Origin of the sequence: Microbacterium sp. BG28 (assembly GCF_034044005.1) — a bacterium.
In the GTDB taxonomy this organism is placed as follows: domain Bacteria; phylum Actinomycetota; class Actinomycetes; order Actinomycetales; family Microbacteriaceae; genus Microbacterium.
This window is the reverse complement of record NZ_JAXCHA010000002.1, coordinates 170,308-281,649: the sequence shown is the minus strand read 5'-3', so window position 1 is coordinate 281,649 and position 111,342 is coordinate 170,308. Positions and strand designations below refer to the sequence as shown.

111 protein-coding genes, 1 tRNA gene, 1 pseudogene and 1 riboswitch (2 of these 114 cut by a window edge) are annotated in these 111,342 nt (G+C 70.1%); of the genes and pseudogenes, 48 read left to right on the top strand and 65 right to left on the bottom strand.

Features of this window, described 5'->3' with window-relative positions:
• Positions 1–812, bottom strand: the 5' portion of a protein-coding gene (locus SK224_RS06970) for a S1C family serine protease (RefSeq protein ID WP_320434024.1). It extends 688 nt beyond the left edge of the window; 812 of the gene's 1,500 nt are visible here — the first part of the coding sequence; its start codon is at positions 810–812; its stop codon lies off the left edge, out of view.
• Positions 813–910: 98 nt separating this feature from the next.
• Between SK224_RS06970 and SK224_RS06965 the strand changes: the two genes are divergently transcribed.
• Positions 911–2,110 carry an aminotransferase class I/II-fold pyridoxal phosphate-dependent enzyme gene (locus tag SK224_RS06965; RefSeq protein WP_320434023.1) on the top strand — a complete coding sequence of 400 codons (1,200 nt, stop codon included), beginning with the start codon at positions 911–913 and terminating at the stop codon, positions 2,108–2,110.
• 1 nt (position 2,111) lies between these two features.
• Here the strand turns inward: SK224_RS06965 and SK224_RS06960 are convergent, their stop codons facing one another.
• Positions 2,112–2,915, bottom strand: a complete 804-nt coding sequence (locus SK224_RS06960) for a carbon-nitrogen hydrolase family protein (RefSeq protein WP_320434022.1) — start codon at positions 2,913–2,915, stop codon at positions 2,112–2,114.
• A gap of 86 nt (positions 2,916–3,001) precedes the next feature.
• On the opposite strand from SK224_RS06960, the gene SK224_RS06955 reads away from it, so the two are divergent.
• Positions 3,002–3,075: transfer RNA gene (locus SK224_RS06955), tRNA-Met, on the top strand.
• A gap of 78 nt (positions 3,076–3,153) precedes the next feature.
• On the opposite strand, the gene SK224_RS06950 is transcribed toward SK224_RS06955, so the two are convergent.
• Positions 3,154–3,543, bottom strand: coding sequence for a MarR family winged helix-turn-helix transcriptional regulator (locus SK224_RS06950; RefSeq protein WP_320434021.1), 390 nt, complete (start codon positions 3,541–3,543; stop codon positions 3,154–3,156).
• A 169-nt stretch (positions 3,544–3,712) separates the two neighbouring features.
• On the opposite strand from SK224_RS06950, the gene idi reads away from it, so the two are divergent.
• Genes idi through SK224_RS06915 form a run of 7 tightly spaced genes read left to right on the top strand, consistent with a single transcriptional unit; the run spans position 3,713 to position 9,250 of the window.
• Positions 3,713–4,267: an isopentenyl-diphosphate Delta-isomerase gene (gene idi / locus SK224_RS06945; protein ID WP_320434729.1), complete on the top strand. Its 555-nt coding sequence runs from the start codon at positions 3,713–3,715 to the stop codon at positions 4,265–4,267.
• A complete protein-coding gene (locus tag SK224_RS06940; protein WP_320434020.1) occupies positions 4,264–5,322 on the top strand; it encodes a polyprenyl synthetase family protein in 1,059 nt (352 codons plus the stop codon). The genes idi and SK224_RS06940 overlap by 4 nt, the downstream gene beginning before the upstream one ends.
• The gene (locus tag SK224_RS06935) at positions 5,319–6,191 is read left to right on the top strand and encodes a phytoene/squalene synthase family protein (protein ID WP_320434019.1); all 873 of its coding nucleotides are present in this window, start codon (positions 5,319–5,321) and stop codon (positions 6,189–6,191) included. The genes SK224_RS06940 and SK224_RS06935 overlap by 4 nt, the downstream gene beginning before the upstream one ends.
• The gene (gene crtI, locus SK224_RS06930; RefSeq protein ID WP_320434018.1) at positions 6,188–7,741 is read left to right on the top strand and encodes a phytoene desaturase family protein; all 1,554 of its coding nucleotides are present in this window, start codon (positions 6,188–6,190) and stop codon (positions 7,739–7,741) included. Before SK224_RS06935 ends, crtI begins: the two co-directional genes overlap by 4 nt.
• Positions 7,741–8,067, top strand: a complete 327-nt coding sequence (locus SK224_RS06925) for a lycopene cyclase domain-containing protein (RefSeq protein WP_320434017.1) — start codon at positions 7,741–7,743, stop codon at positions 8,065–8,067. Before crtI ends, SK224_RS06925 begins: the two co-directional genes overlap by 1 nt.
• On the top strand, positions 8,064–8,369 hold the full coding sequence (locus SK224_RS06920; protein WP_320434016.1) for a lycopene cyclase domain-containing protein: 306 nt from the start codon (positions 8,064–8,066) through the stop codon (positions 8,367–8,369). The genes SK224_RS06925 and SK224_RS06920 overlap by 4 nt, the downstream gene beginning before the upstream one ends.
• Entirely contained in the window at positions 8,366–9,250 is an 885-nt protein-coding gene (locus tag SK224_RS06915; RefSeq protein ID WP_320434015.1) for a prenyltransferase, read from the top strand. Before SK224_RS06920 ends, SK224_RS06915 begins: the two co-directional genes overlap by 4 nt.
• Before the next feature lie 181 nt (positions 9,251–9,431).
• On the opposite strand, the gene SK224_RS06910 is transcribed toward SK224_RS06915, so the two are convergent.
• On the bottom strand, positions 9,432–12,332 hold the full coding sequence (locus SK224_RS06910) for a UPF0182 family protein (RefSeq protein WP_320434014.1): 2,901 nt from the start codon (positions 12,330–12,332) through the stop codon (positions 9,432–9,434).
• A gap of 63 nt (positions 12,333–12,395) precedes the next feature.
• Positions 12,396–13,517 carry a PDZ domain-containing protein gene (locus SK224_RS06905; protein WP_320434013.1) on the bottom strand — a complete coding sequence of 374 codons (1,122 nt, stop codon included), beginning with the start codon at positions 13,515–13,517 and terminating at the stop codon, positions 12,396–12,398.
• 123 nt (positions 13,518–13,640) lie between these two features.
• Here SK224_RS06905 and SK224_RS06900 point away from each other — a divergent pair, with 123 nt between their 5' ends.
• Positions 13,641–14,996, top strand: a complete 1,356-nt coding sequence (locus SK224_RS06900; RefSeq protein ID WP_320434012.1) for a zinc-dependent metalloprotease — start codon at positions 13,641–13,643, stop codon at positions 14,994–14,996.
• Positions 14,997–15,716: 720 nt separating this feature from the next.
• Here SK224_RS06900 and SK224_RS06895 read toward each other — a convergent pair.
• The gene (locus tag SK224_RS06895; protein ID WP_320434011.1) at positions 15,717–17,477 is read right to left on the bottom strand and encodes an ATP-dependent helicase; all 1,761 of its coding nucleotides are present in this window, start codon (positions 17,475–17,477) and stop codon (positions 15,717–15,719) included.
• Entirely contained in the window at positions 17,474–18,364 is an 891-nt protein-coding gene (gene nudC, locus SK224_RS06890) for an NAD(+) diphosphatase (protein ID WP_320434010.1), read from the bottom strand. The genes SK224_RS06895 and nudC overlap by 4 nt, the downstream gene beginning before the upstream one ends.
• Before the next feature lie 63 nt (positions 18,365–18,427).
• On the opposite strand from nudC, the gene SK224_RS06885 reads away from it, so the two are divergent.
• On the top strand, positions 18,428–19,684 hold the full coding sequence (locus tag SK224_RS06885) for a phosphotransferase (protein WP_320434009.1): 1,257 nt from the start codon (positions 18,428–18,430) through the stop codon (positions 19,682–19,684).
• Between the two features lie 18 nt (positions 19,685–19,702).
• On the opposite strand, the gene SK224_RS06880 is transcribed toward SK224_RS06885, so the two are convergent.
• Together SK224_RS06880 and SK224_RS06875 are read right to left on the bottom strand one after the other, a co-directional pair.
• Positions 19,703–22,969: an ATP-dependent DNA helicase gene (locus SK224_RS06880; protein WP_320434008.1), complete on the bottom strand. Its 3,267-nt coding sequence runs from the start codon at positions 22,967–22,969 to the stop codon at positions 19,703–19,705.
• A complete protein-coding gene (locus SK224_RS06875; RefSeq protein WP_320434007.1) occupies positions 22,966–26,097 on the bottom strand; it encodes an ATP-dependent DNA helicase in 3,132 nt (1,043 codons plus the stop codon). The genes SK224_RS06880 and SK224_RS06875 overlap by 4 nt, the downstream gene beginning before the upstream one ends.
• A gap of 149 nt (positions 26,098–26,246) precedes the next feature.
• Between SK224_RS06875 and SK224_RS06870 the strand changes: the two genes are divergently transcribed.
• Genes SK224_RS06870 through SK224_RS06860 form a run of 3 tightly spaced genes read left to right on the top strand, consistent with a single transcriptional unit; the run spans position 26,247 to position 27,210 of the window.
• Positions 26,247–26,471 carry a DUF3107 domain-containing protein gene (locus SK224_RS06870; protein ID WP_320434006.1) on the top strand — a complete coding sequence of 75 codons (225 nt, stop codon included), beginning with the start codon at positions 26,247–26,249 and terminating at the stop codon, positions 26,469–26,471.
• Between the two features lie 3 nt (positions 26,472–26,474).
• On the top strand, positions 26,475–26,765 hold the full coding sequence (locus tag SK224_RS06865) for a hypothetical protein (protein WP_320434005.1): 291 nt from the start codon (positions 26,475–26,477) through the stop codon (positions 26,763–26,765).
• A gap of 4 nt (positions 26,766–26,769) precedes the next feature.
• Positions 26,770–27,210 (top strand): Rid family hydrolase, encoded by a 441-nt coding sequence (locus tag SK224_RS06860; protein WP_413816764.1) that lies wholly within the window; start codon positions 26,770–26,772, stop codon positions 27,208–27,210.
• On the opposite strand, the gene SK224_RS06855 is transcribed toward SK224_RS06860, so the two are convergent.
• Complete coding sequence (locus SK224_RS06855) at positions 27,161–27,877, bottom strand: ferritin-like fold-containing protein (RefSeq protein ID WP_320434004.1); 717 nt, start codon at positions 27,875–27,877, stop codon at positions 27,161–27,163. The genes SK224_RS06860 and SK224_RS06855 overlap by 50 nt on opposite strands.
• A gap of 175 nt (positions 27,878–28,052) precedes the next feature.
• On the opposite strand from SK224_RS06855, the gene SK224_RS06850 reads away from it, so the two are divergent.
• Positions 28,053–29,501, top strand: a complete 1,449-nt coding sequence (locus SK224_RS06850; RefSeq protein ID WP_320434003.1) for a DEAD/DEAH box helicase — start codon at positions 28,053–28,055, stop codon at positions 29,499–29,501.
• A 24-nt stretch (positions 29,502–29,525) separates the two neighbouring features.
• On the opposite strand, the gene SK224_RS06845 is transcribed toward SK224_RS06850, so the two are convergent.
• Positions 29,526–30,395, bottom strand: coding sequence for a PHP domain-containing protein (locus tag SK224_RS06845; protein ID WP_320434002.1), 870 nt, complete (start codon positions 30,393–30,395; stop codon positions 29,526–29,528).
• 77 nt (positions 30,396–30,472) lie between these two features.
• On the opposite strand from SK224_RS06845, the gene SK224_RS06840 reads away from it, so the two are divergent.
• Positions 30,473–31,483 carry an endonuclease/exonuclease/phosphatase family protein gene (locus SK224_RS06840; RefSeq protein ID WP_320434001.1) on the top strand — a complete coding sequence of 337 codons (1,011 nt, stop codon included), beginning with the start codon at positions 30,473–30,475 and terminating at the stop codon, positions 31,481–31,483.
• Positions 31,484–31,516: 33 nt separating this feature from the next.
• Positions 31,517–32,926, top strand: a complete 1,410-nt coding sequence (locus SK224_RS06835) for an aminopeptidase P family protein (protein ID WP_320434000.1) — start codon at positions 31,517–31,519, stop codon at positions 32,924–32,926.
• 30 nt (positions 32,927–32,956) lie between these two features.
• Here SK224_RS06835 and SK224_RS06830 read toward each other — a convergent pair whose 3' ends face one another.
• Positions 32,957–33,583: a general stress protein gene (locus SK224_RS06830; RefSeq protein ID WP_320433999.1), complete on the bottom strand. Its 627-nt coding sequence runs from the start codon at positions 33,581–33,583 to the stop codon at positions 32,957–32,959.
• A gap of 70 nt (positions 33,584–33,653) precedes the next feature.
• Between SK224_RS06830 and SK224_RS06825 the strand changes: the two genes are divergently transcribed.
• The 3 genes from SK224_RS06825 to SK224_RS06815 are packed head-to-tail and all read left to right on the top strand — an operon-like array spanning position 33,654 to position 36,644.
• Positions 33,654–34,904, top strand: a complete 1,251-nt coding sequence (locus SK224_RS06825; RefSeq protein ID WP_137417397.1) for a magnesium transporter MgtE N-terminal domain-containing protein — start codon at positions 33,654–33,656, stop codon at positions 34,902–34,904.
• Positions 34,904–35,503 carry a DUF1003 domain-containing protein gene (locus SK224_RS06820; protein ID WP_320434728.1) on the top strand — a complete coding sequence of 200 codons (600 nt, stop codon included), beginning with the start codon at positions 34,904–34,906 and terminating at the stop codon, positions 35,501–35,503. Before SK224_RS06825 ends, SK224_RS06820 begins: the two co-directional genes overlap by 1 nt.
• Positions 35,493–36,644 (top strand): Mrp/NBP35 family ATP-binding protein, encoded by a 1,152-nt coding sequence (locus tag SK224_RS06815; RefSeq protein ID WP_320433998.1) that lies wholly within the window; start codon positions 35,493–35,495, stop codon positions 36,642–36,644. Before SK224_RS06820 ends, SK224_RS06815 begins: the two co-directional genes overlap by 11 nt.
• 12 nt (positions 36,645–36,656) lie before the next feature.
• Here SK224_RS06815 and SK224_RS06810 read toward each other — a convergent pair whose 3' ends face one another.
• Positions 36,657–37,037 carry a Sec-independent protein translocase TatB gene (locus SK224_RS06810; RefSeq protein WP_320433997.1) on the bottom strand — a complete coding sequence of 127 codons (381 nt, stop codon included), beginning with the start codon at positions 37,035–37,037 and terminating at the stop codon, positions 36,657–36,659.
• A gap of 71 nt (positions 37,038–37,108) precedes the next feature.
• Between SK224_RS06810 and SK224_RS06805 the strand changes: the two genes are divergently transcribed.
• Positions 37,109–37,747: an O-methyltransferase gene (locus tag SK224_RS06805; protein ID WP_320433996.1), complete on the top strand. Its 639-nt coding sequence runs from the start codon at positions 37,109–37,111 to the stop codon at positions 37,745–37,747.
• Positions 37,748–37,804: 57 nt separating this feature from the next.
• On the opposite strand, the gene SK224_RS06800 is transcribed toward SK224_RS06805, so the two are convergent.
• The 3 genes from SK224_RS06800 to dapE all read right to left on the bottom strand — a co-directional run bounded on the left by SK224_RS06800 (position 37,805) and on the right by dapE (position 40,307).
• Positions 37,805–37,975: a DUF3117 domain-containing protein gene (locus tag SK224_RS06800; RefSeq protein ID WP_137417400.1), complete on the bottom strand. Its 171-nt coding sequence runs from the start codon at positions 37,973–37,975 to the stop codon at positions 37,805–37,807.
• Between the two features lie 68 nt (positions 37,976–38,043).
• Complete coding sequence (locus SK224_RS06795; protein ID WP_320433995.1) at positions 38,044–39,249, bottom strand: hypothetical protein; 1,206 nt, start codon at positions 39,247–39,249, stop codon at positions 38,044–38,046.
• Positions 39,234–40,307: a succinyl-diaminopimelate desuccinylase gene (dapE, locus tag SK224_RS06790; protein ID WP_320433994.1), complete on the bottom strand. Its 1,074-nt coding sequence runs from the start codon at positions 40,305–40,307 to the stop codon at positions 39,234–39,236. The genes SK224_RS06795 and dapE overlap by 16 nt, the downstream gene beginning before the upstream one ends.
• A 43-nt stretch (positions 40,308–40,350) precedes the next feature.
• On the opposite strand from dapE, the gene dapD reads away from it, so the two are divergent.
• Both dapD and ppk2 read left to right on the top strand, forming a co-directional pair.
• Entirely contained in the window at positions 40,351–41,289 is a 939-nt protein-coding gene (gene dapD / locus SK224_RS06785) for a 2,3,4,5-tetrahydropyridine-2,6-dicarboxylate N-succinyltransferase (RefSeq protein ID WP_320433993.1), read from the top strand.
• Positions 41,286–42,086: a polyphosphate kinase 2 gene (gene ppk2, locus SK224_RS06780; RefSeq protein ID WP_320433992.1), complete on the top strand. Its 801-nt coding sequence runs from the start codon at positions 41,286–41,288 to the stop codon at positions 42,084–42,086. Before dapD ends, ppk2 begins: the two co-directional genes overlap by 4 nt.
• A gap of 5 nt (positions 42,087–42,091) precedes the next feature.
• Here ppk2 and ddaH read toward each other — a convergent pair whose 3' ends face one another.
• The 7 genes from ddaH to SK224_RS06745 form a co-directional block, all read right to left on the bottom strand.
• Complete coding sequence (gene ddaH / locus SK224_RS06775) at positions 42,092–42,853, bottom strand: dimethylargininase (RefSeq protein ID WP_320433991.1); 762 nt, start codon at positions 42,851–42,853, stop codon at positions 42,092–42,094.
• A 2-nt stretch (positions 42,854–42,855) separates the two neighbouring features.
• A complete protein-coding gene (locus SK224_RS06770) occupies positions 42,856–44,154 on the bottom strand; it encodes a citrate synthase (protein WP_234075109.1) in 1,299 nt (432 codons plus the stop codon).
• 168 nt (positions 44,155–44,322) lie between these two features.
• Positions 44,323–45,435, bottom strand: a complete 1,113-nt coding sequence (dapC, locus tag SK224_RS06765; protein ID WP_320433990.1) for a succinyldiaminopimelate transaminase — start codon at positions 45,433–45,435, stop codon at positions 44,323–44,325.
• Between the two features lie 8 nt (positions 45,436–45,443).
• Entirely contained in the window at positions 45,444–45,764 is a 321-nt protein-coding gene (gene fdxA / locus SK224_RS06760) for a ferredoxin (protein WP_137417408.1), read from the bottom strand.
• A 9-nt stretch (positions 45,765–45,773) separates the two neighbouring features.
• The gene (locus SK224_RS06755; protein WP_320433989.1) at positions 45,774–46,151 is read right to left on the bottom strand and encodes a DUF6113 family protein; all 378 of its coding nucleotides are present in this window, start codon (positions 46,149–46,151) and stop codon (positions 45,774–45,776) included.
• A 34-nt stretch (positions 46,152–46,185) separates the two neighbouring features.
• Positions 46,186–46,500, bottom strand: coding sequence for an AzlD domain-containing protein (locus SK224_RS06750; RefSeq protein ID WP_320433988.1), 315 nt, complete (start codon positions 46,498–46,500; stop codon positions 46,186–46,188).
• The gene (locus SK224_RS06745; RefSeq protein ID WP_320433987.1) at positions 46,497–47,195 is read right to left on the bottom strand and encodes an AzlC family ABC transporter permease; all 699 of its coding nucleotides are present in this window, start codon (positions 47,193–47,195) and stop codon (positions 46,497–46,499) included. The genes SK224_RS06750 and SK224_RS06745 overlap by 4 nt, the downstream gene beginning before the upstream one ends.
• A gap of 64 nt (positions 47,196–47,259) precedes the next feature.
• Between SK224_RS06745 and SK224_RS06740 the strand changes: the two genes are divergently transcribed.
• Entirely contained in the window at positions 47,260–47,808 is a 549-nt protein-coding gene (locus tag SK224_RS06740) for an XRE family transcriptional regulator (protein ID WP_320433986.1), read from the top strand.
• Positions 47,809–47,815: 7 nt separating this feature from the next.
• On the opposite strand, the gene typA is transcribed toward SK224_RS06740, so the two are convergent.
• The 7 genes from typA to SK224_RS06705 form a co-directional block, all read right to left on the bottom strand.
• Positions 47,816–49,729, bottom strand: a complete 1,914-nt coding sequence (typA, locus tag SK224_RS06735; RefSeq protein ID WP_243227493.1) for a translational GTPase TypA — start codon at positions 49,727–49,729, stop codon at positions 47,816–47,818.
• 76 nt (positions 49,730–49,805) lie between these two features.
• Positions 49,806–50,246, bottom strand: coding sequence for a PH domain-containing protein (locus SK224_RS06730; protein WP_320433985.1), 441 nt, complete (start codon positions 50,244–50,246; stop codon positions 49,806–49,808).
• 101 nt (positions 50,247–50,347) lie between these two features.
• Entirely contained in the window at positions 50,348–52,018 is a 1,671-nt protein-coding gene (locus SK224_RS06725) for an ABC transporter ATP-binding protein (RefSeq protein ID WP_320433984.1), read from the bottom strand.
• Positions 52,015–52,965, bottom strand: coding sequence for an ABC transporter permease (locus SK224_RS06720; protein WP_320433983.1), 951 nt, complete (start codon positions 52,963–52,965; stop codon positions 52,015–52,017). The genes SK224_RS06725 and SK224_RS06720 overlap by 4 nt, the downstream gene beginning before the upstream one ends.
• Positions 52,955–53,884, bottom strand: coding sequence for an ABC transporter permease (locus SK224_RS06715; protein WP_307324540.1), 930 nt, complete (start codon positions 53,882–53,884; stop codon positions 52,955–52,957). The genes SK224_RS06720 and SK224_RS06715 overlap by 11 nt, the downstream gene beginning before the upstream one ends.
• A gap of 171 nt (positions 53,885–54,055) precedes the next feature.
• Positions 54,056–55,678, bottom strand: coding sequence for an ABC transporter substrate-binding protein (locus tag SK224_RS06710; protein ID WP_320433982.1), 1,623 nt, complete (start codon positions 55,676–55,678; stop codon positions 54,056–54,058).
• A 195-nt stretch (positions 55,679–55,873) separates the two neighbouring features.
• Complete coding sequence (locus SK224_RS06705; RefSeq protein WP_320433981.1) at positions 55,874–57,619, bottom strand: ABC transporter substrate-binding protein; 1,746 nt, start codon at positions 57,617–57,619, stop codon at positions 55,874–55,876.
• Between the two features lie 131 nt (positions 57,620–57,750).
• Between SK224_RS06705 and SK224_RS06700 the strand changes: the two genes are divergently transcribed.
• Positions 57,751–58,581 (top strand): CPBP family intramembrane glutamic endopeptidase, encoded by an 831-nt coding sequence (locus SK224_RS06700; RefSeq protein ID WP_320433980.1) that lies wholly within the window; start codon positions 57,751–57,753, stop codon positions 58,579–58,581.
• 262 nt (positions 58,582–58,843) lie between these two features.
• A complete protein-coding gene (locus SK224_RS06695; protein WP_320433979.1) occupies positions 58,844–59,812 on the top strand; it encodes a hypothetical protein in 969 nt (322 codons plus the stop codon).
• Positions 59,813–59,959: 147 nt separating this feature from the next.
• Here the strand turns inward: SK224_RS06695 and gcvP are convergent, their stop codons facing one another.
• The 4 genes from gcvP to SK224_RS06675 form a co-directional block, all read right to left on the bottom strand.
• Entirely contained in the window at positions 59,960–62,773 is a 2,814-nt protein-coding gene (gene gcvP, locus SK224_RS06690; protein WP_413816784.1) for an aminomethyl-transferring glycine dehydrogenase, read from the bottom strand.
• A 53-nt stretch (positions 62,774–62,826) separates the two neighbouring features.
• Positions 62,827–63,207, bottom strand: a complete 381-nt coding sequence (gene gcvH / locus SK224_RS06685; protein ID WP_137417423.1) for a glycine cleavage system protein GcvH — start codon at positions 63,205–63,207, stop codon at positions 62,827–62,829.
• Positions 63,204–64,400: a glycine cleavage system aminomethyltransferase GcvT gene (locus SK224_RS06680; RefSeq protein WP_320433977.1), complete on the bottom strand. Its 1,197-nt coding sequence runs from the start codon at positions 64,398–64,400 to the stop codon at positions 63,204–63,206. The genes gcvH and SK224_RS06680 overlap by 4 nt, the downstream gene beginning before the upstream one ends.
• A 132-nt stretch (positions 64,401–64,532) precedes the next feature.
• A riboswitch (glycine riboswitch) is annotated at positions 64,533–64,627 on the bottom strand.
• Between the two features lie 55 nt (positions 64,628–64,682).
• The gene (locus tag SK224_RS06675) at positions 64,683–65,867 is read right to left on the bottom strand and encodes a MarP family serine protease (protein WP_320433976.1); all 1,185 of its coding nucleotides are present in this window, start codon (positions 65,865–65,867) and stop codon (positions 64,683–64,685) included.
• A gap of 110 nt (positions 65,868–65,977) precedes the next feature.
• On the opposite strand from SK224_RS06675, the gene SK224_RS06670 reads away from it, so the two are divergent.
• From SK224_RS06670 to SK224_RS06645, 6 genes are read left to right on the top strand one after another with little or no spacing between them, the layout of a single operon-like run.
• Complete coding sequence (locus tag SK224_RS06670; RefSeq protein ID WP_320433975.1) at positions 65,978–66,736, top strand: NUDIX hydrolase; 759 nt, start codon at positions 65,978–65,980, stop codon at positions 66,734–66,736.
• Positions 66,733–68,058 carry a quinolinate synthase NadA gene (nadA, locus tag SK224_RS06665; RefSeq protein ID WP_320433974.1) on the top strand — a complete coding sequence of 442 codons (1,326 nt, stop codon included), beginning with the start codon at positions 66,733–66,735 and terminating at the stop codon, positions 68,056–68,058. Before SK224_RS06670 ends, nadA begins: the two co-directional genes overlap by 4 nt.
• Complete coding sequence (gene nadB, locus SK224_RS06660; RefSeq protein WP_320433973.1) at positions 68,055–69,569, top strand: L-aspartate oxidase; 1,515 nt, start codon at positions 68,055–68,057, stop codon at positions 69,567–69,569. Before nadA ends, nadB begins: the two co-directional genes overlap by 4 nt.
• Complete coding sequence (gene nadC / locus SK224_RS06655) at positions 69,563–70,429, top strand: carboxylating nicotinate-nucleotide diphosphorylase (protein ID WP_320433972.1); 867 nt, start codon at positions 69,563–69,565, stop codon at positions 70,427–70,429. Before nadB ends, nadC begins: the two co-directional genes overlap by 7 nt.
• Positions 70,430–70,437: 8 nt before the next feature.
• Complete coding sequence (locus tag SK224_RS06650) at positions 70,438–71,574, top strand: cysteine desulfurase family protein (protein WP_320434727.1); 1,137 nt, start codon at positions 70,438–70,440, stop codon at positions 71,572–71,574.
• Entirely contained in the window at positions 71,571–72,536 is a 966-nt protein-coding gene (locus SK224_RS06645) for a glycosyltransferase family 2 protein (RefSeq protein WP_320433971.1), read from the top strand. Before SK224_RS06650 ends, SK224_RS06645 begins: the two co-directional genes overlap by 4 nt.
• A 7-nt stretch (positions 72,537–72,543) precedes the next feature.
• On the opposite strand, the gene SK224_RS06640 is transcribed toward SK224_RS06645, so the two are convergent.
• Positions 72,544–74,406 carry an ABC transporter ATP-binding protein gene (locus SK224_RS06640; RefSeq protein WP_320433970.1) on the bottom strand — a complete coding sequence of 621 codons (1,863 nt, stop codon included), beginning with the start codon at positions 74,404–74,406 and terminating at the stop codon, positions 72,544–72,546.
• A gap of 202 nt (positions 74,407–74,608) precedes the next feature.
• Between SK224_RS06640 and SK224_RS06635 the strand changes: the two genes are divergently transcribed.
• A complete protein-coding gene (locus SK224_RS06635; RefSeq protein WP_320433969.1) occupies positions 74,609–76,105 on the top strand; it encodes a DHA2 family efflux MFS transporter permease subunit in 1,497 nt (498 codons plus the stop codon).
• Between the two features lie 21 nt (positions 76,106–76,126).
• Here SK224_RS06635 and SK224_RS06630 read toward each other — a convergent pair whose 3' ends face one another.
• Together SK224_RS06630 and SK224_RS06625 are read right to left on the bottom strand one after the other, a co-directional pair.
• Positions 76,127–76,249: a hypothetical protein gene (locus tag SK224_RS06630; protein WP_320433968.1), complete on the bottom strand. Its 123-nt coding sequence runs from the start codon at positions 76,247–76,249 to the stop codon at positions 76,127–76,129.
• 207 nt (positions 76,250–76,456) lie between these two features.
• Entirely contained in the window at positions 76,457–76,618 is a 162-nt protein-coding gene (locus SK224_RS06625) for a hypothetical protein (protein ID WP_320433967.1), read from the bottom strand.
• Positions 76,619–76,661: 43 nt separating this feature from the next.
• Between SK224_RS06625 and SK224_RS06620 the strand changes: the two genes are divergently transcribed.
• Positions 76,662–77,195, top strand: coding sequence for a gluconokinase, GntK/IdnK-type (locus SK224_RS06620; RefSeq protein ID WP_320433966.1), 534 nt, complete (start codon positions 76,662–76,664; stop codon positions 77,193–77,195).
• Here the strand turns inward: SK224_RS06620 and SK224_RS06615 are convergent.
• The 4 genes from SK224_RS06615 to SK224_RS06600 form a co-directional block, all read right to left on the bottom strand.
• Positions 77,171–77,962 carry an SDR family oxidoreductase gene (locus tag SK224_RS06615; protein ID WP_320434726.1) on the bottom strand — a complete coding sequence of 264 codons (792 nt, stop codon included), beginning with the start codon at positions 77,960–77,962 and terminating at the stop codon, positions 77,171–77,173. The two genes, SK224_RS06620 and SK224_RS06615, sit on opposite strands and share 25 nt — an antisense overlap.
• Positions 77,963–78,081: 119 nt before the next feature.
• Positions 78,082–78,381, bottom strand: a complete 300-nt coding sequence (locus tag SK224_RS06610) for a DUF6510 family protein (protein ID WP_320433965.1) — start codon at positions 78,379–78,381, stop codon at positions 78,082–78,084.
• Entirely contained in the window at positions 78,381–79,103 is a 723-nt protein-coding gene (locus SK224_RS06605) for an FAD-binding oxidoreductase (protein WP_320433964.1), read from the bottom strand. The genes SK224_RS06610 and SK224_RS06605 overlap by 1 nt, the downstream gene beginning before the upstream one ends.
• Positions 79,100–79,693: a molybdopterin-dependent oxidoreductase gene (locus tag SK224_RS06600; protein ID WP_320433963.1), complete on the bottom strand. Its 594-nt coding sequence runs from the start codon at positions 79,691–79,693 to the stop codon at positions 79,100–79,102. The genes SK224_RS06605 and SK224_RS06600 overlap by 4 nt, the downstream gene beginning before the upstream one ends.
• Before the next feature lie 208 nt (positions 79,694–79,901).
• On the opposite strand from SK224_RS06600, the gene SK224_RS06595 reads away from it, so the two are divergent.
• Entirely contained in the window at positions 79,902–81,116 is a 1,215-nt protein-coding gene (locus SK224_RS06595; RefSeq protein ID WP_320433962.1) for an MFS transporter, read from the top strand.
• Positions 81,113–81,463 carry a UBP-type zinc finger domain-containing protein gene (locus SK224_RS06590; RefSeq protein WP_320433961.1) on the top strand — a complete coding sequence of 117 codons (351 nt, stop codon included), beginning with the start codon at positions 81,113–81,115 and terminating at the stop codon, positions 81,461–81,463. The genes SK224_RS06595 and SK224_RS06590 overlap by 4 nt, the downstream gene beginning before the upstream one ends.
• Before the next feature lie 30 nt (positions 81,464–81,493).
• Here the strand turns inward: SK224_RS06590 and SK224_RS06585 are convergent, their stop codons facing one another.
• The 3 genes from SK224_RS06585 to SK224_RS06575 form a co-directional block, all read right to left on the bottom strand.
• On the bottom strand, positions 81,494–82,210 hold the full coding sequence (locus SK224_RS06585) for an alpha/beta hydrolase (protein WP_320433960.1): 717 nt from the start codon (positions 82,208–82,210) through the stop codon (positions 81,494–81,496).
• 125 nt (positions 82,211–82,335) lie between these two features.
• Positions 82,336–83,496, bottom strand: coding sequence for a helix-turn-helix domain-containing protein (locus tag SK224_RS06580; protein WP_320433959.1), 1,161 nt, complete (start codon positions 83,494–83,496; stop codon positions 82,336–82,338).
• Positions 83,497–83,577: 81 nt separating this feature from the next.
• Positions 83,578–84,432, bottom strand: a complete 855-nt coding sequence (locus tag SK224_RS06575; RefSeq protein ID WP_320433958.1) for a helix-turn-helix transcriptional regulator — start codon at positions 84,430–84,432, stop codon at positions 83,578–83,580.
• Positions 84,433–84,622: 190 nt separating this feature from the next.
• Here SK224_RS06575 and SK224_RS06570 point away from each other — a divergent pair, with 190 nt between their 5' ends.
• Both SK224_RS06570 and SK224_RS06565 read left to right on the top strand, forming a co-directional pair.
• The gene (locus tag SK224_RS06570) at positions 84,623–85,672 is read left to right on the top strand and encodes a Dyp-type peroxidase (RefSeq protein ID WP_320433957.1); all 1,050 of its coding nucleotides are present in this window, start codon (positions 84,623–84,625) and stop codon (positions 85,670–85,672) included.
• Positions 85,673–85,689: 17 nt separating this feature from the next.
• Positions 85,690–86,490 carry a family 1 encapsulin nanocompartment shell protein gene (locus SK224_RS06565; RefSeq protein ID WP_320433956.1) on the top strand — a complete coding sequence of 267 codons (801 nt, stop codon included), beginning with the start codon at positions 85,690–85,692 and terminating at the stop codon, positions 86,488–86,490.
• Between the two features lie 5 nt (positions 86,491–86,495).
• Here SK224_RS06565 and SK224_RS06560 read toward each other — a convergent pair whose 3' ends face one another.
• The 3 genes from SK224_RS06560 to SK224_RS06550 are packed head-to-tail and all read right to left on the bottom strand — an operon-like array spanning position 86,496 to position 89,374.
• Positions 86,496–87,083 carry a TetR/AcrR family transcriptional regulator gene (locus SK224_RS06560; RefSeq protein ID WP_320433955.1) on the bottom strand — a complete coding sequence of 196 codons (588 nt, stop codon included), beginning with the start codon at positions 87,081–87,083 and terminating at the stop codon, positions 86,496–86,498.
• A gap of 36 nt (positions 87,084–87,119) precedes the next feature.
• Entirely contained in the window at positions 87,120–88,790 is a 1,671-nt protein-coding gene (locus SK224_RS06555) for an ABC1 kinase family protein (RefSeq protein ID WP_320433954.1), read from the bottom strand.
• 38 nt (positions 88,791–88,828) lie between these two features.
• Entirely contained in the window at positions 88,829–89,374 is a 546-nt protein-coding gene (locus SK224_RS06550) for a PadR family transcriptional regulator (protein WP_137417445.1), read from the bottom strand.
• Positions 89,375–89,510: 136 nt separating this feature from the next.
• Here SK224_RS06550 and SK224_RS06545 point away from each other — a divergent pair, with 136 nt between their 5' ends.
• Positions 89,511–90,152 (top strand): hypothetical protein, encoded by a 642-nt coding sequence (locus SK224_RS06545; protein ID WP_320433953.1) that lies wholly within the window; start codon positions 89,511–89,513, stop codon positions 90,150–90,152.
• Positions 90,153–90,171: 19 nt separating this feature from the next.
• Here the strand turns inward: SK224_RS06545 and SK224_RS06540 are convergent, their stop codons facing one another.
• The 3 genes from SK224_RS06540 to SK224_RS06530 form a co-directional block, all read right to left on the bottom strand.
• Positions 90,172–91,551: an HNH endonuclease signature motif containing protein gene (locus SK224_RS06540; protein ID WP_320433952.1), complete on the bottom strand. Its 1,380-nt coding sequence runs from the start codon at positions 91,549–91,551 to the stop codon at positions 90,172–90,174.
• A 39-nt stretch (positions 91,552–91,590) separates the two neighbouring features.
• Positions 91,591–91,830: a hypothetical protein gene (locus SK224_RS06535; protein WP_320433951.1), complete on the bottom strand. Its 240-nt coding sequence runs from the start codon at positions 91,828–91,830 to the stop codon at positions 91,591–91,593.
• 83 nt (positions 91,831–91,913) lie between these two features.
• Complete coding sequence (locus tag SK224_RS06530; RefSeq protein WP_320433950.1) at positions 91,914–92,318, bottom strand: VOC family protein; 405 nt, start codon at positions 92,316–92,318, stop codon at positions 91,914–91,916.
• Between SK224_RS06530 and SK224_RS06525 the strand changes: the two genes are divergently transcribed.
• Complete coding sequence (locus tag SK224_RS06525; RefSeq protein WP_320433949.1) at positions 92,319–92,741, top strand: LysR family transcriptional regulator; 423 nt, start codon at positions 92,319–92,321, stop codon at positions 92,739–92,741. It abuts the gene before it with no gap.
• 32 nt (positions 92,742–92,773) lie between these two features.
• Complete coding sequence (locus SK224_RS06520; RefSeq protein WP_320433948.1) at positions 92,774–93,322, top strand: dihydrofolate reductase family protein; 549 nt, start codon at positions 92,774–92,776, stop codon at positions 93,320–93,322.
• Here the strand turns inward: SK224_RS06520 and SK224_RS16785 are convergent.
• The 9 genes and pseudogenes from SK224_RS16785 to SK224_RS06480 all read right to left on the bottom strand — a co-directional run bounded on the left by SK224_RS16785 (position 93,309) and on the right by SK224_RS06480 (position 100,778).
• Complete coding sequence (locus tag SK224_RS16785; protein WP_413816783.1) at positions 93,309–93,998, bottom strand: ATP-binding cassette domain-containing protein; 690 nt, start codon at positions 93,996–93,998, stop codon at positions 93,309–93,311. The two genes, SK224_RS06520 and SK224_RS16785, sit on opposite strands and share 14 nt — an antisense overlap.
• Before the next feature lie 399 nt (positions 93,999–94,397).
• A pseudogene (locus SK224_RS16780) lies at positions 94,398–94,877 on the bottom strand (ATP-binding cassette domain-containing protein); the annotation flags it as partial.
• A 97-nt stretch (positions 94,878–94,974) separates the two neighbouring features.
• On the bottom strand, positions 94,975–95,823 hold the full coding sequence (locus SK224_RS06510) for a transposase (protein WP_320433946.1): 849 nt from the start codon (positions 95,821–95,823) through the stop codon (positions 94,975–94,977).
• 255 nt (positions 95,824–96,078) lie between these two features.
• The gene (locus SK224_RS06505; RefSeq protein ID WP_320433945.1) at positions 96,079–96,663 is read right to left on the bottom strand and encodes a TetR/AcrR family transcriptional regulator; all 585 of its coding nucleotides are present in this window, start codon (positions 96,661–96,663) and stop codon (positions 96,079–96,081) included.
• Positions 96,660–97,400, bottom strand: a complete 741-nt coding sequence (locus tag SK224_RS06500; RefSeq protein ID WP_320433944.1) for an SDR family oxidoreductase — start codon at positions 97,398–97,400, stop codon at positions 96,660–96,662. The genes SK224_RS06505 and SK224_RS06500 overlap by 4 nt, the downstream gene beginning before the upstream one ends.
• Positions 97,401–97,611: 211 nt before the next feature.
• Positions 97,612–98,277 (bottom strand): alpha/beta hydrolase, encoded by a 666-nt coding sequence (locus SK224_RS06495; RefSeq protein WP_320433943.1) that lies wholly within the window; start codon positions 98,275–98,277, stop codon positions 97,612–97,614.
• A gap of 111 nt (positions 98,278–98,388) precedes the next feature.
• Positions 98,389–98,850: an aromatic ring-opening dioxygenase LigA gene (locus SK224_RS06490; protein ID WP_320433942.1), complete on the bottom strand. Its 462-nt coding sequence runs from the start codon at positions 98,848–98,850 to the stop codon at positions 98,389–98,391.
• A gap of 103 nt (positions 98,851–98,953) precedes the next feature.
• Positions 98,954–100,030: a hypothetical protein gene (locus SK224_RS06485; RefSeq protein ID WP_320433941.1), complete on the bottom strand. Its 1,077-nt coding sequence runs from the start codon at positions 100,028–100,030 to the stop codon at positions 98,954–98,956.
• Between the two features lie 70 nt (positions 100,031–100,100).
• Positions 100,101–100,778 carry a helix-turn-helix domain-containing protein gene (locus SK224_RS06480; RefSeq protein WP_320433940.1) on the bottom strand — a complete coding sequence of 226 codons (678 nt, stop codon included), beginning with the start codon at positions 100,776–100,778 and terminating at the stop codon, positions 100,101–100,103.
• Between the two features lie 71 nt (positions 100,779–100,849).
• On the opposite strand from SK224_RS06480, the gene SK224_RS06475 reads away from it, so the two are divergent.
• Positions 100,850–102,259, top strand: a complete 1,410-nt coding sequence (locus SK224_RS06475) for an MFS transporter (protein WP_320433939.1) — start codon at positions 100,850–100,852, stop codon at positions 102,257–102,259.
• Positions 102,260–102,269: 10 nt separating this feature from the next.
• Here SK224_RS06475 and SK224_RS06470 read toward each other — a convergent pair whose 3' ends face one another.
• Genes SK224_RS06470 through SK224_RS06455 form a run of 4 tightly spaced genes read right to left on the bottom strand, consistent with a single transcriptional unit; the run spans position 102,270 to position 104,766 of the window.
• Positions 102,270–102,635 (bottom strand): cupin domain-containing protein, encoded by a 366-nt coding sequence (locus tag SK224_RS06470; RefSeq protein ID WP_320433938.1) that lies wholly within the window; start codon positions 102,633–102,635, stop codon positions 102,270–102,272.
• Positions 102,632–103,087, bottom strand: a complete 456-nt coding sequence (locus SK224_RS06465) for a GNAT family N-acetyltransferase (protein ID WP_320433937.1) — start codon at positions 103,085–103,087, stop codon at positions 102,632–102,634. The genes SK224_RS06470 and SK224_RS06465 overlap by 4 nt, the downstream gene beginning before the upstream one ends.
• A 3-nt stretch (positions 103,088–103,090) precedes the next feature.
• Positions 103,091–103,534 (bottom strand): DUF6389 family protein, encoded by a 444-nt coding sequence (locus tag SK224_RS06460; protein WP_320433936.1) that lies wholly within the window; start codon positions 103,532–103,534, stop codon positions 103,091–103,093.
• The gene (locus SK224_RS06455) at positions 103,531–104,766 is read right to left on the bottom strand and encodes an FAD-dependent oxidoreductase (protein ID WP_320433935.1); all 1,236 of its coding nucleotides are present in this window, start codon (positions 104,764–104,766) and stop codon (positions 103,531–103,533) included. The genes SK224_RS06460 and SK224_RS06455 overlap by 4 nt, the downstream gene beginning before the upstream one ends.
• Positions 104,767–104,832: 66 nt before the next feature.
• On the opposite strand from SK224_RS06455, the gene SK224_RS06450 reads away from it, so the two are divergent.
• Positions 104,833–105,327, top strand: a complete 495-nt coding sequence (locus SK224_RS06450) for a hypothetical protein (RefSeq protein WP_320433934.1) — start codon at positions 104,833–104,835, stop codon at positions 105,325–105,327.
• A 49-nt stretch (positions 105,328–105,376) separates the two neighbouring features.
• On the opposite strand, the gene SK224_RS06445 is transcribed toward SK224_RS06450, so the two are convergent.
• On the bottom strand, positions 105,377–105,793 hold the full coding sequence (locus SK224_RS06445) for a hypothetical protein (protein ID WP_320433933.1): 417 nt from the start codon (positions 105,791–105,793) through the stop codon (positions 105,377–105,379).
• 79 nt (positions 105,794–105,872) lie between these two features.
• Here SK224_RS06445 and SK224_RS06440 point away from each other — a divergent pair, with 79 nt between their 5' ends.
• Positions 105,873–106,433 carry a GrpB family protein gene (locus tag SK224_RS06440; protein ID WP_320433932.1) on the top strand — a complete coding sequence of 187 codons (561 nt, stop codon included), beginning with the start codon at positions 105,873–105,875 and terminating at the stop codon, positions 106,431–106,433.
• Positions 106,434–106,455: 22 nt separating this feature from the next.
• Here the strand turns inward: SK224_RS06440 and SK224_RS06435 are convergent, their stop codons facing one another.
• Positions 106,456–106,887, bottom strand: a complete 432-nt coding sequence (locus tag SK224_RS06435) for a hypothetical protein (RefSeq protein WP_320433931.1) — start codon at positions 106,885–106,887, stop codon at positions 106,456–106,458.
• Between the two features lie 148 nt (positions 106,888–107,035).
• On the opposite strand from SK224_RS06435, the gene SK224_RS06430 reads away from it, so the two are divergent.
• The 4 genes in view from SK224_RS06430 to SK224_RS06415 are tightly spaced (at most 47 nt apart) and all read left to right on the top strand, a layout consistent with a single transcriptional unit that may run on beyond the window.
• On the top strand, positions 107,036–107,677 hold the full coding sequence (locus SK224_RS06430; RefSeq protein ID WP_320433930.1) for a response regulator transcription factor: 642 nt from the start codon (positions 107,036–107,038) through the stop codon (positions 107,675–107,677).
• Between the two features lie 47 nt (positions 107,678–107,724).
• A complete protein-coding gene (locus SK224_RS06425) occupies positions 107,725–109,377 on the top strand; it encodes a hypothetical protein (protein WP_320433929.1) in 1,653 nt (550 codons plus the stop codon).
• Between the two features lie 42 nt (positions 109,378–109,419).
• Positions 109,420–110,103 (top strand): GAP family protein, encoded by a 684-nt coding sequence (locus tag SK224_RS06420; protein ID WP_320433928.1) that lies wholly within the window; start codon positions 109,420–109,422, stop codon positions 110,101–110,103.
• Between the two features lie 17 nt (positions 110,104–110,120).
• Positions 110,121–111,342: the 5' portion of a carboxylesterase/lipase family protein gene (locus tag SK224_RS06415; RefSeq protein ID WP_320433927.1), read on the top strand. The gene runs 350 nt beyond the window's last position; the window shows 1,222 of its 1,572 coding nt (coding positions 1–1,222); it begins with the start codon at positions 110,121–110,123; the stop codon falls past the right edge of the window.

The following is a 111,342-nucleotide window of genomic DNA, read 5'->3' as shown; positions in this document are numbered from 1 at the left end:
AGGCCCAGGGGGGCGCCGAGCGCGATCGCCTGGTCTCCGACGTTGAGCTTGCTCGAGTCGGCGAAGTCGATCGGAGTCAGTCCGGACGCGTCCGTCAGCTTGATGACGGCGAGGTCGTACGTCGGGTCGGTGCCGACGAGCGTGGCCTTGTAGACCTTGCCGTCGGAGGTCGTGACCGACAGCGTGGGGTCAGCGGTCGCACCGTCGAGCGTCACGACGTGCGTGTTGGTGAGCACGTACCCGTCCGCGGAGAGGACGACACCGCTGCCGGTGCCGCCGCCGTTGCTCGCGGTGGCCGAGATCGTGACGACGCTGGGCAGGACCTTGGCGGCCACGGCCGTGACGTTGTTGACCTTCTGGGTGTCGTTGACGGTCACGACGGTGGGGCTGCTGGCCGCCGTCGTCTGGGTCTGACCCCACATGCTGATGCCGGCGTAGGTTCCGCCGACCCCCGCGGCGCCGCCGACGAGGGCCGCGGCGACGAGCAGACCCACCGTGCGACCAGCGGCCGACTTCTTGCGCACCGGGGCGGACGGTGCCGGGCCGCCGAGCGGCAGCGTCGGCGCAGTCTGAGCGCCGGGGCCGAACGCCTGGCCCGTCGCGGCTGCGGGGCCGCCGTAGCCGGCGGGCGCCTTCGGGTACGAGGCGGGATAGGGCGGGCGCGGCGGCATCGCGGGCCCAACAGGGGCGGCCGCGGCCGGCGGGGTCGTCGGCACATCGGACGCGGGGGCCGGCTGCGGCGATGCGGCGGGCGCGACGGGTTCGGACACAGAGTCTTCGGATTCGGGGCGGGAGCCCTGGTTGTCACTCATGGTTGCTCCTTCTGACAGGCGATCTTCACTGTGACCGTCGTCTCTGTGGTTTTCCTATGCCAGCCGTGGGACAGCCCTATGGGACTAACGTGTGCTGAATGCGAAACCAGAACGCGCCCTGGCAACGGGTGGCCGCGGGCGCCGGACTCCTCGGCTCGGACGGCACCCCCGCCCCTACGATCTTCGCAGAGATGAGCGCGCTGGCGGCCGAGACTGGCGCCATCAACCTGGGCCAGGGCTTCCCCGACGAGGACGGCCCCGCCGAACTGCTCGACATCGCCCGCGAGGCGATCGCGACGGGCGTCAACCAGTACTCGCCCGGTCGCGGCACAGCGGATCTCCGCCGCGCGATCGCCGAACACCAGGCGCGGTTCTACGGGTTACGGGTCGACCCCGATCGCGAGGTGCTCGTCACCGCCGGGGCGACCGAAGCTCTCGCGGCTACCCTCCTCGCGCTCGTGGGACCCGGCGACGAGGTCGTCGTGTTCGAACCCCACTACGACGCGTACGCGGCGGATGTGGCGCTGACCGGCGCCACACTCGTGACCGTGCCTCTGCGCTGGCCCGACTTCCAGCCCGACCTCGACCGGCTCGTCGCCGCCGTCACGGACCGCACCCGCGTCATCCTGCTCAACGATCCGCACAATCCCACCGGCGTCGTGTTCGCCGACGATGTGCGCGCCGAGATCGTGCGGCTCGCGCATCGCCACGACGTGATCATCGTGACCGACGAGGTGTACGAGCACCTGGTCTTCGACGGCCGCCACCACGTACCGATCGCGACGCTGCCGGGCGCTGCCGAGCGCACGATCTCGATCTCGTCCGCGGGCAAGACGTTCTCGGTGACGGGCTGGAAGATCGGATGGGCGACGGGGCCCGCATCCCTCATCGACGCGGTACTCACGGTCAAACAGTTCCTCACCTACGTCAACGGCGCGCCGTTCCAGCCGGCCGTCGCCGCGGGACTGCGCATGGACGACGCCTTCTTCGCCGGCGTCGGCGCCGCGCTGCAGCGCAAGCGCGACACCCTGCGCGAGGGGCTCAGCGCGGCGGGCTTCGCGCCGTTCCGCGCCGGGGGTTCCTACTTCACGGTGGCGGATGCGGCACCGCTCGGCGTGAGCGACGCCCACGAGTTCTGCCGCCGACTCCCGCACGCGGCCGGGGTCGTCGCGATCCCGCTGACGGCGTTCGCCGCCAAGGAGCGGCGGCACGAGTACGCGAGCCTCGTCCGCTTCGCAGCCTGCAAGCGCCCGGAGGTCATCGCCGAGGCCATGCACCGGCTGACGGTGCTGGCCTGACTCAGCGAGGGACCACGCGGTAGCGCCGCAGCTGCAGCGCTGGATTGACGGTGCGGATGCGGGCCAGCTCGTCGAGGTCGATCGGTGCGACCGCCAGTCCGTCCCCTGCGGCGAGTCCGGCGAGCACGACGCCCTGCGGGTCGAGGATGACGGAGTGGCCGACGCCGACTGGCGCGGGGTGGTCTGCCGCCGCCACGAACGCTGTGCTCTCGATCGCCCGCGCCGCCAGCAGGGTCTGCCACTGCTGCTCCTTCAGCGGACCGCGCACCCACTCGGCCGGCACGAGGATGACGTGCGCGCCGGCATCGACGATGCGGCGCGCGGCCTCGGGGAAACGCAGGTCGTAGCAGGTCATGATGCCGAAGACGACGCCGTCGACGGTGAAGGTCTGCGGCTCGTCGACGTCTCCCGGCGCGACCCAATCCGACTCCTGCTGCCCGAAAGCGTCGTAGAGATGCTGCTTGCGGTAGCTCGCGACGACACCCGAGGCGTCGACCGCGACGACGGTGTTGTGCACACGGTCCGCATCCGCCGCCTCGACCAGACCGGCCACGAGGGTCAGGTCTTCCCGCTCGGCGATGTCGCGCAGGCCCCGGACGAACGGTCCGTCGATCCCGGGCTCCGCGTTCTGCCGCAGTGACGCGTCGAACGGGTCGACGAAGAAACTGCTGTATTCCGGAAGCACCAGCACGCGGGCGCCGCGAGAAGCGGCCTGCGCGGCGAAGAGACGGATCCGATCCAGGTTGGCGGAGCGGTCGGCGATCGGCGCGAATTGCGCGACGGCGAGGGAGAGAACGGCGGGCACTCCCCCATCCTCCCGGCCCGGAGGGACCTCGGCAACCGCCTCGATTCGCGCACTGCCCGAACGCGTGCTAGTGTTATCTCTTGTGCCGCGGGGTGGAGCAGTTCGGTAGCTCGCTGGGCTCATAACCCAGAGGTCGCAGGTTCAAATCCTGTCCCCGCAACAAAGAGAAGGCCCGGATCCTCCGATCCGGGCCTTCTGCCTTACCCAGAAAGCCCTGGTCGGGCAGGGTTTCGCCGCCTCAGTCGTCGGGGTCGATGCCGACCGACATCCGCTCGAGGAAGTCGGCGATCACAGCCAGCTCCGTCGGCGAGTAATCGAACGCGACATCGCGCATCGCGCCGATGCTGTCGCGGAAGTGATGCGTGAAGTCGGTGCGCGACTTGTCCGTCAACGAGATGAGCCTGGCACGACGATCGACCGGATGCGGCTTGCGCACGACATGGCCCGAATCGGCGAGGCGATCCACGAGCTTCGTCGTGGAAGCGGTGGAGATCCGCAGGTGACGGGCGATGTCGTGCGGACTGACGTCCTGCCCTCTCTGCTCGCGGATGATGAGCATGCGCAGGGCAGCAAGGTCGGTGGCGTTCATGTCCATGTCGCCCTTCATGCCGCTGTACATGCGGTCCATGGCGTCACTGAAGGCGCGCACGGCTGACAGGACACGCCATACTGCGCGATCCTTATCACGCGACTTATCGTCGGAGTCAGCGGGACTCGCCATGTGGACACCTCCTCAGGCCGTATGTATGCTCGATCGAACTCAGTTCGCTAGTAAAGCTAGCAAAATGGAAGGGCGCATGGACGGCATCGAACAGGTCATTCTTGTGGATGACGAGGGCAACCAGATCGGGACTGCGCCCAAGAGCAGTGTCCACGGTACAGACACCGCGCTGCATCTCGCCTTCTCCTGTCACGTTGTGGATGACGAAGGTCGCGTTCTCGTCACCCGCCGAGCTCTGCACAAGCGCACCTGGCCCGGAGTGTGGACCAACTCGTTCTGCGGACATCCTCGACCGGCTGAGCCCGTCCTGAACGCCGTGAAGCGCCACGCCGACTCCGAACTCGGGTTGCGCCTGACCGACATCGAACTGGCCCTCCCCCTCTTCCGGTACCGCGCCACCGACGCGAGCGGCATCGTGGAGAACGAGATCTGCCCGGTCTACATCGCACGCGCCGAGAACGTGCCGCAACCCAACCCTCTCGAGGTGCTCGAGACGCAATGGGTGCACCCGGCCGATCTCGTGACCGCACTGGATGCGGCGGAATGGGCTTTCAGCCCCTGGCTCGTGCTGCAGGCCCGTCAGCTCGATATGTTCGTCGCCCAGCGGCGGATTCGGGCGGAGGCCCGATGATCTCGTGGTTGAGCGCGGACAACCGCGCCGGGATCGATGCGGCGGTCGATGCGGCTCTCGCCCGCATCCGTCGCCGTGCGTCCGACGGCGCCGACGCCTACGCCGCGCTCACGGCCGCCGTGACGCGCGCAGCCACCGGCGGCAAGCGCTTCCGGCCGGCGAACGTTGTGGGCGCGTACCTCGCGTTCGACGGTGCAGACGAGGCGCTGCCGGCCGTCTACGAAGTCGCCGCGGCCTTCGAACTGCTGCACGCGGCCTTCGTCGTGCACGATGACGTGATCGACCACGACGTCCAGCGCCGCGGCGTCCTGAACATCTCCGGCGAGTTCCGCACCCGCGCCACCGCTGCCGGCGCGTCCGCCTCGGGCGCAGACGATCTCGGCGCCGCGGCGGCGATCCTCGGCGGCGACCTGCTGCTGTACGAAGCCACCCGCATCCTCGCGCTGATCGAGGTCCCCGCACCGACGCGGACGGCACTCGTGGAGCTCTTCGACGACGCCGTGTCGGTCTCCGCCGCCGGCGAGCTCGCCGACGTGGAGAACGCGCTCGGAATGCACGCGGCTGAGGCCGCCGCCGTTCTCACCACGGCACACGACAAGACCGCCGTCTACTCCTTCGATGCGCCGCTGCGTGCCGGTGCGCTGCTCGCCGGCGCGAGCGAACCCGAACTCGAGGCGCTGCGCCGCGCGGGCGGCGCGCTGGGACTCGCCTTCCAGCTCGTCGACGATCTGATCGGAGCCTTCGGCACCGCCGACCAGGCTGGTCGGGATGTGGGCAGCGACCTCCGTGAGGCCAAGCGCACCCCGCTCGTCGTCCTGGCGCAGCAGGGAGCGGGGCGCGACGCGGTCGCGGAGGCTCTCGCGGTCGCACACACGGGCCCCGTGGCCGTGCTCGCCGCACAGCGCGCGCTGGATGCGACCGGCGCCCGCGAGCGCCTCGCGGTCCTCATCGACGAGACGCTCCGCTCCGCCCGAACCGACGCCGCCACACTCTCACCGGCGGCCCACGGGCTCGTCGACGAGCTCGCGACCCGCATCGCGGAGAGGATGCCGTGAGCGCGCGCGACCAGCCGAGCGGACTCTCCCTCTACGACCGGACAGCTGTGGCCGCCGCCGCATCCGTCATCCGTGCGTACTCCACCTCGTTCGCCCTCGCGACCGGACTTCTCAGCCCGCGCACCCGCCCCCACATCCGCAACGTCTACGCGCTCGTCCGGGTCGCCGACGAGATCGTGGACGGGCCGGCCGGAGAAGCCGGTCTGGACCGCGATCGGCAGGAAGAGATCCTCGACGCGTTCGAGAGGGAGACCCGCGCGGCCGTCGAGCGGGGCTTCAGCGCGAACCTCATCGTGCACGCTTTCGCCCTGACCGCCCGGGAGTGCGGGATCGGCGAAGACCTGACGGCCCCGTTCTTCGCGTCGATGCGTACGGACCTCGGCGTGCGCGAGCACGACGACGTCTCGCACGACAGCTACGTCTACGGATCGGCGGAGGTCGTCGGACTGATGTGCCTCGCGGTCTTCGAGAACGCGGGGCGCCGTTCCCCCGCAGCTCCCCCGGCCGACCTCGTCTCCGGCGCGCGCGCTCTCGGGCGCGCCTTCCAGGACGTCAACTTCCTTCGCGACCTGGAGCACGACGCGGGCGCCCTCGGACGCGACTACCTCGCCGTCGACGGCGTCGAGCGCACGAGGGACGACGTGCTCGACCGGATCGACGCCGACCTCGCCACGGCAGCCGCCACCATCCCCCTCCTGCCGCCGGATTGCCGCAGGGCCGTCACCGCCGCCCACGACCTCTTCGCCGCACTCTCCGTGCGACTGCGCGGGGCGAGCGCCGAGGGCCGTGTCCGCGTGCCCACCTCGCAGAAAGCCGTTCTCGCCGCCCGCGCCTGGCTCGGCGCCGCACCCCTGAAGGAGCGCTCATGAGTCGTACCGTCGTCATCGGAGGCGGCATCGCAGGGCTCGCCACGGCCGCACTGCTCGCGACCGATGGGCATGACGTCACCCTGCTGGAGGGGCGCGACGAGGTGGGCGGCCGGGCGGGCTCCTGGGAGCGCGACGGCTTCCGTTTCGACACCGGCCCCAGCTGGTACCTGATGCCGGAAGTGTTCGACCACTTCTTCCGGCTGCTCGGCACGACGACCGCGGAGCAGCTCGATCTCGTCGATCTCGTCCCCGCCTACCGCGTCTACGCCGAGTCGCACCTGGACGAGGCGCCCGTCGACGTCGTGTCGGGTCGCGAGGAGGCGACCGCACTGTTCGAGTCGATCGAACCGGGGGCAGGTGCGCGCTTGGACGCCTATCTGGACTCGGCCGGCGAGGCGTACGACCTCGCTGTCGACCGCTTCCTCTACGACACGTACGAGTCGCTCCGGAACCTGACCGACCCGGCGATCCTGCGCCGACTGGGCCACCTGACGCGGCTGCTCACGCAACCGCTGCAGTCCAGGATCGACAAGCGCTTCACCGATACCCGGCTCCGCCAGATCCTCGGCTACGCCGGTGTCTTTCTCGGCGGCTCGCCCTATCAGCTGCCGAGCCTCTACCACCTCATGAGCCACCTGGATCTCGACGATCGCGTGCGCTACCCGCAGGGCGGCTTCACCGCGTTGATCGATGCCATCGCGCGCCTCGCCACGGAACGCGGTGTCGTGATCGAGACCGGCGCGAGCGTCGAGCGCATCCTCGTCGCCGACGGCGTCGCGCGCGGCGTCGTGACCGCCGACGGCCGCCGCTTCGACGCCGACGTCGTGGTCTCCAGCGCCGATCTGCACCACACCGAGACCCGCCTGGTCCCGGAGCGCTACCGCACCTACCCGGAGTCCTGGTGGCAGTCGAAGACGCCCAGCTACGGCGCCCTGCTCGTGCTGCTCGGCGTGAAGGGCGAGCTTCCCGAACTCACTCACCACACGCTTCTGTTCACCGAGGACTGGCGCACGAACTTCGCCGCCATCTTCGGCGACACGACCCGCATCCCGGATCCGGCTTCGCTGTACGTCTGCCGGCCCAGCGCGACCGACCCCTCCGTCGCACCGGAGGGCCACGAGAACCTCTTCGTCCTGGTGCCCATCCCGGCAGATCCGGGTCTCGGCCACGGCGGCGTCGACGGGGCCGGCGACGTCGTGATCGAGCGCGCAGCGGATGCGGCCATCGATCAGATCGCCGCCTGGTGCGGCGTGCCCGACCTGCGTGATCGGATCGTCGTGCGCCGCACGATCGCCCCCGGCGATTTCGAGACCGACCTGCACGCCTGGCGCGGCAATGCCCTCGGCCTCGCGCACCCGCTCACGCAGAGCGCGTTGTTCCGCCCCCGCAACGCCTCGGCCAAGGTGGACGGACTCTACTACGTCGGCGCCTCCGTGCTGCCGGGCATCGGGCTTCCGATGTGTCTGATCTCGGCCGAACTCGTGGTGAAGCGGATGCGCGGCGACCGCTCCGCGGGCCCGCTTCCCGAGCCGGTGCCCGAGGCGGTGTGATGCCGGGTCTCTACCTGCTGGCGCTGCTCATCAGCATCGCCGGGGTGGGCGCCCTCGACGCTCGGTTCCGGCTGGCACTGTGGGCGCGTCCGCGTCGCACCGTGGCGGCCGTGGCCATCGGCACGGCCTTCTTCCTCGTCTGGGACGCGGTCGGCATCGTGACCGGCGTCTTCGTCAAGGGCGGCAGCCCGCTTCTCGTCGGCATCGATCTCGCGCCGCACCTCCCGCTCGAGGAGCCGGTCTTCCTCGCGTTCCTGTGCTACCTCGCACTCGTCGTGCACGCCGCGTCTCTGCGTGTCACCGAGCGTCGGCAGGATGCGGCATGACCTACCCGCTGATCGTTCTGCCCTTCGTCGTCGTGACCGCCGTCGTGACAGCGGTCAGTGCCCGCCGGCCCGGCTTCGCCCGAAGGATGCGGGCCAGCGTCGTCGCCGGCGTCGTACTGTTCGCGTTGACCGCGGTCTTCGATAACGTGATGATCGGCCTCGATCTGTTCACCTACCCCGCGGAGCATCTCAGCGGCATCCGGATCGGACTCGCCCCGATCGAGGACTTCTCCTACCCGCTGTGCGCAGCGTTCGGCGTTCCCGCCGTGCTCTCGCTGCTCCCGACTCGGAAGACCGAATGACAGACCTCCGCTCCGCCGGCGTGCTTCGTACGCTGTTCGTCTCCTCGCGGCCCGTGAGCTGGATCAACACGGCGTTCCCCTTCGCCGCGGCCGTGGTGATGACCACGCGCACGGTGGATCTGACACTCATCGTCGGCACGCTGTTCTTCCTCGTCCCGTACAACCTCGCGATGTACGGCGTGAACGACGTCTTCGACTACGAGTCGGATCTGCGCAACCCGCGCAAGGGAGGTGCGCACGGCGCCGTTCTCGATCGCCGGATGCACCGGATCACGCTGTGGGCGGCAGGGCTGTCGTGCCTGCCGTTCGTCATCTACCTCGTCGCCGTCGGCTCCCCTGCGTCCTGGGTGGTGCTCGCGATCAGCCTCTTCTTCGTCGTGTTCTACTCGGCGCCGCCCCTGCGTCTCAAAGAGGTGCCTTTCGCCGACTCGATGACGAGCAGCATCCACTTCTTCTCGCCCGCGGTGTACGGGCTCGTCCTCGCGGGCGCGACCTTCACTCCGGGACTCATCGCCGTGCTCGTCGCCTTCGCACTGTGGGGTGTCGCCTCCCACGCGTTCGGTGCCGTGCAGGACGTCACCGCGGATCGCGAGGCCGGCATCTCTTCCATCGCGACCGTGCGCGGCGCACGATGGACCGTGTGGTTCGCACTCGGCTGCTACCTCGCGGCGGGCCTCGTGATGCTCGCGTCGGCGTGGCCCGGACCGCTCGGCGGCCTGCTGGTCATCCCCTACCTGCTCGCTCTCTGGCCCTACCGCTCGATCACCGACGAGACGTGCGAGCGCGCCACGGTCGGGTGGGGGCGGTTCCTGTGGCTCAATCAGCTGGGTGGATTCGGCACGACCCTGCTGCTGATCTGGTACGCCTTGCTCACCGCCTGACGCGCGCCCCGCATCCCCCTCAGGAGCCCACCCCTCCCCGCACCGCGAGACTGCATCTCGAGCACGAGATCACGGGAAAATACCGTGATCTCGTCGCGAAGATGCAGTCTCGCAATGCGGTGAAGATGAGCGCGCCGGCCCCGCGGAATGCGGGACCGGCGCGAGGTGGAGCGGATGCGGCTCAGCCGCCGAGCTGGATCAGCTTGTCGACCGCGGCGGTGAGCCGGCTGTCCGCCTCGCCGTACTTGGTCCAGTCGCCGGCCTTCAGCGCGGCATCGCGGTCGAGCAGCGCCTGTCGGGCATCCTGCAGGGCGGCCTGGTAGTCCGGGCTCCCGGTTCCGCCGCTTGAGGAGCCGTCACTGCCGCCGGTCTGCTCGGGCGAGGGCGTCGTCCCCGGGTCGGGTGCGACGTCCTGATCACCCGCGTTGGCACCGGAGTCGCCGCCGAACAGCGCGTTGAGCGCCTCGTCCAGGGTGTCCTCGAACGCGACCTCGGTACCGAAGGCGACGAGCACCTTCTGCAACTGCGGCAGCTGCGTACCGCTGGAGGCCTGCACGAACACCGGCTGCACGTACAGCAGTCCGCCGCCGACGGGCAGCGTCAGCAGGTTGCCGTTCTTGACGTTCGACTGACCCTGCTTCAGGATATTGATCTGCGCCGAGATCCCGGGATCCGAGTTGAAGGTGTTCTGCACCTGGCCGGGACCGGGGATGGTGGCTCCCGCCGTGATCTCCAGAAGCCTCAGCTTTCCGTAGTCGGGGCTCTTCACGCCCGCTTGGCTGCCCGCATCCGAGTCCACGGAGAGGTAGCCCATCAGGACGTTGCGCGACTCCGTGCCCGTCGACTGCGGGATGAAGCTCGTGAACATCGAGTAACTCGGCTCGTTCTGACCCGGCATCTTCATGCTCAGGTAGTACGGAGGCTGGTTGACGTCGGGGTTCTGCGGGTCGGCCGGCGTGGACCACGCGTTGTCGCGCTCGTAGAGCGACTGGGCCGTGTCGACGTGGTACTCGCCGAGCATGGCGCGCTGCACCTTGAACAGATCGGTCGGGTATCGCACGTGACTCATGAGGTCGGCCGACATGTCCGAGACCGGCTTGATCGTCGTCGGGAAGACGTTCTGCCACGCCTTCAGCAGCGGATCGGAGTCGTCCCACGCGTAGAGGGTGACCTTGCCGTCGTAGGCGTCGACGGTCGCCTTCACCGAGTTGCGGATGTAGTTGACGTTGTCGAGCGCGACGCGCGGAGTCGGGTTGTTCGCGTCCTCGATGGCCTGCGACATGCTCGTCGCCGTCGAATACGGGTACTGGTCGCTCGTCGTGTAGCCGTCGACGATCCACACCACGCGACCGTCCACGACGCTCGGGTACGGGTCGGAGTCGAGCGTCAGGTACGGCGCCGCCTTCTGCACGCGAACCGCGGGGTCGCGGTCGTAGAGGATCTGCGACTTGTCGTTGATCGAGTCGGAGAAGACGATCTGCTCCGACTGGAACTTCAGTGCGTAGATCAGGCGATTGAACATGTTGCCGATGGACGGCCCACCGTCGCCGTCGAAGGTCGTGCGGGTGTCGTTGCCGCCGTCGCTCGCCGACGGGTAGTCCAGTTCGATCGGCGTCGTGCCCTCGGGAGCGCCCACGATGGAGTACGCCGGGGAATTCTCGCCGAAGTAGATCCGCGGCTCGTACTTCTCGTCGGTCAAGAACCCGGATGCGGGGATACTGCCCTCGATGAAGACGGGGTCGCCGTCGGTCGTGCGCTCGTTGCCCTTGGCGACCACGAGACCGTAGCCGTGCGTGTAGACGAGGGTCGAGTTCTGCCAGGACGCCGCATCGCCGAGGCCCGCGGTGTTCACCTCGCGGACCGAGACCACGGTGTCCTGCGTCTGCCCGTCGATCTTGTACCGGTCCACATCCAGCGGGTCCTCGAAGCGGTAGTACGGACGGTACTGCTGCAGCTGGCGCACGGTCGGCTGGATGATCGCCGGGTCCATGATGCGGATGGACGCGGTCGTGTCGGCGTCCGAGCGCAACTGACCGGGCTCGGCGTCGGTCTTCGCGTCGTATGAGGTCGTGTCGAGACCCTCGATGTTGAACGCCGTCTTCGTGGCCTCGAGGTTCCGCTCGAAGTACGGCATCTCCAGCGTGCGCTGGTTGGGCCGCACCTGGACCGTGTTGAGGATCCACGGGTACGCCACCCCCACGACGAGCGAGGTGACCACCAGCAGGGCGGTCGCGATGAGCGGGTAGCGCCAGCGTCCGATGACGGCCGTGACGAAGAAGAGCACGGCGACGAAAGCGGCGACGATCGAGAGGATCGTGAGGCCGGGGATCGTCGCGTTGACCGTCGTGTAGCTCGCACCCGTGATCCGGTCGCCCGCCTGCGTCAACGTGCCGAAGCGGTCGAGGAACAGGCTCGCACCCTGCAGCAACAGGTACAGACCCGCGATGATCGCGAGCTGGATGCGTGCGGGCTTCGAGATGCGCAGCTCACGCTGGCCGATGCGCACCGAACCGTAGAGGTAGGACACGAGCGCGGTGACCAGCAGCGCCACCAGCACGACGGCGGAGGCGAAGCCGACGGCGCCCTGGTAGAACGGCAGCGCGAACAGGTAGAAGCCGGTGTCCAAGCCGAACTGCGGGTCGGCGGTGTCAGTGTGCACGCCTCCCAGCCACAGCGCCGCGGTCTCCCACTGCGCAGAGGTCGCGAAGCCTGCGAAGAAGCCGAAGAAGACCGGGATCCCCCACATGGCGAGCCGGCGCAGCGGCTCGACGACCTCCTGGTAGCGGTCGAGCTGGGAGCTCAGACGCACATAGACCGGGCGCAGCCGGTAGGCGAGCTGGATCGTGATCCAGATCGGGATAGCCATTCCGAGGAAGCCGACGACGAACATCGCGGCGCGCCAGAGCCACTGCGTGGTCAGAACCGTCGAGTAACCGAGCTGGTCGTACCAGAGCCAGTCGGCGTACAGGCTCGCGAAGAGGAAGAACGCCACCGCAAGCGCCGCGATGACGGCAAGCGAGATCGCGATCACCCGCCGCGATCTGTTGACAGGGACGGGCGTCGGCGCTGCGGTCGAAGTCACCCCTTCATCCTACGAGGGGCACACCCGGGCGGTCGCCGTGAGCACGCTATGCACGGCGATCGGTCAGCTGCAGGTGGGAAGCGCGTCCAGATCGGCGTCGGAGGAGATCGCGCCCAGCACGTCGACGGCGTCGTCGAGCGTCGACACCGAAAAGACGCGGAGACCGTCCGGAATGTGGCCGACGACCTCGTCGCAGTTGCTCTCGGGCGCGAGGAAGTACTGCGCGCCCGCGTCGTGCGCACCCCAGAGCTTCTGGCGGATACCGCCGATCGGTCCCACCTCGCCGTCCGCGCTGATGGTGCCGGTGCCTGCGACCTGCGCGCCTCCGTTGAGCTCCCCCGGGGTGAGCTGATCGATCATGCCGAGCGCGAACATCATGCCCGCCGACGGTCCGCCGACGTTGTTGAGCTGCACCTGGACGTCGAAGGGGAAGGTGTACGAGACGGTGAGGGTGATGCCGATCTGCCACACGCCCGCGGCGTCGCCCGCGCCCTCCTGCGGCGTGACCGTGACAGTCTCCTGAGCGCCGCCGCGGTCGACGAGGATCTGGATCGGGGCGCCGGCACCGTCGTTGATGATGCGGCGCAGACCGTCGGCGGTCGTGACGGCCGCACCGTTCGCCTGGAGGACGCGATCGCCCGCCTCGAGCTGACCGCTCGCGGGCGATCCGTCAGCGACGGCGGTGACCTGCAGCTGCGGGTTCACGTCGTAGCCGAGATGCGTGAGCGCGGCGGCGGTGGCATCCGCCTGCGAGTCCACCATCATCGCGGTGTTCTGCTCCGACCGCTGCTCGCTCGTCTGTCCGGTCGGGAAGATCTGCTCCATCGGGACGACGGCCTTGGTGGGGTCGAACCAGGCGACGGCCGCATCCAGCCAGGACAGCCGCTGCTCGGGAGAGCCGATGACCTGCACGGTCAGCAGGTCCAGCGATCCGTCCGTCGGGTAAGTCTCGGCCCCGTCGATGGCGATCAACGGCACGTCCTTGCCGTCGGCGTCGGTGACCTCGCCGAGCGTGTTGTAGACGGGCCCGGGGCGCTCGATCACGTACGGGCTCGGAAGGAACGACATCCCCAGCAGCGCCAGCAGGGCGACGATCAAGGCCCAGATACCGGCCACCACACCCCGCGCCATGCGTCGACGCGGCGGCTCGGGCGCGAGAGAGCCCGGGGTCTCGAACAATGTCACTGTGCCTCTTTCGTCGGCCGTTCGCGGCCGGCGTACGGCGAAGTCCTGCTCGCCCGGCTGTGCGATGTATCCCTGCGACTAGCGTAGAACGGGACGTTATCCCCCGGCTGAAAGGCGCCTGACGTGGCAGACGAGGACGACCGGAGCCCCGAAGACCAGTTCCAGGAGCTGCTGCGCCAGCTGTTCGGAGCCGACGGTCTCGACCCGGAGCAGCTGCGACAACTCCAGCAGATGGGCATCGACCCCGCGATGATGCAGCAGATGATGGGCCAGATGCAGCGGGCCTTCACGAGCTCGGACGGGTCGATCGCGTGGGACGCGGCTGAGCGCCAGGCTCTGCACATCGCGAACCAGAGCGACCTCGGCGTGGCCGCCGCATCCCGCAGCGACCTCGACCAGGCGTTCTCGCTCGCCACCCTGTGGCTGGGTGAGGCCACCACGATCTCGGAGCTCGCCGAGGCGCCGCGCGCGCTCACCCGTGGCGCCTGGGTGGAGGCGACGATGCCGGTCTGGCGCGAGCTCGCCGAGCCGGTCGCCACGAGCATCGCCGACGCCCTCACGGCGACGCTGGCCGAGCAGGCGCCCGAGGAGATGCAGGCCATGCTCCAGGGCGCAGGACGCATGATGCGCTCCATCGGCGGCTCGCTGTTCGCGACCCAACTCGGCCAGGTCGTCGGGAGACTGTCGATGGAGGTCGTCAGCGGCGGCGACGTGGGGCTTCCCGTCATGCCCGCCGGCGCCGCCGCGATCCTGCCGCAGAACTTCGCCGACTTCGGCCAGGGTCTGGAGATCCCCGAGGACCAGCTCGCACTGTACGTGGCGACGCGGGAGCTCGCCCACGCCCGCCTCTTCCGCCATGCCCGCTGGCTGCGCCTGGACGTCATCGCCCAGGTGACCGAGTTCGCCCGCGGCATCCATGTCGACACGAGCCGGCTCGAAGAGCTCGCGGAGCGGTTCGATCCCAGCCAGCCCGAGGAGCTGCGCCAGGCTCTTGAGAGCGGTGCGCTGCTTCCTGAGCGCACGGAGCAGCAGGATCTCGCCCTCACGCGCCTCGAGACCCTCCTCGCGCTCATCGAGGGCTGGGTCGACATCGTGACGGCCGACGCGACCCACCGGCTGCCCAGCGCCGACCGCATCGCGGAGGTCGTCCGACGCCGGCGCGCCGTCGGCGGCCCCGCCGAGAAGGCGCTGGGCTCGCTCGTCGGCCTCGAGCTGCGTCCGCGGCGGATGCGGGAAGCAGCGGCGATGTGGCGACAGGTCACCGACGCCGTCGGTGTCGCCGGTCGCGACGCCCTCTGGGATTACCCGGACCTGCTTCCGGGCGCGACCGACATCGACGATCCGACTGCGTTGATCGAGCGACTCTCCGCACGCGCGCGGGGCGAGGCTCCGGAGCGGGACGCGATGGACGAGGCTCTCGAGCAGCTGCTCGCCGAAGAGGAGGGCGATGAGGGGCCCGAGGGTCCCCGCCCCGTCTGATCTCTCCTCCCCAACCGACCCGCGCGCGGGTCCGGCGGTGTGGAGAACCGCGGCGTCGTCGCCTGCGGCAACAGAATCGGGGCATGCTCCGACTCGATCCCGCGTATCCGCCGGTATGGCGCGACGAGCGCACGCTGCAGTTCGGAGACGAGGCGCGCGCCGTGATCGCCGACGCGGAGCCGTGGCACGAATGGCTCGTGCATGCGCTTCGCACAGGTGTCAGCGCCAACGACGCGATGACCCTCGCCGCCTCGCTGGGCGCTGACCGAGCGGCCGTCGCAGAGATGCTGGAACAGCTCGCGCCCGTCCTGTGCTCTGACGCTCCCCGCACCCGGGTGGGCTTCGAAGTCTCGGATGCCATCGACGGCGCCGTCGCCGTCGCCGTGATCCGGCTGCTCGACACCTCGGTGGAGCTGGTGACCGATCCCGACGAGCGCTGCACGGTGATCATGATGGAGTCGTTCGTCGCCGACCCTGGGCGCTATCTCGGGCACCTGCGCGACGAGCGACCGCATCTGCCGATCACTCTCGCAGGCGACCAGGTGCACGTGGGGCCGCTGATCACCCCCGGTGACGGCCCCTGCCTCGCCTGTGATGCCGCGCACCGTCGTGACGAGGATGCGGCGTGGCCGGGCATCGCGGCGCAGCTCATGTCCCAGCCTGCACCGCCGGTCGCGGCGGCGCTGATCGCCGAGGCCGTCGCCTATGCCGCGCGCCTGCTCACGGGTCAGCTGCCGCCGTCGGCCGCGCGGCGCCGGATGACGTTCGCCGCGTCCTCGCCCCACCGGCAGTCGGCCTGGCCGGTCGTTCATCCAGCGTGCGCGTGCCGATCTCTTGCAGAAAGCGAGACGGCTGCCGTGACTGCCGCGCCGACTGCGATGCCCACGACAGCGACAGCGTACGCGCGGCCCGCGTGATGCCGACGTACGCCAGTCGCCGTTCCTCGTCGATCTGCTCGAACCCCTGCGCGTAGGAGATCGGCAGCAGTCCCTCCGCCAGCCCCACGAGGTGCACGTGGTCCCACTCGAGACCCTTCGCCGCGTGCAGCGTCGCGAGCGTCACCGTCGCCAGCGAGGGCTCGTGTTGGTCTCTCGCTCTGGCCATCAGGTCGTCGGTGAACGCGCGCAGCGTGGTGTCCTCGGGCTGCTCTTCGGCAAGCGCCAGCAACGCGGCGCGCGCTTCCCACGCGTCGCGCAGAGCCCCGCCGACCGCCGGCGGCTCGTCCGTGTACCCGCATCCGCGGAGAACGTCGCGAACCGTGTCGCGGAATCCTCCCTGCATCGGAGCCACCGTGGCGGCGCGCAGCGCCATGACGGCCTGACGCACCTCCGGCAGATCGAAGAAGCGTTTGCCGCCCATGACACTGGTGGGAACGCCCGCATCCGCGAGTGCCGTGACGAGCTCCGCCGACTGGGCGTGGGCCCGGTACAGGACGGCGATCTGGCGCGGATCCACCCCGTCGTCGAGCTGGGCGCGGATGCGGGCGGCCACGCCCGCAGCCTCGTGGGCGTCGTCGTCGAATCGGGTCACCGTGGGCACGGGAGAGTCCGTGCCGCGGTCGGTGACCAGCTGCAACGCGCCGGGACGGCCGCGCATGAGCGCGTTGGCCACCCGGAGCACGGGCTGATCACTGCGGTAGTTGTGCTCGAGGGTGAAGCTACGCGCGTCGGGGTGGTGCTTGGGGAAATCCAGGAGGTAGTCGGCTCGGGCGCCGGCGAAGGAGTAGATGGTCTGGCTCGCATCGCCCACGACGCACAGGTCGCGTCGCTCGCCGAGCCACAGCTCGAGGAGTCGGTTCTGCAGCGGCGAGACGTCCTGGAACTCGTCCACGGTGAAGTGCCGGTACTGCTCGCGCACCGACTGGGCGACGCGCGGCTCCGCCTCGATCATGCCCGCGCACGCGAGCAGGACGTCCTCGAAGTCGAGCTGGTGACGTTCGTCCTTGAGCTTCTCGTAGGCGGCGTGCAGATCGCGGATCTGCCCGGTGTCGAGCGAGCCGATCGTGACGGGGCGCGTGCTGCCGATCTCGTCGATCCGGCGCATCGCGACCTTCCGCTGCTCGATGTGGGAGGCCACGTCGCGCAGGGTCGCGGTGTCGAGGTGCAGGCGCTGCTGCTCCGCCGCCTGCGCCAGAAGGCGCACCTTGTTGTCGACGATGCGCGGGGCGGGGGCGCCCGCCACCTGCGGCCAGAAGTAGTTCAACTGGGAGAGGGCGGCGGCGTGGAAGGTGCGTGCGGCGACACCCACGATCCCGAGCGCGCGCAGACGTCCGCGCATCTCGCCCGCTGCCTTGGCTGTGAAGGTCAGCGCCATCACCCGGCCCGGCGAGTACGTGCCGCTGTCGACGCCGTAGGCGATACGTCTCGTGATGACGCGGGTCTTGCCCGTACCCGCTCCGGCCAAGACCCGCACCGGGCCGCGCACCGCCATCACCGCGGCGTGCTGCTGCTCGTCGAGACCGGCAAGGATGTCGACGCTCATGCGCGCTCCTCGTACCAGTCGCGGATCAGACGCCAGGAGATGGACGCGGACCCGGGCAGCACGACCTCTCCCCTGCCCTCGAGCGCCGCCCCGATCTCCTCCCGCGTGAACCAGCGCACCTCGACGATCTCGTCGCCGTCGGGGCGCGCCGCGGCGGCGACCCGGGCAGCGGCGTGGAAGCCGAGCATCAGCGAACGGGGGTACGGCCATGCCTGGGATCCGCGATAGCGCACCCCGACGAGCTCCACCCCCGCCTCCTCCGCGACCTCGCGGACCACGGCGTCCTCCAGAGACTCGCCCGCCTCTGCGAAGCCGGCGAAGCAGGAGTACCTTCCCGCGGGCCACGCGGCGTTGCTGCCCAGCAGCAACCGATCCGGGTCGTCGGCGTCGTGCACCGCGACGATGATCGCGGGGTCCGTGCGCGGGAAGTGCTCTCGCCCGCAGTGCGGGCAGTGTCGGGCCCAGCCCGCCTGCCGCAGTTCGGTCCGGGTGCCGCAGAACGGGCAGTACCCCTGCTCGCGCAGCCAGCTGCCCAGTGCCACGGCGGTCGTCGCCGCATCCGATTCCGCTTCCGGGAGCAGGCCGCCGATCTCCCGCAGCCGGGCGAACGGCTCGGCCACGGTCTCGGTCGCCGCCGCGAGGACGCCGCGTCCGTCGGCGGTGCGCCCGAGGAAGGCCCACTCGGATGCGGTGACACCGGCTGCCGTGACCAGGCGCAGACGTGGCTCCTCGGCACTGCCGGAGAGCGACACGAGGTCGCCCGCCACAGCCAGGGCGAGGGTGGTTTCGTCGGCGCGCAGCTTGTCGACCAGCGCCGGATCCTGCCGCTCGTCCGCGGCGCGCCGGAGCGGGAACAGAGCCTGTGCACCGGTGTCGGAAACGCTCACCGATACCTCCTCGACGGGCGTGGCGACCGGCTCGGGCCGGGGGTGGACGCCTACCCTGAGTGCATGCCACGCTCACCCCTCACTCTAGCCGCGTCGGTGACGGCGGCTCTTCCGGAGGCCGTCGTCGTGAGCGCGGGGCGGCTGGGCAGCACGGACGAGGCCGGTACTGCCGCGGCGCTGGTGGATCTCGCCGACGGCCGCCGCGTCGTGGTGCGCGTGGCGGGAGACGACGAAGCGGGCCGCACGGCTCGCGCCGACGCCCGTGTGCTGTCGTCGCTGAGTGCCGGCGTGCGCAGTCTGCTTCCATTCCAGGCGCCCACGGTGCTGGGCGAGACCTCGATGGGGTCGGATCAGGTCATCGTCACGGACTACCTGGCCGGCTACCGCGTCGATGCCGCCGATCTGCCGCCGGGGCCCGGGTTCACCGGACTCGTCGGCCGAGCGATCGCGGCCGTACACGATCTGCCCGTCACGGTGATCCGCGCCGAGGGCTACCCGGTGCGCTCCGCGCAGCAGGTGCGCACCGACGCGCGGCGTCTCGTCGAGCGCGCGGATGACACGGGGCGCCTCGTGCCCGAGCTCCGCGAGCGGTGGCTGAGCCTTCTCGACGACGACGCCGCGTGGCGCTACGAGCCGATGGTCGTTCTGGACGGGCTGGATGTGTCGTCCTTCGTGTTCGACGACGTCGACGGGACGCCCGCGGTCGTCGCCCTTCTCGATTGGCAAGGCCTCTCCATCGGCGATCCCGCCGTGGATCTGAGGTGGCTGGGGTCCGCGCCGGAGTCGGTCGCAGGCGTCCACGAGGGGTACACGGCGGCCTCGCATCATTCGCCGGACCCTGCTCTGATGACCCGGGCGCGGTTGTTCGCCGAGTTGGAGTTCGCGAAGTGGCTGGTGCACGGCGTCGATCGGGGCGACGAGTTCGTCGTCGACGATGCCACGAAGCTTCTGACATCCCTCGCCGACGCGACCGCGGGTACCGAACTGGTTCAGACCGGTTCCGCCGACGTCGACGACGCCATCGCGCTTCTCGGGCGGGTGCCCGAGACCGAGCCCGCGAGCGGGCAGACGTCGATGCAGACCGATGCCTACGACCCGGTCGAACTGGGCGCGTACCTCGCCGAGGAAGAGGAGCGCTCGGGCTCGGGCTCGGGCTCGGCGGAGGGCATGCCGACGCTGCCGGTGGACCTGTCCGAGTGGACGGCCAGACCGCAGCCGGCGCACGACGACACGACCGACACCGCCGAGGACGACGAGGAGAGCCGCGAAGAGACCGCGCGCGCCTCCCGAGAGGCACTGCGCCGCTGGACCGAGGGCTGAGCAGGCGGCAGCGCCGGCTCAGTCGCGGATGACGAGATCGTCGGCGACGTAGTAGAGCGCGACGTCGATCTGCTCGATCGGGACGCCGTGCCTGGCGTGATACGCCTGGCGGTACAACTCGAGCTGCACGAGACGCTCGCGACGCTCGGACTCCGAGCGCGGAGCACGACCCGTCTTCCAGTCGACGATCTCGATGCGATCGCCCCGGCGGTATACGGCATCCAATTTGCACACCACGACGTGGGGGCGTTCGTCGATGCCGATGTAGCGGAAGTCGATCTCCGTCTCGACCTCGATCGGCTGCAGCGCCGCCCATTCGCTCGCCTCGAAGATCTCGACGAGACGCTCGAAGTCCGCGTCATCCCCGGTCTGCGCGGCATCGGTCGCCCAGAGGGGGTCGTCGAGCGACGCGGAGGCGCTCACTCCCGAACGTCGTTCCACCCACGCGTGGAACCGCGTGCCGAGTGAGGTCTGTCGATAGGGCCGCTCCGGCATGGGGCGCTCGAGCGCCGCGACGGCGGCGTCGTAGTCGGTGACGAAGTCCTTGTACGCAGATGCCGGGATGCGCACCGGCGCGCCCGAGCGCGCCGGCCGCAGGCGTTCGGTGCGCTCGGCCAGCAGCAGGGCGAGCTCGTCGTCTGCCTCGCCCGGATCCGCACGCGCCGCCTCCACGGCCGCGGCGGCATCCGTCACCCGCGTCCTGCGCGACCCCAGGGCATCGAGCGGCCAGTGCAGGGTGCGTGCCGCATCGGCGAGCGGGTTCTCGCCCGGATCGATGCGGGGATCGTCCTGCTCGAGCGCCTGGGCGATCTCGATCGTGAACCGGCTCAGCTCCCGCGGCTTCGTCGTTCCCGCCCAGGGCGATCCGCTCAGCAGCAGATGGTCGCGCGCGCGCGTGACCGCCACGTACGCGAGACGCCGATCCTCCTCGAGCGCGCGGTCCCGATGGGCGTCGACGAACGTCGTGCGGCGATCGCGCAGCTGCTGCTGGCTCTCCGCGCCCTGCCACGGATACAGCGGCAGCCACGCGGAGTCCCCGCGGAAGACGTAGGGCAGGACCCCCGCGCCGAGCCAGCCCCGTGTCTCCTTCGGTGTCGAGGGAAGCTCGCCCTCGACGAGCCGGACGACCGCGACCGCATCCCACTCCAACCCCTTCGAACCGTGGATGGTCAGCAGCTGCACCACGTCCGGTTCCGGAGGATCGGTCCGCGGCGCCAGATCGTCGCTGCGCTCGGCGTGCTCGAGCCAGGCCAGCAGGCTCGCCAGAGATCCGTGTTCGTCGGCCGTGAGGAACGCGTTGACCTCGTCGACGAAGGCGCGCACCTGCGCCGCCGCCGTGCGCGCCGGCCCGCGGCTCTCGTTCGCGGCGAGCTCGATGTCCAGCCGCAGCTCCACCTCGATCGCGCGCACGAGCTCCGTCAGGGGCAGTGTCGCCGCGACCTGCCGGAGACCCGCGAACACCGCCGCCGCCTCCCGCAGTCGGTCCCGGGCGGCAGGAGTGAACGTCTGGAACCAGGCGTGGTCCGGGCGGAGCCTCGTGAACAGATCGAGGGCGTCGATGAGCGATCCGGTCTCAGTGCGTGCGCTCTGACGCAGCCGCGCCAGCAAGTCCGGCTCGCTCTCGCCGCCGGCCCGCGCACGCACCTGGCGCCGGGCGAGATCGTTCAGTGCGGACAGGTCCGCCAGCCCGATCGCCCATCGCGGACCGCTCAGCAGACGAATGAGGGCAGAGCCCTGCGTCGGATCGCTGACGACGCGCAGGGCGCTGACGATGTCGACGATCTCCGGCGTGCTCAGCAGTCCGCCGAGGCCGAGAACGCGATGCGGGATGCCGTGGCGTGCCAGCGCTTCGGCGAATCGCGGCATGTGCTTCTTGGCGCGGAAGAGCACGGCACCCGTCGTCGAGCGCCCCTCGGCACCGCGCACGCGGATGACCTCGGCGAACCAGCGCGCGACCGCGTCCGCCTCGCTCTCCAGGTCGCGCTCCGTCACGATCTCGACACGCCCGTCTTCGGCGCCGGGCCTCGCGCGAAGGGTGCCGACGGCGACCGCGCTGCGGTCGGCGAGCGGTGCCAGCACGGCGGTCGCCGCGCGCAGCACGGCCGGAGCGTTTCGCCAGCTCGTGAGCAGGTCGAAGCGAGCGCATGTGCCGTGGCGCGAGAACGCCGCCGCGAAACCCGCCAGGTTGCCGGCGCTCGCGCCGCGCCAACCGTAGATCGCCTGGTGAGGGTCTCCCACCGCCATCACGGCGCAATCCGCGAACAGGGTCGAGAGCAGCAGGCTCTGTACCACCGAGGTGTCCTGATACTCATCCAGCAGCACGACGCGGTATTGCTCACGCAGCTCGTCGACCAGTCGCGGATCGCCTCGCACGATCTCGTAGGCGCCGGCGACCTGGTCGGCGAAATCGATCACCCCGGTCCGGCGCTTGTTCCGGTCGTACTCGCGGGCGAGGCGTGCGTAGAGCGGGAGCTTGCCGACGGCGGCGACGTCGTCCAGCACGTCCTTGTAGACCGTGGTGCGCGCGTTCTCCGAGGGAATGTCGACGACGCGCGCGAACGTCTCGGGGAATCGCTCGAGGTCATCGAGATCGACGAGGTTGTCGACGGCGTCGCGTGCGATGCGCAGCGCACGATCGACGAGGGTCCGCAGCGACTCCTCCGTCGTCTCGAGCTCGGGATCGTCCGAGGCGAGCACCGTGCGCCGCATCAGCAGCCATGCGGCGGACTCGGACAGCACTACGGCCTCTGCGTCGCGCCCGATACGGGCCGCGTGTTCGCGGACGATACCGTCGGCGAAACTGTTGTACGTCGAGACCGTGGGCCGGTCGAGCAGATCGTCGGCATCGCCGGCGGGCCCAGCGTCGACGGCGTGTTCCTCGGCGAGGCGATCCAGCAGTCTGCGTCGATCGTCGTCGGATCCGCCGGACCGCTCGAGCTCGCCGAAGCCTGCCAGCTCGCCGCGGCTGTGGAGATCTTCGAGGCTGTCGAGGAGGCCGCGCCGCTCGAACTCCGCGAGACGCGCCAGTCGACGCTGGACGCGCTCGGCCAGCTCTCCCGCCGCCTTGCGCGTGAAGGTGAGCCCCAGGATCTGGTCGCGGCGGACGAGACCGTTCGCCACGAGCCACACGACGCGACCCGCCATCGTCTCGGTCTTGCCGCTGCCGGCTCCCGCGACCACGAGCGCCGGTTCCAGATCGGACTCGATCACAGCCGCCTGCTCGGCCGTGGGCGGGAACTGCCCGAGGGCGGCGGCGATCGCCGCCGCGCTGATCAACCCGGTCACGGGGCGCTCACCGGCGCGACGGTATGGATGCGGCAGACGCCGTGCGAGAAGTCGTCGCGGCAGTGCGTCTCGTAGTGCGCCTCGAAGGAGCGCGCGCTCATCACCGTCGCCGCAGCGTTCAGCCGGCCGAGGAAGGCGGCACGCGCCGCATCGTCGAGGGGAGGCTGCGTGGGCGTCGCGAAGATCGACCGGGATGACGTGGGCTGCAGGACGAGCAGCTTCGCGCCCGCGCTCTCACGCCCCTCCGCATCGGGCACCATTCCCGCATCCACCGCGACCTGGTAGGCCGCCAACTGCGCATTGTCGGCCACCTTCGCATCCGTGCTCGCCACGGACCGCCCGGTCTTGAGATCGACGATCTCCACGCGCCCGTCGGGCAGGAGCTCGACGCGGTCGATGGTGCCCGACAGCACCATGGGCCGGGCCTCGTCGCCCGCCGGATGCGGCAGCGACACCTCGAACCTCGACTCGGCTCCGAGCAGCTTTCCGCCGCGCGCCTCGAAGTCCCGGAGGTAGGCCGAGAGGCGCCGGACCAGGTCGCGCGCGCGGTCTCGCTCGACGCGCTCGCGCCACGGCGCGTCGAACTCCAGTTCGTCCCAGCGCTCTTGGACCGCTCGCCAGAGCGAGTCCTCGTCCGGCCCCGCGGTCTCCATCGCGTGGTGCAGGAGCGTCCCGAGGCCGGCCGTCGTCTCCGTGCGCGCTCCGCCGAGATCGGCGATGACCCAGTCGAGCTGGCAGGTCTCCAGCGCTTCGAGCCGAGAAGGCGAGAGCCGCACGGATGTCTCGGCGGCGTCGTGCAGCGGCGCGTGGGATGTTGCGGAAACCATGCCGTACCACTGCGCGGGTACGGCGCCGGCGACACGGGCATCGGCCAGGTGAACGAGCTGCCGGGCTGCGTGCGAGCGCGCCGCGACAGCGGTCGCGGTGGTCAGAGTGCGCCGATGGGCGGCCACGAGCCCTCGCAGCGAGAGCGGATGCCGGGTGGGTGCCGGCTGGGCGTCGGGCAGCAGCTCCAGGAGCGGGCTCGGAGCCGATGCGTCGTCCGAGACCGCGGTCACCACCACGCGGCTGCGCGCCCGGGACAGCGCCCGGGCGAACAGCCGCAGCTCGTCGTGCAGCACCTCTCGTCGCCGATCACGAGTGCTCGGGGCGTCCGCACCGATGCGAGACTCCGCGAGCCGCCATGCCTGCAGCAGGGTGCCGCGCAGACGCGTGTTGGGCCAGACGCCCTCCTGCACGCCCGCGATCACGACCGTGTCGAACTCGGCACCCAGCGCCGCCGCGGGCGTGAGCACCTGCACCCGCTCCCGCCGGCTCGGCGGGGCGAAGAGGTCCTCGGCCACGTCGCTGTCGAGGACACCCCTCACGAACACCATCGGATCGCGAGGACCGCCCTCCTCGGCACGCTCTCCGAAGCGTTTGGCGGCTTGGAAGAGTGCCACGACCGCATCCAGGTCGCGGTCGGCCTGCTCGGCGAGCGGACCCGATCCGCGGGCGAGCGTCGACCACGCGGACTCGAGCCCGCTGCGCGACCACGCGGTCCACAACAGCTCGTGCGCGGTGGCACCGCGCTCCAGGTCGTCCCGCAGCTGGGCGAGCGTCGCGGCGATCGTCGCGGCACGCGATCCTTCGCGTGTGCCGAGCGCCTCCAGACGCGCCGGCTCGTGCAGCGCTTCGACGAGCAGTTGCGCGGCGGGTCTCGTGCCCGCCACGAGTACCTCGGCACGACGCAACGCCGCTCGGAGTCTGCGGAGGTCGACCGGGTCGAAACCCGCGGACAGGAGCGTCTCGGCCGGATCGACCTCCTCCGCCGCGGCGCGGACGACCGTGAGCAGGCGCCTCACGCTCCCCCGGCTCCCCAGGGGTTCGACGAGACCCGGTGCGCGGGCGGGCACCTCCCGCGCACCGAGCTCTGCCTCCAGGGCGGCGACCTGCCGGGAGTCGTGGGCGATCACGGCACAGTCGGCCCATGCCACCCCGTCGCGCAGATGCCGCTCGCGCAGCACGCGCGCGATGAGGTCGTGCTCCTCCGGGGCGGAGCGCGCGAGATACACCCGGAGGCTCTCATCGACGGGTGCCCCTTGCGGCGCCCGCCGATGGGCCACGACACCCGCCGCGCCGATCCTGCTCGTGACGCGCCGTACGGCATCCGTCTGCAGAGCGGTTCCTCGATGGGCTCGCTCGAGCACCGCCGTGCGTCCGAGGGAGGCGGCCAGACGCGCGAAGTGCTCGGGACGCGCGCCGCGGAAGGCGCCGGAGCCGATGTCGGGATCGCCGAAGGCCGTGACCGTGATCCCTCGCGCGTGCAGCGCCTCCAGCAGCGCGACGGCGCCCGGGGTGAGCTCCTGCGCGTCGTCGACCAGGACGACGCGCAGGCGCCGCACGACAGCGAGCGCCGGGTCTGCCGCCTCGAGGCGGCCGAGCAGCGACACGGCCTCAGCGACGAGCCCCGCCGCATCGCGGTGTGAGGAGCGCAGATGACCGCGGGCGTCGTCGTACTCGACGAGGAACGAACTGAGCGCCTCCCACACCGGCACGCCTTCGGATGCCGCCAGCGCGGCGAGCTGTGCCGCGTCGATGCCCCACGTGGTGCATTCGGCGAGGAAAGCCCGCAGCTCGCTGCGGAAGGCGCGCGACGAGCGCACCGCGGTGCCGAAACCGTCCGGCCAGCGGGATGCGGCACCGTCCTGTTCGTCGAGCTCGTCACCGCGAAGCAGATCGTGCACGATCTGGTCGTCGTCCGCGCCCGTGAGCAGACGCGGCGCGGGGCGGCCGTGGCGCACCTCGTTCGCGCGCACGATCTCGAACGCGAGAGACGCGACGGACCGCGCGGGGGCGCCCGATCGGGCACCCGTCATCGCCAGCGAGAGGCGGTCGCGCAGTGCGGTCGCGCTCTGGCGCGTAGAGGTGAGAACCAGAACCTCGTCGGGGTCGAGTCCCCCGGCCGTGAGCTGCGCCACGCGTGCGATCAGCAGCGTGGTCTTACCCGATCCCGGCGCGCCGACGACCACCAGCGACCGATCCGGGGCCGTCTCCAGCACCGCACGCTGCGAGGCATCCCACTCGGGCGCCTCGAAGACCGGCTCGGCGTCGGCGGCGGCGCTCGCGGAGGCGGAAAGAAGAGGCATCGCCAAAACGCTAACGCGCCCCGGCGACACGGCCCCGAAGCGACGCGTTCGCCCACAGCGTGCACCGGCACCGGCACTGCCGGGCGTCCGCATTCTGCGGTGCCGTAGAGTCGGAATGTCCCCGAAGACAGACGAGAGAGGCGACATCCGTGGAGATCCGCATCGGCATCGCGAACACCGGCCGCGAGCTCAACTTCGAGACCGACCAGGCCGCCGAGGACGTGAAGAAGTCGCTCGCCGACGCGCTCGGCTCGGGCGCTCCGTTCGTGTCGTTCGCCGACACCAAGGGCAACTCCTACATCGTCCCCGCCGCGAGCCTGGCATACGTCGAGCTCGGCACCGAAGAGGCCCGTCGGGTCGGCTTCGTCGCCTGAGCGATGGAGATCCTGCTCGCGCTGATCTACGGCGCAGCCGTGGGTACCGCGGCTCACTTCGCGCTCCGCGGTCGTGAGCTGCGCGGCGTGGCGCTCGCGCCGATGATCGGGGCCTTCGTCAGCGGGGCTGCGTGGCTCACTCTGACGTGGGCCGGCACGACCACGGCCGAGCCGTGGTTGTGGCTGGCCGCGCTCGTGGCCGCCCCGGTCGTGGTGGTCCCCGTTCTGGTGGTCGTGAACCGCATCCGCTCGGCGCACGACGCGCGGGAGCGTCAGCGGCTGCACATCGGCTGAACCGATGGACGCATCCGCCGTCCGCCTCATCCGCGCCCCACGGCTGAGCGATGCAGCCGAGTACGCCTATGCCGCCACCGCTCCCGCCGGCACGCGCTTCATCTTCCTGGCGGGAGCATGCCCGCTCGCCGACGACGGCTCAACCGTCGCGATCGGCGATTACGCCGGGCAGGCTGCTCGGTGCGTCGAGACACTCGCCGAGGCCCTCGCGGCCGCCGGCGCCGGACTGCACGACGTCGTCAGCACCCGGGTGCTGGTCGCCTCCGCACGCCAGAGCGACCTCGTCGCCGCGTGGGAGTCGTCCGGGACGCGTTCGGCGATCATGATGCGCCGAGCAGCTCGTCGAGATCGAGGCGGTCGCCGCCGTCGCGGGCTGAGACCGGCCGCGTCGCCACTCAGGACGACAGGCCGAGCGCCTCCATCCGACGCGCGTGCGCCGCCATGAGCTCGGTGAACACCGGCTCGACGGTCTCCTGCATCGCCGTCGGATTCTCTGTGCCCTTCAGCGCCGCGCGCGCGATCAGCAGGGTGTCGCCCACGAGGCGGCGTCCCCACAGCGCGAGCAGCGACGGCCACTCATCGCTCTCACCCAGGGTCTCGAGCAGGATGTCGACGAGCGCACTGCGGGCATCGTCCGCCTCCAGCGCGCGGGCGACCCGCAGCCCCGTCTCGCCATAGCTCGCCGAGAGCGCGAGGTAGAAGTCATCGAGCATGCCTGCGGTCAGATGCACCGACAGCATCGTCTCCGGCCATCGCACGCCGTGCACCTGGGCCCGGAACGCGTCGAGCGGCTCGCGGAAGGGCAGCATGAGCGCCGTGGGATCCTCATCGCGGTCGCGGATGACGGCGACGAGTTCCTCGTGCTTGCGCAGTGCGGCGCCCGCCGCCCGCGAGATCGCCTCTTTGCGCGCGAGCTCGGGCGTCAGCGCGATGAGCTCGGTGAGCGTCTCGAAGAAGCCGAGCTGCAGATAAGCGGCCTGTCCGAGGAACGTGTCGACGTCAGGCGCGAGCTCGGCGAAGTCGATACGCGTGATGCCGTCGTACTCACCCCGCGAACGCAGGCGCAGCGTGCGACCCGCAGGCCGCGAACGACGTCGGAACCAATCCCACACGCGACCAGCCTAGAAGGTTCCTCGCCCGCGCGCCGGAGCGCCAGGCGGAGGCGAGGGCGTGCTCCGGTATCCTGGTGGGGTCCCGGCATCGGATCGGGACCTGCGCGCCTGGGGCTGACAAGGGCGCGGACATCCGGCGGCGCGCCCCGCGCCCACAACCAGACAGGTGCATATTGTGACGACCTTCGCCGAGCTCGGCGTCGACCAAGACATCGCCGACGTTCTTGCCGCTCGCGGCATCGCCGACGCGTTCCCCATCCAGGAGCAGACCATTCCGCTCTCCCTGCCCGGGCAGGACATCATCGGCCAGGCCAAGACCGGTACCGGCAAGACCTTCGGCTTCGGCATCCCCGTCGTACAGCGACTCGGCGCCTCGCCGGAGCCCGGCGTGAAGGCACTCATCGTCGTTCCCACCCGCGAACTCGCGGTGCAGGTCTACGAAGACATGGACCTGCTGACCTCCGGCCGCAGCACCAGCGTCGTCGCCATCTACGGCGGCAAGGCCTACGAGGGTCAGATCGACCAGCTGAAGGCCGGCGCGCAGATCGTCGTCGGCACGCCGGGTCGACTCATCGACCTCGCGAACCAGCGTCTGCTCGATCTCTCCCACGCGACCGAGGTCGTCCTGGACGAGGCCGACAAGATGCTCGATCTCGGCTTCCTGCCCGACATCGACAAGATCTTCTCCAAGGTGCCCGCGGTGCGGCACACGCAGTTGTTCTCTGCCACCATGCCGGGCCCGATCGTCGCGCTCGCGCGACGTTTCATGTCCAACCCCATCCACATTCGGGCCAACGATCCCGATGAGGGGCTGACGCAGGCGAACATCCGCCACCTGGTCTACCGCGCCCACAGTCTGGACAAGGACGAGATCATCGCCCGCATCCTGCAGGCAGAGGGTCGCGGCAAGACCGTCGTGTTCACGCGCACCAAGCGCGCGGCGCAGCGACTGGTCGACGAGCTCAACGACCGCGGCTTCAACGCCGGCGCCGTCCATGGCGACATGAGCCAGGAGTCGCGCGAGCGGTCCATGGCCGCCTTCAAAGCCGGCAAGAAGGACGTCCTCATCGCGACGGACGTGGCCGCGCGCGGCATCGACGTCGACGACGTCACCCACGTGATCAACCACACGATCCCGGACGACGAGAAGACCTACCTGCACCGCGCCGGCCGCACCGGACGCGCCGGCCGCACCGGCATCGCGGTGACCTTCGTCGACTGGGAGGACCTGCACAAGTGGGCTCTCATCAACCGCGCACTCGAGTTCGGACAGCCGGAGCCGGTCGAGACCTATTCGTCGAGCCCGCACCTGTTCGCGGACCTCGACATCCCCGAGGGCACGAAGGGGCGCCTGCGCAAGGCCCCAGCCACGGCCACCGTGACGACCGTGTCCGGTGACGCGCCCGCCGGAGACGCCGCGCCTCGCAAGCGCCGCCGCCGCCGCACGGGCGCGAGTTCGGACGCATCCGCTGCGCCCGACGCATCCGGATCCGAGGCACCGCGCACAGATGGTGGCGGCACGCACGACGGCGGCGGTGCCGAGCACCACGACGGAAAGCCCGCGGCACGGCGTCGCCGTCGTCGGCGCGGTCCCCGCCCCGACGCATCGGCCCCCTCGGCCTGAGACCTCGTAGCGCGCCGATCCCCTTCAGGGGTGGATCGGCGCACTGCCGCTCGCGCGGGCGATGATCCGCCCGAGCATCTCGGCCGACGTGGTGTTCTCGCCCGGCCGGTTGGGCTTGCCCGCGCCGTGATAGTCGCTCGAACCGGTGACGATGAGATCGTGGTCCGCCGCGACCCGGCGCAGCACCGCTTTGCCGTCTGCCGTGTTCTCGCGATGCTCGATCTCGAAGCCGCCCAGTCCGTGGGCGATGAGCTCGTCGATGACGGGCATCGGCAGCATCCGGTCGCGACCATGAGGCGTCGGGTGGGCGATGATCGGCACACCGCCCGCGGCCACCACGAGGTCGACGGCGGTCAGCGGGTCAGGAGCGTAGTGCGGTTCGTAATAACCCGCGCGCGGGTGCAGCACGCCGTCGAATGCAGCACCGCGATCGGCGACGATGCCGCGCGCGACGAGAGCATCCGCGATGTGCGGGCGGCCCACGGTCGCATCGGCACCGGTCTGGGCGAGCACGTCCGCCCAGGTGAGGTCGTAGTCGCGCGCGAGGCTGGCGACGATACGCTCCGCGCGGCCGACGCGGTCATCGCGGATGCGGGCGAGCTCCGCGGTGAGGGCCGTGTCCGTCGGGTCGAACAGATACGCGAGGACGTGGACGCTGCGCCACCCGTGACGCGCGCTCATCTCCATCCCCGGCAGAAACGTCATGCCCCGTCGCACGGCCTCGCCGGCCGCCTCGTCCCATCCCGCCGTCGTGTCGTGGTCGGTGAGCGACACCGTTGCCAGTCCCGCCGCGTGCGCCTGGCGCATGACCTCGGCGGGCGACTCGGTGCCGTCGGAGCGGGTGGAGTGCAGATGCAGGTCGGCGGGCGTCGATACGCGTCCGTCTGCACTCATCCCCCGAGCGTACCGCGCACCCGCATGCGCCCTGCTGCGTGCGGCCGACGCTCAGGTGTGCTGCCTAGGCTCGGAGGGTGTCACGTCTGCTGGGTATCCTGCTGAGCCTGCTCTGCGCGATCGCGGCGGCCGTGCTCACCTGGCCGGAGTTCTTCCGCCTGTCGCGCACCTTCCCGCTGACCCAGATCGTCTCGTTCCGCGCTCTCGTCGCGCTGGCGTTCGCGGCTCTCGCGGTCGTCGCGCTGCTCCTCTCGGTCGCGCGCCCGGTGCGTCGCGTCGTCCTGCCGATCGCGCTCGTCGCCGTGCTCGCCGTCGGCGCCAACGCGGCGGTCATCGTCTCCCGCGGCACGGGCACGACGGCGCTGCCCGCGAAGACCGAGAACAGCATCCGGGTCATGACCTGGAACACCGCCGGCGATGCCACCTCGCCGCAGACGATCGCGCAGACCGCCATCGCCATGGGCGCGGACATTGTGAGCCTTCCCGAGACCACGATCGAGACCGGCGCCGAAGTCGCGGTCGCGATGCGGGATCTCGGCAGCCCCATGTGGGCGCACCACACCGAGTACGGCACCGACGGGTGGGCGGCGGATTCGACGACCTTGCTGATCAGCCCATCACTCGGAACCTACTCTGTCATCGCCTCGTCCCAGGAGGGCACGAGCACGGTACCCAGCGCCGTCGCGATGCCGACCGACGGCAACGGCCCCACGGTCGTCGCCGCCCACGCGGTCGCACCCCGCGAGGATCAGATGGAGCAGTGGCGCCACGATCTGCAGTGGCTGGCCGACCAGTGCGCGGGTGGAGACGTCATCATGGCGGGCGACTTCAACGCCACCCTCGATCACATGGCCGGACTCGGCACCGACGGCGGAACGCTCGGCGCCTGCCGGGATGCGGCATCGCAGACGGGCAACGGCTCGGTCGGCACCTGGCCCACCGACCTCCCCGCGCTCGCGGGCGCGCCGATCGACCACGTGCTCGCCACGCCGCAGTGGACCCCCACGGGCTCCGTGGTGCTGAGCGGGATGGACGACGCCGGCAGCGACCATCGCCCGCTCGTCGTGCAGTACGAGCGCACCGGCTGAGCGAGCCGCCGAGGAGGGTGGGAGACTGGAGCCATGTCGGATTCCACGGACACCTCACCCGCGACCACTGAAGAGCCGGTCGTCTCGAACCGCAAGCAGCCCTTCCCCCAGGGATTCCTGTCGACGATCTCGACCGGATGGGCCGAGCGGGCGGAGACGATCGCTCCGCCACGCATCGAAGCGGCCTACGCCGCCGCACGCCGCGTCGCCCTCTCCGCGTTGTTCCCGGGCTCGCGCCTCGTGATCCCCGCCGGCGAGCTGAAGCAGCGCAGCAACGACACCGACTACCCGTTCCGTGCGCACTCCGCCTTCGCCCACCTGACCGGGTGGGGCGCCGACAGCGAACCGGGCTCCGTGCTCGTCTTCGAGCCCCGCGGCGACGAGGGCCACGACGTCATGCTCTACTTCCGCGAGCGCGCCGACCGCACCACCAGCGAGTTTTACGCCGATGCGAATGTGGGCGAGTTCTGGATCGGGCCGCGCCCGTCGCTGGCGCAGGTCGCGGCGGATCTCGCCATCGCGACCGCTCATCTCGATGCGTTCACCGCGAGCGACGCGGACCGACGGGTAGACGAGGACGCCGAGCTCAGCCGCATCGTGTCGGAGCTGCGCCTCATCAAAGACGAGCACGAGATCGCCCAGTTGCAGCTGGCGGTGGACGTCACCGGTGCCGGCTTCGACGACATCGTCCGAGAACTCCCCCGCATCGTCACGCATCCCCGTGGCGAACGCGTCGTGGAGGGTGTCTTCCACCAGCGGGCTCGCAGCGACGGCAACGGGGAGGGGTACGACACGATCGCGGCGTCCGGCGCGCACGCCTGCTACCTGCACTGGACCCGCAACGACGGCCGTGTCCTGCCGGGCGATCTCATCCTGATCGACGCCGGTGTCGAGGTGGACAGCCTCTACACCGCCGACATCACCCGCACGCTGCCGGTCAACGGGCGCTTCACCGAAGTCCAGCGCCGTGTGTACGAGACGGTGCGCGAGGCGGCCGACGTCGCCTTCGCCGCTGCTCGTCCCGGCGTGAAGTTCCGTGAGATCCATGAGGCTGCCATGTCGGTCATCGCCGCCCGCGTCGCAGAGTGGGGCCTCATCCCGGTCACGGCGCAGGAGGCGCTGGACGCCGACCGCGGCGGGCAGCACCGGCGATACATGGTGCACGGCACCAGCCACCACCTGGGCCTCGACGTACACGACTGCGCACAGGCGCGTCGCGACATGTACTACGAGGGCGAGCTGGCTCCCGGAATGGTGTTCACGATCGAGCCGGGCCTGTACTTCCAGGCTGACGATCTCACCGTCCCGGAGGAACTGCGCGGGATCGGCGTGCGCATCGAGGACGACATCCTCATGACAGCCGAGGGCCCCGTCAACCTGTCTGCAGGCATCCCCCGCACGGCGGACGAGATCGAGGCGTGGATCGCGCGCCTGTCGAACTGAGAAACGCTGGCCGGGCCGGATTCGGCGCGCTCAGGCGCGGTCCTCGTCCTGGCCCGGCTGCGGCTCTGTCGGCGCGGGCCGCTCGACCGGTGCCGCCTGGGGCGGCTGCGCGCCCGGCGTGATCCGCTCGCCGTAGCGGGGCGGGGTGTCGAGCCGCCGCGGCGCCGCGGCCGGCCGCGTGGCGGTCGGTGCGGTGCCGAGCGCGGCGCGAGCCTTGTGCACGCTGGCGGGCGCGACCTTGACCTCGTAGTGGTCCGCGACGACCTGCATGACGGAGGCGTAGTCGCGCCGGCGGCGCACGATCGAGAACATCAGGATGTTCAGCAGCATCCCGAGCGCGATGCCCACCAGCAGCACGCCGACGAAGGCTTGGATCGGTGCGGCGGGCGAGCCGAGCACGAAGATGAACGAGAAGAGCACACCCAGCATGAGGCCGTTGATGGCGCCCGACCTGGCGGCGGTCGCGTAGCCCAGCCTGCCGGTGATGCGCTCGATGGAACGCAGGCCTGCGCCCACGATCGCGATCTCCTTGGCCGGAACCTCGGCCGCGATAAGAGCGGACACCGCCTTCTGCGCTCCCTCGTACTGCGTGAACGAGGCGACGGTCTCGCCTGTCTCGGCGGAGCCTTGCGAGAACGGTGCACCCTGGTTGCTCATCGCCCCATCTTCCCACGCCGTGCCGCAGCGCTCCCGGCTTGCTCATCGAGGCCGGGGCTAGGCTGGTCGGGTGAGCACACAGCGGGTCTTCGTCGCGCGTCTGGCCGGATGCGCGGTCTTCGATCCCGCCGGCGACCGCCTCGGACGCGTGCGCGACGTCGTCGTGATCTACCGCCCCGACGATGCTCCCCGCGTCATCGGCCTGGTCATCGAGATCCCCGGCCGGCGCCATGTGTTCGTCTCGATCGGGCGCGTCACCTCCATCGACACCGGCCAGGTGATCACGACCGGTCTCATCAACGTGCGCCGTTTCCAGCAGCGCGGCGGCGAGGTGCGGGTTCTGGCGGAGCTCGTGGGTCGCAAGGTGTCGCTGCGCGACGGTTCCGGCCAGGCCGTCATCGAGGACGTCGCGATCGAACGCAACCGCCTCGGCGAGTGGGACGTGTCGCAGCTGTTCCTGCGCAAGCCCAAGACCAGCCCCTCGCCCTTCGCGAAGGGCGCGACGACCTTCGCCTCGTGGCACGACGTCAACGACGGTCAGACTCGCGGCGAGGCGCAGTCCGCCGAGCGCCTGGTCGCCAGTTACGCAGAGCTCAAGGCCGCCGACCTGGCCAACACGCTGCTGGATCTTCCCGAGGACCGTCTCCTCGAGGTGGCGGAGGAGCTGCCCGACGACCGTCTCGCCGACGCTCTGGAAGAGATGCCGGAGGAGGAGCAGGTGCACATCCTCGAGGCTCTGGGCGACGAGCGCGCCGCCGACATCCTCGACGCGATGGAACCCGACGACGCGGCCGACGTGCTCGCCCAGCTGCCGGCCGAGCAGCGCGAGGAGCTGCTCGAGCTCATGGAGCCCGATGAGGCGGAGGACGTGCGCGCTCTCCTGCAGTACGGCCCGGATACCGCAGGTGGGCTCATGACACCCGAGCCCATCGTGCTGTCGGCCGACAACACGATCGCCGAGGCGCTCGCGCTCATCCGCCGCCACGAGACCCATCCGGCCCTCGCCGCCGCTGTGTTCGTCACGCTGCCTCCCTATGAGACGCCGACGGGCCGGCTGCTCGGCACGGTGCACTTCCAGCGGATGCTGCGCTATCCCCCGCATGAGCGACTCGGCGCGCTGCTCGATGACTCGCTCGAGCCCGTGCCCGCCACTGCATCCGCTGCCGTCGTCGCCCGCCTGCTGGCGACCTACAACCTCGTCTCGGTGCCGGTCGTCGACTCCGCGCAACGCCTCGTCGGCGCCGTCAGCGTCGACGACGTGCTCGACTACCTGCTTCCGGAGGACTGGCGCACGGGAGACTCGGAAGGACGGCCGCAATGATGGTTCGTTCCCCCCGCAAAGGGGCGCTGGACGCACCCCGCGGCCGGGGCGGCATGTTGTCGCGGTCCTCGCAGCCCTCGCGCGATCGCTTCGGCCGCTTCACCGAGGTGATCGCCCGCGGCATGGGAACGCCCTGGTTCCTGGTGGGTCTGAGTGCGTTCTGCGCCGCGTGGCTCGCCTGGAACACCATCCTGCCGCCGGAGCTGCGTTTCGATTCCTCGGACAACGGGTTCACGGCGCTGACGCTCGTGCTGTCGCTGCAGGCGTCCTACGCCGCTCCTCTGATCCTGCTCGCCCAGAACCGTCAGGACGACCGCGACCGGGTGCAGATCGAGCAGGACCGCCAGCGCGCGGAGCGCAACCTCGCCGACACCGAGTACCTCGCCCGGGAGATCGTCGCACTGCGGATGGCGCTGACGGACGTCTCGAGCGAGTCCGTCACCCGTGAGGTGCTCCGCGACGAGTTGCGGGCGTTGCTGGAGGATCTGCAGGCGCACGGCGCCGGTGAGGAGCCCGAGCAGGTGCGGGCCGAGCGCGAGGAGAAGCGCCGTCGGGCCGAACGCCGCGAGAAGGCGGAGCGCGAAGCCCGTGAGCTCTGAGACCGACCGTGTCGCCCGGGTGCGGGAGGCGGTCGGCGCCGTCACCGATCCCGAGCTGAGACGCACCCTCGCCGACCTCGACATGCTCCGCGAGGTGACGGAGGTCGCCGACGGCGGCGTGCGCGTCGCGGTGGCGCTCACGATCGTCGGCTGCCCGGCATCCGATCGCATCGAACGCGACGTGCGGGCAGCGGCCGCGAGCGTCGTGGGAGAAGCGCCGGTCGAGGTCGCCCTGGGGGTCATGAGCCCCGAGGAGCGTGAGGCGCTGACGACGCGCCTGCGCGGCGGGCGCCGGCGAGGGAATCCCTTCACGCCCGACTCGCTGACGCGCGTGATCGCCGTGACGAGCGGCAAGGGCGGCGTCGGCAAGTCGACGCTCACCGCCAACCTCGCCGTCGCGCTGGCGGACCGCGGGAGACGCGTGGGCGTCGTGGATGCGGACGTACACGGGTTCTCGATCCCGGCACTGCTCGGACTCGTCGATGCCGACGGCGCGAGTGTGCGACCTACTCGGATCGACGACCTCATCGTCCCACCGGTCGCCTTCGACGTGAAGGTGGTCTCCATCGGCATGTTCCTGCCCGAGGGAGCCGCACGCAGCGCCGTCGCGTGGCGCGGTCCCATGCTTCATCGCACGATTCAGCAGTTCCTCACCGAGGTCTACTTCGCCGACCTCGACGTGCTGCTCATCGACATGCCACCGGGCACGGGTGACATCGCCATCTCGATCGGGCAGCTTCTGCCGCACGCCGATGTCCTCGTCGTGACCACTCCGCAGGCGGCGGCCTCCGATGTGGCGGCGCGCAGCGCGCTCGTGGCGCGGCAGACGGGACAGAACGTGCTCGGCGTCGTCGAGAACATGACCGCGATGACACTGCCCGACGGCACGACGTTCGATCTGTTCGGGTCAGGCGGCGGTGACCGCATCGCCCGGGAGCTGAGCACCGATGCCGAGACGGTCGAGGTCATCGCGCGCGTGCCGCTGAGCCCGGCGTTGCGCCGAGGCGGGGACACGGGCGAGCCGGTCGTGCGCCTCGCTCCGCAGGATGCGGCTTCGCTCGCGATCCAGCAGGTCGCCGACCGCATCCTGCGATCCGGACGCTCACTGTCCGGCAGACCGCTGCCCGTCACCCCGCGCTGAGCGCCGGAGGCGTCAGGTCGCCTCGTCGTCGAACGGCGGCTGCTCCCCGGACTCCAGATCGAAGCTCTCTGCCGCGCGAGTCGTCGACACGGTCACGGCCGCCGCGGCACCGGCCGCACGCACGGTCGCCGTGGGCGGATCGTCGAGCAGCGCCTCGCGGATGATGCGACGCGGGTCGTACTGACGCGGGTCGAGCTTGCGCCAGTCCACCTCGTCGAACTCGGGACCCATCTCGTCCTTCACGCGGGTGCGCGCACCGCGCAGGAACTCGCGGGAGCGGTTCGTGAGTCTCGCCAGCGCCTCCGCGTATCGGGGCAGCCGTTCGGGTCCGATGAGGAAGGCGGCGATCACGGCGATCACCAGCAGCTTCTCGATCGTGAGCCCGAACACCATGCCTTCAGATTACCGCCGCGCCTGACCGCCGCCGCCCACCGGCGACCGTAGGCTTGCCGAGGAGGAACACCATGGCCGGACACGACGCGAGCGACCGCTTCGCTCGTGAGGCGACCGTCGAACCCGACGCGATCGCCCGCGCACGCACGCACGCCCTCGAACTGGGCGCCGATCCGGTGAGCCCGCCGATCGGTGCGCAACTCGCGCTGCTCGCCCAGGTCTCACGCGCCCTGAACGTCGTCGAGATCGGCACGGGTGCGGGTGTGTCGGGTCTGTGGCTCATGCACGGTGCACCGCGGGCCATCCTCACGACCATCGACAAGGAGCCCGAGCACCTCCAGGCCGCCCGTCGCGCGTTCTCGGACGCGCGCATCGCACCGGCTCGCGCCAGATTCATCACCGGCCGCGCCTCCGACGTCCTGCCGCGGATGAACGAAGCCTCCTACGACATCGTGCTCGTCGACGCGGATGCGGACGGCGTGATCGAGTACGTGGAGCACGGCCTGCGGCTCGTGCGTCCGGGCGGGCTCGTGCTCGTGCCCCGCATCCTCGCCGGCGGCGCCGTCGCCGATCCCGTGCGTCGCGATCCTGTGACGACGGCCTACCGGTCGCTCATCCAGGAGACGCAGTCCTCCCCGGCCGTCATCGGCGCGCTGTCGATCGTGGGCGAAGGTCTCCTCCAGCTCACGACGATCGACGAGACCCACTGACATGCCACTGCGGCCGGCCCCGAAGGACCGGCCGCAGTGAAGCAGGAAGTGAACAGCTCAGGCGCCGACGACCCCCGCGAGCACGTCGTGCAATTCCTTGGCCTCGGCGTCGTTGACCGACACCACAAGACGCCCGCCGCCCTCGAGCGGAACACGAACGATGATCAGGCGCCCCTCCTTCACAGCCTCCATCGGCCCGTCTCCGGTTCTCGGCTTCATGGCTGCCATCGTGGCTCCTCTTCGTCAATGGTGAGTTCCCAGTTTATCGTGCGTGAGAGCGCGCCCGACGCTTGTCCTCAGGGGATCTGCCAGAGCGTGTTCCCGAGCGCGTACATGTTGTAGATCCACCACCACTGTCCAGCCAGTCCTGCGATCAGGACCCCGATACGCCAAACGGGATGACGTCCGACCGCGACGGCGCCCCAGAGGGGCGACAGCGGGACGAGGAGCCGGAAGGTGCTCGACTGCGGGAAGAAGACGGCGAGCAGGTAGAGCAGGTAGCTCGCCGACCACAGCCGCACCTCCATCCCGAGCCGGCGCACCCCCGGCGCGAACAGCAGGACGGCGGCCGCCGCGAGCACGACCACGGCCAGCAGCGCGAACCCGAGCCACAGCGGCCAGCCCCACAGCCGCGCCCAGAAGGCGGTGCCGGCGAGGAAACCGTCGAAGGGGAAGAAGTGCGCGGCCGCATCCGGGATCCAATTGCGCCGCCACGCGAGCTCCGTCGCCAGATAGGCGCCCGGGTCGCCCGTCGCGACCGCCGCGATCACCTGCCACGAGAAGCCGACGAGCGTTGCCAGGGCGGCGAGGGCGACCAGGTGAACGATCTCACGCGCGGGCAGAGGATCCGCGCGCCTGCGCACCCACCGCCAGATGCCCACCAGCCCGAGCGTGAGAGCGAAGGCGAGGATGCCGGGGCGCGTGAAGCCCATGAGCGGGATGAGCAGATACAGCCACACGTAGCGGCGCCGGAGCAGGGCCTCCAGCGCCAGCAACAGCCACAGGAGGAACAGCGATTCCGCGTACGCGACCTGGAAGAGGGCGGCCAGCGGACCCGCCACGAAGAAGACGACCGCCCAGGTCGACGTCGACCGGTCGAGGCGCTGGCGCATCAGGCGATAGAACGCGAGCGCGGCGAAGTAGCCGGCGACGAGCGCGACGAGCGGACCCGCCACGGGCCACCCGCCGACGAAGAAGCCCACTCCCTGCGACGCCCACGGATACAGCGGCAGAAAGGCCCACGCGTTCTCCGCCACCTGTCCCGCCTCGGTCAGCGGCAGCGGTGAGGGGTATCCATTGGCGGCGACCACCCAGTACCACTGCGCGTCCCAGCCCATGAGCAGCTTGCCGATGCCGGGGTCCACGCCGAACCGGGATGCCGAGGTCGACAGGGCGGAGGCGAGGGCGAAGAAGCCGAGTGTCACCAGACGGGCGGCGACGTAGATCAGCCCGATCCGAGCGGCGGCAGGCCAGCGACCGACGCGCGTCAGCTGCTCAGCCACGTGCGCAGTCCGCGCTCGACGTCCTCGATCTGCGCGATCGCCACGCGCTCCTGGTCATGGTGTGCCAGGCTCGGGTTGCCAGGGCCGTAGTTCACCGCGGGGACCCCCAGCGCCGAGAACCGCGCCACATCCGTCCAGCCGTACTTCGGATGAGGCCGGGCACCGACCGCGCGAACGAACTCTTGAGCGAGGGGTGCGTCCAGACCCGGCCGGGCACCCGCGGACGAGTCCGTCAACTCGACCTCGAAGCCCTCGAGCACATCGCGCACGTGTGCTTCCGCCTCGGCCACCGACCGGCTCGGCGCGAAGCGGTAGTTGATCTCGACCTCGCAGAGATCGGGGATGACGTTGCCTGCCACGCCACCGGTCACGCGCACGGCGTTGAGGCCCTCACGGTAAGCGAGTCCCTCCACGTCGATCGTCGCCGGCTCGTAGGCGGCAAGGCGGGTGAGGATCGGAGCCGCGGCGTGGATCGCGTTCTCGCCCACCCACGCGCGGGCGCTGTGGGCCCGGACGCCGTGCGTGCGCGCCACGACGCGCAGCGTCCCGTTGCAGCCCCCCTCGACCTGGCCGTTGGAAGGCTCGCCGAGGATCGCGAAGTCCGCCTCGAAGAGATCCGGGCGCAGGCGCGCCACGCGACCGAGCCCGTTGAGGGAGGCCTCCACCTCCTCGTGGTCGTACCACATCCAGGTGATGTCGACGCGGGGATCGGTGAGTTCGGCAGCGAGCTTCAGCTGGACCGCGACGCCCGCCTTCATGTCGACGGTGCCGCGCCCCCAGAGGGTCGGCTCACCCTCGTCGTCCATCAGGCGGCTCGGGAGGTTGTCGTTGAGGGGAACCGTGTCGATGTGCCCGGCGATCACGACGCGCTGCGGTCTGCCGAGGCGTGTCCGGGCGATGATGGTGTCGCCGTCACGGAAGACCTCGAGGTGCGACAGGGGCGCCAACGCGGCGGCGATGGCGTCCGCCAGTGTCGCCTCATCGCCGGAGACGCTCGGGATGTCGCAGATCGCCTGCGTGAGCTCGACGGCGGACGCGGACAGATCCAGCACGGGCATGGGCTCAGTCTACCGAGACTGTCCGGGCCGATAATCTGAGGGGATGAGCATGAAGCGCACGGTATCGGGCACGGGTCTGTCGACGACGAGCGAGGACGGCACCGTTCTCGACGCGTGGTTCCCGACGGTGACGGACCAGGCACAGTCCCGCTCGAGTGCCGAGCTCGCGGAGTTCGCCGGCGCTGACGCCCGCCGCCGGGTCACGGTCTCTCCCGTGGCGCTGACGATCGACGTGGATGCGGCTCCCGCATCCACCGTCGACGCGTACCTGCGCCTGCACGCCCTCTCCCACCGCGTGGTGGCTCCGAACGAGATCAACCTCGACGGCATCTTCGGTCACCTGCCGATCGTCGCGTGGACGACCGCGGGACCGATGCACCCCGCCGACGCGGAGCGGCTGCGTCCCGCGCTGACCCGCGCCGGCATCCAGGTGCACAGCCTCGACAAGTTCCCGCGACTGCTCGACTACGTGACACCGCCCGGGGTGCGTGTGGCCGACGCCTCGCGCGTGCGCCTCGGCGCCTACCTCTCCCCGGGCACCACGGTGATGCACGAAGGGTTCGTCAACTTCAACGCCGGCACCCTGGGTGCCTCGATGGTCGAGGGGCGCATCTCTCAAGGCGTGGTGGTCGGTGACGGCAGCGACATCGGCGGCGGCGCGTCGATCATGGGCACTCTCTCGGGCGGCGGCACGCACCGCGTCTCGATCGGCTCACGCACGCTTCTCGGCGCGAACGCGGGAATCGGCATCTCGCTCGGTGACGACTGCGTCGTGGAAGCGGGCTTGTACGTCACCGCCGGATCCAAGATCGTGCTCGCCGACGAGCAGCCGGGCGCGGACGGCACGCGGCCCGTCGTGAAGGGCGCAGAGCTGTCCGGACGCGACGGCGTCCTGTTCCGCAGGAACTCGCTGACAGGAGCGATCGAAGCCGTGCGTCGCGCGGGCGTGGGAGTCACCCTCAACGAGGCGCTGCACGCATGAGCGCCGCGCGGCTGTCGAAGAAGCTCTACGAGCGCGAACTCGCGCGTCTACAGGCCCAGCTCGTCGACATGCAGGCATGGGTGCAGGCGACCGGCGCGCGTGTCGTGGTGATCTTCGAGGGCCGTGACGCTGCGGGCAAGGGCTCGACGATCAAACGAGTGTCGGAGTACCTGAATCCCCGCGTCAGCCGCATCGTGGCTCTGCCGACGCCGACGGATCGCGAGAAGTCGCAGTGGTACTTCCAGCGCTACATCCCGCACCTGCCCGCGGCGGGCGAGATCGTGCTGATGGACCGCTCCTGGTACAACCGGGCCGGCGTCGAGCGGGTCATGGGCTACTGCACCGATGCGGAGTACCAGAGGTTCCTGCGCCAGGCGCCGCTGTTCGAGCGGATGCTGGTCGAAGACGGCATCCTGCTGCTGAAGTACTGGTTCAGTGTGTCGGACGTCGAACAGGAGGCGCGTTTCCGCTCGCGGGCCCGCGACCCGATGAGGCGCTGGAAGCTGAGCCCTAACGACGTGTTGTCCATCACCAAGTGGGAGGACTACTCCCGGGCGAAGGACGCGATGCTCGTGCACACCGACATCCCTGAGGCGCGCTGGTACGAGGTCGACAACGAAGACAAGCGCCGTGGCCGCATCAACATGATCCACCACCTGCTCGCGCAGATCCCCTGGCAGCCGCTCCCGCACGAGAGCGTGGAGATCCCGGAACGACCCGCCTCACGCGGGTACGAGCGTCCGCCGCGGAGCGAGGACGCGATGGTCCCCGACTACGCCGCCACGCTGGAGCGCTGACGGCGTCAATCGCGCAGGCGCACCGACAGACAGGTGACGCAGCCCTCGAGCTTCTCGAACTCGCTCACCGGGGTCGTGATGACCTCCAGGCCCCTCGCCCGGAAAAGGGCCGCGGATGCCGGCGCGTCCGCCGACATGAGGACGGTGTTCTCGTCGAGCACCACGACCGCCGTGCCGTGCTCCTCGGGAACCGGCAGGAACGCCGGGAACGCCGCGGGGTCATCCACCAGCGGCGGATAACCGATGACCGTGCCGTCCGGGAGCGCGGTCACCGCTGACTTCAGGTGCAGCACCCGTGTCACGGGGACCCCGTGCACGTCCCACCCTCGGGGTTCGAGCAGTGCGCGCAGCTGCGCCACGGCGTCCCCTGTCGTGCGCGCCGACAGGCCCACGTAGACGGTGCGGCCGATCTTGAGCACGTCGCCGCCGTCGAGTGTCGCCGGGGCGACGATCTCCGCCGTCGCCAGCCCGGTCCGCGCGGTCGCGGATTCGATCGTGGGGCGCTCTCCCCGGCGCGAGTCGGCTCCGGCGCGGCACAGGACGGCCAGATCGCCGAACACGACCAGGGCATCCTCGACGAACACGCCGTCCGCCTGTTCGTCCGCCTCGGCGACCGGCACGATCTCCCACCCGCGGGCGCGGAACACGTCGACGTACGCCTCCCACTGCTCGCGCGCGAGCGCGGGATCCACCGGCACCCGCTCGAGGTGCGTGAGCTCCCCCTCGGCCAGCCGCGAGGACGGCGGCCGCACGAGAAGCCGCGGCATCCTCAGCCCACGCCCGGGTAGTTGCGCTCGGGAGCGCCCACGTACAGCTGCTGGGGGCGGCCGATCTTGGTCTGCGGGTCCTGGTTCATCTCCCGCCAGTGGGCGAGCCACCCCGGAAGACGACCGATCGCGAACAGCACAGTGAACATGCGGGTCGGGAAGCCCATGGCCTTGTAGATGACGCCGGTGTAGAAATCGACGTTCGGGTACAGCCGGCGGGAGATGAAGTAGTCGTCGCGCAGGGCGATCTCCTCCAGCTCCTTCGCGAGATCCAGCAGCGGGTCACTGACGCCGAGCTCGGCGAGCACCTCGTCGGCGGATTCCTTGACGAGCTTCGCGCGCGGGTCGTAGTTCTTGTAGACGCGGTGCCCGAAGCCCATGAGCTTCACGCCGTCTTCCTTGTTCTTGACCCGCTCGACGAAGCGCTGCACGCTCTCGCCGGAGTCGCGGATGCGGCCCAGCATGTCGAGCACGGCCTCGTTCGCACCGCCGTGAAGCGGCCCGGAGAGCGCGTTGATACCCGCCGAGACCGAGGAGAAGATGTTCGCCCCGGTGGAGCCCACCAGACGCACGGTCGACGTCGAGGCGTTCTGCTCGTGGTCCTCGTGCAGGATCAGCAGCCGCTCGAGTGCTCGCGACATCACGGGGCTGATCTCGTACTGCTCGCTGAGCACACCGAAGTTGAGCTTCAGGAAGTTGTCGACGAAGCTGAGCGAGTTGTCGGGGTAGAGGAAGGCCTGACCGACGCTCTTCTTGTGCGCGTAGGCAGCGATCACAGGAAGCTTCGCGAGCATGCGTATCGTGTTGAGCTCGACGAACTCGGGGTTGTGCGGGTCCGACTGGTTCTCGTAATAGGTCGAGAGCGCCGCCGTGGCGGCCGACAGCACGGACATCGGATGCGCGGTGTGCGGCAGCGCGGAGAAGAAGCGCTTGAGATCCTCGTGCAGCAGCGTGTGACGCCGGATGCGGTTGTCGAAGTCCTCGAGCTCGCTCGCGCTGGGCAGCTCGCCGTAGATGAGCAGCCAGGCGACCTCGAGGTAGGTCGAGTTCTTCGCGAGCTGCTCGATCGGGTATCCGCGGTAGCGGAGGATGCCCTCGTCGCCGTCGATGAAGGTGACCGCGGACTTGGTCGCCGCGGTGTTCACGAACCCGTAGTCGAGGGTCGTGTGTCCGGTCTGACGCGTCAGTGACGACACATCGATGCTGGGCGCACCGTCCGTACCCGTCAGCACAGGCAGCTCCGCGGTGTGCTCTGCGACGGTCAGACGTGCGGTCTTCTGCTGCGAGCCGGCTTCGGTCACGGCGCCTCCTTGCGATGGATCGTCGGCGAAAGGTGGGGATCCTCGGTCGCCCGGTGGCGACCTGCCCGGGCACGCTACGTGTCGGCGCGCCCCTGCGATTACAGCCTAGCCGTGGCAGCGGCCTACGGTGACTGGCACCAAAGGAATATGCGATCCGTAAGAGGAAAGCTACGATCCCGCGGCGCGGAGACGCGCCGCAGCCGCGGCGATCCGCTCATCCGTCGCCGTGAGGGACAGCCGGATGTGCTGCGGATGGTGCGGTCCGTAGAAGTGCCCGGGTCCGGCCAGGATGCCGAGCTCGGCGAGGGCGGCCATGCTGTCCCACGCATCCTCGCCGCGCGTCGCCCAGAGATAGAGTCCGGCTTCGCTGCGGTCGACGCGGAAGCCCGCGGCCTCGACGGCGGGCTTCAGCACCGCCCGCCGGGCGCCGTAGCGACCCTTCTGAGCGGCGACGTGCGCGTCGTCGCCCAGCGCGGCCACCATCGCCGCCTGCACAGGGGCCGGCAGCATGAGCCCGAGGTGCTTCCGCGCCGTCAGGAGACGCGCGACGAGCGCGGGATCACCCGCGAGGAAGGCGGCACGATAACCGGCGAGGTTGGACTGCTTGCTCAGCGAGTAGACCGACAGCACACCGGACGGATCGGCGGCGACCACGGCGGGATCCAGGACCGAAGGCACGGGGGCATCAGCCCACGGCGCTTCCCATCCCAGTTCGGCGTAGCACTCGTCCGACGCGAGCACCGCGCCCAGTTCTCGCGCCCGTTCGCGGGCCCGGCGCAGCTCGGCGACGTTCCACACCCGTCCATCCGGGTTGCCGGGCGAGTTGATCCAGACGAGTTTCGTGCCCTCCGGCCACGAGGCCGGGTCATCCTCGGCCACCGCAGTCGCCCCGACCAGGCGTGCGCCGACCTCGTAGGTGGGATACGCGGCGACCGGATGCACGACGGTGTCGCCCGTGCCGAGCCCGAGCAGCAGCGGAAGCAGGGCCACCAGTTCTTTCGAGCCGACGGTCGGCAGCACGTGCGAGGGAGTGAGATGTGCGACACCCCGGCGGCGCGCGTACCAGTCGACGATCGCCTCACGCAGCGGGGGCGTCCCGACGGTCTGCGGATAGGCGTGCGCGTCGGTCGCCGCCGCGAGGGCGGCCTCGACGACCACCGGCGTGCGGTCGACGGGAGAACCGATCGAGAGATCGACGATGCCGTCGGGATGCCGACGCGCGGTCTCGGCGTACGGCGCGACGGCGTCCCAGGGGTAGTCGGCGAGGTCGGCGACGCTCATCTAGGCGTTCACTCGCCCTGGGGCGGCAGCTCGGCGATGACGGGGTGGTCCTTGTGGATCACGCCCACCTTGGCGGCGCCACCGGGCGAGCCGATGTCGTCGAAGAACTCGACATTGGCCTTGTAGTAGTCCTGCCACTCTTCCGGCAGATCGTCTTCGTAGTAGATCGCCTCGACGGGGCAGGCCGGCTCGCACGCTCCGCAGTCCACACACTCGTCGGGGTGGATGTAGAGCGAACGATCGCCCTCATAGATGCAGTCGACGGGGCATTCGTCGATGCAGGCACGATCCTTGACATCGACGCACGGAAGGGCGATCACATACGTCACGTGGTCAGTCTAGTTCGCCTCGGCTGCGCGTCGGGGCGCGCGCGGCCATGCCACCACGATGGCCGCTATCAGCGGAACGGCACCCATCCAGATGAGCGCGAGCGTCTCGTGCTCCACGGTGAACAACACCGACCCGCCCGTCGACGGCTGGGCGAACACGTACGTGATCACCATGATGCCCAGCGCCGCCGCGAGGGTCGTCCACCGGTCCCCCGTCAGCAGACGCACGGCGACCAGCAGCGCACCGGCTCCGATCACCCCGAGCAGGAGTCCGATCGGCACCGGTCCGATGAATGCCGCATGCGCGAAGGATCCGGCGGCGCCGTAGACGACCCCCACGACGAGAGCGATCGCCCAGGCGGCGATTCGAGATGCAAGCGAGCCCACCCCGGGATCCTAGTCGCCGCGGGTGGGAGTGGCCTCAGGCCGCCCAGCCCACCAGACGCAGCAGGGCCGCGACGGCGGCCGCCGCGACGACCACCACAAGGAACGGCGCGCGCAGGGCGAGAAGCCCCGCGGCGACGAGGAGCGCGGGCAGGCGAGCATCGAGCACGATCGCCTGCCCGGCCCCGAGCGCCTGCACGGCGACCAGCGCACCCAGCAGCGCCACGGTGAGCAGGTCCGCGATGCGCGCGGGCCGCGGTGCTTCGACGAAGCGCGTCGGGATGGCATATCCCACGGCTTTGAGGGCGAGGCAGATCACGGCGGCGAGCAGGACCGCGTTCCACAGCGTCACGAGGCCGCCTTCACGCCGGGCCGCTCGACCCACCCGACCACGACCGCCACGAGGGCGGCGATCAGCACGGGAACACCCGGCACGAGCACGGGCGTGAGCACGGTCGCCACCACGGCCGCGGCGATCCCGACGGCAATGGCCTGCCTGCCCACCAGCCGCGGCCACAACAGCGCGAGGAAGGCCGCTGCGGCCGCCGCATCCAGTCCGTACGCACGCGGGTCGCCCAGGACGTCGCCCAGCAGTGCGCCCGCCAGCGTGGAGATGTTCCAGCCGACATAGATGCCGACACCCGTGACCCAGAAGCCGAGAGACCGCGCCCGCGCGTCGGTCTGTGCGAGCGAGACGGCGGTCGACTCATCGATCGTGAATCCCGCAGCGGCCATCTTGCGCCACACCCCGTCGAACTGCGGCGACAGCCGCATGCCGTACGCGACGTTGCGCACCCCGAGAAGTGCTGCGGAGGCGATCGCCGCGGGCGCGGCGGCGATCCCGCCGGCGGCGATCACGCCGACGAAGGCGAACTGCGATCCCCCGGTGAACATGAGCAGGCTCAGAACGCACGTCTGCCAGACATCCAGGCCCGCAGCGACCGAGAGGGCGCCGAAGGAGATGCCGTACGCACTGGTGGCCAGGGCGACCGCAAGGCCCTGCCGCACCGCCCGGCGGCCGGGGTCCGGCATGGTGTGCGCGTCCATCACCACATGATGTCCGCCGGATCGGCGTTCGTCAAACCGAACAATCGTGCGCCATACTGAACACATGGAGGCCATCGGTCCACGCATCGCCCGGTCGCTCCGTCGCGAGAGGGAACGCGCGGGGATGAGCATCTCCGAGCTGGCCCGTCGGGCCGGAGTGGGAAAGGCCACGATCTCACAACTCGAGTCGGGTACGGGCAACCCCAGCGTGGAGACGCTCTGGGCGATCGCGACGGCTCTGGGCGTGCCGTTCGCCGTGTTCGTCGAAGAGCCCGACGACGGGATGCACCTCATCCGCGCGGGCTCGGACGAGGGTGTTCGCGCGGCCGACTCGGCCTACAGCGCCCTGTTGCTCGCGGCGGGCTCGCCGCACTCGCGCAGCGACCTCTACCTGCTGCGGGCAGAGCCGGGAGAACCCCGACGCTCGCTCCCGCATGCCTCCGGAACCGTCGAGCACGTCGTGCTGATCACGGGACGCGCCGCCGTGGGACCGGCGGACTCCCCCGTCGAGCTCTCTCCGGGCGACTACCTCCGGTATCGCGGGGACGCGCCTCACGTCTTCGAGGCGCTCTCCCGCGATACCAGCGCGGTCCTCGTCTCCGAGGTCCGCTGAGTTCGACTCAGGCGTTGGCGTCCTGGCGCTTCAGCCGGGATGCGGCGCGGCCTCGCTCGGTCGCGTCGAGCACGACCTTGCGGATGCGCACCTTCTCGGGGGTGACCTCGACGCATTCGTCGTCACGGGCGAACTCGAGGGACTCCTCGAGGGTCAGCACACGCGGCGGCGTCATCGACTCGAAGGAGTCGGAGGTCGACGAACGCATGTTCGTCAGCTTCTTCTCCTTGGTGATGTTGACGTCCATGTCGTCGGCGCGCGAGTTCTCGCCGATGACCATGCCCTCGTAGACCTCCTCGGTCGGCTGCACGAAGAAGCTCATCCGCTCCTGCAGCGCGATCATGGCGAAGGGGGTGACGACACCCTGGCGGTCGGCGACGATCGAGCCGTTCTGACGCGTCGTGATGGAGCCGGCCCAGTCGTCATAGCCGTGGGAGATCGCATTCGCGATACCCGTGCCGCGCGTGATGGTGAGGAACTCACTGCGGAAGCCGATGAGGCCGCGGGAGGGCACGACGAACTCCATGCGCACCCACCCGGTGCCGTGGTTCGTCATGTTGTCCATGCGGCCCTTGCGCGCCGCCATGAGCTGGGTGATCGCGCCGAGGTGCTCCTCCGGGGCGTCGATCGTGAGGTGCTCGAACGGCTCCTTCAGCTTGCCGTCCTCGCCGCGCTTGGTGACGACCTGGGGCTTGCCGACGGTGAGCTCGAAGCCCTCACGGCGCATGTTCTCGACGAGGATCGCCAGCGCCAACTCGCCGCGACCCTGGACCTCCCAGGCGTCGGGGCGGCCGATGTCGACGACCTTGAGCGAGACGTTGCCGATGAGCTCACGGTCGAGGCGGTCCTTCACCATGCGCGCCGTGAGCTTGTGACCCTTGACCTTGCCCATGAGCGGCGAAGTGTTCGTGCCGATCGTCATCGAGATCGCCGGGTCGTCGACCGTGATGGCCGGCAGCGGGCGGACGTCCTCGGGGTCGGCGATCGTCTCACCGATCGTGATGTCCTCGAATCCGGCGATGGCGACGATGTCACCGGGGCCGGCGGACTCGGCCGGGAAGCGCTCGAGCGCCTTGGTCTTGAGCAGCTCCGTCACGCGCGCGTTGGAGTGCGAACCGTCGTGGCGGACCCAGGCGACGGTCTGGCCCTTCTTCAGGGTGCCGTTGAAGACGCGCAGGAGAGCCAGGCGTCCGAGGAACGGGCTGGAGTCGAGGTTGGTCACCCACGCCTGCAGCGGCGCCTCGTCGTCGTAGGACGGTGCCGGCACGTGCTCGAGGATCGCTTCGAACAGCGGCTCGAGGTCTTCGTTGTCGGGCAACGATCCGTTCTCGGGACGCGTGCGCGACGCAGCGCCGGCGCGACCGGATGCGTAGACCACAGGAACGTCCAGCAGGGCGTCGACATCGAGGTCGGGGACGTCGTCCTGCAGGTCGGATGCCAGACCCAGCAGGAGGTCGTGAGCCTCTTCCTCCACCTCGGCGATGCGCGCGTCGGGGCGGTCGGTCTTGTTCACGAGCAGGATGACCGGCAGCTTCGCCTCGAGCGCCTTGCGCAGCACGAAGCGGGTCTGGGGAAGCGGGCCCTCGGATGCGTCGACGAGCAGCACGACGCCGTCCACCATCGACAGGCCGCGCTCCACCTCGCCGCCGAAGTCGGCGTGGCCCGGGGTGTCGATCACGTTGATCGTGATCGGAGTGTCGGTGTGGATGCCGTTGTACGTGATCGCCGTGTTCTTGGCGAGGATCGTGATGCCCTTCTCACGCTCCAGGTCGTTGGAGTCCATGGCGCGCTCTTCGACGTGCGCGTGTTCACCGAACGAGCCCGTCTGACGGAGCATGGCATCGACGAGAGTCGTCTTGCCGTGGTCGACGTGGGCGACGATCGCGACATTACGCAGATCGGAGCGGAGGGCGCGCGCCATACAGGTTTCCTTGCAGTGAGGGAGGGTGACCCGGGACTCCGGGCCCCTCAGTCTACCGCAGGCGGCTGTGAGACGGTCAGCCGGCCCCGACGACCGCGACAGCGATGCCCGCCCAGACCACCAGCGCGATGAGCGCCACGAGCGCCGGAAGGTCCCACATCCGCCGCACCGGGGCAGGCACGGCAGTGGGCTCGAGCGCCGACTGCCAGTCGTCGATGATGCGCTCGGCGTCTCGCGAGCCGGCCGTGGAACGATCGCCGGCCGAGGACCGGCGGGCACCGCTGCGGGCGGAGACCGGTCCCCCATAGCAGGTGAGAGTGCGCCCCTCGGTCGTCTCGATCACGAGCTGGTAGCGCATACGGATCTCGGCGATCGCGGAGAACGGGATACGGGTGATGCGCAGGAAGTTCTGCACCCGAAGTCCGTCTGCGGAGCTGGTCACGCTGGAGGCGAAGATGCCGACGTAGATCCCCCACACCGCGAGCAGGATCCACGGGGCGAGCAGGAGCGCGCTCACGATTCCGGCGCGGATCAGTGCGTCGCCGAGGAGGAAGGCGGCGGCGACCGCCGAGACGATGATCCCGACGGTCGCCGAGGTCGACCGGTAGACGGTGCGGTTCAGTTGCCGCCTCCGAGGGGAATGGTCGCGCCGGGGATGGCGTCCAGCAGGCGGCGCGTGTACTCCTCGGCCGGGTTGGCGAAGATCTCGTCGACCGTGCCCTGCTCCACGATGCGCCCCCGCTCCATGACCGCGACCATGTCCGCGGCCACGCGCACGACGGCGAGGTCGTGCGTGATGAAGAGGTAGGTCAGCTCGAGCTCCGACTGCAGCTCGGCGAGCAGCTGCAGGATCTGGTCCTGCACCAGCACGTCGAGGGCCGAGACCGCCTCGTCGAGCACGACGATGTCGGGCTTGAGCGCGAGCGCGCGGGCGATGGCCACACGCTGGCGCTGACCGCCGGAGAGCTCGTTTGGGTAACGGGTCGCCAGCTCCTGCGGGAGAGAGACCTGGTCGAGCAGCTCACGCACACGCTTACGGCGGGAGGCGTTGTCGCCGACCTTGTGGATCTCCATCGGCTCGGCGATCGTGTTGCCGATGTTACGGAGCGGGTCGAGCGAGCCGTACGGGTCCTGGAACACCGGCTGCATCCGACGACGAAGCGCGAAGGCCTCCCGGTTCGAGAGCTTCTCGATGTTGGTGCCGTCGATCTCGATGGATCCCGCGGTCGGGTCCTCGAGCTTCAGCACCATCTTCGCGACCGTGGACTTGCCCGATCCGGACTCGCCCACCAGGGCGAGCGTCTTGCCGCGCGGGATCTCGAACGAGACCCCGTCGACGGCACGGAAGGCTTCGCTGCGGAAGCCGCCCTGGCGGATCTTGTACTCCTTGGTCAGATCCGTCACGCGGATCGCGGGAGCCAGACCCTCGATGTCATCGGTCGTCTCGATGCCCCGGCTCTCCGCACGCGCCTGGATGCGCTGCGAGGCGAGCGAGGGAGCTGCCGCCACGAGGCGCTGCGTGTAGGGATGCAGCGGGTTCTGGAGGATCTCACGGCTGGGGCCGGACTCGACGATCTCGCCGTTCTGCATGACGATGATCTTCTCGGCGCGCTCGGCCGCAAGGCCCAGGTCGTGCGTGATCAGCAGCACCGAGGTGCCCTTCTCCCGCGTGAGCTTGGCCATGTGGTCGAGGATGACGCGCTGGACCGTGACGTCCAGTGCAGACGTCGGCTCGTCGGCGATCAGCAGCTTCGGGTCGGCAGCGAGGCCGATGCCGATCAGCGCACGCTGACGCATGCCGCCCGAGAACTGGTGCGGGTACTGGTGCAGGCGCTTGGCCGCATCCGCGAGTCCGGCCTGCTGCAGCACCTCGATCGCCCGCTGGGTGACCTCTTTGCGACCGGTGGCGATGCCGTTCGCACGGATCGCCTCCTTGACCTGGAAGCCGATCGACCACACCGGGTTGAGGTTCGACATCGGGTCCTGCGGCACGTAGCCGATCTCCCGGCCGCGCAGGCGTTCCATCTGCGTGCGACTGAGGCCGGTCAGCTCGCGTCCGTCGAGCGTGATGCTTCCCTGCGTGACGTGCCCGGTGCCCGGCAGCAGGTTCACGACCGCGGAGGCGGTGGTGGACTTGCCCGAGCCGGACTCGCCCACGATCGCGACCGTCTCACCGGGGAACACATCGAGGTTCACACCGTGAAGCACCTCTCGGCTGCCCGACTGGGTGTCGAAGGCGACGCGAAGGTTGCGGATGCTGAGCAACGGGGTTGCGGCGTTCTCGCTCATCGGCGGGCCCTCGCTCTCGGGTCGAGGGCGTCGCGGATCAGCTCGCCCAGGAGAATGAACGCGAGGACGGTGAGCGTCAGCGCGATCGACGGGTAGATGAGCGCCATGGGAGCGATGCGCAACGACTGCTGCGCCTCGGAGATGTCACGACCCCACGACATGACCTCGGGGCCGAGGCCGACACCCAGGAACGCCAGCGTCGCCTCTGCGACGATGGCCGCCGCCAGGCTCAGGGTCGAGATGACCAGCAGCGGCGCGATCGCGTTGGGCACGACGTGCGAGACCATCGTGCGGAAACGCGACTGCCCGAGTGCCCGGGATGCGGTCACGAAGTCCGCCTGCCGAACCCTCAGCACCTCGGCGCGCACGACGCGAGCGGTCGAGGCCCACGCGAACCCGCCGATCGCGAACGCAAGGGTGAAGACGTTGCGGAAGTCCGCGAAAACGCTCATCACGACGACCGCGGCCAGGATGTAGGGGATCGAGAAGAAGATGTCACCGATGCGGGAGAGCAGCGAGTCGAGCCATCCGCCGTAGAAGCCGGCCAGCGCGCCCATGATCAGACCGATCGAGGAGCCGATGAGCGTCGAGAGCAGACCGACCGACAGCGACGTGCGGGATCCCCACACGATGCGCGCGTAGATGTCGCACCCCTGGAACGTGAATCCCAGCGGGTGGCCGGCGGCCGGGCCGCCGTTGCTGTTGGACAGCTGGCAGTTGTCGTTGGGCGGCGTCTGGGTGAACAGCGTCGGCCACACGGCCATCAACAGGATGAAGGCGACGACGGCGAGCGAGATCCAGAAGGTGGGGCGCTTGCGCAGGTCGCGCCACGCGTCCCGCCAGAGGCTGGAAGGCTTCTCGTCGGCGATGCGGACGGCATCGACCGTCAGCGACGCGTCCTTGACCTCGGCGACGTAATGCGTCGGTAGTTCGGAGTTACTTGACATAGCGGATCCTCGGGTCGAGCAGACCGTAGAGCAGGTCGATCACCAGGTTGACGAGAACGTAGATGATCACGAAGACGGTGACGAACGACACGATCGTCGGACCCTCGTGGCGCAGCGTCGCCTGGAAGAGCGTGTTGCCGACGCCGGGGACGTTGAAGATGGCCTCGGTGACGGTGGCACCCACCAGCAGGACACCGAAGTTGGTGGCCGAGTTGGTGATGACCGGGATGAGCGAGTTGCGCAGCACGTGCACGGGGATGACGCGTCGGCGCGGCAGGCCCTTGCTGTACGCGGTGCGCACCCAATCCTGGTTGAGTGTGTCGATGACCGAGCCGCGCATCAGTCGCATGCTCGTGGCGTAGAGGCTGAATCCCAGCACCAATGCCGGCAGCCACAGGTCGCCCCAGTTGTTGTTCCCGCCGACGGTCGGCTTGAACCAGCCGAACTGAAGAGCGAGGAAGTACTGCGCGAGGAAGGCCAGGACGAAGATCGGCATCGCGACGAACAGCAGCGAGATGACAAGCGCGACGTTGTCGAAGATCTTGCCCTTACGCAGGGCCGAGATGGTGCCGATGATGATGGCGAGCGAGAACTCGATGGCGATGGCCATCACCGCGAGCCGACCGGTCACCGGCAGCGTTCGGGCGAGGACGTCATTGACCGATTGGCCCGAGAACGTGTTGCCCAGGTCTCCCTGGAAGATGCCGGTGATGTAGTAAAAGTACTGCACGATGAACGGTTCGTTCAGGTGGTACTGCGCCTCGAGTGCGTCGATGACCGACTGGCTCGGCGTCTTGTCGCCGAACAGAGCCAGGATCGGGTTTCCCGGCATCGCGAAGACGAGGAAATAGATGAGCAGTGTGGATCCCAGGAACACCGGGATCACCTGCAGGATGCGTCTGAGGATGTAAGCGAGCATCCTCTCTCCCTCCGAGAAAGTGGCCGAGGAGTATCCTCGCACGATCGGCGCAAGAACCCCCCGCCCGACGAGAGACCGGCGCCCGCGGGGTGACGCGGACGCAGGTCTCTGGACAGGCCGCGAGGCGGTGACGGGATCGTCACCGCCTCGCGGTCGCGATCAGAAGAGCTATCAGCCCTTCGTGATCTGGTAGTACAGCGGAACCGAGTTCCAGCCGAACACGACGTTCTGAACCGTGTCAGCGTACCCGCCGTTGACGTTCGAGTACCACAGCGGGATGGCGGGGAGGTCCTTCAGCAGGATCTCCTGAGCCTTCTCGTAGTCGGCCGTGGCCGCGTCGGTGCTGTCAGCAGCCGCGCCGGAGGCGAGGAGCTTGTCGAACTCGGGGTTCGAGTAGTCGCCGTCGTTCGAGCTTGCGCCGGTCTGGTACAGCGGGGCGAGGAAGTTGTACAGACCGGGGTAGTCGGCCTGCCAACCGGTGCGGAACGCCGTGGTGATCGTGCGGTTGGTCACCTCGGTGCGCAGCGAGGCGAAGTCGACGAACGGAGCGCCGGACGCGTCGATGCCGAGCGTGTTCTTGATCGAGTTCGTGGTCGCGTCGACCCAGGCCTGGTGGCCGCCGTCGGAGTTGTACGCGATCTGGAACGTGCCGCTCCACGGCGAGATCTTGTCGGCCTCGGCCCACAGTTCCTTCGCCTTGTCCTGGTTGTACTTCAGGACGTCAGCACCCTCGAGCGAGTCGGACCATCCGCCGATGACCGGCGACGAGAAGTCGCTGGCCGGCGTACGCGTGCCGTTGAAGATGGTCTTCGTGATCGCGTCGCGGTCGATCGCGAGCGAAAGCGCCTCGCGACGCAGCTGACCCTCTTCGCCCGAGAAGTGCGCGAGGCTCTCCGGGATCGTGAACGACTGGAAGATGGCGGCGGGCTGGTTGACCGCGCGCTCGCCCAGGTCGGACTCGAAGGTCGCCTGTGCGCTGGTGGGGATCGCGTCGAGGACGTCGAGGTTGCCCGACTGGAGGTCGGCGTAGGCGCCGTCCAGGTTGGCGTAGAAGACGATGTCCAGGCCACCGTTCTTGGCCTCGCGGCCACCGGTGTAGGCGTCGTTCTTCACGAGGTTGATCTCGACGTCGTGCTGCCACGCGCCCTCGCCGGCCAGCTTGTAGGGGCCGTTGCCGATGGGGTTCTCGCCGAAGGCGGCGGGGTCCTCGAAGGCGACCTCGGGAAGCGGGTAGTAGGCCGAGTAACCGAGGCGCTGCACGAAGTCGGCGGCGACAGGGTTGGAGAGCTTGATCGTGAAGGTCGTGTCGTCGACCTTCGTCAGACCGGTGAGCTCGGAGTCGGTCTCCTCGCTGTAGCCCTCGATGTCGGAGAACCAGGAAGCGTTCTTCTGAGCGTTCGACTTCAGCGCGCCGTAGTTCCAGGCCTTGATGAAGCTGTCGGCGGTGACGGCCTCGTCGTTGCTGAACTTCTGGCCCTCCTTGAGCTTCACCGTGATGGTGTTGGCGTCGTCGACGGTGATCGAGTCGGCGACATCGTTGACGATGTTGCCTTCGCCGTCGTAGTAGGCCAGGCCCGCGTAGATCGAGTCGACGATCTTGCCGCCGCCGGTCTCGTTCGTGTTGGCCGGGAAGAGCGGGTTCTCCGGCTCCGAACCGTTGACCTTGATGATGGCCCCGGCGTCGCCACCGGTAGACGTCGGCTCGTCCGAGCCGCCACTCGCGCAGCCGGCGAGGGCGAGAGCCCCGATACCGGCCAGCGCCACGCTCGCGAGAGCGATCTTGCTGCGCTTCACTATTCCTCCTGGAAAAGGGATGATGCAGACACGACGAGCTGTGAGAGCATCGTGCCGCGGATACCGAAACACTAAGCACGACCCACTGCTTGGTCAAAACGACCGCGCGAATAGTTACACACCCTTAACGAACCCGCTCGTGAACCGAGCAGATTGCTCAAGCCCCGCGAGGACAGCCTGCCGCGCGGGCCGGAACTATTCCTGGTTCGCTATCGGAGCATCGGACGAGGGCTGCCATGTCGCGAAAGTGGCGAGGATGCGGTCGCCCGACACCTCGGCCGGAGGCGCCGCGAGCGCGTCGGACCACACCGTGAGCTGCGGCACCGCGAACAGCGGCAGCGCCCACGCCTCATCGGACACGGCTTCATCCAGTCGGGACAGAAGCTCATCGCGCTGCGTGCGGTCCAGGGCAGAGGACGCGTCGACGACCAGGGCGTCGACCTCCTCGTCGCTCCAGCCGTACACGTTCTGCGCCGCCGCTGTATGGAACACCGTTGCCGCCCCCACGGTTGCCGCGGGGTCGGGACTCCAGGCGAACAGGGCGGCGTCGTACGCGTCCGGCTGGTCACGCAGCACACGCATCCAGTCGGACGAGGAGACATCGACGAGGGTGACGCCCGCACGGGACGCGGACTCCGACATGAGGGCGAACTCCGCGGCCCGGCGCGCGTCACCCGCCGGGTAGAGCACACGAACGGTCAGTCCGGCCACATCCGTCGCTTGCGGGGTCGCCCCTTCGGGCGTCGACGAGGGCGACGCGGCGGGTAGCGGCCCCCCGGCGCGGATCATGCCCTGCCGCAGGGGCGCGTCGGCGAGCAGCGGGTGCACGAGGTCGTCCAGCATCTGCTCTCGCGGAACCGTGGTCAGGAACGCGGTGCGGGCGCGGTGCGCGCGATCCGCATCCCCGCCGTAGGACGCGGGGTCGAACACTCCCCCGCCCGCTGTCTGCAGATCCAAGTGGTCGAAGGCATCCCCCGCTGACACACGGGAGCCGCCTGCAGCGGCCGCTGCATCGACGAGGTCCTCGTCGGCCGGCGCGGCGGCGAGATCCACTGCCCCGCCGGCAACGGCCGCGACGCGTTCGGCCGGGTCCTGGATCGCGCGCACCCGCACCCGCTCGACGCGCGCGACACTGGGACGCTCGGCGGCGGCGAGATCGATCGATCGGCCGTCGTCGGCGATGCGCGCGATGTCGTACGCACCGGCTGTGATCCGCGCCGCATCCGGGACGTCGCCGTCGAGACGGAAGTCCTCACGGAAGGCGAGCGAGATGGGCGCGAGCCAGTCCAGGTCGCCGGTCCGGACGGCATCCGTGAACGCGGTCTTCGCCGCCGCCGCATCCTCGTAGCGCCCCGGGTAGGCGAGTTCGACCAGCGCGTGAGCGGCGACGGGCGGCGCGTCGAAGGCGATCTGCCAGTCCGCGTAGGGCGTGTCGTAGACGAGGGTCACGCTGCGCTCGTCGTCGCCGATCTCGGGCACCTGCGAGACGAGGTCGAGGCCCTGGCCGGCTCCGGCGCCTGCATCCCAGCGCGTCTCGCCCGCGGCGTCCGTGCGGTGCGTCGTACGCGCCGCCCACGTGAGCAACAGGTCCGCGGCATCGACCGGCGCGCCGTCTGACCAGGTCGCCGAGGCGTCGAGCGTGTACCGGACGGTGAGCGGGTCGCGCGTGAGAACCCGGACGGTGCCGAACCGTTCGTTCGCAGAGCGGGTGCCGTCGGCCTCCCGCTGCCAGAAGCTGCCCGACGTCAGCGCCGAGAGGTCGCGATCGGCAGCGGTGTCCTGCCCCCGCACGAACGGATTGAGCGAGGTGACGGGTGCGGCGGTGGCGACGGTCAGGGACGAGCCCGGTAGGACGTGGTTCTCCTCGGCCGAGCAACCGACCACCACGCCCGCCAGTAGGCCGATCAGAGCCAGAGTGGTCACGAGCGCGCGACGCCGCATCCGTCCTCCTTCTCAGCGGCGGCCGTGATGCCGCGCGCGGTCGTATGCGTAAGCCGCAGACACCCTATGCGCGCAATCTGAGCGCTTCCGGAAGCGGGACCGGTCCGCATCCACTATGCCAAGCTGAGCGGATGACGACCCTGCCCGCGCGCGATCCGTTCTGGCGCACCGTGAGGGTCTTCGATCCGCCGCGTGCGACAGGGTTCGACCGTTCACGCGTGCGGTGGGAGATCTGGCTCGTGCTGGCCGTGACCGTCGGCAAGTCCGCGCTGTACTCGGTGCTCTCCTTCATCCGCACGCTGCAGCGCTCGCTGCAGGAGAACCAGGCGATCTCCGCGCAGCAGACGCAGCTCAACCCGGCGCGCGACACCGAAGCGCTCTGGGACGCGCTGTACCAGCTGCTCGACATCTTCTTCTCGCTCGCGCTCGTGGCACTCGTCGTGTATCTGCTCTGGGAACCGGGGACCAACGCGCTGCGACGGATCGGTCTCGACTTCCGTCGCTTCGGCGGCGATCTCGGGCTCGGCGTCGCGTTGATCGCGATCATCGGCATCCCCGGGATCGCCCTCTATGTGGCCGGACGCCTCGCGGGCATCACCGTCGGCGTCGTCGCCTCTCCGCTCGACGCGGCCTGGTACACCGTGCCGCTGCTGCTGCTCTCGGCCGCGCGCGCCGGCCTCACCGAGGAGGTCATCTTCCTCGGTTACCTCTTCGACCGCCTGCGCCGTCTCGGATGGGGCTGGTGGTCCATCATCCTCGCGACAGCGGCGCTGCGCGGCGCCTACCACGCTTACCAGGGCGTGGGTTCGGTGGTCGGCAACTTCGCGATGGGCGTCGTGTTCGGCTGGTGCTACCGGCGCTGGGGACGGGTGATGCCCCTCGTCGTCGCACACACCCTCATCGACGTGTTCGCCTTCGTGGGCTACCCCCTCGTGGCGTCCCTCTGGCCGGGGATCTTCTAGCCGCCTCGCTCTCCCCGCGCCCCTCCCTGGCCCCTGGCCCTCTCCCCGCGAGACTGCATTTCGAGCACGAGATCACGGGTAATGACAGTGATCTCGTGCTGAGAATGCAGTCTCGCGGGATCAACGCGCGGTGGGGGCGCCGTTGCCGTGGTGAGCGGGTGCCCCGACGGCCGGGCCTGCACAGCCGCGGCGGCGCGGAGTGTTGCACACGGATGCGAGAGGCGCCGCGCGCGGGAGCCGCCCATGCGCGCACGGTGGGGCGATGACCCAGCCCATTCCGTTGCGCACCGGCGCGCAGTTGCTCCCCTCTCCCGCGCCGTTGCTGCGCGCGCACGACATGCACCGCCCCGATGTCTCGCTGCGACGCGGCGACATCGTGCGCGTGCACCGCGGCGTATACGCCCCCGCGATCGCGTGGCAGGCGCTTCCGCCCTGGGATCGCTACCTCACCCGCGTGCACGCCGTGGCGCTCCTGATGCCGGATGCGGTCTTCGCGCTCGAATCGGCCGCGGCACTGCGCGGCATCCCGCTCATCGGCGAAAGCGCAGAGGTCCACGTCCTCCGCGGCGCAGACGGCACATCGCGCCAGGCCGAGAGGGTCCGCGTCCACACGCGCCAGGGCGGCGCGGAGGTCACGGGCGAGGGCGGCATACTCACGACGGGCCCCATCGAGACGGCCGTAGCGCTGGCGCGGGTGAGAAACCCTGCGCTCGGCCTGAGTGTCGCCGACGCCACGCTGCGCGCGCATCCGGACCTGACGCCGGAGATCCTCGTGGCGCACAACGAGCTCGCCCCCTCGAGCCGTGGCCGTCGGCTCGCGCGGTGGGCACTGCATCGCGCGGATCCGCGCGCCGAGACGACACTCGAATCGCTCAGCCGGGCCGTCATCGAGTGGCTGGGCTTCGCGACGCCCGAACTGCAGTGGCTGGTGCGCGGCGGCGGGGCCGTCGCCGACCGCGCCGACTTCGCCTGGCCAGACATCGGAGCCGTCGGAGAAGCCGATGGCCTCCTCAAGTACGACGGGCGCTTCGGCGATCCCGTGCGTGCGGTGCAAGACGAGAAACGGCGGGAGGACCGCATCCGTCGTCGGGTCCACGGCTTCGCACGCTGGGGGTGGGCCGACGTGCGCGAGCCGGAACGCCTCGGCGCAATCCTGGATGTGGCAGGTGTCCGTCGTGAGCGCGCACCCGATGCGCTGGCCCTGCACGCCCTCGCCCGCGTCCTACGCTGACCGCGCCCCCCCTACACGGGCGCGTTCCGTCCCGCGAGACTGCATCTTCATCACGAGATCACGGGTAAACCCAGTGATCTCGTGCTCGAAATGCAGTCTCGCGGGAGTTTGGGACGGTATTGGGCGAGGAGGAAGGGCATCCGCGCGTCAGGCGAAAGCCTCCGGGGGCGGGCAGGCGCACACGAGGTTGCGGTCGCCGTAGGCGTTGTCGATACGACGGACGGGTGGCCAGTACTTCGTGCGCACGAGCGAACCAACGGGATACACCGCCTCCTCACGCGAGTACGGATGCGTCCACTCGCCGCCGATGACCGACTGCGCGGTGTGCGGGGCGTTCACGAGCGGGTTGTCCGCTGCCGGCCAGCGCCCGGCGCCGACCTGCTCCGCCTCGGCGGCGATCTGGATCATCGCCTCGATGAAGCGCTCGATCTCGGCGAGGTCCTCCGACTCGGTGGGTTCGACCATGAGCGTGCCCGCGACGGGGAACGACATCGTCGGCGCGTGGAAGCCGTAGTCGATGAGCCGCTTGGCGACGTCGTCGACCGTGATCCCCGTGCGCTCGCGGAGGGGACGCAGATCCAAGATGCACTCGTGGGCCACCAGCCCGGCGTCGCCGGCGTACAGCACGGGGAAGTGCGCCTTCAGCCGGTGCGCGATGTAGTTCGCCGACAGCACGGCGGCACCCGTGGCCTCACCCAGCCCCGCGGCTCCCATCATCCGCACGTAGGCCCAGGAGATCGGCAGGATGGATGCGGAGCCGTAGGCCGAGGCCGACACCGGACCGCCCTCGAACACGAACCCGCCCGCGTGGTCGGCGCGCTGGGCGAGCGGGTGCGACGGGAGGTAGGGCGCGAGGTGCGCCTTCGCCGCGACGGGGCCGACGCCCGGTCCGCCACCGCCGTGCGGGATCGCGAAGGTCTTGTGCAGGTTCAGGTGCGAGACATCGCCCCCGAGATCGCCGAACCGCGCGAAGCCGAGGAGCGCGTTGAGGTTCGCGCCGTCGATGTACACCTGCCCGCCCGCATCGTGCACGGCCTGCGTGATGGCGAGCACCTCGTGCTCGTACACGCCGTGCGTGGACGGATAGGTGATCATGAGCGCGCCCAGCTCGTCGGCGTGCTGCGCGATCTTGGCGTGCAGGTCCTCGAGGTCGACGTTGCCCGCCTCGTCGCAGGCGACCACGACGACCCGCATCCCCGCGAGCACGGCGGATGCGGCGTTCGTGCCGTGCGCCGACGACGGGATGAGGCACACGGTGCGCTGCGCCTCGTCGTTCGCGAGGTGGTAGCCGCGGATCGCGAGCAGCCCCGCCAGCTCCCCCTGCGAGCCGGCGTTGGGCTGCAGCGAAACCGCGTCGTAGCCGGTGACCTCGGCGAGCCAAGTCTCGAGCTGCTCGATCAGCGCGAGAGTCCCCCGCACGTCTGCCTCAGGCGCGAAGGGATGCACGCGGGAGAACTCGGGCCACGACACCGCGGCCATCTCGGTGGCGGCGTTCAGCTTCATGGTGCACGAGCCGAGCGGGATCATGCCGCGATCGAGGGCGTAGTCGCGGTCGGCGAGCGTCTTCAGATAGCGCATCATCGCGGTCTCCGAGCGGTGCGCGTGGAAGACCGGATGCGTGAGGAACTCGTCCCGGCGGTGGAGATCGGCCGCGACGCCGGCCACGGGCACCGCCGATTCGATGTCGATCACGGTCTCGTCGGGCAGCCCGAACGCGGCTGCCACGGCGGCGATGTCGGCGGCCGTGGTCGTCTCGTCGACCGAGATCCCCACCGTCGCCTCGTCCGCGAAGAAGAGCCGGTAGCCGCGGCGGCGGGCCCGCTCGATGACGCGCTCGGCCGTGCCGGGCACGACGACGCGCAGCGTGTCGAAGAACGCGTCGTGCACGACCTCGAGCCCGCCTGCGCGCAGCGTCTCGGCGAGCGCCTGCGCCTTGCGGGCCACATCCGTCGCTATCGCACGCAGGCCCTCGGGGCCGTGGTAGACCGCGTACATAGCGGCCATCACTGCCAGCAGCACCTGCGCGGTGCAGATGTTGGAGGTGGCCTTCTCACGGCGGATGTGCTGCTCGCGCGTCTGCAGCGCGAGCCGGTAGGCGGGATTGCCCGCCGCATCCTGCGAGACGCCGACGAGGCGTCCGGGAAGCTGACGCTCGAGGCCCGCGCGCACGGCGAGGTACCCGGCGTGGGGTCCGCCGAAGCCGAGCGGGACGCCGAAACGCTGCGTGGTCCCCGCGGCGATATCGGCACCGAACGACCCCGGCGAGCGCAGAAGGGTGAGCGCGAGCAGGTCGGCCGCGACGACCACCAAACCGCCCTGGGCCTGGACGGAGGCGACCAGCTCGGTCGGATCCCACACACGGCCGCTCGCGCCCGGATACTGCACGAAGGCGCCGAACACGGCGTCGGATGCGGCGCCCGAGTCCCAGGTGCGGGTGTCGAACTCGCGGATCTCGATGCCGACCGCGGCGGCGCGATGGTGAAGCAGCGCCTTGGTCTGCGGAAGCGCGTCGGCGTCGACCAGGAAGACGTCGGACGCGGACGTCGAGGCGCGGCGCGCGACCAGCATCCCCTCGACGACGGCCGTCGCCTCGTCGAGCATGGACGCGCCCGCCGTGGCGAGGCCGGTGAGGTCGGTCACCATCGTCTGGAAGTTGATGAGCGCCTCAAGCCGGCCCTGCGAGATCTCGGGCTGGTAGGGCGTGTAGGCGGTGTACCAGGACGGGTTCTCGAAGACGTTGCGGGCGATCACCGCGGGCGTGAACGTGTCGTAGTAACCGAGGCCGATCATCGCGCGGGCCGGACGGTTCGCATCGGCGAGCGCGCGCAGCTCTGCCAGAGCCTGGGCCTCGGTGGCCGCGTCCGGGATGCTGCTGGTGGCGTGCGGGGTCGCGTGGACGGATGCGGGAACCGCCGTCCGAACCAGCGCATCGATGCTCGCGTACCCCAGCGCATCGAGCATGTGCCGCTGGGCGGCCGCATCCGTGCCGATGTGGCGTGCAGTGAAGGGAACGCTCACGCGGCGCCCTCGATGAGCGCCTCGTATCCGGCGCGGTCGAGCAGGGGTGCGCTCTCGCCGTCGAGCTCGATGCGCACGAGCCACGCGCCGTAGGGGTCGGCGTTGACGAGCGAAGGGTCGGAGTCGACCTCGCCGTTGACCTGGATGACGCGTCCGCTGAGAGGGGCGTAGAGCTCTCCGACCGACTTCGTCGACTCGATCTCGCCGCAGACCTGCCCGGCGACGACGGGCGCGTCGATCGCGGGAAGGTCCACGAAGACGACGTCGCCGAGCTGCTCGGCGGCGTAGTCGGTGATGCCGAAGGTGGCGACGCCGCCTTCGATCAGCACCCACTCGTGCTCTGCGGTGTAGGACAGCGTGGTGGGATCGACGGTCATTTCTTCCTCCGGTAGAAGGGCGGTTCGGTCACGGTCGCGGGGATTCGCGTGCCGCGTACATCGATGAACAGGTCTGTGCCGATGCGGCTCCGGTCGCGGTCGACGTAGGCGAGCGCGATCGGGCGTCCGAGAGTGGGGCTGAGCGCGCCGCTCGTGACTTCGCCGACCACGCCGCCTTCGGTGTCGAGGACCCGATAGCCCGCGCGCCCCGCGCGCTTGCCTTCGGAGACGAGGGCGACCAGAACACGCGCATCGGCCGCGGGCTCGGTGGCCCCTTTGCCGATGAAGGCGCCCTTGTCGGCGGCGACGACGCGTCCGAGGCCCGCCTGCGCGGGCCGCACGTCGCGGTTCAGCTCATGCCCGTACAGCGGCATCCCCGCTTCGAGGCGCAGGGTGTCGCGCGCGGCGAGGCCGGCGGGGATCAGACCGAAAGGCGCACCCGCTTCCAGAAGGGCGTCCCACAGCTCTCCCACCGCGCTCGCGCGCACGAGCAGCTCGACGCCGTCCTCCCCCGTGTAGCCGGTGCGCAGGATCAGCACGGACTGCCCGGCGAAGTCCGCCGCGCGCACGCTGTAGTAGCCGAGGTCGTCGAAGCTCCACGGCGTCGGCGCATCGCCCTGGCGCCGAGCGGGTTCGGCGAGTTCCAGCCCCGGCAGCGCCTCGAGCACCGCGATCGCCGCCGGCCCCTGGAGGGCCAGCAGTGCCGACTCGTCCGACACATCCTCGACGGTGACGTGCACGCCCGCCATGAAGCCGAACGATCCGTCGGCGGCCACGGCGGGAGCGGGCGGCGTGAAGGATGAGCGCGCGTCGCCCAGCGCCACGGCCACCGCATCGTGGTTGCCTGCGTTGGCGATCACGATGAACCAGTCGTCGGCGAGACGGTAGACGATGACGTCGTCGACGATGCCGCCGTCTGCGGCGAGCACGAGCGAGTACTTCGCCTTTCCGAGCCGCATGCTCGAGTGCTGTGCGGCGAGCGCGTAGTCGAGGAAGGCCCCCGCGTGTGCGCCGGTCACGAGGAACTCCGCCATGTGCGAGATGTCGAAGAGACCCGCGGTTTCGCGCACGGCACGATGCTCGGCGAGATCGGACCCGTAGCGCACGGGCATGAGCCATCCCCCGAAGTCGGTGAAGGCGGCTCCGGCCGCCTCGTGGCGGTCTCGGAGCGGGGTGGAGCGACGATCGGTCATGAGTTCTCCCGGTGGATGCGGGTAGGCGAGGGCCTGAGAACTCCCCCTCTGTCATGGGCCTGAGAGTTTCGAACGCGCGGAGCGCGATCTTTCACCGTCGGCGGATCCGCGAGGATCGCTTTTCAGAGTCGCCCGACCGGGGCGGTACGCGTACCTGAGAGATTGGCGGGGAGGCTTGCTCCTTCGGTGCTCGGACAAGATCTCCGAGGCTCTCCCGCACCGGTCGTGGGGCCGATATTCACGTTGTCGGGCCAGCATAGCCCGCCGCGCCCGCGCGGGCGATCAGGGCACGCAGGCGCCCGAGCCGACGGCATCCGTCAGGGTGGGCGCCGCCTGCACGAGCGGGGCGAGCTCGTTCGCGGTCGACGCGTAGCCGACCTCCGACCCGTCGTCGGCGCGCGCGAAGACGATGCCGACGACCTCGCCCGAAGCATTGAGAAGCGGTCCTCCGGAGTTGCCGGGGCGCACCGTCGCCGCCAGGGCGTAGACCTCGCGCTGATCGCGTCCCTGGTCGTAGATGTCGGGCACCGATACCACCCCGACGGTCTGCACCGTGGCGCTGCCCATCGTGAACGGGCCGCCGTACGGGTAGCCCTGCACCACGGCCGCGGCGCCGGGACCGAGATCGGCGCCCATCGGCAGCGCCGCCGCATCCAGGTCGTCCACCGCGATGAGGGCGAGGTCCGCCGTGGCGTCGACGTACACGACGCGTCCCTCGCGCGCCGCGCGCCCCGGCAGCTCCACCATCGGACGCTCGACGCCGGCGATCACGTGGGCGTTGGTCACCACGCGGTCGGGCGCCACGACGAAGCCGCTCCCGGTGAGGTTGCGTCCGCAGGAGTACGCCGTTCCGGCGATGCGCGCCACGGACTGGGCGGCCGCGCTCAGGGCCGGGTCGTCGAGGTCGACGGGCGGGGCCACCTCGCTCGGGGCGGTGAGTTCTCCGAACAGCGCCCCCAACTGCGGGAGCCCGTCGTCTAGGACGCTCGATCGCACCTGCGCCAAGGCCTCGTCGACGGGGCGCGGGGTCAGCGTGTCGATCGTGCGCAGCACTCCCGACGACGCGAGGGCGGAGGACACGAACGGGATGCCGAGGGCGGCGACGCTCTGTCCGACCAGCGAGAGCACGAGGGCCGCGACGACCGTCATCGCCCCGGCTCCCAGGACCCGATCGATCCCTCGTAGCCGGATGCGGGTGGCTCCGCGCCGCAGCGCACGGCCGAGCGCTGCGCCGAGCGATGCTCCGACCACGAGCAGCCCCACGGCGACACCGAGCGCCGCCCAGCCGCGCCAGGCGGCGTCCGGGACCCAGCGGGAAACGACAGGCACGAGCCACCACGCGGCGATCGCCCCGAGCACGAGTCCGGCGATGGTCCCGACGCTTGCCAGCAGGCCCCGCCGCCATCCCTGGATCAGCACGATCACCAGCACCACGACCAGCAGGATGTCGATCACGATCGGCGGCATGCGGTCAGCGTAAGCGGACGCGCTGACAGGGCGCCGCGAGCCCGCGGTGACGGCGACGGATTTTGCTTCTGGTCGCGATGACATTAAGATCGTCACGAGTTAAGGTCACCATGACACGAACTAGCCCCTCTCCCGACACCGCCGACGCCGAGTCCGCCGAGACGCGCGTGGCGGTGTCCACCGTGATCTTCAGCCTGCGGCGCGACGGTGACGAGAATCCCCGGCTCGTCCTGCCCCTCGTCAAACGCACCCGCGATCCGCACGAGGGCCTGTGGGCACTGCCGGGCGGTTGGCTGGACGCTGCGGAGAACCTCGATGAGGCGGCTTCTCGCACGCTCGCCGAGACGACCGGCCTCAGCGCGAGCTACCTCGAGCAGCTCTATGCGTTCGGCGACATCGGCCGCTCCCCCAGTCGCGTCGTCTCGATCGTCTACTGGGCGCTGCTGCGCTCCGACGAGGTCGACGCGCAGAGCGCCGCGCACGCGGCCGCGGGGGACGCGCCCGAGAACGTCGACTGGTTCACGGCGACCGATCTTCCGCCCCTCGCGTTCGACCACAACGCGATCGTCGACTACGCCCTGTGGCGACTGCGCAACAAGGTCGGCTACAGCCGCATCGCGCACGGCCTGCTCCCGGACGCCTTCACCCTCGCGGATCTGCGCGAGGTCAACGAGGCGATCCTGGACCGCAAGCTCGACCCCGCCAACTTCCGCCGGCAGGTCGAGAACAGCAACACCCTGATCCCCACCGAGTCGTTCCGCACCGGAAGTCACCGGCCGGCACGGCTGTACCGCTACAACCAGGACGTCGAGCTGGCCGATCGCGGCCCGCTCGGCCGCCCGCGAAGTCACGAATCGAGCACGACATGAGCACGACGCTGAGCATCCAGCCGCGTCCCATCGATCCGTCCGTCGATCACGAGATCCAGGCGATCGTCTCGGGCGCAGGATCCGGGTCCACCTGCAACACCGACCTCGCGGCGGGCCCGTGGGACTTCGACGCACGCCCCGGATACGGGCCCGGCGCCTCGATGGGCGATGTGATCCCCACCGGGTCCCCGCGTCAAGGCATGCTGCCTGCGGCCTATCGCGATGCCACTGACGACGAACTCGATGCCCGCATCCGACGCGCGAAGGAGACTCTGGGCGACCGCGTGGTCGTGCTCGGGCACTTCTACCAGCGAGAAGAGGTCGTGCGTCACGCCGACTACGTCGGCGATTCGTTCCAGCTCGCCAACGCCGCACTCGAGCACCCGAACGCCGAGGCCATCGTCTTCTGCGGCGTGCACTTCATGGCCGAGACCGCCGACCTCCTCTCGCAGCCCGAGCAAGCCGTCATCCTCCCCAACCTGGCGGCCGGATGCTCCATGGCCGACATGGCCGACATCGACCAGGTCGAGGAGTGCTGGGAGCAGCTGGAGGAGCTCTACGGCGACATGGACACCCCTGATGCCGACGGCCTCGTGCCGGTCGTACCGGTGACCTACATGAACTCGTCCGCGGCGATCAAGGGTTTCGTCGGACGCCACGGCGGCATCGTCTGCACCTCATCCAACGCGCGCACCGTGCTCGAGTGGGCCTTCGCCCGGGGCCGTCGGGTGCTGTTCTTCCCCGACCAGCACCTCGGACGCAACACCGCGAAGGCCATGGGCGTGCCGCTCGAGCAGATGCCGATGTGGAACCCGACGAAGCCGCTCGGCGGCAGCGACGAGCGGACGCTCGCCGACGCCCGCGTCATCCTCTGGCACGGCTTCTGCTCGGTGCACCGCCGCTTCACGGTCGACCAGATCGACAAGGCGCGCGCCGAGCACCCCGGCGTCCGCGTGATCGTGCACCCGGAGTGCCCGATGGCCGTCGTGGACGCCGCTGACGAGGCAGGCTCCACCGACTACATCCGCAAGGCCATCGCCGCGGCCACCGAGCCCACGACGTTCGCGATCGGCACCGAGATCAACCTGGTGCAGCGCCTCGCCGCGCAGTACCCGCAGCACGAGATCTTCTGCCTCGACCCGGTCGTCTGCCCGTGCTCGACCATGTACCGCATCCACCCCGGCTACCTCGCCTGGGTGCTGGAAGGTCTCGTCGCGGGCGAGACGCTCAACCGCATCACCGTGCCCGCCTCCGTCGCCGACCCGGCTCGTGTCGCCCTCGAGCGGATGCTGGCCGCCAAGCCCTCCGGCAGCGCGGCATGAGAGCGATCGTCGTCGGCAGCGGCATCGCCGGGCTCACGGCGGCGCTCGCGGCGGCCGAGAACGGGGCCGAGGTCGTCCTCATCACCAAAGCCGCGGCGGATGCGGGCAGCACCGCGCACGCGCAGGGCGGGATCGCCGCCGTCACCGCGGCGAGCGACTCCCCCGACGCCCACTTCGACGACACGCTCACCGCGGGCGCGGGCCTGAACGACCCGACCGCCGTGCGGGTTCTCGTCGACGCCGGCGGTGACACGATCCGTGCGCTGCTGGCCGCGGGCGTACCGTTCGACCGCGACGGCTCCGGCGAGCTGCGACGGGGCCTGGAGGCCGCCCACTCGGCACCCCGCGTGCTCCACGCCGGCGGCGATGCGACAGGGGCGGCGATCGAAGCCGCCCTGCTCGCCCGGCTCGCAGACAGCGACGTGATCGTGCGCGAACATACGTTCCTCGCCGATCTGGTTCTCGAGGCGGGAAGGGTGTCGGGCGTGGACGTGGTCGATGCGACCGGCCGACGCGAGAGGATTCCCGCAGACGCCGTCGTGCTGGCCACGGGCGGCGCGGGCCAGCTGTACGCCCACACCACGAACCCCTGGGTCGCGACCGGCGACGGCATCGCCGCCGCGATCCGCGCGGGTGCCGCCGTCGCTGACCTGGAGTTCGTGCAGTTCCACCCCACCGCCTTCGACGGCCAGAACCCGTTCCTCGTGTCCGAGGCCGTTCGAGGCGAGGGCGCCGTGCTGCGGGATGCGGCCGGCCGCCGCTTCGCGTTCGACGCGCACCCGGACGGCGAGCTCGCGCCCCGCGACGTGGTCGCTCGCGCGATCGCGCGGCAGTCCGCCGCCCAGCCCGGGATCCCCGTCGTGCTGGATGCGACGGGCCTCGGCGGCGCCGAAGCCCTCGCCGCCCGCTTCCCCACGATCGACCGTGCACTGCGCGCACGCGGGATCGATTGGTCGACGACTCCGGTGCCGGTCACCCCGGCCGCCCACTATCTGATGGGCGGGGTCCTGACCGATCTCGACGGTCGCACGAGCGTTGCCGGACTCTTCGCCGTCGGCGAGACGGCGCGCACCGGTGTCCACGGCGCGAACCGCCTGGCGTCCAACTCGCTGCTGGAGGGCGCCGTGTTCGGTGCGCGCGCGGCAGCGGCCCTGCTCGCCGATCCCGCGAGGGCGGCCGTGTTCCCCGCCACAGCACCGGCGACACCTGCCGAACCCGCGAGCGACGCGCCCGCGTTCAGCCGGGCGGGCCTGCAGCAGTTGCTCTGGGATCACGCGGGACTGGAGCGCGACGAGGCGGGTCTGGCGTACGCCGCATCCGTCATCGCTGCATGGCGCCGCGCGGCGCCCGCCACGCAGGGCGTTCCCGCGCAGGAGGACGCGAACCTCCTCCTGGTCGCCGAGCACCTCGTCGCCGCGGCACGCCGGCGCACCGTCTCGGTCGGCGCCCACTTCCGCCGCGACGGCGCACCGGTCGCCGCCGCCATCGCCCAGGAGGCCGAGGCATGCTGACATCCGCCACCATCGACCGCGTCGTCGCGGCCGCACTCGACGAGGACGCCCCCTGGGGCGACGTGACGAGCGAGACGCTCATCCCCGCGGATGCGGTCGCCACCGCATCCCTCGTCGCCCGCGAAGGCGGCGTGTTCTCCGGCGGGGCCGTCTTCGCCGCCGCCTTCCATCTGGTCGAGCCTCGAACGCGCGTCGAACTTCTCCTCGCCGACGGCGACGGGTTCGAGCCCGGCACGGCCCTGGCCACCGTCACCGGCCCCGCACGCTCCGTGCTCACGGCCGAGCGGGTGGGACTCAACTTCGTCCAGCGGATGTCGGGAATCGCGACTCTCACGGCGGCCTATGTCGCCGAAGTCGCGCACACGGGCGCGCGGATCGCCGACACCCGCAAGACCACGCCGGGGCTCCGCGCCTTCGAGCGCCACGCGGTGGTCAGCGGCGGCGGCCACAACCACCGGTTCAGCCTGTCGGACGCGGTGATGGCCAAGGACAACCACCTCGCCGTCCTCGCCGCCTCCGGCGTCCCCGTCACGCAAGCCCTGCAGGAGGCGCTGGCGCGCCTGCCGCACACGACCCACGTCGAGGTCGAGGTCGACCGCCTCGACCAGATCGACGAGGTCCTCGCCGCGGGTGTGGGCACGATCATGCTCGACAACTTCTCGATCGACGACCTACGCCGGGGCGTCGAGCAGATCGCCGGTCGCGCCATCGTCGACGCCTCCGGCGGCGTCACGCTCGACACCGTGCGCCGGATCGCGGAGACGGGTGTCGACGTGATCTCCGTCGGTGCGCTGACGCACGCGGCCCGGGGTCTCGACCTCGGTCTCGATATCGATCTGCGCCTCGCCGACCCGGTGTGAGCGGCGCGATGTACCTCGACAACGCGGCGACGACGCCGGTGCGCCGCGAGGTGATCGAGGCGATGATGCCGTACTGGCGGGGCACGTTCGGCAACCCGTCCAGCCACCACGAGGCGGGTGAGCAGGCTGCATCCGCCCTCGCCGACGCGCGGGCGCGGGTGGCGGCCGTGCTGGGCGTGCGCACGGGCGACGTGATCTTCACCTCCGGCGGCACGGAGGGCAACAACCTCGCCGTCAAGGGGATATCCCTGGGCGCGATGCTCGCCCGGGGCCGCCGCCACGTCGTCACGACGGCGGTCGAGCACGAGTCGATCCTCGAGTCGGTCGCCGCCCTCGAACGCCTCCACGGTCTCGAGGCGACGGTCCTGGATGTCGACGACGCCGGCCGTGTGTCTCCGGATGCGGTCGCCGCCGCCCTCCGCGAGGAGACCGCGCTCGTCACGCTCGGCTACGCGAACAACGAGACCGGCACCGTACAGGATGTGCGTGCCATCGCCGCCGTCGCGACCGCGGCCCGGGTGCCCCTGCACCTCGATGCGGTGCAGGCGGCGGGCTGGCTGCCGCTGTCCGGCACGGGAGCCGACGCGATCACCATCGCCGGCCACAAACTCGGCGCCCCGAAGGGAATCGGTGCCGCGGCGATCCGCGGCCGCATCCCGGTCGAGCCGATCCTCCACGGCGGCGGACAGGAGCGCGGCCGCCGCAGCGGCACCGAGGACGTCGCCGGCGCAGTGGGCCTTGCCACCGCTCTCGAGCTCGCCGAGGCGGAGCGCGCCGCATCCGCCGCCCGCGTCGGCGCCGCGCGCGACGCATTCGTGGCCGAGGTGCTCGCGGCCGTGCCGTCCGCCGCGCTGACCGGCCATCCCACCGAGCGGCTCCCCGCCACGGCGAGCTTCACGTTCGCGGGGACCAGCGGCGAGGCCGTGCTGCTCGAGCTCGAACGGCGCGGCATCGTCTCCTCCAGCGGCTCGGCGTGCGCGGCCGGCAGCGACGAGCCCTCGCACGTGCTCGTGGCGATGGGCATCCCGCCGGAAGTGGCGCAGACCGCCGTGCGCTTCACCTTCCCCCACGACCTGACGGTCGATCTCAGCCCGGTCGCCAAGGCGGTGGCCGCATCGGTCGCGGCGGTACGATCGGCGACGTGAGTCAGCGTCCCCTCGTCACGGTCGTCGTCCCCGGCCACCAGGTGGGGCCGTGGGCCCAGGCGGCCCTCGATTCATTGCGCGCCCAGACGCTGGTGGAGTGGACGGCTGTGCTCGTCGACGACGCATCCTCCGATCGCACCGGCGACCTGTTCGACGCGGCCGCCGCATCCGATCCGCGCTTCCGCGTGGTGAGGCTCGCACGACGCGTCGGACTGGGGGCCGCGCGCAACACGGGCCTCGACCTGGTCGACACGCCCTACCTCGCCTTCCTGGACGCCGACGACGTCATGCTCCCGACGGCCCTCGAGCGCTTCGTGGCCACCCTCGACGGCAGCGGCAGCGATTTCGCGGTGGGCGCGTATGTACGCCTGCGTCCGGACGGGTCGGGCCGTTACGCCGCCGGCGACGTGCAGCCGTGGGTCAGCCGCGCGACGGTACCCGCGCGGACGGCGACGACCCTCGAGGAGCACCCCGAGGTGACGGCCAACGTGGTCGCGTGGTCGAAGCTGAGCCGCACGGAGTTCTGGCAGCGCACCGGCCTGCGCTTTCCCGAGGGGCGGCTTTACGAGGACCAGGTGGTGGCCCAGCAGATGTACGCGAGGGCGCGCCGGTTCGACGTGTTGTCGGACGTCGTCGTGCACTGGCGGGAGCGTGCCGACGGCTCCTCGATCACGCAGCACGAGGAACGGCTCGACGTGCTGCGCGACTGTCTCGACGCGATGAGCGAAGGGATGCGGGTGCTCGACGGTACTGGCCACACCGCCGCTGCGCGGGCCCGCGCGGGGCAGCTGCTGCGCATGGACATCCCGCGACTCGCGCGTGTGGCGGCCGCGCATCCGGACGACGAGTACCGCCGGCTGGTCGGCGCGTTCGCCCGGACGATCTCCGAGCGGCAGGATGCGGTCACCCTCGCCGTCCCCGACGACGCGCAGCCGCTGATCTCCGCAGCCCTGCTCTGGTGAGCGGCGCTCAGACCGTGAGCTGCTCGGCCGCGAGCGTGGCGTAGAGCCCCTGCGCCACGACGAGCTCGGCATGCGTTCCGCGCTCGACGATGCGGCCGTCGTCGACGACGAGGATCACGTCGGCGGCGACCACGGTCGACAGCCGGTGCGCGACGGTGATCGTGGTCCGGCCGCGCGCCGCCGTGTCCAGCGCCTGCTGCACGACGCGCTCACTGCGCGTGTCCAACGCCGACGTGGCTTCGTCCAGCAGCAGCACGGGCGGGTCCTTGAGCAGCACGCGGGCGATCGCGATGCGCTGCTTCTCCCCGCCGGAGAGCCGGTAGCCGCGCTCGCCCACCACGGTGTCGTAGCCCTTCTCGAAGCCCGTGATGACATGGTGCACGTTGGCGGCCTCGCAGGCGGCGGCGAGTTCCTCATCCGTCGCATCAGGCTTCGCGTACCGCAGGTTGTCGGCGATCGTCGCGTGGAAGAGGTACGTCTCCTGCGAGACGATGCCGATGTGGTCGATGATGGATGCGGCGGTGAGAGCGCGTACATCGGCGCCCGCGAACAGCACCGCGCCGCCATCCACGTCGTAGAAGCGCGGGATGAGCGAGAGCACCGTGGATTTCCCGGCCCCGCTGGGTCCGACCAGTGCCACGTGCTGCCCGGGATCCGCGACGAAGGACACCGCGTCCAGCAGGGGGCGCGAGGAGGCGGCCGACTCCGGGTAACGGAAGGTGACGTCGCGCAGCTCGACGCGCCCCACCGGGCCCGGCGCCTCGGAGACGTCGATCGCATCGGGTGCGTCGCGGACAGCCGGTCGCAGGTCGAGGTACTCGAAGATCCGCGCGAAGACGGCGGCGGAGGTCTGCACGTCGAGGGCGACGCGCATCAGACCCATGAGCGGCTGCAGAAGGCGCGCCTGAACGGTGGTGAACGCCACGATCGTGCCTGCAGAGATCCCCGCATCCGCGCCGCCCGACATGAACAGGCCCGCCACCAGGTAGATCACGGCGGGAACGCTCGCCATGATGACGCCGACGAGCGCGAAGAACCCCTGCCCACTCATCGCCTGGCGCACCTGCAGCCGGATCTGGATGCGGTTCTGCGCTCCGTAGCGCGCCGATTCGCTCTGCTGCCGGTTGAACGACTTCGCCAGGAGGATGCCGGAGACACTCAGGCTCTCCTGCGTGATCGCCGACAGCTCGGACAGGGACTCCTGCGTCTGCCCCGCGATCCGGGCGCGCACCTGTCCGACGCGTCGCTGGATCAGCGCCAGGATCGGCATCAGGAAGACGGCGATGAGCGTGAGTCGTACATCGATCAGGACCATGGCCACGAGGGACGCGACGACGGTGACCGTGTTGCCGAGCACACTCGTGACGGTGTTGGTCAGAACGCCCGACACCGCTCCCACGTCGTTCTGCAGCCGCGACTGGATCACCCCGGTCTTCGTGCGCGTGAAGAAGCCGAGCTCCATGGACTGCAGGTGATCGAACAGGCGCACGCGCAGATCACCCGTCACGTTGTTGCCGACCGTCGAGGTGAACCAGGTCTGCGCGACCTGCAGGCCCCCCGAGGCGAGGAAGAGCACCACCATGATCGCGACCAGGCGCACGAGCAGCCCCATGTCCACCCCCGACCCGTCGGCGGGGAAGAGCGCGTCGTCGAAGACCCGCTCCACGATGAGCGCCGGCACGACGGCGACGGCGGCACCGGCGACGACGAGCAGGGCGGTGACGATCAGGCGCGCACGGTAGGGGCGAAACAGCGCGGCGATCCGGCGTCCGAGGTGAGGGATGCGGGGAGCCTCGGCGTTGCGCAGGCGCTGGGCGGCCGCATCCACTCCGCGAAACCCCGGCGGATGCGACGGGCCGGCCATACTCATGCGCTCAGCCTAGATCTCCCCCGCGTGCCCGGATCCGAACCGGTAGTCTTGTCCGACGCGCATCGGTGCCGGTCGCGGGCGACGAACACGCCCGACCGGGTTTCGCCGCCTAGGGAATGCTCCACCCGCTCGCCGCGTTGTCAGATTCGCTCGCCACTTCCGGCGGCCGTCCCCATCCCTTTTCGATTCCGAGGAGACGACCATGCACGCCGAATCCGTCCAGACCGGTTCCGTGGCCACCACGACCGATTCCTCCCCCGCCGTCCGCTCCGGCGAGAACCGCATCATCTGGTTGCTGCTCGTGGCGGCCTTCGTCGCGATCCTCAACGAGACGACGATGGGTGTGGCGATCAAGCACCTCATCACCGATCTCGGCATCACCGCCGTGCTCGCGCAGTGGCTGACGACCGCCTTCATGCTGACCATGGCCGTCGTGATCCCGATCACCGGCTTCCTGCTGCAGCGGCTGACGACCCGCACGGTCTTCCTGCTGGCGATGTCGCTGTTCTCGTTCGGAACGCTCATCGCCATGCTCGCACCGGGGTTCGAGGTGCTGCTCGTCGCGCGCGTCGTGCAGGCATCCGGGACGGCCATCATGATGCCGCTGCTCATGACGACCCTCATGACGGTGGTCGCGCCCGCCGCGCGCGGGCGGATGATGGGCCGCGTCAGCATCGTGATGGCACTCGCGCCGGCGATCGGTCCGACGATGTCGGGCTTCGTCCTGCAGTACTTCGGCTGGCGATGGATCTTCGCGATCGTGCTGCCGATCGCCCTCGTGTCTCTCGCCATCGGCGCGCGATGGATCACCAACGTCGGCACGCAAACGCACGCCCGCATCGACGTGCTCTCGGTCGTGCTGTCGGCGTTCGGGTTCGGCGGCGTCGTGTTCGGCCTCAGTCAGATCGGCGGCTCACATGACGGCGCGACGGATGCGGCGGCCGCCGCGTCGTCGATGACGCTCATCGTGTCGCTGGCCGTCGGCGTCGTGGCGCTCTCGTTGTTCGTGTGGCGACAGTTCGTCCTGCAGCGTGAGGATCGGGCGCTCCTGGACCTGCGCGTCTTCCGGTTCACGAACTTCACGATCTCGGTCGTGCACTTCGCCGTGCTGTCGCTCGCCTTCTTCGGCACGATCACCGTCCTGCCGCTGTTCGCGCAGAGCGCGCTGAACCTCGACCCGCTCACGACCGGCCTGATCGTGCTGCCCGGCTCTCTGGCGATGGGCCTCGCCGGTCCCTTCATCGGCCGCATCTACGACCGTTGGGGCACGCGCGTGCTGCTCATCCCCGGCTCGATCCTGACGGTCTCGTTGCTATGGGTGTTCACGACGCTGTCGGAAACGACGCCCGTGTGGGAGCTGGTCGTGACGCAGACGCTGCTCTCGATCGGTCTGGCGATGTCGTTCACGCCGTTGTTCACCGCGTCGCTCGGCTCGCTGGCGCCCCGCTTCTACTCCTACGGCAGCGCGATCGTGAGCACCGTCCAGCAGGTGGCTGGAGCCGCCGGCGTGGCCGTCATGATCACGATCATGAACGCAGGCTTCGTCGCCAACGAGGCGTCGGGCGACGCGGCCGCGTGGGCGGCGGGTGCGCGCAGCGCCTTCATGTTCGCCGCGATCGTGGCGATCCCCACGATCATCGGCGCAGTGCTCATCCGCAAGCCCGCCGACTCGATCGACGCTCCCCCCGCGGGTCACTGACGCAGGCGGAGTCCGGATGGGTCAGTCGATGCTGCAGGAGCCGCCGCCGCAGCAGCCGAAGGACTCCTCCGGGCTCGGCTGGCCGTTCTCGTCCTCGGTGGGACGGGCGTTCAGCAGCTGGATGGGCGAGGGCTTCGTGGACATGACGACCATGCTACGTCCGCTCGGTGCGCCTGTCGCCGTGGTGAGGCGATGAGCGCGCCGTGGTGCCTCAGCCGTTCGCGCGGAGCCGTCTGCACGAGACCCCGCGGTCACAGCGGCCTGCACAACCGGTCCGGCACGTCACGGATGTGGTCCGACCGGGAGGCGGACGCGCCGTTCTGCCCCGGCTCCGGCCTGGCCGCGGCACCGTCACCGCGCCTGGCTGACGGGTTCCCGCACGGTGCGGCGCTCTGCGAGATCTGTTGGGGCTTCGTGGCGCTCGAGGGCGATCTCCTCGCGCCGCACGACGCTTTCCGTGGCACCGCTGATGCCGCGGAAAGCCACCGGCGCAGCGCCTGGTTCAACGCTCACGGTTGGTGATGTGTCTCTCGGCGCGACGCCTAGGCTCGAGCGTATGAGCGAAGCGGGACGGATGCGGATCGTCGTCATGGGCGTCTCGGGGGCCGGAAAGTCCACGATCGCGCTCGCCCTGGCGGCGCGCCTCGGCGGCGTCTACCTCGACGCCGACGATCTGCACGACGATGCGGCGCGGGCAAAGATGGCCGCCGGTGTGCCGCTGACCGACGAGGATCGTGCGCCCTGGCTCGGACGCGTCGGTCTCGCCTTCGGCACGGCGGGCGAGAAGGGCCCCGTGGTCATCGCCTGCTCGGCGCTGCGACGCCGGTACCGCGATCTGATCCGCGCCGAGGCCACGGAACCCATCTTCTTCGCCGCGCTCGATCTCGACGAGGCGACGCTCGCGAAGCGCATCGCGGCACGCACCGATCACTTCATGCCGGTCGCGCTGCTCGCATCGCAGCTCGACACACTCGAGCCGCTCGAGTCGGACGAGTGGGGCGTGACGGTCTCGACGCGAGAGAGCGTACCGGAGGTCGTCGCGCGGATCGTCGCGGCCCTCCCCGATCAGGGGACGATCGAGTCCACGTAACCGCCGTCGACGCGCACCGCCGCACCGGTCGTCGCCGACGCGAGAGGCGAAGCGAGGTAGACGACCATGTTCGCGATCTCGCCCGGCTCGATGAGGCGTCCGAGCAGCGACTGCGGCCGGGCCGTGCGCATGAACTCGCGCTGCGCCTCGTCCCACGGCAGATCCCGCCCGACGACCTGCGCCACGAACTCCTCCACGCCGGGAGTGTGCGTGGGACCGGCGATGACGGCGTTCACGGTGACGCCGGTCCCCGCGGCGGCCTTTGCGAATCCGCGTGAGGCTCCGAGCACGGCGGTCTTCGAGGTGCCGTAGTGGATCATCTCCGCCGGGATGACGACGGCCGAATCGCTCGCGATGTTCAGCACGCGCCCCCACCCTCGCTGCATCATCTGCGGGAGCAGCTCGCGGGTCAGGCGCACACCCGACATCACATTGGTCTCGAAGAAGCGCCGCCACGCGGCGTCGTCGATCTCGAGCGCCTCCACGGCCTCGAAGATCCCCAGGTTGTTCACGAGCACATCGACGCGCCCGGCCTGTGCCACCAGCGCCGCCGCGCCTGCGTCATCGGCCGCGTCAGCCACGATGCCGCGCGCCGCGTCTTCGACCTGCGCGTTGATCTCGGCCACCGCCCGCGCGACGGAGTCCTCACTGCGACCGTTCACGATGACCTCGGCTCCCGCTTCGGCCAGGCGCAGGGCGATCGCGAACCCGATCCCCGCCGACGAGGCGGTCACCAGCGCCGTCTTGCCCGTCAGATCGATGGACACCATTCCGGTTCGTTCGAGTCGCATGCTCTCTCCCTCGTCTCTGCCGCCGATCGGCGTCGGATGCGAGCGACGCTACCCGCCGCGCCCGGCGCCCGTCCCCGACAGGAGTCGAGCGCTACTCAGACGGCGGACGGGGTCGAGATCGATCTTCCGGCGGCGCGCACTTCGATGCCGCCGTCGCGGCGGAGGATCGTCGCGAAGGTGCGCGTGCAGCTGCGGCAGCGCACGATGGCCGCTGCCGCATCCATCTCCACCGACCACTCGGCGAGGGCGGCGCTGCGACCGCAATGACCGCAGGTGAGCAGGAGGAGGGCGGGGTCGAGACCGGCGAAGGCGTCCAGCATGCCGGCGAGCGCATTGCCGTCGACGCGCTGGGCGACGCGGCGCGGGTCGGGGCGGACGTGCGGCGTGCTGTCCATCAGGAACCTCCGAACCTCTCCGTCTTCACGCGCGCGGGATCGTGTCCCGCGGCGACCATCGCATCGGCGGCCGCCTCGACGAAGCTCGTCGGACCGCAGATGAACGTCAGCGGATGCTGCGCCGGCATCCACGTGGCTTGCGCGATGCGCTCCGCATCGAGCCGGCCGACGCGTCCGGGCCATCCGGTGGGCGCCTGGCGCGTGTAGGCCCAGGTCACATCCAGCCCCGTGGCACCCAGCCGCTCGACCTCGTCCCGATACAACGCGTCGGCCGCCGTGCGCACCGAGTAGAGCAGCCGGAACGGCGCACCGGAACTCGCCGCGGCCCGTGCGCGCGCCATCGCGAGCAACGGCACGATGCCGGAGCCGCCCGCGATGAGCTGCACGGGGGAAGGGTCGGTGTGGTCCCACACGAAGTAGGCCCCGAGGGGCCCCTTGACTTCGAGCGCGTCGCCCGGCTCGGCGACACGAACGAGGTAGGGCGACACCTCTCCCTCGGGGATCTCGTCGACCGCGATCTCGACGCTCTCCCCCGGCCCGGAGGAGGCGATCGAGTAGGAGCGCTCGGCCTGATAGCCGTCGGGCGCCGTCAGGCGGATGTCGAGATGCTGGCCGGGGGCGTTGCCCGGCCAGCCGGGGACCGCCAGCGTCAGCACGCGGCCGTGCGCGGTGTCGGGGACGGCGGCGGCGACCCGCGCGGCGAGCCAGTCGCTGGTTCTCACCAGTAGCGTTCCTCTGTCCACGGATCGCCGTGCAGGTTGTAGCCGTTCTGTTCCCAGAATCCCGGGTCGTCGTGCTTCTGCATGCTGAGCCCGCGCACCCACTTGGCGCTCTTCCAGAAGTACAGGTGCGGCACGAGCAGGCGCGCGGGACCGCCGTGCTCGGGATCGAGGGGGTTGCCGTCGAACGAGTAGGCGATCCACGCCTTCCCGCCGCGCAGGTCGGCCATGGGCACGTTGGTCGTGTAGCCGCCGTAGGAGTGGGCCATGGCGTACTCGTACGAGGTGTCGATACCGGCGAACAGCGTGTCGATCGAGACGCCGCGCCAGGTCGTGTCGAGTTTGGACCACCGCGTCACACAGTGGATGTCGGTGTGGACGTCCTCGGCCGGCAGAGCGAGGAACTCGGACCAGCTCCACGAGGTGACCGCGCCCGACTCGGTGCGGATCGAGAACGACCACTCGCTCTCAGGGATGCGCGGAGTGGGCCCGGCCGACAGCACGGGGAAGTCCGCCGTGAGGTACTGACCGGGTGGGAGCCTCGGGTCGGACTCCCGTCGCCGCCCGCCGAATCCGCGTGTGAACTCCGCCATGACCGTCTCCGTCTCGTCGTTGGCTCAGGCTAGCGCCGCCGCCCGCGGCGCAGAACCCTCTCCTCCCATCGAAGTGTGCCGGGTTCTGCCGAGTCCGCACGGCACCCCTGTCGAGGCGATGCTCGACAGGGGTCGCACCCCGCGCAACGGCCCGGCCCTAGCCTGTGACGGAGGTGGCCGTGCACGCGGGCGGCCGGGGAGGCGGAGCATGTCGCAGGTACACAGCACCAGTCGCAAGGTGTCGCACGGGGCCGGATTCTGGATCGTGGCGATCGCCTTCCTCCTGGTGATGGCGTACTCGACCGTGCCGACCCCGCTGTATCCGCTGTATCAGGAACTCGATCACTTCCCCGTATCGATCGTCACGGTGATCTTCGCGGCGTACGCCGTCGGTGTCGTCTTCAGCCTCTTCTTCCTCGGGCATATCAGCGACTGGACCGGACGTCGACGGATGCTGGTGATCGCCGTGCTCGTGTCCGCGGTCTCGGCGGTCATGTTCCTCGCCGTGATGAGCGTGCCGGGTCTGATCGCCGCTCGGCTCGTCAACGGTGTCAGCGTCGGAATCCTGACCGCCACGGCGACCGCGCACCTCGGCGAGCTGCGCCAGGCCGCACGGCCCGACGAGAACGCGATCGTCGCGGCATCCGTCGCGGGAGCCGCGAACATCGGAGGCCTTGCACTGGGCCCGCTCATCGGCGGGCTGTTCGCCGAGTTCCTGCCCGATCCGCTCGTCCTCCCCCACGCGGTCTTCCTGGTGCTGCTGCTGCTCGCGGCCGTCGCTCTGCTCGCCGTCCCCGAGACGGTGGCGACGCCGGAGCCACGACCCGCGTACCGTCCGCAGCGCCTGTCGGCGCCACCCGCATCCCGCCGGATCTTCATCGCCGCGGGCTTCGGCGCCTTCGCCGGTTTCGCTCTGTTCGGCCTGTTCACCTCCCTCGCCCCGACGTTCCTCGCGGGAACCTTCGACCAGCATGATCACCTCGTCGCCGGCGCGACGACGTTCTCGGTGTTCGGTGCGGCGGCCGCGGCGCAGGTACTGCTCGCTCGCGTACCCGTGCGCGTACAGCTCGGGATCGCCCGTCTCGCCTGCGCCGTGGGACTCGTCCTGGTCGCCGCGGGCGCCGTCCTACCGAACCTGACGCTCTTCCTGGTCGGCGGGGTGGTGTCCGGTGTCGGCGTGGGGCTGTTGTTCAAGGCGTCGATCGCGACCGCATCGGCTTTGGCGGACCCCGCCCGCCGCGGCGAGACGCTCGCGCTCATCTTCCTGATCGCTTACTGCGGACTGGCACTTCCCGTTCTCGCCGTCGGCGTCGTCCTGACCTTCGTCGACCAGACGGTGGTCCTTCTGATCTTCGCAGCGCTGGTGTTCGTCGCCACGGTGGTGGCGGCCACGATGATGCGATCGAGAAAGGCACAGGCATGAACGATTCGACTCAGATCAGGACGGATGTTCCGCCCAGCGGCACGGGATGCGTCGAGTGCGAGCAGACGGGGAGCTGGTGGCTGCATCTGCGCCGGTGCGCCGCCTGCGGGCACGTGGGGTGCTGCGATGACTCCCTCGGCAAGCACGCCACGGCGCACTGGCGTGCCACCGGGCATCGCATCATGCAGAGCTTCGAGCCGGGCGAGGACTGGTTCTGGGACTACGAATCCGAGACGATGGCGACCGGTCCCGAACTCGCGCCGGCCCGTTCCCACCCCCTGTCGCAGCCCGCGCCCGGTCCCGCCGACCGCGTGCCCGCCGACTGGCAGACTCTGCTGCGGGAGTGACCGGCCGGCACCGCGCTCGGAGGGTCGCGCTCAGACGAGTGTCGCCGCCACGCGGACGATGAGCGCGGTCACCTCGGCGGGATGCGTGTGCATCAGCAGGTGCGGACCATCAAGCTCGAGGATCTGACGGGCTCCTGCGCGCTGATAGGCCCAGCGCAGTGCTTGCGGATTGACGACCCGGTCATCGAGCCCGATCACACCCCACGCCGGCGTCGTGCGCCATGCCGCGGCCTGAGCGGGTTCGCTGAGCACCGCCGCATCGAGCGGACGCTGGGTCACGGCGAGCACCTCGGCTTCGTCGTCGGGCAGACCCGGCGCGGCGAGGAACGCGAACTCCCTCTCATCAACCCAGACGTCGCGGCGCGTGCCGTCGCCGAGCTCCGGATAGGCGGCCTCGCGGAAGAACTCGACCGCCGGCGCCGCGGGGAAGCGGGCGTGGATCTCCGCCGCGCTCTCGCCCGCATCCAGGACATATCCGCTCACGAAGACCACCGCGGCCACGTTCTCGCTTCGCCCGGCCACCCCCACCACCGTGGCCCCGTAGGAGTGCCCGACGAGCACGACGGGCCCGGGGATGCGAGAGACGAACGCGCTGACGTAGTCGGCATCGTCGGCGAGGCTGCGGTTCGAGATGGCGGGCACCCGCACCTCGAACCCCGCCCCCTGGAGTCGCAACGCGACGGGCGACCAGCTCGCTCCGTCCGCGAAAGCACCGTGCACCAGCACGATCGTCGGCATCTCTGCCATCACGATCACCTCGTCTCGCATGTGATGGCTTCGACGCTAGGCGCGCGCGGGCCGCGGGAGGTGCGACCGGGTGTCCCCTCTTGTCTCGACGCCTGTCGTAGCGTTGCGCGTCACACCGCCGGCGCTCAGATCCTCCCCGAGTGCTCCCAGTAGGCGGCGAGTTTCAGCGCGAGGTGCAGCGTGCTGCGCGACAGGCCGTCATCGAGCGCCTCGCGGACCGGTTCGGGCATGTTCTCGAGCCGGTAGTAGAGCGTGGTGCGGTGGATGTGCAGCACGTCGCAGACCTCGCGGACGCGGCCCGCGCCGTCCAGGAATGCTTCGATCGTCTGCCGGCGCAACGGATCGGCATCGTTGAGCAGCACATGCGCCGCCGGCGAGAACCGGGCGAGCCTGCTCGGGTCCGCGATGACGTCGGAGATCAGCAACCAGGGCCCGATCTCCTCCGCGGCTGCGCGCCCGCCCAGCGAGGGGAGGACTTCGGCGACGGCCGCGGCGGCGATGGCCCGATCGGCGACCTCGCGCAGGTCGTTGTCCTCACGCGTGAGGCTGGCGGAGCCGATGGCGCGAAGGAGCACGTCCGCCGCCGCCGTCTCCGCGGCGATCGCCGCATCCGTCGCGTCTGTGTCCGACGCGTGCCCGAGGAACAGCAACGAGGCGCCGTCCTCGCCCAGGAACGTGAGTCGCACCCCAGGCAGGCTCTCCAACGCCCGCCCGAGCGCTGCCCGCTGCACCACGCCGGTGTCATATCCGACGGCCACCGCACGCACCACGCTGCCGGGTCCCCGCTCGACGCCGTAGGACCGCACCGCGGCAGTGAGGGCCTCGCGGCGGGCGAGCACGTCGGCGGCCAGCAGATCCCGCATGACGGCGGTGCGAACCGAAACCGTGGCCGTGCGCGAATGGGTGACGAGCAGGTCGCGCGAGACCGCGACGGCAGCATCGATCGCCCGGTAGTCGTGCTCGGTGAGGGACGGCATACCGCCCGTGATGAGCCACAGGACGCCCACCGGCTCATCGTCCGTCCAGATGGGGATGGCGAGACGCTCGCGGGCGTTGAAGCGCGTCAAATCGATCGTGAGCGGTCGGCGGGACTGCAGCAAGCGAAGGCTCTCCAGGTACGCCCGTTCCTTCGGGGCGGTCTGGCGGCGAAGAAGGGCCCGCGCTCGGACCTCGTCGATCTCATCGCCCTGCGCGGAGGCGGCGACCGGACGATAGGCGAGGTCGTTGATGACGACCGAGCGGCCGATCGCCTCCGCCAGCTCGTCGACGACGTCTTGGAGGTTCATCGCGGAATACCCGCTCGGACAGGGCAAGACGCGGGGGGATACGTCATGGGTGCTCCTTCGTGAGGACCGACACCCGGAAGGCTACCGAGGAGGTTGAAGAGGCTGGGAGGCCCGGGGAGTACCACTTTCCGCAGCCGCCAGCCGCTCGACGAGCCGTGAGAAAACCGTGGCCGCCAGAGACTGCGGCGGCGCCGCCATGACGGTCATGATGTAGCCCGGGAGAGAGCGCACGCTGAAGTTCTGGATCTCGACATCCAGCGTGCCGAGCCCTTCGACGATGATCGAGATCTGAGCGTCCTCCGGCCCCGAGACGTCGTGACGTTCCCAGATGCGCACGAAGTCCTCGTCGTGGGAGAGTTCCTGGACGATCTCCTTCAAGCGGGGCGAATCCGGATCCGCATCACGCCGGAGGGTCGCGACGGCCGCCCTGGTCATCGGCTCCCACTGATCGAGCGTGCGCTTCATCCGATCGTTGAAGAGGTTGATCACGACGTTCTGTCCGGCTGCCAATCCGCCGAAGCCGAACGCTGCGGCGAGCGGATTGGCCACGACGACGTCGCGGTGGCGGTCCGACATGTACGCGGGCGTGTGCGTCCACTGCGCCAGCACGCGCGCGATCTGGTCGGCGACCGCCGCGTCTTCCGGCGCAGCCAGGGCCGGTGTGCCGGCGGCGAGGCGTCCGAGGTAGGCGCGGGATTCCGCATCCAGGCCGAAGACGCGCGCGAGCGAGCGCAGTACCTGATCGGAGGGACGAGCGCCGCGCCCCTGCTCGAGACGGAGGTAGTACTCCGCGCTGATGCCGGCGAGCTGCGCGACCTCATCGCGACGCAGACCCGGTACGCGCCGGCCCGGGGCGCGCTCCAGGCCCACCTCTTCGGGTTGGCGGACATTGCGTCGGGCGCGCAGATAGTCGCCCAGTGCGCGTTCTCGTTCCATGACTCTTCCTCCCCGCACAGACGAATGTACGTGATGGAGCGGGCGCTCCACATCTCCGGGTCGACTCCGCCGCCGATGGAGATCCCGCCGGGTGTCGCGCGGACGTTCGTCCGGTGTCGGAGCGCTCCCCCGCCCGGCGAGTCCATACTGACGCTGACGGTGCTCCCCTGGGCCGTCGGAAGGGAAGCCCATGGCCGACGACGCGCGCCGCGCCGACCCCGCCTCGTTCGTGCCGGGAGCCATGCAGCAGTTCGGCTCACCGCTGTCGACGCATGCTGTGTTCCTGGTTCTGCGCGTGACTGCCGGAGCGGACGGGCTCGACCGCGTACGCGGAGTCCTCGCGGACCTCTCGGACACGATCAAGGCGGTTGCCTTCCGCGATCCCTCAGCGACGCTCACCTGCACCGTCGGCATCGGAAGCGAGATCTGGCCGCGGCTCGTGGGCACACCGCGCCCCTCGCAGCTCCGACCGTTCGCGCCCATCGTCGGCGAGGCGCACACCGCACCGGCGACGGCAGGAGACCTGCTCTTCCACATCCGCGCCGACCGCGCCGACATCTGCTTCGAGTTCGAGCGGCAACTCATGGATGCGCTCGGCGACGCGGTGACAACCGAGGACGAGACGGCCTGCTTCCGGTACTTCGACCGACGGGACGTGCTCGGGTTCGTCGACGGCACGGCCAACCCGGTCGGCGAGGATATCGCCGACACCGTGCTCGTGGGTGACGAGGATCCCGACCACGTCGGCGGCACCTACATCGTGACCCAGAAGTACCTGCATCCGCTCTCCGCCTGGCGAGCGCTTCCGACCGAGGTGCAGGAGTCGATCATGGGCAGGTCGAAGGCCGACAACGTCGAGCTCGACGATGTGACGAGCGGTCAGAAGGCGCACAAGACGCTGGCGACCATCGTCGACGACGAGGGCGTCGAGCACGACATCCTCCGCGACAACATGCCGTTCGGTCGCCCTGGCGCCGCCGAGTTCGGTACGTACTTCATCGGATGCTGTCGCGATCTCTGGGTGATCCAGCGGATGCTCGAGCGGATGTTCATCGGCGACCCGCCCGGGCTTCACGACCGACTGCTCGACTTCTCCTCCGCGGCGACAGGCAGCGTGTTCTTCGCGCCGCGCCCCGATGTGCTGGATGGACTCGACGACGAGACGCAGACAGCCCCCGCCACCTCTCAGCCTCCCGCGTCCGCCGCGGACTCCTCGCTCGGCATCGGCGGGCGCTTCTGACGATCGGAAGGACTCTCATGGATCACCTCTATCGCGGCATCGCGCCCATCACCGACGCGACCTGGGACACCCTGGACGACGAGGCGCGCACCCGCCTGCAGCCCGCCCTCGGCGCCCGGCGCCTGGTCGACTTCGTCGGCCCGCTGGGCTGGCAGCACTCGGCGACCGCCCTGGGCCGCGTCGGCACGAGTTTCTCGACGCCGTTCGCGGGCGTCACCGGGCGTTCACGCCAGGTGCTGCCGCTCGCGGAGCTGCGCGCGGACTTCGCACTGTCGCGCAGCGAACTCGACGACGACGCCCGCGGCGCCGTCGACACGGACCTGACGCCCCTGGACGAGGCCGCTGTCGCGCTCGCGAGCGCCGAGAACGCCGCCGTCTTCCACGGCTGGGATGCCGCGGGCTTCGTCGGCATCATCCCGTCGTCACCGCATCCGCCGCTCAGCGGCGCCGCAGAGCCGGGGCGGCTCGCACCGCTGGTGGCCGACGCGATCGCCACGCTGTCGGGTGCCGGGGTCGGCGGGCCGTACGGCCTCGCCGTCGACACGGCGACGTGGACCGAGATCTCGGGCGGGAGCGACGCGGGCGGCGCCGTGCTGCAGCGGCACCTGGAACGCATCCTGGCCGGTCCGGTGACCTGGACGCCCGGCATCACAGGTGCGGTCGTGGTGAGCCTGCGCGGCGGCGACTTCATCCTGGAGTCCGGACAGGACATCTCGCTCGGATACACGGCGCACAGTCGGGACGCGGTCGAGCTGTACCTGATCGAGAGCCTGAGCTTCCGCGTCGCGACACCCGAGGCGGCGATCGCGATCCGCTGATCCGGTCAGGCGGCGAGCACTCCCGACGCGGCGAGCGCCACCTGCTCGCTCATACGGGCGAGCTCCCCCTCACCACGGCCGATGCGCCAGAGCTGGATGAGGGATTGGGAGAGCGCGACGACGTTGGCCGCCGCGGCGATCACGTCCTCGTCGGAGCGGTCGCGACCGGCTGCCTCCGCCAGCGCGTCGGCCATGCGCTGCTCCATCTGCGTCAGCGTGCCTGCCACGATCCGCGCGACCTCCTCGTCCGAGCCCAACTCGGCGATCGTGTTCAACATGAGGCAGCCGCGACGGTCGGGGTGAGCCGCGCAATCGGCGCGCACGGCGGCGAGGTAGGCGCGGACGGTGTCGGCCACATCCTGCCCCGGAACAAGGGCGGCCTCGACGAAGTCGAGGCGCGCCGCGCAGTAACGTCGGAAGATCACCAGGAACAGCGCCCACTTGCTGCCGTACGCCTGGTAGAGACTGCCGTTGCCCACGCCGGTGGCGGCCGAGAGATCGGTCACCGCGGAGCCCCGATAACCGCGGATCCAGAACTGTTCGGTGACCGCATCGAGGAAGAGCTCTTCGTCGAAAGACCGGGGGCGGGGCATGGCCCCCACCGTATCGTGCGTGACGCGGTGGTCGGTTCAGCGTCTGCCGAACCACCCGGCCAGCACGACGTGTCCGAGCGGCAGGAGCGAGAGCAGCATGAGGACCGATCCCAGCACCTCGTCGGACGGACGCAGGAGCACGCCGGCGATGAGGGTGCCGGAGAAGATCACACCGCTCACAGCCCGCGTCGCCAGCTTCTCGGTCCGCGCGAAGCGTCGTTCGAGACGCGAGAAGTCCACCGTCAGACGTCCTTCCTCGAGGCGCGTGATGAGCGCGTCCGCGCGCCGCGGCAGGCCCGCGGTGATCGCGGCGACCGACGCCACTTCGCCGAGCATGTCGCGCATCAGGTTGCCGCTCTCGGCCCGAAGAAGTTCGGACGCGTAAGGTTCGACCGCATCCCAGACGTTGAACGCCGGATCGAGCGTGCTGCACACGCCCGAGGTGATCGACATCGAGCGGATGATGAGCAGGAAGTTCTCGGGCAGCTGAAACGGCATCTCCCGGGTGACATCACCGAACTGCACGGCGAACTCGCGGAACTCCCGCGGATCGACGTCCCGGAGCTCCGCGAACCCCATGCCGCCGAAACGCGCGAACAGCGTGCTCATGGCGCGTTCGAGCTCGACGGTGTCCGCGTCGGGTAAGAGCACGCCGACCCGACCGATCCCTTCCACCAAGCGCTTGCTGTCGCGTGCGGCGACGGCGATCAGGAGACCGCGCAGTCCGTCGCGCAGCGTATCGGGTACTTCTCCCATCATCCCGAAGTCGATGAACGTCAGCCGGAAGCCGCCGTCCACGGCGGCATCCGGTGTGACGAAGACGTTGCCGGGGTGGGGGTCGGCGTGGAAGAACCCGCGGCGGAACAGCTGGTCGAACATGACGCGCGCGAAGACTGCGGCCACGGCCGCCGGATCGATTCCCGCCGCACGGAGGGCGTCCGCATCCGAGATCTTGATGGCGGTGACATCCGCCAGGGTGAGCACGCGGCGGGTGACGCGCTCCCACACGACGACGGGGGCGTCGACGCGCGGATCGTCGGCGACATCGGCGGCGAAACGCTCCGCCCACGCCGCTTCGTGGAGGTAGTCGGTCTCGGCGAGGCTGGTGGTGGCGAACTCCTCGACCAGCGCCGGCGCGTCGACACGCTCCGACACGACGCGGATGCGGCGCAGCCAGCCGCCCACGCGGCGAAGCGCCGCGAGGTCGACTGCGACGATGTTGTCGATGCCGGGACGCTGAACTTTCACGACGACCTCGGCGAAGCCGACGTCTTGCGCGAGGGTTTCGTGCAGGCGTGCGCGATGAGCCTGCCCGAGGGAGGCTGCGGCGACCGGCGCCGGATCGAAGCGCGCGTACGCGCGCTCGAGCGGCATACCCAGCTCCGCCTCCACGGCGGCGCGGATGGCCGCGAACGGGAGGGGCGGCACTTCGTCCTGCAGGCCCTCCAGCTCTTTCGTGATCTCGGGCGGCAGCACGTCCAGGCGGGAGGACAGGAACTGTCCGACCTTGATCATGAGGCCGCCGAGTTCGAGCGCGAGCGCGTGGAACCGACGGGCCAGCCGCGTCATCCGCTGCGGCTGACGTCGCATCGCGAGACGCGTCAGGCCCAGGCGCGGCAGGACGAGCTCGAACCACCACACCTGGACGAGGGCGCGCGCGGCGAAGCGGATGATCCGGTTGTAGCGTGCCCGAGTATCGGTCACCACCGGGTTCGCTCCGCCGTCACCTGCCGGCGGCACCGGGTTCAGTCCTCGGCGAGGATCGCGTACAGGCGTCGGCGCGTCTCACCGAGCGCGTCGACCGCCGCCTGCACCTGCTCCGGCGAACCGGTGCGGGCAACCTGAGCGACGACCTGGGCGAGCTCCATGCCGGCCTTCGGCAGCGCCGTCATACGTCCGCTGTCGCGCATCCCCGGCGCTTCCCAGGGCGCGTCGGACTCGGCGGCCTCCTCGGCTTCGGCAGCTCCCGCTTCGGTGAGCGAGTACGTCTTGCGCCCGCCCGCCTCTTCGGCGACGATCAGGCCCTCGTCCGCCAGCAGCTGCAGCGTCGGGTACACGGAGCCGGCGCTGGGCTTCCACGCACCACCGCTGCGCTCGGCGATCTCACTGATGATCTGGTAACCGTGCATCGGCTGCTCGGCGAGGAGAAGCAGGACGGCGGCGCGGACATCGCCGCGGCCGACCCGGAAGCCGACCCGCTTGTCGACCGAGGACCGCATCTGCTCCATGGCGTCCCAGAGACTTCCCGGCAGCCCGCCACCGAATCCTGCACCCGCGAATGGATTGCTCATCGTGACCTCCTCAGATCGTGAACGATACTTCACGATATATCGTTAACGACACCGACGGCAGTGTCCTCAGAAGACTCCCAGTGAGCGGCGCGCACTTCCCGTTCTGGGCGGTGAGCGTCCGGCTACCGTGAACCGCATGAGACGCTCCCTCGCCGCCCTCTCACTCGCCGCCGCCGCAGCCCTGCTCGCCGCCTGCACCGCCACCGCTCCGGCCGCCGAACCCGTTCCGAGCGAGACGACACCGACGACCTCACCCTCCTCCGCGGACCACCGACTCATCGTCGGCATCCAGGCCGTCGCCTATGCGCACGACGGCGACACCACCGTCGTCTCGTACACCGAGTCGCAGCAGCTGCAGGACCTCCTGCGCTCGATCAGCCATCAGGATCCGGCGCAGGAGACGGTCGACGGCCCTCCCGGTTATGACGTGCAGATGACGCGCTACGACTACGACGGGATCTCCCTCCTGTCCGGCTCCGACGGCCGGGCCAGCATCACCGTCGAGACCGCGACGTTCCACGGTGTCCCGGTGGCGACGCAGGAAGGCATCTCCGTCGGCTCGACGCGAGCGGAAGCGATGGATGCGGGAGCCCGCGACGGCTACGACCAGAACGGCGACGGCATCGCGGACTGGCTGGATCTCGGTTCGGTGGAGATCTCCGGCACCCAGTCGCTGGTGAACCCCGGATCCGTCGGCATCCAGTTCGTGATGCTCGGCCTCGACGGCGATACGGTGCGCGAGCTGCAGGCCCCCGCCAACGACTTCTCGGATCTCTGATCCGCACGGGTCGGACCGCTCAGAAGGGCGGCGCCTCGCCCTCGGGCGCGCCGTACGCCCTCCCCGCGGACGCGGGGGCGAAGCGCGGTGTTCGTCGCTCAGGTTCGACGCGGTAGCAACGCCCCGCCGGTGATGTCCAGATGATCACGCCGTCTGGATGTTGTCGGGTCTGCCATCCCCTGTGGTGCTTGACGGTGTGATGTCCCTTGCAGAGCGGGGTGAGGTTGTCGGCACGCGTCTCGCCGCCGTGCTCCCACGCCACGGTGTGGTCGATCTCGCAGCGGTCTGCGGCGATCCGACAACCGGGAGCAGTGCATCGCGCCGCCCGCCAGCGCACCAGGCGCTGCAGGTCAGCAGGCGGCCGATACCGCGTGCGCCCCACCGAGAGCACGACGCCCGTCTCGGGGTGGGTGAGCACGCGCATCCATCCATCCGCGGCTCCGCAGAGGGTGCGTGCGGTGCGGATCGGGATGGGCCCGACGCCGTCGAGCTCGGCCGGCGCGATCGCCGCGGCGTCATCGTCGAGCAACGACAGCACCGGGACGGTGACGGCGACCGTGGCACGCACGCCCCGCACCGCCTCGGGATGTTCAGTCACCTCTGCGTCGACCAGCAGATCGCCGAGCAGGTCGGCGCGCACCTGATCGAGCGTTCGCGGCGCGAGCGATCCGTCGATCTCATCGCCGACGCTGGTCTCGGCGAGATCGCCGGCGGCGGCGGCCTCCCGCTCGGCTGTCAGAAGAGCAGAGCCCATAGCGGTCAGGCGCTGGAAGATCGCGCGAGCTTCGACTGCCGGCAGGTACGCCGACAGCCACGCCATGCCGTTACTGTCGGCCTCGACCGAGACGCGCCGCATCCGCACCGCGTCGTCGTGGCGCTGCTCGAGCGAGACGGCCCTGGCACCTTCGACGAGGGCGCGGACCGCGGCGCGGAACTGACCGACCGGCATCCGCTCGGCGAGTTCCAGCGCGAGCGTCGCGAGCTCACCGCGCAGGGGCAACTCTGCGGCATCCACTGCGTCGACCAGGATGCGGGCGTGCTGCTCGGTGATCGCACCGCGCCCCAGCGCATCGAGCACGCCGTCGTATCGCTCGGTGAGCGCGACCGCCTGCGACACCAGCCGCTCAGCGGTCGACTCGGTCACACGCAGCGCCTGCGAGATCTCGAGCCGGAACGAGCGCTCGGCGATGCCGCGGTCTCCCCCTCGCGACGCCGACTCAACGAGTGCCGCCGCCCGCGCCTCGGCGATCGCGACCGCCCGCTGGGCGGCGAAGGAGGACACGAGCGATGCCATCCCCACGACCTGGTCGATCAGATCGGGCTCATCGAACCCGGACGGCGGCGCCTCCCACGACCGCGCGATGCGGCGGTCGTCGTCGAAGGTGTCATCCTCGTCCATACCTTCACGCTAGGCCGAACCTCCGACATCGACCCCGACTCAGCTCCCCGCACCGATCACGGTCAGAAGCCGCAGTTTTCCCGCGCTCTCCGAGCCCGGCGCAGCCGTGCAGACGAGGAGAGCGTGCGACTGCACCCGGTCCAGCAATGTCTGGCATTCGAGCTCCAGCAGCCCGAGTTCGTGATGCACGAAGCGCTTCGTCGGCCGAGGGCGCACCCCGACCTCGCCCCGCGACCAGACGTCGCGGAACTCCGGGCTCCGCGCAGTGAGCTCCGACACGAGTGGCATGCGCCTGACAACGACGACGCCCGACGCATCTGGGCCGTGCCGCAGGAGCTCACGGGAACGAGGTTCCCGACTCCTTAGGCCGCGTCACGCGGCGGGTTGTGCATGAACTCGATGCGGATGCCGTTCGCGTCTTCCAGGAACGACGCGTAGTACCGCTCGGTGAACCGCGGGTACTCCTTCGGAGCCCGCACCGGCGTCCAGCCCGCCGCGAGGGCTATCCCGTGCAGACGCTCGACCTCGTCGCGCGAGTCGACGGCGAAGGCCAGATGCTGCCATCCGACGCGCCCGTGCACGTGAGGGCCGGAACCGCCCTCGCGCGGAGGCATGAGGATGAGTTCGGTCTCACCGTCGCGCCACCAGGAGACCGACGTGTCGGCATCGGCCCGCGTGTAGCCGAGTGCGGCCATGATCGGATCGAACTGCACGGTCGCGCCCGGCACGTCCTCGACGGTGATTCCCAGGTGATCGAAGATCGGCATGTGTCGATCCTTGCAGCATCCGCCGACACGGCCCACGAGGACCTGCTGCGACAATGGATCGTCGGCGATCGGAAGGCACCTATGAAGCTCGAGCACCTGGTGAGGTTCGTCGCTCTCGCCGAGCACCTGCACTTCCCGCGCGCAGCACAGTCGCTGGGCATCGCCCTGCCCGCGCTCTACAGCGCCCTCGACAAGCTCGAGGAAGAGGTCGGGCAGCCGCTCGTCATCCGCGAGGCACCCACCCGCCTCACCCCCGCCGGCACGCTGCTGCTCGACGAAGCCCGCACGCGCATCGCGGACGCGCCCGCGGCGGTGCGCACGAAGAGCCCCGGCGGCGGCAAGGCCAAGGCGTCGAAGGGCAAGGGCCGCGCGCCCATCGTGAAAGGGCAGCCGAAGCCCTACAAGAAGCGCCAGGGACGCTAGCCGCGAGCGTCCGGGGGTCCTACCCTGACGCCATGGGAGTGCTGCGCTACTCGATCAACGTCACGCTCGACGGCTGCGTCGATCATCGCTCCGCGATTCCGGATGAGGAGCTGCACCGGCGCGCGGCGGAATACATCGCGCGCGCGGACGTGCTGCTGTTCGGTCGCGTCACGTACGAGATGATGCAGGATGCGTGGCGACCGCCCGCATCCACCGCGCTCCCCGACTGGATGCAGCCGTTCGGCCGCACGATCGACGCCACCCGGAAGTACGTGGTCTCGAGCACTCTGAAGAGCGTCGACTGGAACGCCGAGCTCGTGCGCGGCGACCTGGCCACCGCCGTGCGCGCGCTGAAGCGGGATGCGGACGTCGCGACCGGTGGCGTGATGCTGCCCACGGCCCTCGCCGAGCTGGGCCTCATCGACGAGTACGAGTTCGTCGTGCACCCGCGTGTCGCCGGCCACGGCCCGAGGCTCTTCGACGGACTGAGCGCACCGCTCGATCTGGAGCTGACCGAACGGATCGAGTACGGCTCGGGTGCCGTCGCGTCGCGATACGTGCCCCGCGCTACAGCTCCGTGAGCCGCCCTGATTCGACCCGCCAGTTGCGGTCGGTGGCGACGGCGGCGAGCATGCGGCGATCGTGCGTCACGAGCAGGAGCGTTCCCTCGTAGGACTCGAGCGCCTGCTCGAGCTGCTCGATTGCGGGCAGATCGAGATGGTTCGTCGGTTCGTCGAGCACCAGCAGATTCACGCCGCGCGCCTGCAGCAGCGCCATTCCGGCGCGCGTGCGCTCGCCCGGTGAAAGCTCGTCGACCGCGCGGGTGACGTGGTCGGCCTTCAACCCGAACTTCGCGAGCAGCGTGCGCACGTCGGCGGCGCTCATCTCGGGCACCAGATCACCGAACGCCTCGGCGAGCGGTCGGGGGCCGGACAGAAGCGCCCGGGCCTGATCGATCTCCCCGATCTGCACGTTGGCGCCGAGGGCTGCGCGCCCCGCATCGGGCTGCTGACGACCCAGCAGGCCCCGCAGGAGCGTCGACTTTCCGGCACCGTTGGGCCCGGTGATGCCGATGCGCTCGCCCGCGTTGACCTGCAGCGAGATCGGACCGAGAACGAAGTCGCCCTGGTGGAACTCCGCGTCCGACAGCGTCGCGACGACCGTGCTGGAGCGCGGCGCCGAGCCGATCGTGAACTCGAGCTGCCACTCCTTGCGCGGCTCCTCGACCTCCTCCAGGCGCGCGATGCGGCTCTCCATCTGGCGAACCTTCTGCGCCTGCTTCTCGCTCGACTCCATCGATGCCTTGCGCTTGATCTTGTCGTTGTCGGGCGCCTTCTTCATGGCATTGCGCACGCCCTGGCTGGACCACTCCCGCTGTGTGCGGGCACGAGCGACGAGGTCCGCCTTCCTGTCGGCGAACTCGTCGTACTTCTCGCGCGCGTGCCGACGTACCGTCGCCCGCTCCTCGAGGTACGCGTCGTAACCGCCGCCGTAGAGCCGGTTCGTGTTCTGTGCGAGATCGAGCTCGAGCACCCGCGTGACGCAGCGCGCGAGGAACTCGCGGTCGTGGCTGACGAGCACCACGCCACCACGGAGACCCCGCACGAACGTCTCGAGGCGCTCGAGTCCGTCCAGGTCGAGATCGTTGGTCGGCTCATCCAACAGCACGATGTCGAACCGGCTGAGCAGGAGGGCTGCGAGGCCGACGCGCGCCGCCTGGCCTCCGGACAACGCGGTCATGAGCGCGTCGGCGTCGAGTCGGAGTCCGAGGTCCGCGAGCACCGCTGGCACGCGCTCCTCGAGGTCGGCCGCGCCGCTCGCGAGCCAGCGCTCGAGGGCCGTGGCGTACGCATCGTCCGCTCCGACGGCGTCGGGGTCGGCGAGGGCGGCGGCGGCCGCATCCATCTGCACGGTCGCCTGGGCGCAGCCCGTGCGGCGGGCGATGTACGCCGACACGGTTTCGCCGGCCACGCGCTCGTGTTCCTGCGGCAGCCACCCGACGAAGGCATCGGCGGGTGCCAGCGAAACACTGCCGCCCTGCGGCTGGTCGACGCCCGCCAGCAGGCGCAGGAGCGTCGACTTGCCGGCGCCGTTGGCACCGACCACGCCGACGACATCGCCGGGGGCGACCGTCAGCTCGACACCTTCGAAGAGTGTGCGATGGCCGTAGCCGCCGGCGAGCTGATGGGCGACGAGCGTTGCGGTCATCCTTCGATTCTCCCAGGCGAAGGCGTCACTCCGGCACCGCGTCGCGGGCGCGCTGCGCCTGGTTCGCGGCTGCCTCCGCGGCGGATGCGGCCTCTCGCAGCCGTTGCTCGTGACGGACGAGCTCGGCATCCGCTGCGTCCGCATCCGACTGGAGCCGCTCCAGCTGCGCGCGGAGCTCCGCGATCCGCTCGTGCACCAGATCGGCGTGCTCGCGCGCTGTCCGCTCGGCGGCCTCGGCGGCGGCACGTTCCCGTTCCGCAGCCGTGGCGGCGCGCTCCGCGTCCCGCGCCGCGCGCTCCGCGGCCCTGCGCGCACGACGCACGGCGAGCTCGTCCGGATCGGATGCGGGGCGCTCGACCGTACCTCTGGGAGGCGAGCCCGCAACGACGTCGGCCGCATCGAGATCGTCAAGGGCGCCGGCATCCAGCGGCTTGCGCAGCCGCCCCGTGAGCACGACAGCGGCCGCGCGCTCGTCCATGACGGCCGCGTTGATCGTCTGCGCGACGGCCTCGCGGGAGGAGTCGGCGAGCGGGTGCCCAGCCTCCGCCGCGCGTGCCGCAGCGCGTTTCACAAGAGAGGCCACGAGCTGCTGCCGCTGGGTGCCGAGCCGGCGGAGCTCGGCCGCATCCAGATCGTCCTGCGCCTCGCGCAGCGCGGCGGCGAGTTCGACGGCCTCGGCCAGCTGCCCGTCGGCGACGAGGAGATTCACCGCCCACGCAGCGACGACGGGCTTGCGCAGAGCCTTGATCCGTGCGGCGTCGGCCGCATCCGCCGTCGCTGCCTGCTCGTCACGAGCGGCGGTGAACGCGTCGGGCGGCAGCCGGTACAGCGCGACGGCGACATCGTCGATGGAGCTCCCCGATGCGGTGGCCATGGGCCCATTCTGCCGCGGCGTCCGGCGCGCACCGGCCTGTTGCCCGTGCGGCTCACCCCGGGAACCCGTCCCGAACTCCGGCAGAACCCCATACGTCGCGCCTCCACGAGACCGCGTGCGAGCGGATTGCAGGAGTTCGGGCACGGATGCAGCGGCGCCCGCCGGCTCAATACCGGCAACAGCCGCCGCTGCCGCCGCGGTGGCGGTGGAAGCATGTGGGCTGAGCCCAGCCGAGATACGGATCGACGGCCGGAGCTACGCGCGGACGGGCCACCATCCGGGCATCAGACGCAGCACGCGAGAGGCGGCGGCGTCCGCATCGATGTCGTCTTCCTGTGTCCAGACGTCGAGGATGCCCACCAGGGCGCCGGCGATGAAAGCCGCGGCCTCGTCCTGGTCCCGCGCGACACGCGGGGCTCCACCGACGCCGGATGCGGCGAAATGCTCCAGAGCCAGGTGCACCCGGTAGACGAGCCGCATGCCGATCGCCGCGCGGAACGCACCGCGGGCGGAGGAGGCGAACAACGCCCGGTAGACGGGGCGCTGCTCCGCCAGCATCTCCAGCAGCCGGCGCATGGCCGCCAGGTACTCCCCCGCCGTCTCGACGGGATCGTCGGTCTCCGGGCTGACGGTGGCAAGCGCATCGAGGTCGGCGCTGAAGGTGCTGACGGCGAACCGGTCGACGTCTTTGGCGTGCTTGTAGAAGGTGGTGCGGTGCACACCTGCCTCACGGCAGAGCTCGGAGACCGAGATCGCGTCGAGGGGTCGGTGTGCGAGCAAGCGCACCAGCGCCGCACGCAAGGCGGCGCTGGTGCGAGCTTGCCGAGGATCGATCGTCACGCCTCGTAGTGTGCCAGCCCCGCGGTCTCTCCTCCGTCGGCGACGAACTCGGCGCCGGTCGAGAAGCTCGACTCGTCGCTGGCCAGGAACAGCACGAGGTTCGACAGCTCGATGGGCTCGCCGACGCGGTGCAGCGCGACATGGTTCTGCGCCGTGTCGAGGCCGTCGGTCATCGGCGTGCGGATCACACCGGGGTGGATGGAGTTCACCCGGATGTTGTAGCGACCGAGATCGAGGGCCGCGTTCTTGGTGAGTCCGCGCACACCGAACTTTGCCGCGTTGTAGCCGGGCAGTGCCTCGTACCCCTGGAGTCCGGCCGTCGACGACACGTTGATGATCGAGCCGGCGCCGCTGCGCTTGAGCGCCTCGATCGCCGCCTTGATGCCGTAGAACACACCGGTGAGGTTGATCGCGATGATCTGATCCCACTGCGCGAGCTCATAGGTCTCGATGGATCCGAAGTTCGCGATGCCCGCGTTATTGACGACGACGTCGAGACGACCGAACGCGCTTTCGGCGAGGGCGACCGCAGCCTCCCAGTCCTCGTACTTCGTGACATCCAGATGCACGTAGCGCGCGGCGTCACCGAGCTCCGCGATCAGAGCCTCGCCTTCCGCATCCAGCAGGTCACCGATGACCACCTGCGCGCCTTCCTGCACGAGCAGCCGTGCGTGCGAGGCTCCCATGCCTCGAGCGCCTCCGCTGATCAGCGCGACCTTTCCACTGACACGTCCCATGGGGAACTCCTTTCGACATACTTACGCTACATCTGTCGATTAGTTGTGCGGGCCGAATCGTCCGAACTCCTGCAGAACCGGATGCGGGGAGCGCGACAGCGGGCCGCGGGAGCGAGCTGCAGGAGTTCGGGAGCGGAAGAAGAGGGGGCGCCCGAACGACGAAGGGCCGGGCGTCCGCAGACGCGCCGGCCCTTCGTCGAAGGATGCGGGGTCAGTCCCAGTCGAGGTAGTCCTCGATCGCCCACGACACGGCACCGGTGTGCGTCGCCGGGAAGAGGTGCTTACCGCCGTCGACATTCACGACACTCACCAGCTCCGGCGCGGAGACGCGCAGGTCTTCCCCGTTCGACGGCGGCGTGATGCGGTCGTCTGCGCCCTGCACCACCAGCACGGGCACACCGGCGGCCAGCGCGGGAAGCTCGCCCAACGCCTCCCGGGCTGCGCGCTGCAGGCCGTCGACCTCTGCGTCACGAAGCTCTTCCGGGGCATCGGAGAGATCGAGCTCGTCGGAGCCGGCCGCACCCTCGACACCGAGCAGCAGGACGCCGTTCACGCGGTCGTGGTGGTCGATCGCGACCAGGCGGGCGACGGTGCCGCCGAAGGCATGTCCGCCGATCCACGCGTGGTCGATGCCGAGGTGATCGAGCACGTCGACGACGTCCTGCGCGAGATCGTGCAGTGAGACGGCCGCATCCGAGGGGCGACGCGTACCGATGCGCACGACGCGGAAGTCCTCCTGCGCCACCGAGTGCCCGAGCGCCTCGAGGTAGCCGATGTTCAGGCCCTGTGCCGGCAGCAGCACCAGGCCGGGGCCGTCGCCCTCGACCGCGAACGGGATGGCGCGGCCGTCGGGCTCGAAGATCTGGGTGTCCGTCATGCGGGAGTCCTCTCGCGGAAGGCGGGTTCGAGACGGCGATCGGGAACCGGGGCACCGTGCGCCAGAGCGGTGATCGCCTCGGAGAATTTACCAGCCGCGGATGCGGTCGCCTCAGCGTCCGGCGCGCCGCAGCTGCCCGCCGACCACCACGAGCAGGGCGCCCATGCCGGCGGCGAAGGCTGCGACGCCGTAGGCGAGAACCGACGTGAACAGCGAGGTGCGCAGGGCGGATGCGGTCGACAGGGCGGCGCTCTGCTTGCGCAGGTCCGCCTCCTCCTGGCTCCCCTTTTCGACCTTCTGCAGCGCCGCGCTGATGTCGGCATAGGTGCGACCACCGGCACCGCGCTCGGCGTTGCCCTTGATGACCTGCGCCTCGATGTAGGCGCTGACCGGGCCCTGCACGGGTGCCCCGGCGAGGGCGGGCGCGTTCGGCGGGACGCTGATCTTCTCGGCGCGCAGCTGGCTCGTGACCGTGGCCCAGGCCGCGGCTCCCACGGCGGCGAACAGCGTGCCGGCGGCGACGGCGTAGCCGCCCGCCCGACGGACGGAGGAGAGGTCGGGGCGCGTGCTCATGCGGGTCCTTTCGACGGAGATGGTCGTGTGCATCATCCCAGGCCGACGGATGCGGCGCGCGGGGCGCGGCCGTGTGATTCGGCGGCCGGTCGCCACCCACGACCTAGGACGACCACCCGGCGATCACATCGTGGATGAGATTGACGAACCCGAAGACGGCCACTGCGGCGCCCAGAACCCACCACCAGTCCTCTTTGACCGACAGTCGGCGTCCCTGCCGCGCGACCCCGCGTGCACTCCCCGACCCCAGGATGACCTCGTGAGCGAACTCGGTCGATCCCTGCAGACGATCATCGCGCCAGCGTTCCCACCGCAGCACCCGCTGCGAGAGGGCGTCCACTGTCGTCAGCAGTCGCTCCCACAGCGCCGGATCGAGGGTCGCGAGTTGGCCCGGGAAGTAGAGGAACAGGTAGTCGTCGACGAGTTCGACGTCGAGACGTGCGGCCTCGTCGACGAAGACCGCCATCGTGTCTGGCGAGAAGAGATACAGCGCATCCGTCTCGTATCCCTCCGGGCAGTAGAGGGTGAAGAAGCGGTCGAAGTCGCCCTCGAGCGACAACCGCTGGTCCTTCGCTAACGCGATCGGCAGCCTCGGCCGACCGATCGCGTTGTTGCCGTGCGCGTCGAGCACGATGTGCGGCAACGCGACGGGAAGCCGCATCGCCGCATAGCCCCATCGATAGGTGGTCGTGCTCCTGCCCGAGCCCGTCGTGCACGTGTGATTGCCGATCTCCAGCGCGTACCCCTCACGCCGTCGGAGGATGTCGGTGACGAACGCGGATGACTGCCCCGGGCGCGTGAAGATCATGCCCGGCAGGGGCGGGGCCGGCGCGTACGGCTCGTAGGTGAATCCATTGGCCTCGGCGAAGCCGTTCAGGCGGTACGGACGCACGCCCGATCGGCGGCGGATCGCGCGCGCGAACACCACGACGCCGATCACGGGCGGTATCGCCAGAGGCAGGAGGATGACGATGAGCTCGCCGTCCCCGTCGGCGAAGAATGACCCGTCGATGATCACCAGCCACATCACGAGCAGCGCCAGCGGGAAGAAGGTGAGGAGCACGACGCGCGCGAGGACTCCGGCCAACGGTGGACGAACGGTGGACGGAAGTGAGCGGCGATAGTCGCGGAGTCGTCGACGATCGATCCGCGCGGTCAAGGGGGCGGTGTCGACACTCACGCGCGCCATCCTAGGATCATCGCGTCAGGGTGCACGCTCGCCCACTGATCGGCCTGTGGGATTCGCGGGATCAGGCCCCGCCTGGCGCGCTCGCCAGGATGCCGTCCACGATGGCGCGCGTCGCCCAGCGGGTGCGTTCCTCGGGGCTGCCAGCGGTGAACAGCGCCGCGCCGGCCGCGTGCAGCTCGGGATGGCGGTGCGGGTCGGCCGCATCCAGAATCTCTGCGAGATCCGACAATTCTTGTTCGCCGCCTGCGCGCGCCGCCCATTCCGCGGCGGATGCGGTGGCGTACTGCAGCAGCAGATCGACGCCGCGCGCCGCTCGCTCCCCCGTCACCCCCGCCGATCGCAGCAGACGCATGAGGAGTTCGAGCAGGTCGAGGTAGTGCGCACCATCGGGCCATGTCACCAGCGCCGCTGCGGCGAGTCCGGGCTGGCTCGCCAACAACCGCGCGTAGTCGTCGAGCACGCGCTCGAGGCGATCGCGCCACCGTTCGCTCTCCCCCCACGTGAGGTCGAGCTCACCGAGGTGACGATCGATCAAGAGGGCGTTCAGCTCCGTCGTGTTCTTCACGTAGACGTAGAGCGAGGCGGGGCCGGTGTCGAGCTCGGACGCGAGCCTGCGCATCGTCAGCTTGGCCGCACCTTCCTTCTGCACCACAGCGACCGCGGCGTCGAGGATTGCCCCTCGGGAGAGCGGGGGCTTTGCAGGTCGGGCACGACGGCTGACGGGCTCGGGTCGACTCATGGTCCGACTATACGCACTTGATCGTAACGAACATGTTCGTTACGATCGCGTTCGTCTCGATTGGAGCTCGCATGTCTCAGCCGCCCGTTTCCCCCACCCTGACCACGAAAGGCGTGTGGTTGACCCTTATCGTCGTCCTCCTCGCGGATGCGATGGACCTCGTCGATTCGACCATCACCAACATCGCCGCGCCCTCGATCGTCGCCGACCTCGGCGCCGACGAGAGCCTCATCAAGTGGCTGGGGGCCGCGTACGCGCTGGCGCTCGGTTCCCTTCTGGTGCTCGGAGGGAAGGTGGGAGACAAGTTCGGTCAACGCGGCACCTTCCTGATCGGAATGAGCGGGTTCATCGCCGCATCCGCTGTCGCCGGGCTCGCCCCTACGCCGGAGATGCTCGTCGCCGCACGCGTGGGTCAGGGCCTGTTCGGAGCGTTCCTCATCCCTCAGGGCATGGCGATCATGACGGCCACCTTCCCCAAGCCGATGCTGCAGAAGGCGTTCGGCGTCTTCGCTCCCATGCTCGGCGTCTTCGCGGTGGCAGGCCCCATCCTCGGAGGCCTGCTCATCGACGCGGATCTGTTCGGCCTGCAGTGGCGACCGGTCTTCCTCATCAACCTCGTCCTGGGTGCGATCGCGCTGGTCATGGCGGTGAAGTACCTGCCCCACGTTCCCGCGCGACCTGCAACCCGCATCGACGTATGGGGCAGCGTGCTGCTCGTGGTCTCGCTGTTCGCCATCCTGTTCGGCCTCATCGAGGGGTCCAGCGAGGGTTGGAGCATGCTCGCGCTCGTGTCGATCGGCGCCGGCGCGGTCGTCTTCGCCGGCTTCGTATGGCGGCAGGCCACCACCTCTGAGCCGCTGCTGGCTCGCAGTCTGCTCGCGAACCGCGGATTCACCGCGGGTCTGATCGTCGGTCTGCTCGTCTTCGCCGCCTTCAGCGGACTGATGTACGTCATCTCGCTGTTCTTCCAGTTCAGCCTCGGCTACACCCCGACCCAGACCTCGCTCAGCCTCATCCCGCTCACGATCGGCATCATGGGAGGCTCCGGCATCGCCGCGGCTCTCATCGTCACGCTCGCCCGGAAACTCGTCGTCCTCGGCCTGGTGGCCGTGCTCGCCGGAGTCGGCCTCATGCTCCTGTTCGTCACGGTCGCCGGCACCGGTGTGGCGTGGTGGCAGCTCGCCGTATCGACGCTGTTCATGGGCATTGGGGCAGGAATCTGTTTCAGCTCGATCTTCAACACCGCGCTCGGCGACGTCGACGCGCAGGATGCGGGATCGGCGAGCGGATCGTTGAGCGCCGTGCAGCAGGTCGCGAACGGCATCGGATCGGCACTCGTCACGAGCATCTTCCTCACGCTCCTGCCCGCCGGGGACATCGGCGCCGTCTCGGTGACGCTCCTGGCGCTGCTGGGCGTGGTCGCGGTCTGCCTGCTGGCGGTGCCGCTCCTCCCGCGGACAGCCGTCGCCGAGGTGGAGTGAGGCTGGTGGATCAGGGTGCGTCGACCGCGCGGCGATCACCACGCGTCGAGGGTGCGCTCACCACCAAGAACCGCACGTCCGCCGGTCCCGGGTTCGCGAAACGGTGGGCCGTACCCGCGGGCACCTCCACCCCTTCAGCCACCGACATCTCCACGATGCCCCGCGCTGTGTGCAGATGCGCGCGGCCTTCGAGGACGTAGAAGAACTGCCGCGCGGTGTCGTGGACATGCCACTGCTCCCCCGAGTCCGGGGGCACCCGTTCCTCGATGACCGAGAGGTCGGGCCCGTCGACCAGGCGCCATCCCTCGGACACCACGCCCCAGATGTAGTGGGCGGCGGTTTCCCGGCTGGTCGGGGTGAGCTCCGCCCCGGTCATGAGGCACCGATGACCATGAGCCGGCCGGGGTCGGGGAACGGTTCGAAGCCCACGCGGGCGTAGAGCTCGTGCGCGTCGAGGGTCGAGAGCATGAGGCGCTTCAGACCGAGCGGACGCGTCGCATCCACCACGGCCGATGCCAGCGCCTTGCCAAGCCCGCGGCCCCGCGCCTCGGGCGCCACGTATACGTCGCACAGCCATCCGAAGGTCACCCCGTCGGTGACGAGCCGGGCGTAACCGACCTGCGCACCCGTCGGGTCGTACACGCCGAAGTTGACGGATGCGGCCGCCGCACGCTGCACCACATCGAACGAGCGTCCCAGCGCCCAGAACGCGTCGGTCGACAGCCACTCGTGCACCCGCGTCACGTCGATGCGGTCACGATCGGTGTCGATCTCGTATGCGCCCGCCAAGGGGATGCGGACGCGAGGGATGAGGGCGTCTGTCGTCATCGGTCAGCTCCTCGCTCGGCGCGGTTCCAGCGGGATGCTGTCGGTCCCACCGTCGGGCGATGCGACCTCCCAGCGGATGCCTGCAGGGTCCGCAGGCACGAGCGGGGCGAGCCACTCGGCGGCCAATTCGATGAGCACTTCTTCGAGGTCGTCGAACGTCCATTCCCCGGGCCGCTCGGGAACATCGGGCTCCCAGGCGATCTCACCCCAGACGACGTCGAACACGCTCCGTTCGTCGTCGAAGCGCCGGTCGAGGGCGAAGCCGTCCGGCCCTTCGAAGCGGGCCATGATCGTGAAAGGACCCTCCGCATCCTGTTCGAGGAACACCTCGATCACGATGTCGTGGCGGCCCTCTGCCGCGTCGGCCATCCGCTGCAGCACGTGCGCGGCGCGCTCGGATTCGGCGGCGAGAAGCGGACGCAGCCGGGAACGGTAGTCGTCACTCACGCAGCCAGCGTATGGCCATCGCCGGACCGGACGCGCTCGGGCCGGAGGCCGTAGCCGACCAGGCGCGGCAGCAGACGTCGCGCGATCGGGATGATGATCCGCAGCACGATCCGCTCCGAGAGCGTCGGCGGATTGTGCAGGATGCGGGCCCGCGCGCGTCCGATCGCACGGTGCACCACCTGCTGAAGCCGCTGCATCGCACGAGTGGGCAGGGCTCTGCGGCGCTGCAGCGCGGCACATGCCCGGTCGATGGCGGCGGGGCCGTCGCCGAGCACGGGGGCGAGGAGGCGGGCTGCGGCGACCGCATCCTGGATCGCATAGTTGATGCCGACGCCGAACGCCGGCGACATGGCGTGTGCCGCATCGCCGATGAACAGGAGGCCCGGCTGCCACCAGCGCCGCAGGTGGTTGATCTCGACCGAGAGCAGCTTGACGTCGTCGAACGAGGCGACGGCCGCCAGCTCGGACGCGATCGGCGGCGCCGCCCGCGCCACCCGGCTCCGGAACGCGTCGACGCCTTCCTCGCGGATCGCACCGAACGAGCCCTTGCCGACCACGAGTCCGCACTGGAAGTACCCGGGCCTCGGGATCGTGACGAGCATGCCGCTGCCGGAGAGCCACGCGAGCGTGTCAGGCACGGGTGCCGCAGGCTCGGGCACGCGGAACCACAGCACGTCGATACCGACGCCCGTGGACACCGGCGCCACGCCGACCGCCTCACGCAGTGTCGAGCCGCGGCCGTCGGCGCCGACGACGAGTGCCGCATCGACGCGGAGGGGACCGTCATCTGTCCTGGCGTGCACGCCGCTCACGCGCGAGCCGGTGCGCACGACATCCGTCACGTCCGCGCCCATCAACAGCGTGAACGTCGGCTCGCGGCGGGCGGCATCGGCGAGCAGGTCGAGCAGATCCCACTGCGGCATGAGCGTCAGGATGCGGTTCGCGCCGCGCAAGGTGCGGAAGTCGATCGCGTGCAGCCGCACGCCGTTCACCACGGCGTCGAGGGTGTCGAGCGGGCGGTGTTCGATGGCGTCGAAGCTCGCACGCAGTCCGAGCGCATCGATGATGTCGAGCGTCGACGGATGCACCGTGTCGCCGCGGAAGTCTCGGAAGAAGTCGGCGTGCTTCTCGAGCACGACGACCTCGACGCCGGCTCGGGCGAGGAGCAGCCCCAGCATGATGCCTGCCGGACCTCCCCCGACGATGCAGACCTGAGTGCGGAGGGTGCGCATGCGCTCAGTGTCGCGGATGCGAGGACGCGAAGCCAGGGTCGGGCGAGGCGTTGCTATGTTCGGACCGTGAGCGCATCACCCACGAGGCCGTCGCCACGAACGGACGCCGCACCGATGGCGTTCACGTTCCGTGAGTTCGCGCGAGGCGCGTGCGTGGCCTGGGTCTGGTTCCTCCTGTTCTCGACGCTCGCATCGACGGCGATCTTTCACTGGGGCGCGCTGATCGCTCTCATGTACGCCGTGCCGTGGTCGCTTGCCGCGCTCCTCATCGGTTCACCGCTGGCGTACGGCCTGGGGCGGGTGATGCGGAGCATCGCTTCCGTCCCCGGTCACCTGGTCGTGTTCACCGCCTTCGGCGCGGTGGTCGGCATCGGCACCACCACCATCGCCTTCACCGCACCCTGGTCGGACCTCTCGGGCGATGGGATGAGCGCGGTGTCGGTCCCCGCCGTGGCGATGTGGATCGCCGCCACCGTCGCGGTTCCGCTCGGCTGGCGCTTCACGTCGAAACGCGCGCTGCGAGGCGACGCCGCAGAGCTCGGCGTCGCCTCGCCCGCCTGAGCCGCGGCGCACCTCAGTGCTCCGCATCGGCTGCGAGCGAGCCCGCGGTTCAGGCCTGAGCGAGCAGGTGTGAAGTGGGCCGATAGTCGATCTTCCAGTCGACGTAGACACCGGCGACGCCGTCGGCGGTGCAGCGAAGACCGACGGACACCCACCTCACCTCGCCATCGGGGTCGAGGGCGAAGCCGGAGGCCACGCGGAACTCGCTGTTGCCGCAGGAGCATTCAGCCTGTTGCACCTCCTCGACGTCGTCGAAGTGGTCATCCGAGTCGGCGAGCGCGGCCTCCTCTTCACAGACGGCGCAGATCGTCGCTGCGACTGCTACCTCGTCATCCAGCACGACGGCGAACGTCTCGTTCCCGCAGGCGCACACGGAGAACCCGACCCTGTCGACGGTATATCCGCCCGCAGAGAACTCCTCGATGGATCGGCGCAGTTCGTCGCGCTCTCGCTGTGCCGTGCTCATGCGGCGACCCTACCGGCGCGCGGCAATTCAGGTGCCCAGACGCTCTCGTGGGCGAGACCATTGGCGCGATGATGGAGTCATGCCCGCCCGCCGCCGTCCAGACGTCACATCGCTCGAGCTGGTCGGCGGGCCGGAACCGGTGACGGTGGGCATCCACGACCACGACCCGAGCTGGCCCGCGGCGTTCGCGGACCATCGCGACCGCATCCGTCTCGCACTCGCAGGCCGACACGTCGACATCGCGCACATCGGCTCGACATCCGTGCCGGGCCTCGCCGCGAAGCCCATCATCGACATCCTCGTCACCGTCGACGACATCACGGCGGAAGAGGACTACCTCGACGCGCTCCTCGGTGCCGGTTACGAGCTACGTGTGCGCGAGGCCGGTCACCGCATGGTGCGCACGCCCGAGCGGGATGTCCACGTGCACGTCTACGAGCACGACGCCCGCGCCGTCGACGATTACCTCCTGCTGCGCGACCGGCTGCGCACGGATGCGACGGATCGTGCGCTGTACGAGCGGACCAAGCGCGAACTCATGCAACGTGGCTGGGACGACATGAACACATATGCGGACGCGAAGACCGCCGTCATCGAGGCGATCAAGGAGCGCGCCCGGGCGGAGCGGGGCCGGTCGTGAGACAGGATGCGGCTCGGCTCCCTCAGGAGAGGGCGGACGCCTCGGAGTCGCTGCGTTCGAAGAACTCGACGAACTCGCGGAGCTCATCGAGTTCGGGCAAGTCGACCCAGAGCCGGATTCCCCCGTCTTTGGTGCCGGCGCCGTTGACCACGGCGGCGCCACCGAGACGATCGATCAGCGGCCCCGCATCGCGCGCCACCGCGTCCGGGAGGTAGCCCACACCCCGGCCGTTCGAGGCGACCGAGACTCCGCCACGGTCGCGGCGGGACTGGCGCGCGCGGCGCAGGACGTAGGTGCGTCGCTCGTCGCCGTGACGCTCACGGTCGTTGACGATGTAATGCGTCCGCTCCAGGGCCACCGGCCGGGAGGGGAGTCGGCGCAGGTCGGGCAGGTCGCCGTGCGTTCTCACTCGGCCGGTCGTGATGTGCAGAAGCTCTTCCCACCATGCGGGCATGTGATCTCTCCTCGGTTCGACATGCCATCACCGAGGCGGAGCACTCCCCCACTGTGTCACGCCCCGCTGGATGCACCCTGACCGGCACCGGGGGCGGGGTTGACGAGACGACCGCAGCGCGCGGCGCCGGATCACCTATGGTGTGGATGTGACCGGCAGATGGGTGCGACGCGTGCTCGTCGTCGAGGACCAGGCAGCCATGCGGCTACTCGTCTGCGAGACGCTGAACCAGCACGGATTCGAGACTCGGGGAGCCGAGAGCGCGGCGGAGGCGACGCGTCTGTTCGCCGAGTTCGATCCCGACGTGCTCCTCGCCGACATCGATCTCGGTTCCCGTCCGTCCGGTGCCGAGCTGGCGGCGGGACTCGTGGCGCTTGCACCCCACCTCGGGGTCGTCTTTCTCAGCAGCTATCCTCGTGCCGCAGCGGGAGCGACCGCGATGGGCGTGTCGGGGGCGGTGTTCGTCTCCAAGCTCGCCCTCGCCTCCACCGCTGAGCTCGTCGACGCTGTCGAGGCGGTCATGTCGACCCAGTCGCCCGCAGGCCCCGCGAGCAGCGCCGGCGAGGACCCGCTGAGCAGGCTGACCCGGCATCAACTCGAGACGCTCTCGATGGTGGCGCGCGGCTGGTCGAACGACGAGATCGCCGCCCGGTCCCAGACCTCGGTGCGCGCGGTCGAGCGATCGATCAGCCGCATCTTCGAGCGCCTGGGTCTGACGGGCGATCCGGCGCTGAGCCCTCGGGTTGCGGCCGCCGCACTGTACGTGGCCGCGTTCGGCCCCGTGCGGTGAAGCGCCTCGCGCGCGCCGCGCGAGATGCGCTCGGCTCCGGACGCTTCGTGTCGCGCTGGACGTTCCTCGTCGCCGGGCTGCTGTCGGTCACCGTGATGAGCCCGGCCCCGACGAGCGTCGGCGTCGGGTCGGTCGGTGCCGCATCGGCCTCGACCGCCGCGTTCCTCGCCGGCCTCGCCGCCACCGCCATCGCCGAACGCCGCACGCCCCACCGCTGGCGCCCCTGGGTCGTGACGGCCGGCGTTCTCGCTTCCGCGGTCCTGCGCCCCCTCGCCTACGACGCTGTCGCCGATGCGCTCGGCGCCTCCGCGCCGCCCTCATGGCAGCTGTCCTTCCGCGTGCTGACGAACGCGACCGTCTGGATGGCCTCGCTGACGGGCATTGCCATCCTCACCACGCACGTCGCCCGACTGCGACAGACGAACGCACGCCTGTTGTCGGTCCAGCAGGCACTCACGCATGCGCGAGAGGATGCCGATGCCTTCGACGGCGCGGCCCGTGAACTCGTGCAGGCGGCGAGCGAGGAGCTGAGAGGCGAACTCCGAGCGCTGGCTGCTCAGCAGTCCGGCACCGAATCGTTGCAGGCGTTCAGCGACGGCAGCGTGCGTCGGTGGAGCAGGCGCCTGACGGATCTCGCCACCGCGCCTGCGGAGGCCGTGGTCGCCGCGCCGATCGATCACGTTCGGATGCGGCCGGCGCTGCGACTGCCTCCCCCCGGCATCGTCGCCCTCGTCTACGCCCTCTGCGTGCTGCCATACGCTCTTCGCACGGTGCCGGTGCTGCAGGTGATGGTCGGCGTCGCGGTGCTCGTCGCGGGCGCGGTGCTCGCCGACGGCGTGCCGCGCCTGCGCGCTCTCCGCCGGCGCCGCATCCCGACCTTCCTCGCGATCGGAACGGTCGTGGGAGTCTGCCTGGGCGCGCTGGCCTGGGCGCAGGGAATCCCGCTTCCCCTGTCGGCTGTGCCGGTTCTGGCCTATCCCACCCTCGCGGTTGCCTGCGCGCTGTGCGCCGGCACCGCATCCGCGCTCAGGGTTGAGGAGCGGCGTCTGACCGCGACCGTGCGCGCCTCGCAGCGGATCGGACGCGTGGGGACGTCGGCCGCACGAGCGGCGGTGGAAGACGCGGCGCGCGAGCTGCACCGCGATGTGCAGGGGGCGTGCGTTCGCGCGCTCGCCGCACCGGATCGATGGACGCCAACGACACTTGGCGCGTTGCACGACGACGTCGATCCCCTGCTCGCCGGACTGCCCGAGGTCTTCGAGCGGCCGCGCGACGGAGCGTCCGTCCAGTCATTGGTCGACCTCGTCGAGACGTGGCGCCCCGTGGTCGAGGTGCGCATGCGGATGAGCCCGAGCGCGCGGACGGCTCTCGACGCATCGGCCGCTGCGCGCGACGACGTCTTCGAGATCGTGGCGGAGGGGCTGCTGAACGCCGTCAAGCACAGCGTTCCCGCCGCGGCCGCGATCGATCTGGACGTCATCGCGACGGGTGCGGGCCCACGACTGCGCGTGCAGGTGCGCTCGCCCGGAAGCCTGCCGCGGGGAGCGACGCTGCGCAGGTCGTCGGCCGCTCGCGCGCGCGGCGCACGGTTGCGAGCCGACGGGTCAGGAGCGCTCCTGGAGGCGGTGATCGATCTCGGCGCAGCCTCCCCTGTCGTGTTCACCGAACATCCGCCTCACACTCAGACATCCGCGTCGTAACGTCTGCAGTCGCCGGTCCGCGGCACGCAGATGGAGCATCCGATGAACACGCACGACCTTCCCTCGCTGATCCCCGCCGCGGTGGGACTGATGATCTCGCCGCTTCCGATTGTGGCGATCGTGGCGATCCTGCTGTCGGCCCGCGGGAGAGTCGCCTCTCTCGCGTACACCGGCGCGTTCCTGGCCATCACTCTGGCGTTCACGGCACTGGGTGCCGCGACGACCGCCGGCGCGTCGTCGTCGGGCGGCTCGTCGGCGTCGAAGATCGTCGTGCTCGTGCTGACGATCCTGTTGACCGTCGGATTCACCGTCCTGGCCGTCACGAGTTGGCTGTCGCGGCCGCGAGGCGGGGCCGCGCCGCGCACGCCGGGCTGGCTCTCGGCGATCGACTCGATCACCCCCGCACGCGCCGGCGGTCTCGGCCTGCTGATGGCGGTGACCAACTCCAAGAACATCCCGCTCGAGCTGAAGGCCGGGGCGACCATCGGTGCCGCGCACCTGCCGGTCCTGGCGGCCGTCGGCCTGTGTGTCGCCTTCGCCGTCGCCGGCTCGCTCGCCCTGCTCATCCCGACGCTGCTCGCCACGAGCGGATCCGCAACCGTCGCCAAGGGGCTGGAGCGACTGAAGACCGAGATGATCGCGCACAATGCCGTGATCATGACGGTGCTGTTCGCGGTCCTCGCCGCGAACGAGGCCGCTCACCTCGTCCACCAGCTGTTCTCCTGATCCGGAGAGGAACGAACATGTCCCACCCCAACGACACCTCGCCCACGGGCACTCGGCTCGCCCATGCGCCCGCCGGTTCGTTCCGCGGACTCGAGCTCGGCCCGGTTGTCTCGTGGCGCGGCATCCGCTTCGCCGAGCCGCCCACGGGCGATGCGCGGTGGCGCGATCCCGTTGCCGCGAAGGCTGTCGCCGACGAGACGGATGCGACGCACTACGGGCCGGTCTGCCCGCAGCGCGTGAACCCCGCCGTCCCCCTGGGCGAAGACGCCGTCATGGACGAGGACTGCCTCCGACTCAACGTGTGGGCACCCGCGTCCGAGAGCGAGCGCGAGCGTCCTGTCATGGTGTGGGTGCACGGCGGCGCGTACACGTTCGGGGCCTCCAGCCAGCCCCTGTTCGATGCGACCTCGCTCGTGACGCGCGGCGACGTCGTGGTGGTCACGGTCAACTATCGCCTCGGCGCTTTCGGCTTCCTCGATCTCGCTTCACTGCTCCCCGAGCAGGGCTTCGACCGCAACCTCGCGCTCAAGGACGTGCTCCTCGCCCTCGAGTGGGTGCAGCAGAACATCCGCGCCTTCGGCGGAGACCCCGACCGCGTCACGGTCTTCGGCGAGTCCGCCGGCGGCGGGCTCGTGACCACGCTGCTGGCCACACCGTCCGCGAGCGGGCTGTTCCACCGCGCCATCGCGGAGTCCTCCCCCGCATCCAGCGTCTACGGCGCCGAGCGCGCACGCGCCGTCGCCGCGCGTTTCACCGCCGCCCTGCGCATCGATGAGACGCAGCCGGATGCGGCAGAAGCGCTGCGCGCCGCAACGCCGCAGCAGATCGTCGACGCGGGCATGGAGGTCTACGCACAGGTGCCCGACGCCGACCCCGGCGTGCTCGCCTTCGCACCGGTCGTCGACGGCGACCTGCTGCCGGAGGCACCCGCCGTCGCGCTGCGCGAGGGTCGGGGACTTGCCGTCCCGCTGCTCATCGGGACGAACAAGGACGAGGCCTCCCTGTTCAAGTTCATGAAGTCGCCGCTGATCCCCATCACCGACGAACGCCTGCGCGACATGTTCGGTGACATGGCCGCGGACAATCCCGCGCTCGAGCTGCCCACGTTCGACGACGTGCGCACCGCATACGAGCACGCGCGGCAACGCGCGATCGGGCTCGGCATCGCCCGGGACATCGGGTTCCGCATGCCGAGCGTGTGGATCGCGGAGGGGCATTCGCAGGTGGCGGACGTCTGGC

Excerpts from the sequence above, each read along its gene's own strand:
- dapE (WP_320433994.1), bottom strand. The coding sequence starts at position 40,307 with ATGCCCGTGCTGGATCTGTCCGCGTCCGCCGTCGAGCTCACGCAGGCG.
- ppk2 (WP_320433992.1), top strand. The coding sequence starts at position 41,286 with ATGAGCGCCGCGCGGCTGTCGAAGAAGCTCTACGAGCGCGAACTCGCG.
- SK224_RS06740 (WP_320433986.1), top strand. The coding sequence starts at position 47,260 with ATGGAGGCCATCGGTCCACGCATCGCCCGGTCGCTCCGTCGCGAGAGG.
- nadA (WP_320433974.1), top strand. The coding sequence starts at position 66,733 with ATGAGCACGACGCTGAGCATCCAGCCGCGTCCCATCGATCCGTCCGTC.
- SK224_RS06845 (WP_320434002.1), bottom strand. The coding sequence starts at position 30,395 with ATGAGTGCAGACGGACGCGTATCGACGCCCGCCGACCTGCATCTGCAC.
- SK224_RS06445 (WP_320433933.1), bottom strand. The coding sequence starts at position 105,793 with ATGAGCACGGCACAGCGAGAGCGCGACGAACTGCGCCGATCCATCGAG.
- SK224_RS06915 (WP_320434015.1), top strand. The coding sequence starts at position 8,366 with ATGACAGACCTCCGCTCCGCCGGCGTGCTTCGTACGCTGTTCGTCTCC.
- SK224_RS06610 (WP_320433965.1), bottom strand. The coding sequence starts at position 78,381 with ATGGACAGCACGCCGCACGTCCGCCCCGACCCGCGCCGCGTCGCCCAG.
- SK224_RS06530 (WP_320433950.1), bottom strand. The coding sequence starts at position 92,318 with ATGCCGATCTTCGATCACCTGGGAATCACCGTCGAGGACGTGCCGGGC.
- SK224_RS06940 (WP_320434020.1), top strand. The coding sequence starts at position 4,264 with ATGATCTCGTGGTTGAGCGCGGACAACCGCGCCGGGATCGATGCGGCG.
- SK224_RS16785 (WP_413816783.1), bottom strand. The coding sequence starts at position 93,998 with ATGGAGAGCCGCATCGCGCGCCTGGAGGAGGTCGAGGAGCCGCGCAAG.
- SK224_RS06695 (WP_320433979.1), top strand. The coding sequence starts at position 58,844 with ATGACCCAGCCCATTCCGTTGCGCACCGGCGCGCAGTTGCTCCCCTCT.
- SK224_RS06640 (WP_320433970.1), bottom strand. The coding sequence starts at position 74,406 with ATGAGTATGGCCGGCCCGTCGCATCCGCCGGGGTTTCGCGGAGTGGAT.
- SK224_RS06635 (WP_320433969.1), top strand. The coding sequence starts at position 74,609 with ATGCACGCCGAATCCGTCCAGACCGGTTCCGTGGCCACCACGACCGAT.
- SK224_RS06865 (WP_320434005.1), top strand. The coding sequence starts at position 26,475 with ATGGAGATCCTGCTCGCGCTGATCTACGGCGCAGCCGTGGGTACCGCG.
- SK224_RS06420 (WP_320433928.1), top strand. The coding sequence starts at position 109,420 with ATGAACACGCACGACCTTCCCTCGCTGATCCCCGCCGCGGTGGGACTG.
- SK224_RS06650 (WP_320434727.1), top strand. The coding sequence starts at position 70,438 with ATGTACCTCGACAACGCGGCGACGACGCCGGTGCGCCGCGAGGTGATC.
- SK224_RS06630 (WP_320433968.1), bottom strand. The coding sequence starts at position 76,249 with ATGTCCACGAAGCCCTCGCCCATCCAGCTGCTGAACGCCCGTCCCACC.
- SK224_RS06595 (WP_320433962.1), top strand. The coding sequence starts at position 79,902 with ATGTCGCAGGTACACAGCACCAGTCGCAAGGTGTCGCACGGGGCCGGA.
- SK224_RS06480 (WP_320433940.1), bottom strand. The coding sequence starts at position 100,778 with ATGAGTCGACCCGAGCCCGTCAGCCGTCGTGCCCGACCTGCAAAGCCC.
- SK224_RS06835 (WP_320434000.1), top strand. The coding sequence starts at position 31,517 with ATGTCGGATTCCACGGACACCTCACCCGCGACCACTGAAGAGCCGGTC.
- SK224_RS06585 (WP_320433960.1), bottom strand. The coding sequence starts at position 82,210 with ATGGCAGAGATGCCGACGATCGTGCTGGTGCACGGTGCTTTCGCGGAC.
- SK224_RS06565 (WP_320433956.1), top strand. The coding sequence starts at position 85,690 with ATGGATCACCTCTATCGCGGCATCGCGCCCATCACCGACGCGACCTGG.
- SK224_RS06920 (WP_320434016.1), top strand. The coding sequence starts at position 8,064 with ATGACCTACCCGCTGATCGTTCTGCCCTTCGTCGTCGTGACCGCCGTC.
- SK224_RS06465 (WP_320433937.1), bottom strand. The coding sequence starts at position 103,087 with ATGACGACAGACGCCCTCATCCCTCGCGTCCGCATCCCCTTGGCGGGC.
- SK224_RS06715 (WP_307324540.1), bottom strand. The coding sequence starts at position 53,884 with ATGCTCGCTTACATCCTCAGACGCATCCTGCAGGTGATCCCGGTGTTC.
- SK224_RS06965 (WP_320434023.1), top strand. The coding sequence starts at position 911 with ATGCGAAACCAGAACGCGCCCTGGCAACGGGTGGCCGCGGGCGCCGGA.
- SK224_RS06580 (WP_320433959.1), bottom strand. The coding sequence starts at position 83,496 with ATGAACCTCCAAGACGTCGTCGACGAGCTGGCGGAGGCGATCGGCCGC.
- SK224_RS06490 (WP_320433942.1), bottom strand. The coding sequence starts at position 98,850 with ATGAGCACGCGCCCCGACCTCTCCTCCGTCCGTCGGGCGGGCGGCTAC.
- ddaH (WP_320433991.1), bottom strand. The coding sequence starts at position 42,853 with ATGCCGCGGCTTCTCGTGCGGCCGCCGTCCTCGCGGCTGGCCGAGGGG.
- SK224_RS06475 (WP_320433939.1), top strand. The coding sequence starts at position 100,850 with ATGTCTCAGCCGCCCGTTTCCCCCACCCTGACCACGAAAGGCGTGTGG.
- SK224_RS06520 (WP_320433948.1), top strand. The coding sequence starts at position 92,774 with ATGGGAGTGCTGCGCTACTCGATCAACGTCACGCTCGACGGCTGCGTC.
- SK224_RS06575 (WP_320433958.1), bottom strand. The coding sequence starts at position 84,432 with ATGGAACGAGAACGCGCACTGGGCGACTATCTGCGCGCCCGACGCAAT.
- SK224_RS06540 (WP_320433952.1), bottom strand. The coding sequence starts at position 91,551 with ATGGACGAGGATGACACCTTCGACGACGACCGCCGCATCGCGCGGTCG.
- SK224_RS06550 (WP_137417445.1), bottom strand. The coding sequence starts at position 89,374 with ATGAGCAATCCATTCGCGGGTGCAGGATTCGGTGGCGGGCTGCCGGGA.
- SK224_RS06895 (WP_320434011.1), bottom strand. The coding sequence starts at position 17,477 with ATGAGCGTCGACATCCTTGCCGGTCTCGACGAGCAGCAGCACGCCGCG.
- SK224_RS06925 (WP_320434017.1), top strand. The coding sequence starts at position 7,741 with ATGCCGGGTCTCTACCTGCTGGCGCTGCTCATCAGCATCGCCGGGGTG.
- SK224_RS06560 (WP_320433955.1), bottom strand. The coding sequence starts at position 87,083 with ATGCCCCGCCCCCGGTCTTTCGACGAAGAGCTCTTCCTCGATGCGGTC.
- nadB (WP_320433973.1), top strand. The coding sequence starts at position 68,055 with ATGAGAGCGATCGTCGTCGGCAGCGGCATCGCCGGGCTCACGGCGGCG.
- idi (WP_320434729.1), top strand. The coding sequence starts at position 3,713 with ATGGACGGCATCGAACAGGTCATTCTTGTGGATGACGAGGGCAACCAG.
- SK224_RS06810 (WP_320433997.1), bottom strand. The coding sequence starts at position 37,037 with ATGGTGTTCGGGCTCACGATCGAGAAGCTGCTGGTGATCGCCGTGATC.
- SK224_RS06500 (WP_320433944.1), bottom strand. The coding sequence starts at position 97,400 with ATGGGACGTGTCAGTGGAAAGGTCGCGCTGATCAGCGGAGGCGCTCGA.
- dapC (WP_320433990.1), bottom strand. The coding sequence starts at position 45,435 with ATGAGCGTCGCCGACCTCGCCGACTACCCCTGGGACGCCGTCGCGCCG.
- crtI (WP_320434018.1), top strand. The coding sequence starts at position 6,188 with ATGAGTCGTACCGTCGTCATCGGAGGCGGCATCGCAGGGCTCGCCACG.
- SK224_RS06860 (WP_413816764.1), top strand. The coding sequence starts at position 26,770 with ATGGACGCATCCGCCGTCCGCCTCATCCGCGCCCCACGGCTGAGCGAT.
- SK224_RS06725 (WP_320433984.1), bottom strand. The coding sequence starts at position 52,018 with ATGAGCGAGAACGCCGCAACCCCGTTGCTCAGCATCCGCAACCTTCGC.
- SK224_RS06435 (WP_320433931.1), bottom strand. The coding sequence starts at position 106,887 with ATGCCCGCATGGTGGGAAGAGCTTCTGCACATCACGACCGGCCGAGTG.
- SK224_RS06600 (WP_320433963.1), bottom strand. The coding sequence starts at position 79,693 with ATGGCGGAGTTCACACGCGGATTCGGCGGGCGGCGACGGGAGTCCGAC.
- SK224_RS06800 (WP_137417400.1), bottom strand. The coding sequence starts at position 37,975 with ATGGCAGCCATGAAGCCGAGAACCGGAGACGGGCCGATGGAGGCTGTG.
- SK224_RS06620 (WP_320433966.1), top strand. The coding sequence starts at position 76,662 with ATGAGCGAAGCGGGACGGATGCGGATCGTCGTCATGGGCGTCTCGGGG.
- SK224_RS06745 (WP_320433987.1), bottom strand. The coding sequence starts at position 47,195 with ATGGACGCGCACACCATGCCGGACCCCGGCCGCCGGGCGGTGCGGCAG.
- SK224_RS06875 (WP_320434007.1), bottom strand. The coding sequence starts at position 26,097 with ATGCCTCTTCTTTCCGCCTCCGCGAGCGCCGCCGCCGACGCCGAGCCG.
- SK224_RS06495 (WP_320433943.1), bottom strand. The coding sequence starts at position 98,277 with ATGACGGACACCCAGATCTTCGAGCCCGACGGCCGCGCCATCCCGTTC.
- gcvH (WP_137417423.1), bottom strand. The coding sequence starts at position 63,207 with ATGACCGTCGATCCCACCACGCTGTCCTACACCGCAGAGCACGAGTGG.
- SK224_RS06885 (WP_320434009.1), top strand. The coding sequence starts at position 18,428 with ATGCCACGCTCACCCCTCACTCTAGCCGCGTCGGTGACGGCGGCTCTT.
- gcvP (WP_413816784.1), bottom strand. The coding sequence starts at position 62,773 with ATGCTCGATGCGCTGGGGTACGCGAGCATCGATGCGCTGGTTCGGACG.
- typA (WP_243227493.1), bottom strand. The coding sequence starts at position 49,729 with ATGGCGCGCGCCCTCCGCTCCGATCTGCGTAATGTCGCGATCGTCGCC.
- SK224_RS06705 (WP_320433981.1), bottom strand. The coding sequence starts at position 57,619 with ATGCGGCGTCGCGCGCTCGTGACCACTCTGGCTCTGATCGGCCTACTG.
- SK224_RS06950 (WP_320434021.1), bottom strand. The coding sequence starts at position 3,543 with ATGGACCGCATGTACAGCGGCATGAAGGGCGACATGGACATGAACGCC.
- SK224_RS06470 (WP_320433938.1), bottom strand. The coding sequence starts at position 102,635 with ATGACCGGGGCGGAGCTCACCCCGACCAGCCGGGAAACCGCCGCCCAC.
- SK224_RS06830 (WP_320433999.1), bottom strand. The coding sequence starts at position 33,583 with ATGAGCAACCAGGGTGCACCGTTCTCGCAAGGCTCCGCCGAGACAGGC.
- SK224_RS06455 (WP_320433935.1), bottom strand. The coding sequence starts at position 104,766 with ATGCGCACCCTCCGCACTCAGGTCTGCATCGTCGGGGGAGGTCCGGCA.
- SK224_RS06670 (WP_320433975.1), top strand. The coding sequence starts at position 65,978 with ATGACACGAACTAGCCCCTCTCCCGACACCGCCGACGCCGAGTCCGCC.
- SK224_RS06440 (WP_320433932.1), top strand. The coding sequence starts at position 105,873 with ATGCCCGCCCGCCGCCGTCCAGACGTCACATCGCTCGAGCTGGTCGGC.
- dapD (WP_320433993.1), top strand. The coding sequence starts at position 40,351 with ATGAGCATGAAGCGCACGGTATCGGGCACGGGTCTGTCGACGACGAGC.
- SK224_RS06680 (WP_320433977.1), bottom strand. The coding sequence starts at position 64,400 with ATGACCGATCGTCGCTCCACCCCGCTCCGAGACCGCCACGAGGCGGCC.
- SK224_RS06720 (WP_320433983.1), bottom strand. The coding sequence starts at position 52,965 with ATGTCAAGTAACTCCGAACTACCGACGCATTACGTCGCCGAGGTCAAG.
- SK224_RS06510 (WP_320433946.1), bottom strand. The coding sequence starts at position 95,823 with ATGGCCACCGCATCGGGGAGCTCCATCGACGATGTCGCCGTCGCGCTG.
- SK224_RS06545 (WP_320433953.1), top strand. The coding sequence starts at position 89,511 with ATGAGACGCTCCCTCGCCGCCCTCTCACTCGCCGCCGCCGCAGCCCTG.
- SK224_RS06820 (WP_320434728.1), top strand. The coding sequence starts at position 34,904 with ATGGTTCGTTCCCCCCGCAAAGGGGCGCTGGACGCACCCCGCGGCCGG.
- SK224_RS06675 (WP_320433976.1), bottom strand. The coding sequence starts at position 65,867 with ATGCCGCCGATCGTGATCGACATCCTGCTGGTCGTGGTGCTGGTGATC.
- SK224_RS06590 (WP_320433961.1), top strand. The coding sequence starts at position 81,113 with ATGAACGATTCGACTCAGATCAGGACGGATGTTCCGCCCAGCGGCACG.
- SK224_RS06570 (WP_320433957.1), top strand. The coding sequence starts at position 84,623 with ATGGCCGACGACGCGCGCCGCGCCGACCCCGCCTCGTTCGTGCCGGGA.
- nadC (WP_320433972.1), top strand. The coding sequence starts at position 69,563 with ATGCTGACATCCGCCACCATCGACCGCGTCGTCGCGGCCGCACTCGAC.
- SK224_RS06805 (WP_320433996.1), top strand. The coding sequence starts at position 37,109 with ATGGCCGGACACGACGCGAGCGACCGCTTCGCTCGTGAGGCGACCGTC.
- SK224_RS06700 (WP_320433980.1), top strand. The coding sequence starts at position 57,751 with ATGACGACCCTGCCCGCGCGCGATCCGTTCTGGCGCACCGTGAGGGTC.